The organism is Microbacterium sp. NPDC078814 (genome assembly GCF_040702645.1).
Lineage (GTDB): Bacteria > Actinomycetota > Actinomycetes > Actinomycetales > Microbacteriaceae > Microbacterium.
Map to the genome: position 1 here is coordinate 1 of NZ_JBFBLT010000008.1, position 112,193 is coordinate 112,193.

A 112,193-nucleotide genomic window follows, 5' to 3' on the forward strand; every position below is an offset into this window, starting at 1 on the left:
CCCGCCCCGCGCGCCGCGTCGCCCGCCGCCCCCCGGGTTCCGCGCCGCCCCCCCGCCCTGCACGCATCAGCAGGGCGGGGTCTCGACGATAGTGCGGGGTCTCGGGGCGGGGGTCAGTCGACGCCGAGGCCGACCGCCTCGTGGTCAGGCTCCGGGTCGTCGCGCTTCGGGGCCTTCGGCTCCTCGCCCGGGGCCTTCTCGGTGCTGGGCTCCTCCAGCTCCTCGGTGCTGGGGACCTCGGCCGGGTCCGCGTCCTCGGGGGAGTCCGCCTGCTCCGGCGTCGTCGCCTCGCCCTCCGTGGTGTCGGAGGCCGGGGTCGGGGTGGGGGTCTGCGCCTCAGGCGAGAGGTCGTCGTTCGCGGTCGGTTCGGGAGTGCTGTCGGTCATGATCGTCCCTTTCTGCGATGTCGTGCGCTCAGCCTGCCTCCGATTCTCCGGGAGATGAAGGGCCTTGACGCGGACCCGCCGGCCGCGCGGTTAATCGCGGTGAACCGGAATCCCGAACTCGGCGTAGCCTGGAGGGGTGACTGCGTACGTCTCGGCCTTCGACCTCTTCTCCATCGGCGTCGGCCCGTCCAGCTCGCACACCGTCGGACCCATGCGCGCCGCGCTCGACTTCGCGCGGCAGCTGACCGCATCCGGGGAACTGGACCGTGTCGGCCGCGTCGAGTGCACGCTGTACGGTTCGCTCGGCGCCACCGGGATCGGCCACGGCACCCCGGATGCGGTCGTCGCGGGGCTTCGCGGTCTCGCTCCCGAGACGTGCGATCCGGCGGCCGTCCGTGCGGCGTGGTCCGCGTATCCGGAGGGGGAGCCGCTGCGGATCGACGGCGCCCATGCGGTGCCGTTCCAGAAGGACGACATCGTGTTCGCGCCCCGCACCCGCCTTCCCGGCCACCCGAACGCCATGACGCTCATCGCCCGTGATGCCGACGGGACCACCCTGTTCGAGCAGACGTACTACTCGATCGGCGGCGGGTTCATCCGGCGCGAGGGGGAGGAGGCGCACCTCTCGACCGGTGCCTTCCCGCATCCCTACGTCGATGCCGCCTCGCTGCTCGCCCTCTGCGATGAGCACGGCCTGTCCATCGCGGAGGTCGCCCGCCGCAATGAGACGGCACTGCGCAGCGAGGAGGAGGTCGCCGCCGGCCTCGATGCGATCTGGGACGCGATGGCGGGCTGCGTGGACGCCGGGCTCCACGCCGAGGGCGTCCTTCCGGGCATGCTGCAGGTGAAGCGCCGTGCGGGCACGATCCGCGCGCAGCTCGAGGCGGTCGAAGCCGACGGGCACCGGGAGCTCCCCGGCGAGTGGCTCGGGGCTTTCGCGCTCGCGGTGAACGAGGAGAACGCGGCGGGTGGCCGCGTCGTGACGGCACCCACCAACGGCGCGGCGGGCATCCTCCCGGCGGTGGCGATGTACTGGTGGCGCTTCCTCGCCGACTCGGGTCTCGGCGCCGGGAACGCGGTGACGCCGTACGGGGAGCTCGTCGGCAGCGCGCTGCTCGGGTTCGACGGGGCTCCGCCGTCGCCTCCCGCACTCGACGGCGAGGACGCGGAGATCGCGGAGGCCAACCGCCGCCGGGGTATCCGCAGGTTCCTGCTGACGGCCACCGCGCTCGGTTCGCTGTTCAAGGCCAACGCCTCGATCTCCGGCGCCGAAGGCGGGTGCCAGGCCGAGGTCGGCTCCGCGTGCGCGATGGCCGCGGGCGGGCTCACCGCGGTGATGGGCGGCACGAACCGGCAGATCGAGAACGCCGCGGAGATCGCGATGGAGCACCACCTCGGCCTCACGTGCGACCCGATCGGCGGACTCGTGCAGATCCCGTGCATCGAGCGCAACGCGATCGCCGCCTCCACCGCCGTCACCGCCGCCCGCCTCGCGCTCCGCGGCGACGGGAGCCACTACGTCTCGCTGGATGCCGTCGTCGAGACGATGCGCCAGACGGGCCTCGACATGTCGACGAAGTACAAGGAGACCAGCGAGGGTGGTCTGGCGGTGAACGTCATCGAGTGCTGACCTCGCCGACCCACCCCCTTTCGCGCGCTCCGGCCCGTTGCGTGCGCACGGAGGGGGGTGGCAGGCACACAGAGGGGTGGGTCGACGGAGGAGGGAGAGGCACATGCGGCAGCAGCCGGTCGTCGCGGTGCGGCCGAACGAGGAGGCGCCGATCCCGGACGGGACGTGGCCGACGAACATCCCCGCGGTGGCCCAGGTGCTGCGCGAGGGACTCGATCTCGGGCCGGGAGTGACCTTCCTCGTCGGTGAGAACGGCAGCGGGAAGTCCACCCTCGTCGAGGGCATCGCAATCGCGTACGGTCTCTCCCCGGAAGGCGGGTCCCGCCAGGCGCAGCACCGGACGCGGCCGAGCGAGTCGCCGCTGTCGGACTGGCTGCGCCTCCAGCGCGGCGTCGGGGCGCACCGCTGGGGGTTCTTCCTCCGGGCGGAGACGATGCACTCGTTCTACACGTATCTCGAGGAGAACCCCTCCCTGCGCGGCGATGTGCCCTTCCATGAGATGAGCCACGGGGAGTCGTTCCTCGCCCTGCTCGACAGCCGCTTCGATGATCCGGGCTTCTACTGCCTGGACGAGCCGGAGGCCGCGCTGTCGTTCCACTCGACTCTCACGCTGATCGCCGTGCTGCAGCGCATCGCCGACGAGGGCGGCCAGGTGCTGTGCGCCACGCACTCGCCGGTGCTCGCGGCGCTTCCGGGTGCCGCCATCCTGGAGGTCGGGGAGTGGGGACTCCGCCCGTCCGCCTGGGAGGACCTCGAGATCGTGCACCACTGGCGCTCGTTCCTCGGGCAGCCGCAGCGGTATCTCCGGCACCTGCTCGGTGAGCGAGGATCCGCGGAGCCGTAGGCTGACGGGCATGACCGAGCAGAAGGCGCCGAGACGACGCGGGCGCCCGCGCGGCGGCACCGACTCCCGCGAGCGCATCGTGTCCGCCGCCGTCGACGAGTTCGGCGCGCAGGGGTATGACGGCGCGACGGTGCGGTCGATCGCCGCCCGCGCCGGGGTCGACTCCGCGCTCGTCCACCACTACTTCGGCACCAAGGCCGACCTGTTCGCCGAGGCCGCCGGAATACCGCTGCGCCCCGACCTCGACGTCCCCGAGATCCTCGCGGGGCCGAAGGACGAAGCGGGGGCCCGGCTCGTCCGCTATGTGCTCGACGCGTTCGAGAAGCCCGACGTGCGCCGCCGCGGCGTGCTGCTCCTGCGTACGGCGATCGGGAGCAGACTGACGACGCCCCTGCTCGCTGGCTTCCTCTCCCGCGAACTGCTCTCCCGTGTGGCGCGCCGCCTCGACGTGGAGGACGCCGACTTCCGTGCCGCCCTCGTCGCGTCGCAGATCGCCGGCATGCTCATCGGCCGCTACGTCCTGCAGCTTCCCGCGCTCGCCGGCGCCTCCGTCGACGAGCTCGTCGGCCGCGTCGGCCCCACCGTCCAGCGCTACCTCTTCGACTGACCCGCGCCGCGGCGGGCACAGCTTCGGAGATCTCGCCCGCCGCGCCGGACCGCACGGGCCGGCGGCGGCGTGTCGATCCGGCGCTCCGAAGCTGTGCCCACCCGAGAGGCGTTGACGCCCGACGAGGCGAGGCGCATAATTCATCGCATGATGAATAATGCGGCCGTCGAGATCACGCAGCTTCGCGTGCGGCGTGGGGCCGTGTCCGTGTTCGACGGCATCGATCTCGCCGTGCCCCGCGGCCAGATCACGGGTCTCCTCGGCCCCTCGGGGTGCGGCAAGACCACGCTCATGCGGTCGATCGTCGGTGTGCAGCGGATCGCCTCCGGTGACGTGACCGTTCTCGGCGAGCCGGGCGGGTCCCGCCGGCTCCGGCACCGTGTCGCGTACGGCACGCAGGGCGCCTCGGTCTACGGCGATCTCAGCGTGCGGCAGAATCTCGCCTACTTCGCCGCGCTCCTGAAGGCGCCGAAGGGCGACGTCGACCGGGTCATCCAGGAGGTCGGTCTCGACGCGCAGGCGACACAGCTCGTCGATGCGCTGAGCGGCGGCCAGGCAACGCGGGTGTCGCTCGCGACGGCCCTGATCGGCTCCCCGGAGCTCATCGTGCTGGACGAGCCGACCGTCGGACTCGACCCCGTGCTGCGCGCGGAGCTCTGGACCCTGTTCCGCCGGCTGGCCGACCGGGGCGTCACGCTCATCGTGTCGAGTCACGTGATGGACGAGGCGGTGCGCTGCGACCGGCTGCTGCTGATGCGGGAGGGGAGGATCATCGCCGACACGACGCCGTCCGCACTGCTCGCCGACACCGGAACGACCGACGCCGAGGCCGCGTTCCTGGCGCTGATCGAACGGGACAGGGCCGCCGGCACCGCGACCACCAGGCGCGCACGCCGAGAAGCCCAGGAACGCCAGGAGGAGGACGGGACATGAACGGCCGCCGGCTGTTCGCGACCGCCGGCCGCGTGCTCACGCAGCTCCGACACGACCCGCGGTCCATCGCCCTGATGCTCATCGCCCCGAGCCTGCTCGTCGGTCTCTTCGCCTGGCTGTTCAGCGAGCAGGACGGTGTGTTCGACCAGTTCGGCGGTGCCATCCTGGCGCTGTTCCCGTTCATCGTGATGTTCCTCATCACGTCGATCACCACCCTGCGGGAGCGTCGTTCCGGCACGCTCGAACGGCTGATGACCACGCCGCTCGAGAAGGCCGACTTCATCCTCGGGTACGCGCTCGCGTTCGGGCTGATGGCGGTGCTGCAGGCGGTGATCACGGTCTCGTTCGCGGTCGGGGTGTGCGGGCTCGACGTGGACGGGCCGCTGTGGCAGCTGGGTCTCGTCGCGGTGGTCGATGCCCTGCTCGGCACGGCGCTGGGGCTCTTGGCGAGCGCGTTCGCCCAGACCGAGTTCCAGGCGGTGCAGTTCATGCCGTTGCTGGTGTTCCCGCAGATCATCCTCGGCGGTCTGTTCATGCCGCGGGACCAGATGCCCGACGTGCTGTACGCGATCTCCGACTGGCTGCCGCTGAGCTACGCGATCGACACGATCAACGCGGTCGCGGCGGGGGACGAGGGCGGGGACGTGTTCGGTCCGCTGCTCATCGTCGTGGCCTTCGCCGTCGGCGCTCTGATGCTGGCCGCGCTCACGCTGCGGCGGCGCACACGCTGAGCCGGAGTCCTGGCCTGGGTCAGCGCGCGGCGCGGTTCTTGGTGTGCTTCGTCGGCACGGCGGCCCACGGGTCCTCGGGCCACGGGTGCCGGGGGTAGCGGCCGCGCATCTCGGCGCGTACCTGGGCGTAGGGGCCCGACCAGAACGAGGCGAGGTCGTCGGTGACCGCGAGCGGCCGCCCCGCCGGGGACAGCAGATGGAAGAGCACGGGGACGCGGCCGTCCACGAGCCGGGGAGTCTCCGCCCAGCCGAAGCACTCCTGCAGCTTCACCGCCACGACGGGCCGTGCGGTCGCGTCGCCGTCGGGCTCCGGGTAGGTGATGCGTACACGGGAGCCGCTGGGCACCTCGAGCCGCTCCGGGACGAGCGCATCGAGGTGCACGGCCTCGGGCCAGGGCAGCAGACGGCGAAGGGCGGATGACAGATCCAGCCGACTCGCGGGCGTGCCGGAGGCGAGAGCATCGAGCTCCGGTGCCAGCCACACGTCGAGCGATGCGAGCAGACCCGCGTCCGACACATCGGGCCAGGGGTCTCCGAGCTCACGTCGCAGTAGCGCGAGTCGGCGGCGCAGGGCCTCCGCCCCGTCGGACCACGTGAACATGCCGAGGCCATCGCGTCGGAGTGCTCGGCCCACGGCATCCCGGCCTTCCGAGGCCGACGGGCGCACCGGCACCGATGAGCGCACGATCGCACCGATCCGGCGTTCGCGGCGGGCCTGTACGCGGCCTCCGACGAATTCGGCCTCGACGCGGTCGCTCATCAAGGGGCCTGCCGCGCGCTCCACCTGCTCCTCGGTGAGGGCCGCTGCGGCGCGGATGACCGCACCGGAGCCGGCTGCCGTCCGGGACGAGGCTCGGGCGACGTCGGCCACGGCGAGCCATTCCGACGCGGCCAGGGCGCCGCTGACACCGGCCCGGGTGCCGGACGCCAGCAGGAACGTCGCTCCCGATCCCGAGTGCTCGGCGCGGTGGGCGACGCGCTCGGGGAAGGCCAGCGCAATCACGAGACCGACGCCGTCGAGACCGGCGCGAGTGTCCGGTGCCGGAGCGACCAGGCGTTCCAAACGGCGAGCGTCCTCGCGCCACCGCCGGGCCTCGGCCGTGCTCCCTCCGCGCAACGCGACGAGAGCGCGGGCGACATCGGCGTCCGAGATGCGCTGGTCCCCGCCGAGAAGCGCCACGACCTCGGCGGCGAGCCGGCTCCCCACCGCGGGGCTGCCGTCCCGCAGCGCTCTGGCCAACCGGGGATCGGTGGGGATTCGTGCCAGCGCACGGCCCTCTGCCGTGGCGCGCCCGTCGTCGTCGATCGCTCCGAGACCGCGCAGCACCGTGACGGCATCGGCCAGGCTGTCGGCTCGCAGCGGTTCGATCATGCGCAGGCCGGCGCCGCCCGGGGCGCCCCAGCAGGCGAGCAGGAGGGCGGCGTCGGTGAGGTCTGCCGTGGCGATCTCCGGCGACGGCCGCGCAGGAGCGGCAGCATAGGTGCGCTCGTCCACACACCGGATCACCGTGCCGGAGCCCTGTCGGGTGGCGCGTCCGGCTCGCTGCACGCACGAGGAGCGGGAGGCGGCGGTGGTGACCAGACCGCTCATCCCGCGGGCGGCGTCGCGCTGCGGCTGCCGGGCCAGGCAGCTGTCCACGACCAGCCGCACACCCGGCACCGTGAGAGACGACTCGGCGAGGGAGGTGGCGACGATGATGCGGGGCCGGGCTTCCGACGCACGACCGCGGATCACGGCATCCTGCTCCGCCGGCGGGATCTGGCCGTGCAACTCCCGGACGTCGAAGGCGCTGTTCCGGTCGCGGACTCGTCGCGCGATCTCCGCCACTTCGCGCGCGCCGGGGGCGAACACGAGCACATCCGCTTCGGGGTCATTCCGGACGAGCTCGGCGGCGGCGGTGGCGGTGACACTCGCGACGTGATCGAGGAAGCCCCGGGTGACTCCGCGCTCGTCGAGGCGGGGCGCAGAACTCGGTGCCCAGCGCTCGGTGAGGGGGAAAGCCGGGTCGTCTTGGTCGACGATCGGCGCGGGAGACTCCTCGGTCCCGATGACCGCGGCGATCCGGTCCGCGTCGAGGGTCGCGGACATCGCGATGACGACGAGGTCATCTCGCAGCTCGCGCACCTCGGAGAGCAGGCCGACGAGAAGGTCGGTCTCGAGGGCACGCTCGTGCACCTCGTCGATGATGACCGCACTCACGCCGTCGAGTCCGGGGTCGTCGAGCATCCGTCGCAGGAGCACGCCAGCAGTGACGAACTCGACCCTCGTGTCCGGCCCGACAGTGCGCTCGCCGCGGACGGTGAAGCCCACCCGGGAGCCGAGGGGTGTGCCGTCGAGCTGTGCGAGTCGGCGAGCGGCCGCGCGCGCGGCGATCCGGCGCGGCTGGGTGACGATCACGCGGCCGGTGCGGCGTGAGGCGAGGAGCGGCGGGACGAGCGTGGTCTTGCCCGTACCTGGCGGCGCGGTCACGACCACGGATCCGCTCGTGTCGAGGGCGGTGGAGAGGTCGTCGAGGGCGCCCGCGAAAGACAGACCGGCGCCGATGGCGGTGAGGTCGAAGGCGGCGCGGGTCACGCGTCCAGTCTGCCCGGTCGTGCGAGAGCGGATGCCGCGACCCGATCGGCCGCGGCATCCGCTGTCGTACGCTGCCTACTCCGCGGCGGGAGCGGGCGGCGCGGGCGGCGGTGGAGTGGTCGGTGCGGGCGTACGCGGCGCCGGGGTGGGCGCGGACGCTTCGGCGACTCCCGCCCCGAAGCCGCGACCGACGGCCTGTCCCTGGATGATGCCGGCGAGGTCGAGGCCGGTCGCGGAGTGCACGCTGTCGAAGACCGAACGCAGGGCCTTCGCGCTGTCGGCACCGACGACGTTGGACGCGCCGTCCTCGCCGGATCCGCCGACGATCGAGACGCTGCCGATCGCGGCGTAGCCCTTCGCGAACTCGGACATGATCGAGGGCAGCACCTCCAGAACGCGCTGCGAGAGGAACGCGTCCTGGTTGGAGGCGATGGCTTTGGCCTCAGCCTCGACGGCGGCGGCACGGGCCTCACCCTCGGCGCGGATCGCCTCGGCCTCGGCGTTGGCGCGCAGGCGACGGGCTTCGGCTTCCGCTTCCGCCTGGGCGCGCAGCGCGTCGGCGTCACCGGTGGCCTTCGCGATCGCGGCCGCCGCCTCACCGTCGGCGCGCGCCTTGTCGGCCTGCGCCTGCTGCTCGGCGATGCGGGTGCGCGCCTCGGCCTGCTTGACCTGCTCGATCGCCGCCGCCTCGGCCGCGCGCTCACGCGTGTAGAGCTCGGCCTGCGCGCGGGTCTCCGCCTCGTACCGCTGCGCGTCCGCGACGCGCTTGACGTCGGCGTCGAGCTGCGCCTGCTTGTTCTCGGCCTGCTGCTGGAGCACGGCCTGCTCGGCCTGGGCGCGGGCGAGCTGCTCGGCCTGCTCCGCCTCGGCGCGCGCGCGGCCGATTCCGGCGTTGGCGTTGGCCGTGTTCGTGTCGAGCGCGGTCTGCTCGACGAGGTTCGCCTCCTGGTTCGCGATGTTCTTCTGGTTGATCGCGCGGTCGGCGTTGGTCTGCGAGATCTCCGCGGCCTGGCGCTTCGCCTGGATCTCCGGGGCACCGAGGGACTGGATGTAGCCGACCTTGTCGGTGATGCCCTTGATCTGGAAGGAGTCGAGGATGAGGCCCTGCTCGGCGAGCTCCTGGGAGACGTCGGCGGCGATCTGGTCGGAGAACTTCTTGCGCTCCCGCATGAGCTCCACGACGGAGAGCGTCGCGACGATGCCGCGCAGGGCGCCCTCGAGCTGCTCGGTGGTGAACTGCTCGATGGCCTTGTCCTGGGAGGCGAAGCGCTCGGCGGCCCGGCGCACAAGCAGCGGGTCGGAGCCGATCTTCACGATCGCGACGCCGTCGACGTTGAGCGTCACGTTGTCGAGCGACTGCGCCTCGGCGTTGAGCGACACCTGCCGCGACCGGAGGGAGATGATCTCGTGGCGCTGGGTGATCGGGTTGACGAGCGACTTGCCGTTCACGATGACCGTGACGGGCGACTCCGACATCTCGGAACTGCTGGTGCCGTCGGCGCCGATCACGGCACGCTGCACCTTCTGCTTGCGTCCGGAGATGACGAGCGCTTCGTCGGCGCGAGCCACCTTGATCCAGCTGCGTGCGAACAGCAGCAGGATCAGCAGGACGACGATCGCGGCGACAACCGCGATCCCGATGACGATGAGGATGCCGACGATTCCGGCGATCTCCATGGATGACCTCCCTGGTTCCCCCCGAGGGGGCGGTCCGATATGCCCACGGTCGATGTGGGCGTGCGCAACCCACCCTGCCAGAAAAGCGACGCCCGCCACCGTCGCGGCCGTCATGATGCCGTCGTCGGTGGAGACGCCCCCGACCGCGGCGCCTGTGGAGAAGGGGAGCGGTCAGCGGGTGCGGAGCTTCTCCGCGAGGTCGCGGAGCAGACGCAGCTCCTCGTCGTCGAGGCGTGACATCCGGTCGGCGATCGACCGGCCGTGCACCGTGGCGAGTGCACGGAACGCCCGGGCACCCTCGTCCGTCGCGCGGATCAGGGCGCCGCGGCCGTCGTCCGGGTCGGCGCATTTCGCGACCAGCCCCCGGGTCACCATCCGGTCGACGAGGCGGGAGACGCTCGGCTGGCTGATGAGCATGTTGGCGGTGATGTCGCGCAGCCGCGCTGTCATCTCCGGCGAGCGCGTCACCGTGAGCAGTACGTCGTACTCGGCCTGGGTGATATCGCCGGTGTCGAAGTCCGCCGCCATCTCGGTGAACAGTTCGTGCTGCGCGCGGAAGAGGCTCTCCCAGGCCTCCAGCGCGAGCTTCCGATCGGTCATCCTCACAGAGTACCGGGCGCAGTAAAGGGCCGGTCGGAGAGGCTCCCGACCGGCCCTTGTCCCTTGCACCAAGAGTGTCCTGCAATCACATGCGGTGGATGCCACAGCAAACATTCACCGTGTGATCACTGTATAACGGCGAGGTAACGAATGCAACGGTTTGATCACGATGATTCGGGCGGATACTGGAAGGGACGGTTTCGAGAGCCCCCGCCTCCGCACCGCGCGGCAGACCTCTCGAACGCCAGGAAGAAGATGCTCATGAAAGCTCTCCGCTACGTCGAGATCGGCAAGCCCCCGGTGGTGGTCGACATCCCGATTCCGAAGCCCGGCCCCGGACAGGTCCTGCTCAAGATCACCGCGGGTGGTGTCTGCCACTCCGACGACTACGTCATGGGACTCTCCGAGAAGGACTACCACGAGCAGGGCTACCCGCTGCCGTTGACGCTCGGGCATGAAGGCGCCGGCGTCGTGCACGAGATCGGCGAGGGCGTCGACTCGACGCTCAAGGTCGGAGATGCCGTGGCCGTCTACGGGCCCTGGGGCTGTGGCCGCTGCCACAACTGCTCGATGGGCAAGGAGAACTACTGCACGAACGCCGCCGCCGAGGGCATCCGTCCTCCGGGCCTGGGTAGCCAGGGGTCGATGGCCGAGTACATGATCGTCGACGACGCGCGCCACCTCGTGCCGCTCGGGGACCTCGACCCCGTGCAGAACGTCTCGCTGACCGACGCGGGCCTCACTCCGTACCACGCGATCAAGAACTCGCTTCCGAAGCTCGGCGCCGGCACGGTCGCGGTCGTGATCGGCACCGGAGGGCTCGGCCACGTCGGCATCCAGATCCTCAAGGCCATCTCGGGTGCCACGGTCATCGCGCTGGACGTGAACGACGAGAAGCTGAAGCTCGCCACCGAGGTCGGCGCGGATCACGTGCTGATCAGCGACGCGTCGGCGGCCGAGAAGATCCGCGAGCTCACCGGCGGTCTCGGCGCGAACGCCGTGTTCGACTTCGTCGGCGCGAACCCGACGATCGCCCTGGCGCAGAGCGTGGCCGCGCTCGAGGCCGACATCACGATCGTGGGCATCGGCGGGGGCAGCATGACGCTCGGCTTCGGCTCGATCGCCTACGACGCGGCCGTGCGCATCCCCTACTGGGGTTCGCGCGCCGAGCTGATCGAGGTGCTGGACCTCGCCCGCGCCGGCAAGATCCACGTCCAGACCGAGAGCTACACGCTCGACGACGGCCCGAAGGCGTACGAAGACCTCGCGTCGAACAGCATCCGCGGACGCGCCGTCATCGTCCCCTGACGTCGGCCTCGAACGCCCGGGAGGGATCGCTCTCCCGGGCGTTCGTCGTCTCGGTGCGGCCTCAGCCGCGGCGTCGCCGGTCGGCGAGGAGGGCGAGCGCCGCATCGATCGCACTCGCCGCCGCGTCGGGGGCCACGCGCACGAGGGCGAAGGCGGATACCACGAGCCCCGTACAGGCGTCGGCCAGCGTCTCGATCTCCGTGGGCGCACGGTCGGGGAGGGCGGCCCGGACGCCGCGGGCGAATGCCTCTCGGAGCTCCGCGCGATAGGACGCCACGACCCGGGCGACCGCGTCGTCGGTGCCGATGGGGGCGGCGGCGGTGTTGACCAGCAGGCAGCCGCTCGTCGCCGGGAGGCTGCCCGTCGTCAGCAGGGCCGCGCGTAGTCCGCCGAGATAGGTCTCCAGGGCCTCCGGCGCCACGGTCTCACCCGTCAACGGGGCGAGGCGCGGGCGGATGACCTCGTCCAGGTAGCTCTCGACGGCGGCGTCGAAGAGTCCGCGTTTGGAACCGAAGGCGTGATAGATGCTCGAGCGGCTGAGACCGGTCGCGCGCTCGAGCTCGGGCAGCGGCGCGCTCTCGAAGCCGCGCTCCCAGAACACGCCGCGTGCCGCGCGGACCGCTTCCGCGGTGTCGAAGGTCTGTGTGCGCCCCATCCGCCCTGCTCCTGCCCTTTTGTGAATCGCTCGATCCAGTATATATTGGAACGACCGATACAGAATGCGCGGCCTCGCCGCGTCGAAGGGGGACTGCCATGGTCATCGCCGGACTCGTGCTCGCAGGCATCGCCGCGCTCGTGCACGTCTACATCTTCTGGCTCGAGTCGTTCGCCTGGACCAGCGCGCGCGCTCGCCGCACGTTCGGCACCGGCACGGCGGAGGAGGCCGCGCGACAGAAGGAGCTCGCCTTCAACCAGGGCTTCTACAACCTGTTCCTCGCGATCGCCGTCCTCCTCGGCATCGTCCTCTTCGCCACGGGAGCGACGGCCGTCGGCGCGACCCTGGTCTTCACCGGCGCCGGATCGATGGTCGCCGCGAGCCTCGTGCTGCTGCTGTCGAGCCCTGACAAGGCGTCCGCCGCCCTGAAGCAGGGCGTCATCCCGGCGCTCGGCGTCATCGCGCTGGCCATCGGCCTCCTCGTCTGAGTCCGGCCGCAGCCCCCCCCAGATCCTCACGAAGGAGAGTAATGTCCCACGCCATCAGCACCCAGATCCAGCTCGCCCGCCGCCCCGAGGGGTGGCCGACCCACGACGACTTCCGCACCGTCGAGGTCGAGCTGAGCGATCCGGCGCCGGGGGAGGTGCGCGTGGCGAACGAGTTCGTCTCCGTCGACCCCTATATGCGCGGGCGGATGAACGACGTCCGCAGCTATGTCGCCCCCTACGCCCTCGACGAGGTCATCGCGGGTGGCGCCATCGGCCGGGTCGTCGCCTCTGCGGCGGACGACCTCCCCGTCGGCACCGTCGTGCTGCACCAGCACGGCTGGAGCGATGTCGTGCAGGCGGACGCGTCGACCTTCCGGGCCGTGCCCGAGGTGCCCGGCATGCCGCTGTCGCTGCGCCTGCACATCCTCGGCATGACCGGCCTCACCGCGTACGTCGGCCTCACCGCGATCGCCGGACTCGCCCCGGGCGACACCGTCTTCGTCTCCGGCGCCGCCGGTGCCGTCGGGACGGCTGTCGGTCAGATCGCCAAGCTCCTCGGCGCGGGCCGCGTCATCGGCTCGGCGGGCTCACCCGAGAAGGTCGCCCTGCTGACCGAGAAGTACGGCTACGACGCGGCCTTCAACTACAAGGACGGCCCGGTGCGCGAGCAGCTCGCCGCCCTCGCGCCCGAGGGCGTGGACGTGTTCTTCGACAACGTCGGCGGCGACCACCTCGAAGCCGCGCTCGACGTGATGAACGACGGTGGCCGGATCGCGCTGTGCGGCGCCATCACGAGCTACAACACCACCGAGCGCGTGCCCGGGCCCGACAACATGGCGAACATCATCACGCGCGGGCTCCGTCTCCAGGGCTTCACGCTGGCCGCGTACCTGCACCTGTCGCCGGAGTTCAGCGAGAAGATGACCCGCTGGTTCGCGGAAGGACGGATCGCCTACGACGAGACCATCGTCGACGGCATCGAGAACACGGTCGATGCGTTCCTCGACATGATGCGCGGAGCCAACACGGGGAAGATGCTCGTGCGGGTCACGCCCTCCGCCTGACGTCCGGGGCGGGCCGCCCGCGCATTTGAGATATATTGCTTGAGACGTAGAACTTCACTCTCCATGACCCCCACTGGAGGCAGTGTGACACTCTCTGGCGGCCCCCTCGAACGCCGGTCGATGAGCGACGAGGCTTTCGTGCGCCTGCAGGATGCCATCATCAGCGGCGAGCTCCAGCCCGGCGAGCGCCTGCGCGACTACGAGCTCGCCGAACGCCTCGGCACCTCGAAGACGCCGATCCGTCATGCCCTCGACCGCCTGGCCGACAACGGCCTCGTCGAGATGCAGCGCAATCGCTACACCCGCGTGGCTCCGATCGATCTGGAACGGGTGCGCAACGCCGTCGACCTGTTCGGCGACATCTGGATCGGCTCGGTCCGCCACGTCATGCCGGTGATCCAGGACGACGATGTGGCCTACCTCGTGGAGCTGGCCGACGACATGGCGGCGTCGGTGCAGGAGCGGGACATCATCGCGTTCGGTGCGGCGCTCCGCAGCGCGGCGACGGGTTTCGCCCGGATCGAGGGCAACGCCACGCGCGCCAACTCCATCGAGCGCCTCGGCCCGCAGATCCGCCGGTTCACCCAGCACGCGAAGGACGCCGTGGACTGGTCCGCCGTCGAGGAGTTCGTCGGTGCGATCCGCGAGGCGACGTCGGAGCGCGACGCGGTCAAGACCCGTGCCGTGCTGGTGACCTTCTTCGACGAGACGCTCCCGGCGATCATCGATCGGGCAGAGCAGTCGGGACTGGCCGAGATCTCGGAGTGATCCTGCGCTGACGAACGAGGGCGACCGCACACCGCGGTCGCCCTCGTCGCGTCCCAGGGCTACGGCGTGAGGCGATGGACGTCGCGCGGGAACAGCGTCACCTCGCGGACGTTGGCCGCCTCGACCAGGCGGCCCACCCAGCGCTCCAGTCCGATGGCGAAGCCGCCGTGCGGAGGCATCCCGTGCGCGAACGACTCCAGGTAGCCGGCGTACGCCGAGGGCGATTCTCCACGAGCCTCGATCGCAGCGACGACCTCGCTGTGCCGATGCAGACGCTGTCCACCGGTCACGAGCTCCAGACCGCGGAACAGGAGGTCGAAGCTGTTGCTCCCCTCCGCGTCGTCGGCCTGCGGATGCGTGTAGAACGGGCGCTTGCGCATCGGGTAGCCCTCGACGGCCAGCACGTCGCTGCCGAACGCCTCCTTCGCCCATGCCCCGAGCGCGCGCTCGTGCGCCGGGGAGAGGTCGGGCTCGTCGGCCGGAGCACCGACCCGGCGCAGCGCGTCGCGGAAGTGCACGACGGGGATGTCCTCGGGGATGACGGGGAGCGTCACGTCGAGCAGCGCGAGCTCTTCCGCGGCGTCGGCGCGGATGCCGTCGAGCATGCCGCGCAGCACGTCGCCGAGGAGGCGCAGGACGTCGCGGTGGTCGCGGATGAACCCGAGCTCGACGTCCAGCGACACGTACTCGGACAGATGCCGCACGGTGTCGTGGGGCTCGGCTCGGAACACCGGCCCCACCTCGTAGACGCGTTCGAACACGCCGACGAGCTGCTGCTTGTAGAACTGCGGGCTCTGCGCGAGGTACCCGGTCCTGCCGAAGTAGTCGACGGGGAACACGTTCGCCCCCGACTCGGTCACGGTGTCGACGATCTTCGGGGTCTGCACCTCGGTGAAGTCCGCGGCGTCGAGCACCCGGCGGAACGCGCGCACGCTCGCCGCGGCGATCTGCCAGGTCGCGCGGCGTGCGGGATGACGCCAGGTCACCGCCGCGTGGTCGAGCAGAGTCGGCAGGCTCGTCTCGAGCGTCGGGCGCCACAGCTCCACGACCGGCGGTGCGGCCGGCTCCGACAGGCTCTCGATCTGCGGGTCGACGATCTCGACGCCGCCGGGGGCCTGCGGGTTCGCGGCGACGGTCCCCGTCACGCGGACCACTGTCTCCTCCGGAGGGAGGCCATCCGCTGGATGCTCGGCGGAACGGACCACGACCTGTGCGAGGCCCGAACGGTCGCGGATGATCAGGAAGGCGACGGTGGCGAGTTCCCTCCGGCGATGGACGTGGCCGAGCAGGGTGACACGGCGGCCGGGGACGGCCTCGGCGAGCTCCGCGGCGAGAGTGCGGGCGGGGTCGGGTGTTCTCATTTCTCCTCCAGGTTGTGGGAGCCCTGGAGGTGTGGGCGGGGGCCAGATCGCGGTGCCACCACACCTTCGCCGGTGAGAAGCCGGCCTCTCGTCGGTACGCCGGACGCGCGGGGACCGCCTGCCCGGAGGCCGGGGGTCGTCACGCCCCGGCGGTCGCCGCGTCCAGTCTAGGGGCGTTCTCGGCAGATCCACAGAATCGCTCGGGCACCGTCTCGTACCCTGGATTATCCAAGGGGAGTACTCCGACACGGTCGGGTCGTCATTACGGATGCGTCTGCATCCCGGCCCACCGGTCCCGCTCGGGATGGGGAAGACTTTGGCGCTGTTCCGTCACGCCCGAGTCTGGAGTACCCGTTGGAAATCACCCCTTTGATCTGGGCCATCACGATCGCGGTCACCATCGCGTTCTTCGTGTACGAGTTCTTCGCGCACGTCCGCAAGCCGCACGAGCCGAGCATCGGCGAATCCGCACGCTGGTCGATCTTCTACATCAGCCTCGCGCTGCTCTTCGGCGTGGGCATCGGTCTGGTGTCCGGCTGGACCTACGGCGGCGAGTACTTCGCCGGCTACCTCACCGAGAAGGCGCTGTCGATCGACAACCTCTTCGTGTTCCTCATCGTGATGACGGGCTTCGCGGTGCCGAAGATCTATCAGCAGAAGGTGCTGATGATCGGCATCGTGATCGCGCTGATCCTCCGCGGCATCTTCATCGCCGTCGGTGCGACCCTCATCGAGAACTTCTCCTGGATCTTCTACGTCTTCGGCGCGCTGCTGCTCTTCCTCGCGTACCGCCAGGCCTTCAGCAGCCACGAGAGCAACCCCGCGAACGGCCGCTTCATGACGTTCGTCCGTCGCCACCTCCCCGTCAGCGAGGAGTACAACGGCGACAAGCTCACGGTCGTCCAGAAGGGCAAGCGCTACGTCACGCCGATGCTGCTGACGATCATCGCGATCGGCTTCATCGACCTCGTCTTCGCCGTCGACTCGATCCCCGCCATCTACGGCCTCACCGACCAGGCGTACATCGTCTTCACCGCGAACGCGTTCGCCCTGATGGGTCTTCGGCAGCTGTACTTCCTCATCGGCGGGCTGCTGGAGCGCCTGGTGTACCTGGCTCAGGGCCTCGCCGTCATCCTCGCGTTCATCGGCGTGAAGCTCGTGCTGCATGCCCTGCACGTCAACGAGGTGCCGTTCATCAACGGCGGCGAGCCGATGCTGTGGGCGCCCGAGATCCCGATCTGGTTCTCGCTGCTGTTCATCGCCGCGACCATCGCGGTCGCCACCGTCGCGAGCCTGATGAAGACGCGCCGGCACCGCAACGCCGTCTCTTCCTCGACCGATTCCACCCCCACCATCGACAAGGAGCACTCTTGAGCGCGCAGCGCTGTTCTGACTCTTCGGACTCTGACAGTACGAGCACCCGGTTCATCCCGGGTGCTCACCCCGCCACCGAGGAGGTCGCCCGCTGATGGGCGATCTGCTCTGGAACATCGGCCTCGTCCTGCTCTTCGTGCTGATCGGCGGTGTCTTCGCTGCGACGGAGATGGCCCTGGTCACGCTGCGTGAGAGCCAGCTCAACGCGATCGCCGCTCGCGGCCGTCGCGGAGCGAAGGTCGCCGCCCTGGCCCGCAACCCCAACACCTTCCTCTCGGCGGTGCAGATCGGCGTGACCGTGGCGGGCTTCGCGTCCGCCGCCTACGGCGCGACCTCGATCGCGCCGTCCGTCGCGCCGCTGCTGGAGGGCTGGGGTGTCGCGCCTCCGCTCGCGATGACGCTCGCCACGATCGTGCTGACGCTGATCATCGCGTACCTGTCGCTCGTGCTCGGCGAGCTCGTGCCGAAGCGGCTCGCGATCCAGCGCAACGCGCAGTTCGCGTACGCCGTGGCGCCGGCACTGAACGGCTTCGCGACCGTCATGCGCCCGGTGATCTGGCTGCTGTCGGTCTCGACGAACGCCCTCGTCCGCGTGCTCGGCGGCGACCCGCACAAGACGAGCGACGAGCTCACCGACGAGGAGGTGCGCGACATCGTGGCGACCCACCAGGGCCTGCCCGACGACGAGCGCCGCATCCTCGACGACGTGCTCTCCCTGCGCGGACGTCAGGTGAGCGAGGTCATGCGCCCGCGTCCCGAGGTCGTGGCGCTCGACGAAGCGGCGACCGTGGGGGCGGCGATCGAGCAGGTCCGCGAGCTGCCCTTCTCCCGGTACCCCGTGTCCCAGACGTCGATCGACGACATCACCGGCTTCGTGCACGTGCGCGACCTCTTCGAGGCTGCGGCCGACGATCCGGAGCGTCCGCTGCAGGGGCTCGTCCGCGACATCCCCTACATCCCGTCCACCGCGCGGGTGTTGCCCACCCTCACCCGGATGCGGGCGGAGGGACACCACATCGCGGTCGTCGTGGACGAGTACGGCGGCACCGATGGTCTCGTCACGCTGGAGGACCTCGTGGAGGAGGTCGTCGGCGAGATCTTCGACGAGTACGACGCCGAGGTCTTCATCTCCGCCGACGACGGCTTGGACGGGCGCCTCAACCTGCAGGACTTCGAGGAGGCGACGGGGCTCGCGATGCCCCGGGGGTCTTCCGACACGATCGCCGGATTCGTCACCGAGCAGCTCGGCCGTCTCGCCGTGGTCGGCGACACCGTCGAGGTGCCGGGCGCGACCATCCAGGTGGCCGAGGTCGATCGCCGCCGCATCGCACGCGTGCGCGTCTCGAAGCTCACCGATCCGGGTGCTGAGCGGGGCGTCGAAGACTGACGGACCGCCGGGTGGCGGGGCGCGTCAGTCGCGCGCTCCGCTGCCCAGCTCGCGAAGCCCATCGCTGAGGACCTCGGTCAGGAGCCGGGCGTAGCGGCCGTCCGGATCGAGGTCGGGGTCGAACACGGTGATGCTCGCCCCGATCGCCTGCGGGGCGAGGGCGCGCAGGAGTACGGTGAGCTCCGCGGCACCGAGGCCGCCCGGGTCCGGGCTGTCGACGGCGGGCATCACCGACGGGTCGAGCACGTCGACGTCGAGCTGCAGCCAGTAGCGACCGCCGGCGGACGCGGCGGTCTCAGCGGCGACCGCGTGGGCTCCGCGCGCCAGCACGTCGGCCGCCGGCGTGACGCGCGCGAGGAGGCCGCGGACCTCCGCCTGCTCCTCGTCGTCGTCGCGGTGCCCGATGTGGGCCGTGCGTGCGGGGGAGAAGTACGGCGCGAGTCCGTCGATGTCGGCGATCGCCGGCCAGTGCTCGCCGACGGCGGCCGCCAGCGCTTCGCCGGCCACGCTCGCGCACTCGTCGCTGTTGCCCGGGTGGCGGAAGTCGGTGTGTCCGTCGATGTGCACGAGGCCCGCGCCTCCACGGCGCTTCACGGCGATCCCGGCGCCGACGAGGATGCCGCAGTCGCCCCCGATCACGAGCGGGGCGCGGCCCTCGTCGAGGACCTCGCCGATGCGCGAAGCCAGGCGGAGGGAGTGGTCGACGAAGGCGGCCTCGTTCCGCACCCGGCCGGCGGGCCGCGTGGCGTCGTCGTCCACGTAGCGTCCGGCGAGCACGATGCCGCCGTCGCTCGCGCCCTGATCGGTGAAGCGCCGGAACAGCCCCGCCTCCCGGAACGCCTCCGGCGCCTTCGCGGAGCCGGGCACGCTGCCGGGCTCCGGAGGGCGCAGGCCGAGATTGCTGGGAGCCGACAGCAGTGTGATCATGCGCTCATCCTGCACCGGGCGTCCGACATCTCGACGCTCAGCGGATGGCGTAGACGGCGCTCCCCACGATCACCGCGATGACGGTCGTCCAGCCGATGATCGCGACGGCCTGCCACACGAGGATGCGCCCCTTGCCGATGCCGGACGCGGCGAGCATCGTGGCGGTGAAGTGCGTCGGCAGCAGCAGCGGTCCCAGCAGGCTCACCCCGGGGACGCCGTAGCGCTCGAACGCGCGCTGGAACTTCTCGCGGCGGGCGGACCCGCGTCCGGTCTCCACCGGGACGCCGTCGGCCTCCAGGCTCGTCCCGCCGCCCACCGTCACCGGCTGCTTCGCCCGCGAGCGGTCCACGATGGCTCGGCGGGCGCCCGCGCTGGCGAGCACCAGGATCGCGACGCAGAGGAAGTTGCCGACCATCGCGGCGATGGCCGCGACCACGGGCGGGATGCCGCCGAGGATGCCGATGCTCGCGGCACCCTCGCCTTCGACGAACGGCACCGCTCCGGCGAGGGCGACGATGAGGGGCTGGACGAGGTCGGGGACCTGGGCGACGAGGCTCTGGAAGGTCTCGATGAGGTTCATGGGGGAAGCTCCGGGTGTCGGTGCAGACGGTCTCTCCGTCGCGATGACCCCAGTCCAGTCGATGGCGGCCTGAGGCGGCAGTGCCGCCGCGTCATCGCTCTCCGTGCGGTTCGCACCCCGATCCCGTGACATGTGTCACGCCTCTATCGTGGGGAGCGTGAGCAGTCCTTCCCCCGCTTTCTCCGATTCCGGTCCCGGTGCCCGCCAGCTCGCCCGGGGCATCACCGCCACCTGGTGGTACACGGTCGGCGGGGTGGTCTTCATCGAGCTCATGCTGGTGGCCGCCTGGCTGGGCATCGCCGTGGCACTGGATCGCTCGGGCGTCGCGCTGCTCGTCGTGGGGGTCGGCGGGGTGCTCTGGGCGGCGTCGACCGTCCTGCTGCTGGTCGACTACCGTCATCGCGTCGACGCCGGGCCCGGGGTGGGCTGGGTGCGCTTGGCCGTGCCGACCGTCGTCGCCCTGATCTACGGCGGCGCGGCGGGGGCTCTGGTCGGCAGCTGGCAGCTCGCCGCGATGCCCGTGGTGCAGGTCTTCGTGCTGGTGAGCTGGCCCCGCGGGATCCGGGTGCGCGTGGCCGTGGCCGCGACCGTCGTGCTCGTCGCTCTCGCGCTGCTCGACTCGACTACCCCCCTCGGCTCCGAGGTCCCGGTGTGGGTGCCGGTGCTCTACGGAGTCATGCTGCCCGGGATGACCGTGAGCTCGCTGTGGTGGTGGGACGTGCTCGTGGCCCTCGATCGGGCACGTACCTCGGAGGCGCGACTGGCGGCGACGCAGGAGCGCCTGCGCGTGGCGACCGACGTGCACGACCTCCAGGGGCATCATCTCCAGGTGATCGCCCTGCAGCTCGAACTGGCGGAGCGCCTGCTGCCCACCGATCCGCAGGCGGGGATGGAGCAGCTCCGCGCCGCCAGGGCGAGCGTCGACGACGCGCGGCAGGGCACCAGAGACCTCGCCACGCGGTTCCGATCCGTGCCCCTCGGCGACGAGCTGGCGAACGCCCGAGACCTGCTCGTGGCCGCCGGGCTCACGGTGGAGGCGCGGATCCACCCGGATGCGGACGCGGCACCCGCGGCCGACCTCGGCCCGGTGATCCGGGAGACGACGACGAACGTCCTGCGGCACGGACGCGGCGGTCACGCGCGTCTGATCCTCGACCGGACGGCGGACGCCTGGCGGTACGAGGTCGCCAACGACGCCGACCCCGCGGCCGAGGACGGGGCGGGCGGCTCCGGGCTCGAGGGCGTCCGCCGACGGATCGGCGAGGCGGGCGGCACGTTCGAGCAGCGTCGGGACGCCGACGAGTTCGTCGTGACGGTCACCGTGCCCGCGCGGGCGGAGATCGTCCGATGATCCGGGTGCTGCTCGCCGACGACGAGGGCATGATCCGCTCCGCGCTCGCCGCCCTGCTGCGTCTCGAAGCCGACATCGACGTCGTCGCGGAGTGCGCGGACGGCGAGGAGGCCGTCGCCGCCGCCGTCCGGCTCGAACCCGACGTGTGCCTGCTCGATCTGGAGATGCCGGGACTCGACGGCGTGCAGGTCGCCGAGAGGCTCAACCGCACGATCGCGACCCGCTGCATCGTCGTCACCCGGCACGCCCGCCCCGGGGTGCTCCGGCGGGCGCTCGCCTCCGGCGTGTCCGGGTTCGTGCCCAAGTCGCGAGGTGCGGACGAGCTCGCCGCGATCATCCGCCGCGTCGCGGCCGGCGCCCGGTACGTCGACCCGGAGATCGCCGCGGATGCGCTGAGCGACGAGCGGTCGCCGCTCACCGATCGGGAGCTGGATGTGCTCCGCGCCGGGCGTCGGGGGGAGACCACGGGACAGATCGCGCGGGCGCTCGCGCTGGCGCCGGGGACGGTGCGCAACCACATCTCCGTCATCCTCGGGAAGCTCTCGGTGAGCACGCGTCAGCAGGCCGTGCTCGTCGCCGAGGAGCGCGGCTGGATCTGACCGTCGTCACGCGTCCGTTTCGGTCGTCACGGCCTGCGAGAATGGAGGCGCCGAGTCCCGAGCCGAGGAGCACACGTGCCGTTCATCTCCACCCGCGGCGGCATGCAGCCGCAGTCGTTCAGCGAGACGCTGCTGGAGGGCCTGGCGCCCGACGGCGGCCTGGCCGTCCCCGACGTCATGCCCGAGGTCGACGGCGAGACGCTCGAGCGCTGGCGGGCCCTGACCTATCCTCAGTTGGCGACCGAGGTGCTCGCCCTCTTCGCGACCGACATCCCGCGGGAGGACCTCGCCCGGATGACGGCGGCGGCGTACGCGGACTTCCCGGACGGCGTCGTCCCGCTGCGTCGCGTGGACGACGACCTCACGCTGGTCGGCCTCTCCGAGGGCCCGACGCTGGCGTTCAAGGACATGGCCATGCAGTTCCTCGGGCAGGTGCTGGAGTACACGCTCGAGCGCCAGGGCTCGGTCCTCAATATCCTCGGTGCCACGTCGGGTGACACCGGCTCGGCCGCGGAGCATGCCCTGCGCGGCAAGGAGCGCGTCGCGGTGTTCATGCTGTCGCCGCAGGGCCGGATGAGCGCGTTCCAGCGAGCGCAGATGTTCTCGCTCGACGACGCGAACGTGCACAACATCGCGGTGGAGGGCGTCTTCGACGACTGCCAGAACCTCGTGAAGAAGCTCGCCGGCGACCTCGACTTCAAGCGCGCACAGCACCTGGGCGCCGTGAACTCGATCAACCTCGCCCGCATCACCGCGCAGACGGTCTACTACTTCTGGGCGTGGCTGCGCGCGACCGACGCCGGCGGCTGGGCCGAGGTGTCGTTCACCGTCCCCTCGGGGAACTTCGGCAACATCCTCTCCGGATTCTTCGCGAAGCAGATGGGGCTGCCGATCCGACGCCTCGTCCTGGCCGCGAACGAGAACAACGTGCTCGACGAGTTCTTCCGCACGGGGGTGTACCGCCCCCGCAGCGCCGCCCAGACCCTCGCGACCTCGAGCCCGTCGATGGACATCTCGAAGGCCTCGAACCTCGAGCGCTTCATCTTCGAGCTCGTCGACCGCGATCCGGCGCGAGTGGTCGGCGCGTGGGACGACCTGGAGGCCCAGGGCTTCTTCGACTTCTCGGCCGAGCAGCCGCGCTTCGCGGAGGAGTTCGGCATCGTGAGCGGCACCTCGACGCACGAAGATCGGCTCGCGACCATCCGCGACGTGTACGAGGCCTCCGGCGAGGTGATCGACCCGCACACCGCCGACGGCGTGAAGGTCGCGCGGGAGTACGTCGAGCCCGGAGTGTCGATGCTGGTGCTGGAGACGGCCAAGCCGGAGAAGTTCGCCGAGACCATCCACGAGGCCATCGGGGTCGAGCTGGCGTACGCCCCCGAGCTGCGCGCCATGCTCGACGCCCCCCAGCACGTGACCGAGATGCCCGACGACGAGCACGCTCTCCGCGCCTTCATCGAGGAGAACGCCCTCCACTGACCCGCGAGACCCCGCTTTCGCGCCGAAACCCCCTATCCCGGACGCCGGAGACAGGGGGTTTCGACGTGAACCCGGGGTCTCGGCGACATTGGGGGAGGGGGAGAGGGGAGAGGGGGTGGGCAGTGTGCACAGAGGGAAGGGGGATCGGGGCGGAGTGCACATGTCGGGGAGGGGACGGGGGTGAGTACCGTGGCGGGCAACCCGTATCCTCCTCCCGAAGGACTCCCCATGGCACGCACGGCGCACGCAGACGACTTCGCGCTCTCCCGAGTGACTCCCGAGGCCCGCAAGCCCTGGTTCGGAATCGCCGTCCAGCGATTCGGACAGGTCTCCGCCCTCTCGCAGTTCCTCCTCGGCGCGACCCTCGGTTACAGCATGACCTTCGGCGAGGCCGTCCTCGCCTTCCTGTTCGGCTCGCTCATCCTCGAGGTGATCATGTGCGTGGTCGGCTTCATCGGCCAGCGCGAGGGCCTGAACACCGCGCTCCTCGCCCGCTGGACGGGCTTCGGCGAGATCGGCGCCTCGCTCGTCGGCCTCGCGATCGGCATCAGCCTCATCGGCTGGTTCGGCATCCAGTCCGCCATCTCCGCGCAGTCGCTCGACGCGCTCATGCCCGGGGCCCTGCCGGTCTGGGCGTGGAGCCTCATCTTCGGCCTCGCCGTCACCGCGATCGTCGCCTTCGGCTTCGTCGGGATGCAGTGGCTCGCGAACATCACCGTGCCGCTGTTCCTGATCCTCGTGGGGTGGTCCGTCATCTCCGAGCTCACCCGCCACGACATCGGCGAGCTGCTCACCGGCCCCGCCCCCGGCCCGACCATGAGCGTCTGGGCGGGCACCGGCATCGTCGCCGGCGGTCTCATCGTCGGCGCGATCATCACGGGCGACATGACCCGCTTCAACCGCTCCCGCACCGACGTCGTCAAGCAGACGGTGCTGGGCGTCTCCCTCGGCGAGTTCGTGATCGGCCTCGCCGGCGTGCTTCTCGCCCACGCGGCGGCGACCGGCGACATCGTCGCCATCGTCACCTCGTCCGTCGGGTTCGTCGGCCTGTTCATCGTCCTCACCGGCACGCTGAAGATCAACGACTGGAACCTGTACTCCTCCACGCTCGGCCTGGTGAACTTCATCTCCACCGCCTTCGGGAAGAACCTCCACCGCGTCACCACGACCATCGTCCTCGGCGTGGTGGGATCGGTGCTTGCGGCGGTCGGCATCCTCGGCCAGTTCACCGAGTTCCTCGTCGTGCTCAGCGTCGCGTTCCCGCCGATCGCCGGGATCATGGTCGCCGAGTACTACGTGGTGCGCCGCTGGCGTCCCGAGCTCGACGCGACCCGCGAGGCCGGCACCCTGCCCGGCACCGCGCCCCGGATCGTCCCGGCCACGATCGTCGTCTGGCTGGTGTCCTCGCTGGTCGGCTACTTCGTGACCTGGGGCATCCCCTCGCTGCTCAGCCTCTTCCTGTCGATGGTGCTCTACATCGTCGCCGGCAAGCTCGGCTGGGTGCGCGGCGTCGGCGTCGCGACCACCCGGCAGGCGGACCCCGTCGACAGCGCCCCCGCCGCGGTCTGAGCAGACCCGCCGGACACGAACCACCTCCACGAAAGCGAGCATCATGCACATCGGCATCGACGTCGGCGGCACCAACACCGACGCCGTCCTCATGGACGGCACCCGCACCCTGGCCGGGGTCAAGCACTCCACGACCCCGGACGTGACGAGCGGGATCGTCCAGGCCATCGCAGACCTCCGTGCGAGGCACTCCTTCGAGGGCGGCGACATCGACGCGGTGATGATCGGCACGACGCACTTCATCAATGCGCTCGTGCAGGCGAGCCGGCTCGCTCCGGTCGCGGCCCTTCGACTCGGCCTGCCCGCGACGCGCGCGCTGCCGCCGCTGATCGACTGGCCGGAGGTTCTCGTCGCGGCCACCCAGGCACGCAGCTACCTGGCGCACGGCGGCTACGAGTTCGACGGCCGCCCGATCTCGCCGCTCGACCCCGACGAGATCCGCGCGCACGCCGAGGACATGAAGGCGAACGGCATCCGCTCGGTGGCCATCTCGTCGGTGTTCAGCCCGGTCAACCACGACCTCGAAGTGCAGGCGGCCGAGATCGTCGCCTCGGTGCTCGGAGAGGACGCCGCCATCTCGCTGTCGCATGAGATCGGCCGCATCGGACTGCTGGAGCGCGAGAACGCGACGATCATCAACGCCGCCCTCCGCGAGCTCGCGTCGGAGATCGTCGACGGGCTCACCTCGGCGGTCCGTGCGCAGGGCATCGAAGCGCCGATCTTCCTCAGCCAGAACGACGGCACGCTCATGGACGAGGACTACGTGCGCCGGTACCCGGTCGCGACCTTCGCCTCCGGCCCCACCAACTCGATGCGCGGGGCGGCGGCCACCAGCGGCCTCGTCGACTGCGCCGTCATCGACGTGGGCGGCACCACCGCCGACATCGGCCTGCTCATCAACGGCTTCCCCCGGGAGACGGCGAACGAGGTGAAGGTCGCCGGCATCCGCACGAACTTCCGCATGCCGGATGTGCTCTCCCTCGGCATCGGCGGTGGCAGCATCGTCGACGAGGAGACGGCCGAGGTGGGTCCGGCCTCGGTCGGATACCGGCTGACGACGGAGGCTCTGGTCTTCGGCGGCTCGACCCTCACGGCCACCGACATCGCGGTCGCCGCCGGTCGTGCGCAGGTGGGGGATCCCGCCAAGGTCGCGCACCTCGACCCCGCGTTCGTGGAGCGCGTGCTCGCCCGCATCGCGGAGCGCGTCGCGGAGGCGGTGGACCGCATGCGCACGTCGCCGGAGCCCATCGCGGTCGTGGCCGTCGGCGGCGGGTCCATCCTGCTGCCCGACGAGCTGCCCCTGTTCGGCACCGTCCATCGCCCGGAGAACTATGCGGTCGCGAACGCCATCGGCGCCTCGATCGCCCAGGTCGGCGGCGAGATCGACAAGGTCTACGCGATCGAGCCGGGCCGTCGCGACGAGACGATCGCCGAGGTGCGCGCCGAGGCCGTCGACAAGGCCATCGCGGCCGGCGCCAAGCCCGCGACGGTGTCGATCATCGACTTCGACGAGGTCCCCATCCCGTATCTTCCCGGCAACGCGACGCGCATCCGCGTGAAGGCCGTCGGCGACCTCGACATGGGGGCCTGACATGAGCACGACGATCACCGCCGCCGACATCGACGGTCTCGCCCGCGGCGCGGCCGTGCTCGGCACCGGAGGAGGCGGCGACCCGTACATCGGCGCGCTCCTCGCCCGCCAGGCCCTCGCCTCGGGAGACGTCACGGTCGTGGCGCTCGACGAGGTGCCGGACGACGCCCTCGTGCTGTTCGTCGCCATGATGGGCGCGCCCACCGTCATGGTCGAGAAGCTGCCGAGCCTCGCGGAGGTCATCGAGCCGGTCAAGGCGCTCGGGATCCACCTCGGCCGCCCGGTCACCCACATCGCCTGCGCCGAGGTCGGCGGCGTGAACTCGACGATCCCGATCGCCGCCGCCGCCGCGCTCGGGCTGCCGCTCGTCGACGCGGACGGCATGGGTCGCGCCTTCCCCGAGCTGCAGATGGTGCTCCCGACGCTGTACGGCGTGACGGCCTCGCCGCTCGCCTTCAGCGACGAGAAGGGGAACACGGGCGTGCTGCAGACCGCCGACAACTCCTGGACCGAGCGCATCGCCCGCGTCGCGTGCGTCGAGATGGGCTGCTCCGTCATGATCTCCGGCTTCTCGATGTCGGGTGCCGCCGCACGCCGGTCGCTGGTGGCGGGATCGCTGTCCCGATGCATCGACATCGGTCAGCGGATCGCGGAGGCCCGCGAGGCGAAGACCGACCCGGTCGCCGCCGTCGTGGAGCTCCTCGGCGGTCGCGAGCTGTTCGGTGGCAAGGTCGCCGACGTGAACCGGGCCACGACGACCGGCTTCGCGCGCGGTCGGGCACGGATCGACGGAGAGAGCGGAGCCTCGCTGACGCTGCAGTTCCAGAACGAGCACCTCGTCGCGGAGGCGGACGGGCGGGTGCTGGCGACCACCCCCGACCTCATCATGGTCCTCGACGGCGAGTCGGGGGAGCCCGTCACGACCGAGGGGCTGCGCTACGGCCAGCGCGTCCGCGTGATCGCCGCTCCCGCTGACGAGCGCTGGCACTCGGACGCGGCTCTCGCGATGGTCGGCCCGGGGTACTTCGGCTACGACATCCCGGCGCACCGGTTCGACGGCACGGTCTCCGCCGGAGACGCCGCGGCAGGGGCCGCCGCATGAGCTGGGAGCTGACCGCGGCAGACCTGCCCGACCTCGCCCGCGGCGCCACGCTGCTCGGCACCGGCGGCGGGGGCGACCCCTACATCGGCAAGATGCTGGTGGAGCGGGTGCTCGGCGACGGGGCGATCACGATCCTCGACCCGGACGACCTCGCCGACGACCTCTTCGTCATCCCGACCGCGCAGATGGGGGCGCCGACGGTGATGGTCGAGAAGATCCCCGCCGGCACCGAACCCACCCTCGCCCTGCGCACCCTGGAGGACCACCTGGGACGCCGGGCCGATGCCACCATGCCGATCGAGTGCGGGGGGATCAACTCGATGATCCCGCTCATCGTCGCCGCGGAGACCGGTCTTCCGGTCGTGGACGCGGACGGCATGGGCCGGGCGTTCCCCGAGCTGTCGATGGAGACCTTCGCGGTCTACGGCGTGCACGGCTCGCCGCTCGCGCTCGCCGGAGAGCGCGGGGAGCGCGTCGTCATCGACACGGGAGACGACGATCGTCAGATGGAGTGGCTCGCCCGCGGCATCACGATCCGGCTGGGTGGCGTCGGTCACATCGCCGAGTACGCCATGACCGGGGCCGACGTGAGGCGCACGGCGGTGCCGCGCACCATCTCGATGGCTCTCGCCCTGGGCCGAGCGATCCGGCTCGCCCGGGACGAGCACCGCTCGCCGTTCGAGGCGATCGCCGCGACGCTCGCGACCACGCTCTACCCGCATGTGCGCGAGCTCTGCGTCGGGAAGGTGGTGGATGTCGAACGACGGACCACCGAGGGTTTCGCGAAGGGGCGGGCGGTCATCGCTCCGCTCGGCGCCGCGGAGGACGACACGTTCGAGATCGCCTTCCAGAACGAGAACCTCACCGCGCGGCGGGGTGGACGGCTCGTCGCGATCGTTCCCGATCTCATCTGCGTCGTCGATCACGAGACCGCCGAGCCCATCACCACGGAGGGACTCCGCTACGGTCAGCGCGTCCGGGTGCTCGGCATCTCGACGCCGGCGATGATGCGCACCCCCGAGGCTCTGGCCGCCTTCGGGCCGTCCGCCTTCGGCCTGACCGAGAAGTTCGCTCCCGTCGAGGGGATGGCCGCGTCCTAGGCTGGATCCCATGAGGCTGGAGCGGGACGACCTGGAGGCGCTCGCCCGCGGGTACGCCCTGCTCGGCTCCGGCGGCGGCGGGTCCACGACGATGCTCGAACTCATCCTCGGCACCACCGCGCCCTGGCCCCTCGACGTCGCGCCGGTGGACGCGCTGGACCCCGCCACGCCCTGTCTCGGCGTGGCCTTCGTCGGGTCGACGATGCTGCTCGGCGAGCGGATGCCCGGTGCCGCGCCCTTCGCCCCGCTGCTGCGGGCGGTGGAGAGATGGCTCGGGCATCCCGTCCCGGCGGTGTGCTCGCTCGAGGGTGGGGGGATGAACGGCCTCGCGCCGCTCACTCTGGCCGGATCGCACACCGTGGTGGACGCCGACTGCACGGGGCGTGCGGTGCCGGGACTCGATCAGATGTCGCTGTTCGTCGACCGCGTGCCGGGACTGGTCTTCGCGTGCGAGACCGGGGCCGACGGGGTGGCGCTCGTGGAGGCGACGAGGGCGATCGATGCGGAGCGTGTGGTGCGTTCGGCCATCATCCAGGCCGGAGGCGTCGGCTGCGCCGTTCTCGCCGGCTTCACCGTCGGCGATCTGCGCGAGCACGCCATCGCCGACCACCTCGCCCGCGCGCTCGCCCTCGGCCGCAGCTTCCTGGTGCACCGGGCGGCACCGCTGCCGGTCCTCGCCGAGGTGCTCGGGGGGACGCTGCTCGCCGAGGGCCGCATCGTGACCACCGCGTCCTCCGCAGCCGACCCGCACGTGAACGCGGTCGAGATCGCCGGACTCGGCGGAGCGGTGCACCGCATCGTCACCCGGTCCGAGACCCTCGCGGTGCTCACCGACGGCCTGCTGGTGGCCGCGGCGCCCGAGATCATCGTCCTCCTGGATGCCGTGTCCCGAGACGTCCTCGAAGTCACCGAGCTGGCCCCCGGGCGCACCGTGGCGGCCCTCGCCCTCCCCGCTCCCGCATGGTGGAACGCCCGCCCCGAGCGTCGGGCCCGGGTGGTGCCTTCCGCCTACGGGCTCGTCGATCTGGACGCGGCGTGAGCGGGGCGCTCGCGCTGCCGGCGCTGCTGGCGCAGGAGGAGAACGGCGTCCTCCGCCACGTCGCGGGCCCGCGGGATGTCGCGTGGGACGCGGTGGTGGTGGAAGCCGGCGAGTCCGACCTGCCCGACGAGGGCATCGGCCGGCTCGCGATCCTCACGTCCGGGGCGCCGGTCGCCACCTGGCAGCAGGACGCGATGCTGCGCCGGGTCCGTGACCGCGGGTTCACGGGGCTCGCGCTCCCCGGCGCCGCCGGTGTCGACCCCGGGGCGCTCCGCCTCGCGGACCGGATCGGTCTCGCCCTGCTCGACGTCGAGAGGCCGGTCCAGCTCGCCCGCGCCTGCTGGATGCTCATCGAGGCCCGCGACGCTCTGACGCTCACGCGGGTGCGCAAGGTCGCGCAGTCGTTCGAGTACGCCGCCGACGACCTCGGCGACCTGCTCGGACACCTCGCGGCGAACCTCGGTCTGGGCGTCGCCCTCGTCGACGCCGCGGGAGTGCTCCGTGAAGCCGGCGGACACCTGGACGCCGAACTGCACGCGGCGATCCGCTTCGACGCGTGGAGCGACAGTGCCAGGGCGGGGGAGGGCACGGCCGCCTCGGTGCGGGTGGACAGCCCCGGCCGGTCCGGTCTGCGTCTCGTCCTGTTCGGCCACGGCTTCGGAGAGGCACAGCTGCGGTCGCTCCTGGTGGCCGCGGAGGTCGCCATGCCCGCGGTGGCCGCCCGCATCCTCATCGACGAGATCGCGGCCGTCAACGACGTCGCGGCATCGTCGGGCCTGCTGCGGGACTTCGTCGAGCTCCGCGGAGCCGCCGATGCCGATGTGGAACGGCGCATGGCGGAGCGGGGGTGGCGCACCGGCGGGCATCACCTCGGCTTCCGCATGGTGGCGCGCAGCCGGGTGGAGCCGCTCGCACTTCTCCGTGCGATCAGGCCCGGCCTCAGCGCGATCGACGCCGAGGCGCACGCGACCACGGCGGGTCGAGGCCTCAGCGGCTGGCTCTCGTTCGCTGAGGCCCCGGGGCCCGATCGCATCGAGCGGGCCGTGACGGCACTGCGCGACCTCCACCTCACGGCACTGCGCGACTTCGCCGTGGCGACCGGGGTGGGCTCGGCGCAGACCGGGCCGGAAGGACTGGCGGCGACCCTCGACGAGGCCGGCGACGCCGCACGGATCGCCGCGGCCCGGTCGGCCACCGGATGGTTCGTCCGCGTCGACAGCCTCGGGCTCGAACAGCTCCTGCTCGCCTGGACCGGCAACGACACCTTCGTCCCGGCCGCGCAGTCGCTGCTCGCCCCTCTGGCCGAGGGGAACGGGGAACTGCTCAGGACCCTGTCGGCCTACCTCGACCACGAGTCCGGCATCGCGGCCACCGCGGCCGCTCTCGGGCTGCATCGCAACACGGTGGCCGTACGGATCCGCCGGGTCCAGGAGCTCCTCGGGATCGACATGAACGACCCCGAGGCGCGACTGGCGCTGCATCTCGCGTGCCGGGCGGTGCTGCCGGGCTGAGCCCGGAGCACACCGTCCGGGGTCACTCCGGGTCGCCGTGCAGCATCCAGGCGATCCCGAAGCGATCGACGAGCATCCCGAACGTCCCGCCCCACGGCGGCACATCGAGCGGCATCGTGATCGTGGCGCCTTCGGAGAGGCAGTCCCACACCTGCTGGGTGACCTCCTGGGTGTTGCCGCTCAGGGACACGGAGACGCCCTGCGGCTTCTCGTAGGTCATGCCCTCCGGGGTGTCCGAGGCCATGAGCACGAGGCCGTCGGGGGTCGTGAGCTGCGCATGCATCACGAGGTCCTTCTGGCTCGGATCCTGCACCATGTCGGGGAAGTCGCCGAAGACCGTGATGTCGAGATCTCCGCCGAGGACTCCCCGGTAGAACTCCATGGCCTCGCGGGCCTCGGTGCGGAAGGACAGGTAGGGATTGAGGTTCGCCATGCGTGCTCCTGGTCGCTCGACTGCTGGAAGACCCCCGCCCCTCCTCAGTCTGCGCGCGCCGGCACCGCCTCGGCAAGCCATTCTGTGAACGTCTGCGTCCCGCGCACGGCATCCGGTCCCGGCAGCGCCTTCCCCGCGCGCATCCCCGCCATCTGCGGGCCGGGCACGTTCAGCGCCGGGATCCAGCCTCGGTACCCGATGCGCCGAGCGTACGCCCGCACCATGTCGGCGAGCTGCTCTTCGCGGGGGCCGGCGAAGTCAGGCACTCGACCCTGCGCGTCCCCGATCGCGAGCGTGACGAGCCGCTCCGCGACCTCGCGGGCCGCCACCGGCTGCGTGCGCGCACGCGGGGCGAGATGCAGCGGCCCCGCCTTCGCGCGCGCGAACATCTGCGCGGCGAACTCGTGGAACTGCGTGGCGCGGAGGATCGTGGAGGGGACGGCGGACGCGGAGACCAGCTTCTCCTGGGCCACTTTGCCCGCGTAGTAGTCGTAGGGGATCCGGTCGATGCCGACGATGGAGAGCAGGACGACGTGTCCCACGCCGGTGTCCGCGGCGGCGGCGAGGAGGTTCCCGGTGGCGGCGGTGAAGAACTCGATCGCCGTGCTCGCCTTCAGGGTCTCGACGCTCACGACATCGATCACGGCATCGGCTCCGGTCAGCGCCGCCTCCAGCCCGCGCCCGCTGACCAGATCGACGCCGTGCGAACGACTGAGCACGACGGCCTCATGACCGGCGCTCCGGACGGCCTCCACCGTGGGCGTGCCGACGACGCCGGTCCCTCCTGCGACGACGATCCTCATGCGTCGATCCTCACTCCCGATCCAGCCCGAACGTGCGCTTCACGAGCGCCTGCACATCACGGTCGAGCCCGTCGATGCGGGCGTTGACGCCGTCGATGCGCGTGCCGACCGCGTCGAAGCGGATGTTGACCCCATCGAAGCGCGCGGTCATCTCGTTCCGCAGGCCGCCGATCTCGCTGCGGAGGACGCGGGTGAACAGCGTCGAGACGACCGTGAGCATGCCCATCATCAGCGCCGTGAACGCGCCGATCATGGTCCAGACCTGCGCACCGTCCATGGTTTCCATCCCCTCATCGTGGCACCGGATCCTTCAGCCTGCCAGCATCCTGGCGGACGCCACGCCCGTCCCCTCGCGCTCTGTGGAGACACCGGAGATCGCGGGGATTGGGGAGGAAGGGCCGGGTGAGGATCCCTCCTCACCCGGCCCTCGGTCAGTCGCCCTTCACGTTCACGAGCTGTCGCAGCGTGTGCCGGATCCGCACCAGGCTCGCCGCATCCTCCATCACCCGATCGATGGGCTTGTAGGCCTGGGGGATCTCATCGATGAAGGCGTCGGTGTCCCGGAACTCGATGCCGGCCATCGCCTCCCGCAGCTGCGCGTGGGTGAACGTCTTCCGCGCCGCGGACCGCGAGTACTCCCGCCCGGCACCGTGCGGGGAGGAGTTCAGCGACAGCGGGTCGCCGAGCCCCTCCACCACGTACGATGCCGTGCCCATCGACCCGGGGATGAGTCCGGGCCGACCCGCGTCCGCCTGGATCGCGCCCTTGCGGGACACCCAGACGCGCTTTCCGAAGTGCATCTCCGACTCCGTGAAGTTGTGGTGGCAGTTGATCCGCTCCTCCTCCTCGACCGGAGCGCCGAGGAAGTCGGAGAGCTGCCGGATGACGCGGTCCATCATCTCCTCGCGGTTCAGCAGCGCGAAGTGCTGTGCCCACCGGAGCTCGCGGATGTAGCGCGTGAATTCCGGCGTGCCCTCGACGAGGTAGGCCAGGTCGGGGTCGGGCAGGTCGATCCACCACTGCTTCGCCAGCCGCTGCGCGACCGCGATGTGGTGCCCGGCGATCTTGTTGCCCACGCCACGGGACCCGGAATGCAGGAACAGCCAGACCCGGTCGAGCTCGTCCACCGACACCTCGATGAAGTGGTTCCCCGAGCCGAGCGTGCCGAGCTGGAGCCGCCAGTTCTTCGCGTAGCCCTCGGGGTCGAACTCGGCCGCACGTGCTCGCTCCTCCAGCTCGGCGATGCGCGGTGCGGCCGTCGCCACGACCTTGTTGTTGTAGCGCCCGGCGGACAGCGGGATCGCGCGCTCGATCTGCTCCCGGAGCGCGGCGAGGTCGCGCCCGTCGACGTCGTCCTTCGTGAACGGCGTGCGGACGGCGATCATGCCGCAGCCGATGTCGACGCCGACGGCCGCGGGGATGATCGCGCCGAGCGTCGGGATGACAGACCCGACGGTCGCGCCCTTGCCGAGGTGCGCATCCGGCATCAGCGCCAGGTGCGGGTGGATGAACGGCATGCGTGAGGTGGTGCGGGCCTGATCGAGGGTCTTCTCATCGATCAGGGACGCCCACGACAGCAGCCGCGCGGAGAGCCTCTCCATGATTCCTTTCCTTGTGGTGGTGTCCGGCCACAGGTCAGGGAGTCTTCCGACGGAAAACGCCCCGGACCTGACGGTGCGGGGCGTTGCGAGAGCGGATGCTGTCACACGGCGCGCGCCGGAGGGTACGACTCGTCGCGGTCATTGCGCTTCTGCGGAAGCGGCAATGCCACGTTCTGGGGAAGATTCCGCGGGGCGGTCATCCGTCGTCTCCTCGGCTGGTGTGCGGCGCCGGTCGGCACAGCCTTGCCACCCTAGGCGGCGACACGCCCGGGCGTCAAGCGTCCTTCGGCGGGTTGTACATGAACTCGAGCCGGATGCCGTCGGCGTCCTCGACGAAAGAGGCGTAGTACCGCTCGCTGTACCGCGGATACTCCTTCGGCTCGCGCACCGCGGTCCAGCCGGCGTCGAGAGCGAGGTCGTGGAGTCGGTCGACCTCGGCGCGCGACGGCACCGCGAAGGCCATGTGCTGCCAGCCGACGCGGCCGTGGCGGTGAGGGGTGGAGTCGTCGTCCCACGTGTAGAGGATGATCTCGGTCTCGTCGCCGGTGTGCCAGGAGATCGAGTGATCGTCCTCCCCACCGAGCTCGTAGCCGAGCGCGGTGAGCACGGGATGGAACTGCGCGCGTCCGCGCTCCAGGTCGGCGACGGTGATGCCCAGGTGATCGAGGAGAGCCATGCGCCCAGTCTGTCAGCGCAGCGGTCGCCTGTCAGTGCGGAGCGTGGTATTCGGCTTCGCCGCGCTTCCAGTAGCCCTTCACGACGGCGTTCGCGCTGTCTACGCCCCAGCGTGCGAGCAGGGCCCGGCCGGGCTTCACGATGGACTGCTCGGCGGCGATGAACACGAACGGGTCGTCTCCCACGACGTCGTCCGCGGTCAGCGCGTCGAGGAAGGCGATCAGCGCGGAGCCGGCCGGCGCGTCGCCGCGGTGCAGCCACTCGACAGGCACCGGAGCGTCGATCTCGATCTCGCGGCCGGCCGACACCGTCTCGATGACGATGCGTGCGGGGGTGCCGGCGGGGATGAGGGCGGCGAAGCGACGGATCGCGGGGATGGCGGTCTCGTCGCCGACGAGGAGCCATGATCCCGGCTCTCCGGTGAGGACGGCGGCGCCGCGCGGCCCGCCGACGCCGATGGTCGACCCGAGCGGGGCGTTCGCGGCCCACGGGGCGGCCACGCCCTGATCGCCGTGCACGGCGAACTCCACGTCGAGCCAGTCGTCACCCCAGGCGAGGGGCGTGTACTCGCGGCTCGGGGAGGCCCGCAGCTCCTCCACCGAGTCCACGGGGCCGCTCGGGAAGAAGAGCCGCATGTGGTCGTCGGAACCCGGGGAGTCGAAGCCGGCGAGGTCGGGCCCGGACAGGCGGACGCGCACGAAGTCCGGAGCGAGCCATTCGCGGGCGCTCAGCGTGACGTTGCGGAAGCGCAGCTCGAGGCCGCGACGCTCGATCGAGAAACCGGATTTCGTATCGCTCATAAAGTAAGGCTAACCTAAAAACCGACGCGGTCGGCTCGCCCGCCCGTCGGACCGGCGCCCCACGAGGGCGCACACATCCCCGCAGAACAGGAGTCTCTCCATGTCCGTGCCCAGAACCCTCACCGCCACGAGCGTCGCTCTCGTCGGCCTGCTCGCCCTCTCCGGCTGCGCGTCCGGCGGCGAAGCCGAACCCGAAGAGACGACGGCGGAATCGGGGACCGTGACCATCGAGGACAACACCGGCACGCACGAGATCAGCACGCCGCCGGCCTCGGTCGTCGCTCTGGACAACCGGACCTTCCAGACCCTCTCCGACTGGGGCATCGAGCTCTCCGCCGGCGCGGTCTCCCTCATGCCGGAGACCGTCTCCTACGTGAAGGACGAGGACATCGTCGACATCGGCCTGCACTCCGAGCCCGACCTCGAGGCCATCGTCGCCGCCGACCCCGACCTCATCATCAGCGGCCAGCGGTTCACGCAGCACAACGAGGCCATCGTCGAGCTCGTCCCTGACGCCACGATCATCGACCTGGAGCCGAGGGACGGCGAGCCCTTCGACGAGGAGCTCAAGCGGCAGACCACCGCCCTGGGCGAGATCTTCGGCAAGCAGGACGAGGCCCAGAAGCTCGTCGAGGAGTTCGACGCCGCTGTGGACCGCGCGAAGGCGGCCTACGACGACGCCGACACCGTCATGGCGGTGAACACTTCGGGCGGGCAGATCGGCTACCTCGCTCCGACCGTCGGCCGCTCGCTGGGACCGATCTACGACATGCTCGGCCTCACGCCGGCACTGCAGGTCGACGACGCGACCGACGACCACCAGGGCGACGAGATCTCGGTCGAGGCGATCGCCGCCTCGAACCCCGACTGGATCCTGGTGCTCGACCGGGATGCCGTGTTCGCGGCGGAGACGCCGGACTACGTGCAGGCGGCGGAGATCATCGAGAGCTCCGAGGCGCTCGCCGGCGTGACCGCCGTGAAGGACGACCAGATCGTCTACATGCCCACGGACACCTACCTGAACGAGAGCATCCAGACGTACACGACGTTCCTCAACGACCTCGCCGACGCGCTCGAGAAGAGCGCCGACAAGTAAGGGCTGTGCGGCGGCGTCCCGACCGGGGCGCCGCCGCCGGCATCCCCCATGACCTCTCCTCTCCTCACATCGACATCGCGATCGTCCGCACGGCTGTTCGATCCGAAGCTGCTCATCGGCGTCCTCGTCGTGGCGGCGCTCCTGGTGATCTCGCTCTTCACCGGCGTGTACGACATCGCCGGCGCGGACGACGGCGCGCAGATGTTCCAGATCACCCGCGTTCCCCGCACGATCGCGCTGGTGCTCGCCGGCGCGGCGATGGCGATGGCCGGCCTCGTCATGCAGCTGCTCACGCAGAACCGCTTCGTCGAGCCGACCACCACCGGGACCACGGAGTGGGCGGGACTCGGGCTCCTCGCCGTGATGGTGCTCGTGCCGCAGCCCTCGCTTCCGCTGCGCATGGCCGGAGCCGTGCTCGCCGCGTTCGTCGGCACGATGGTGTTCTTCGCGTTCCTCCGCCGCGTCGCGTTGAAGTCGTCGCTCATCGTGCCCATCGTCGGCATCATGCTGGGCGCGGTGGTCGGCGCCATCACGACCTACTTCGCCCTCGCCACGAACTCGCTGCAGATCATCGGCGTCTGGTTCGCGGGCAGCTTCACGTCGGTCATGCGCGGCCAGTACGAGATGCTGTGGATCGTCGCCATCATCGGCGTCATCGTCTTCCTCGTGGCCGACCGGCTGACCATCGCCGGGCTGGGGGAGGAGATCGCCACCAACGTCGGGGTGAACTACAACCGGATGATCCTGCTCGGCACCGCGCTGATCGCGGTGACGACCGGCGTGGTGACCGTCGTCGTCGGCAACCTCCCCTTCCTGGGGCTCATCGTCCCGAACATCGTCTCGATGGTCCGTGGTGACGACCTGCGCAGCAATCTGCCGTGGGTGTGTCTTCTCGGCATCGCGATCGTCACCGTCTGCGACATCATCGGGCGGACGATCATCATGCCGTTCGAGGTGCCGGTGTCGCTGATCCTCGGTGTCGTCGGCGCGGTCGTGTTCGTGCTCCTCCTCCTTCGGCAGCGTCGTCGTGGCTGAGGCGACGATGACGGCGACCACGGCCCCGCGGACGACGCGGTCGGCCGGGGCGTTCACGACCGCACGGGCGCGCCGCCGCTACATCGTCGTGCTGGTGGTGCTCGGCGTGATCGCCCTCGGTTCCGCCTTCGGTCTCCTCGCCTGGGACAACCCGCTCCCCGTCGGCACCCCCGGCTTCTGGCGCATCGCGCAGCACCGCGCGACCGCCGTGGTCGTGATGGCGCTCGTCGCGGTCGCCCAGGCCGTCGCCACGGTGAGCTTCCAGACGGTCACGAACAACCGGATCATCACTCCCTCGATCATGGGCTTCGAGTCGTTGTACCGCGTCGTGCAGACCACGACCGTGTACCTCTTCGGGGTGGCGGGCCTGGTGGCGATCCAGGGCGTCGGCCAGTTCGCCCTCCAGGTGCTCGTCATGGTCGGGCTCGCCGTCGTGCTCTACGGGTGGCTGCTGTCGGGCCGATACGGCAACCTCCAGATCATGCTGCTCGTGGGCATCGTGATCGGGGGAGGCCTCGGGGCGATCGCCACCTTCATGCAGCGGCTGCTCACCCCCAGCGAGTTCGATGTGCTCGCCGCCCGGCTGTTCGGCAACGTCTCCAACGCCGACCCTTCGTACCTCCCGCTCGCGGTCCCGCTCGTGATCGCGGCGTCCGCCCTGCTGTGGCTGCGGTCCCGGCGGTTGAACGTGCTCGCGCTCGGTCCCGATGCCGCGCGATCGCTGGGGCTCGACCACCGCAGGGAGCAGTTCCTCGTCCTGACGCTCGTCGCCGTGCTGATGGCCACCTCCACCGCCCTGGTCGGACCGATGACCTTCCTGGGCTTCCTCGTGGCGACGCTCGCCTACCAGTTCGCCGACACGCACGACCATCGGCTGATCTTCCCGGTCGCCGTCCTCACCGCGTTCTCGATCCTGGCGGGGGCGTACTTCGTCATGAAGAACGTCTTCTACGCGCAGGGCATGGTGTCGATCCTCATCGAGATCGTGGGCGGCACCGTCTTCCTCATCGTCATCCTCCGAAAGGGCAGACTGTGATCGCACTCGACGGCGTCCGCCGTGACTACAGCAGCGAGGTGGCGATCGGCCCCGTCGACCTCCGTATCCCGACCGGCGGCATCACCGCCCTCATCGGGCCGAACGGTGCGGGCAAGTCGACGCTCCTGACCATGATCGGCCGGCTGAACGGGATGGACGCCGGAGCCATCGAGATCGCCGGGCTCGACGTCGCCTCCACGAAGTCGAAGGATCTGGCCAAGGTGGTCTCGATCCTCCGCCAGGAGAACCACTTCGTGACCAGGCTCACCGTGCGCCAGCTCGTGGGCTTCGGCCGCTTCCCGCACTCCCAGGGGCGGTTGACGAGGGCCGACGAGGGGGTCATCAGCCAGGCCATCGACTTCCTCGATCTGGGGACGCTCGAGGGGCGCTACCTCGACGAGCTCTCCGGAGGACAGCGGCAGCGGGCCTACGTGGCCATGGTCCTCGCGCAGGACACGGAGTTCGTGCTGCTGGACGAGCCCCTCAACAACCTCGACATGCGGCACGCCGTGCAGATGATGAAGCACCTGCGGCGGGCGGCGGAGGAGCTCGGGCGCACGATCGTCATCGTGCTGCACGACATCAACTTCGCCGGGCACTACGCCGACCACATCTGCGCCATGAAGGACGGCCGGGTGGTGGAGTTCGGCCCGCCGGCGGAGATCATGACGGACGACGTGCTGAGCCGGGTGTTCGACACCCCGGTACAGGTCGTGGAGGGCCCGTCCGGCCCCCTCGCCGTCTACTACTGACGGGCGTCAGAGCTCGACGCCGTGGTCCTCGTCGTTCACGCCCGCGTTGTGGCCGCGGCGGGACTCGTAGCCGAGGAACCAGCCGAACCACACGATCGCGGCGAGCAGCACGCCCAGCCAGACGTTCTGGAAGATGAGGCCGAGGACGACACCGGCGATCAGCAGGCCGACCGTGACGAAGATGCGCAGGGCGGTACGGGACATGCGCTCAGCATACGTCGGTCGCTGCGATCACAGACCGATCAGCGTCGGCGGTGGTCCTCTGGGGCGAGCCGGGGCCCGCGCCGTGCCTCGGCGACGCCGCTCGCGAAGATGAGCCGGATGACGCGCTGCCGGTGGCCGGCCCAGGGAGCGAGCAGTTCGATCATGCCGTCATCGTCCGTGCGGTGCCCGGTCAGGGCATGCCCGACCTCGTGCGCCAGATGGTAGTCGCCGACACTGACGGCATCGGGGTCGCCCAGCGCGCGGATCCGGGTCTCCGCAGCGGTCCAGACGCCGACTCCGGGCAGGCTCGTGAGCACGCGGTCACGGTCAGCGCCGGTCGTGGCTGCTCGGACGGCAGCGGCGATGCGGTCGCCGCGCTCCGCCGCCCGCACGATGGTCTTCGACTGGGGCGGCTCCACTCCGGCGCGATGCCACGCCCAGGACGGGATGCGTCGCCACTGCGCCGCCGTGGGAGCGACGGCCATCGGTCGCGGCGTCGGCCCCGGTGCCGGGTCGCCGTAGCGCGACACGAGGTACCTCCAGGCGCCGAAGGCCTGCATGGAGGTGACCTTCTGCTCGAGGATGCCGCAGGCGAGGGCATCGAAGACCTCATCCGTCCGCGCGAGCCGGATGCCGGGGTGCCGCCGGGCCGCCTCGGCGATGAGGGGGTGCAGGGAGGGATCGAAGCCGGTCGGGTCGTCGCCGGCACCGCACAGCGCCGGCACGAGGGCGAGGGCGTGCTCGGCACCCGGGCCCCAGGCGGTCGCCTTGACCTCGTTCCCCGACATCCGCAGGGCGAGCGTCGAGGGGCCCTGCGGCGTGCGGACCGCGCGCCAGATGACCGGGCCGTCGAAGACCATCGTCGGATCGGTGCCGCCGCGGCGCAGCATGCCGACGGTGCGCCGGAGATCGAGCGGCTGCGGCGGGCGGTACGTCGTCTCCCGCGGAGAGTCCGCGCGGACGGCGCCCGCCGTCGCGGGGGCGGCGGCGAGGGTCATGCGCCCACCCTACGCGCGGCTCCTGACACCGGCCTCCCGGCGAGGGGAGCGCGTCAGAAGCGGTCGGGCGACGGGGTTCCGTGGCCGTAGCGGATGACGACGTCGGCGTGACGGTCGAACCGGTAGCCGATGCCGCGCACGGTCCGGACGATGTCCTCGTAGCGGCCGAGCTTCGCCCGCAGCCGGCGCACGTGCACGTCGATCGTGCGCTCGCCCGGCGTCTCGTCGTCCTGGGCCTGCCAGAGGGCGGCGACGAGCTCGCTGCGCTCGATCGTGCGGCCCTCGCGGAGGACGAGGTACTGCAGCAGCTCGAACTCCTTGTAGGTGAAGGCGGCGGACTCGCCGTCGATGAGCACGCGCTTGCGGGAGATGTCGACGGTGACGCCGGACTCCTCGGGCGTGGTCTCCTCCTCGGCGGCGGCCTTGGTGCGGGCGATCGCGCCGGGCTCCTGCAGGGCGAGACGCACGACGTCGAGGTCTCGGCCGCCGGAGCCGTGCGGGGCGAGGGCGACGGTGGCGTGGGTCTCGGCGCCGGGCGCGAGCTCGGCCAGCGTGCGGCGGAGGGCGTCGACGAGCAGCGGAAGGCTCACACCGGCTTCGGCGGCCTTGATCTCGTCCAGGCCGACGTAGAGGGCGAAGCCGCGGGGCGAGCGGACGGCGGGGAGGTCGGCGCCGGCCGGGGCCAACGGGGCCGACGGCTCGGCGGGTCGGACGGTGCGGTTCGGGGCGGTGACGGCGGGACGCTCGAGAAGGGCGGAGTTCGACATGATGATGGGTCCTCAGGACGTGAGCCCGACGGGAGGGGGCTCGGATGCGTTGCACGAATGACCGGCGGAGCCGGGGAAGCGAGCACGGGTGTGTGCTCGGGACGCTGCTCTCGCAGATGGCGAGGAGTCAGGTCAGGCGAGGTGGCTGTTCGTTCAGCGACACATTCGGCAACACATGTCAACGCGACCGGGCATCATCATCCCGGCAGTCCCGTTCGCCTCCTGGGCGGACAAAGGGCGTGCGTTGATGGTCATGGGGGGATTATGTCCGATCGTGACGGGACATGTCAAAACGCCCGGGCGCGTCGCAAGAGGCGTAACGTGACACGGATGACGATCTCGCACACCGTCGGCGGCTTCATCCTGACCGACGAGAAGGACGCATCGCGGTACACCCTCACGCGCGACGGGAAGCTCGTCAGCGTGCTCGACTACCGGGACGACGGCCACACGGTCGCGCTCACCCGGGCCTACACGGTTCCGGCATTCCGCGGGAACGGGTACGCCGGGAAGGTGGTCGAGGGGGCCGTGGCCGACATCGCGGAGCGCGGCGACCGCAAGGTGGACGCCGTCTGCTGGTACGTGGCGGAGTGGTTCGCCGCGCACCCCGAGCAGTCGGGTCTTCTCCGCACGCGCTGACCTTCCGGCTGTATGACGGACTGTTACGGCCGCCGCCTGCGAGGATGAGGGCATGAGACTCGCCGAAGCCCTCGCCGCCCGCGCCGACCTGCAGCGCCGCATCGAGCAGCTGCGGGCGCGCATCGTCGCGAACGCCCGGTACCAGGAGGGCGAGGAGCCCGCCGAGGACGCGACGGCGTTGATCGAGGAGGCGGAGGCCGCGTTGACCCGGCTGCAGAGCCTCATCCGCCGCATCAACGTCACGAACGCCCGGCTCGACCTCGGCCCGGACGGGACGATGACCGATGCGCTGGCCGCGCGGGACGTGCTGCGTCTGCGTCACGCCGTGCTCACGGACGCGGCGGGCGCGGCCTCGGGGGCGAATGAGCAGTACCTGCGGCAGATGCGCTCGGAGCTGCGGCAGGTGTCGGCGCTGCCCGTCGCCGCGCTGCGTGCGCGGGCGGATGCGGTCGCCCAGGAGCTCCGAGAGCTCGACAACCGGATCCAGCAGGCGAACTGGTCGCATGACCTCGAGGAGGAGAGCGGAAGTCGGTAGTCGCGACGGAGCGGGCACAACCCTCAGCCGGCGGGGCAAGCCCGGCTCCTGTGGGCGGAGGGCAGCCCTGATCTCGCATCGCGCAGCCCCGCACGCCGCACAGGTGAAGGTGCACAGCGCATCTCGCATCACCGCGTGCCGGCCGCCGCGACGAGGGTGGGTCAGGGGACCTTCCGCTTCCTCCTCGTGACTCGGGAGACGGCGCTCCCGGCACGCCTCGGAGGGAATGTCCGAGGGTCTTCGTACCGTGGGGGTATGCGGATCCTGCACACCTCGGACTGGCACATCGGCCGGACGTTCCATGGCAACTCCACCATGGATGCGCTCGCCGAGGTGCTCGCCGCCCTGACCACGCAGGTCAGGGAGCACGAGGTGGACGTCGTCATCGTCGCGGGCGACGTGTTCGACTCCGCCACGCCCTCGGCCGCCGCCTACACCCTGCTCGGAGACGCTCTCGTCGGTCTGCACGAGACGGGAGCGCGGGTGGTCGTCACCAGTGGCAACCACGACTCCGCCGCGCGGTTGGGATTCCAGGCCCGGCTGCTGCGCGACGGCATCCACGTGCTCACCGATCCCCTCGCGGTCGGCACGCCCGTCACGATCGACGATGCCCACGGTCCCGTGCACTTCTTCGGTATCCCGTACCTGGAGCCCGCGATCGTCCGCCAGCACTGGCCGGAGGGCGACGCCGAGGGGCGGCAGCTGCGCACGCAGGCCCAGACCATGACGCACGCGATGACGCTCGTCCGCGCGGGCATGCAGGAGCACGAGGGCCGGTCGGTCGCCATCGCCCACTGCTTCGCCGCGGGCGTGGAGCCGACGGAGGGTCTCGAGCGCGAGGTGCGGCAGGGCGGCCTCGACGTCGTCCCCCTCCGCGCGTTCGACGGCCCCGACTACGTCGCACTGGGCCACATCCACGGTCGCCAGCAGGTGAGCGAGCGGGTGCGGTACGCCGGCGCTCCGCTGCACTACAGCTTCGGCGAACAGCACAAGCCGCGCGGCTCCTGGCTGGTCGACCTGGATGCCGACGGCCTTGCGGGCGTCGAGTGGCTGGAGCTTCCGGTTCCGCGGCGACTGGTCACGCTGACCGGCACCTTCGAGGAGATCCTCTCCGCAGAGAGCGTGGCCGCGCACGCCGACGCCTGGGTGTGCGCCGTCTACACCGACGCCGTGCCGCAGACCGAGCCCATGCGACGGCTCCGCGAGGCGTACCCGCACTGTGCCATGGTGCAGCATCAGCCCGCTGCGACCGGAGAGGAGCGCGAGCGGTCGTACGGTGAGCGGCTGCGGTCCGCGGTGACCGATGCCGACCGGATCGAGGCGTTCCTCGAGCACGTGCGCGCCGGCCAGGGAGCCACCGAGGTCGAACGCGAGCTGATCCGCGAGGTGCTCGACGACCGGGTCCGCGCGGAAGCCCTCGTCTAATGCGGCTGCATCGTCTGGAGGTCGAGGGATTCGGGCCCTTCCGTGCGCGGCAGACCGTGGACTTCGACGCCTTCGCCGACGACGGGATCTTCCTCATCGCCGGCCGCACCGGAGCGGGGAAGTCGAGCATCCTGGATGCGGTCTGCTTCGGGCTGTACGGCGGGGTGCCGCGGTACGACGGCGGGGAGAAGAGGCTCCGCAGCGACCACAGCGAACCGGACGACCCCTCCGAGGTCGTCGTCGAGTTCAGCACGCCGTCCGGCCGCTACCGGGTCACGCGTTCCCCCGAGTACCTCCGGCCGGCCCGGCGGGGAGGAGGCCTGACGAAGCAGGCGGCGGCGGTCTCCCTGGAGGAGCTCACGGACGACGGCTGGGTCGGTCGCGCGGCGCGGGCCGTCGACGTGGCGCACGAACTCGACGACATCCTTCAGCTCAGCCGCGAGCAGTTCCTGCAGGTGATCCTGCTGGCCCAGAACCGGTTCTCGGAGTTCCTGCTCGCAGGCAGCAGGGACCGGCAGGCGCTGCTGCGCCGGCTCTTCGGCACCGAGCGTTTCGAAGACGTACAGGCGCGGTTCGACGAGCGGCGGCGCCACGCCGAGCAGAGCCTCGGGGCGCGTCTCGCCACGGTGTCCGCCCGGCTGGACGAGGCCGAGCGCCTCGTGGCGGATGCCGACCTCGGGCGCGACGCCGGCGACGCCGACGGCGAGGTCGGACCGGAGGCGCAGGGGGAGGGCCTCACGACGGCCGATCGCCTGGCGGAGCTGGAACGGGCGCAGGCTCGCGCTGCGTACCGGGCGGAACGGCGCGCTGCCGAGCGTCAGGAGGCGGAGAGGCGGTTCGAGGCCGCCGATGCTGTTCTGGCCGCCGCACGGGAGGATCAACGCGCCCAGAGCGAGCGCGACCGTGCCCGTGCGGCGATGGCGCGTCTGGACGCCGAGGAGGAAGCCATCGCCGAGGCGAAGGCGGAGCTCGCCAGGGCGCGGGCGGCCGAGGTGCTGCGGTCCTCGATCACCGCGGCCGACCGTGCCGTGACGGCGGCTGATGACGCGGTGGCTGCGGAGAAGCGCGCACGCGCGGACTGGGATCAGCTCGGTGTCGAGACCGACGACCTCGATGCGTGGATCGCCGACCGGACACGGGCCTCCGGGGTCTGGGAGCGCGCCGTCGTGCTGGAGGCCGAGGCGCCGCGCCGCGCCGCCGAGCGCGTCACTGCAGAGGAGGCCGTCGCCACCGCCGAGCGCCGGTGCGCCGACGGCGAGGCGGAGCGCGCGGCGCTGCCCGAACGGATCGCCGCCGTCACCGCGGAGCGGGATGACGCCCGTCGGCTCGGCGACCGGCTCCCCGCCATGGAGAGCGCGCGCGTCGATGCCGAGCTCCGCCGGGAGGCGGCGGAAGAGGCGGCACGTCTGCAGCAGGAGTGCGCCGCGGCCGACCGGGTCCTCGCCGAGGCGACGTCCGCGCAGGCCGCCGCGCAGTCGGCTCTGGCCGAGCTGCGCCACCGCCGGATCGACGGCATGGCCGGGGAGCTGGCGTCCGCTCTGATCGAGGGTCACCCCTGCCCGGTGTGCGGGGCGCGGGAGCACCCGGCCCCGGCAGACCACAGCGCCGCGGTCTCCGTGGAGGACATCGCGGCTGCGGAGACCCGGAGGGACGAGGCGGCGCGCCGCGAGCAGCAGGCGAGCTCGACCTGCACGTCGCTGCAGGTCGAGCTCGCTGCGGCTCTGGCGCGCGCGGACGGGCGAGACGTCGAGACGGCGAAGGCCGAGCTCGATGCCGCCGTGGCCGCCGAGAAGGAGGCCCTCGCCGCGGCCGAGGCCGCGCGGCTGCGCGACGGCGAGCTCGTCGAACTCGGCGCCCAGCAGAGCGCGCTCGAGGAGCGGCGCGTCCAGGACGAGGCGGCCCTCGCCGAAGCCCGCGAGCAGCTCGCCCTGGTCGTCCAGCGCGACGAGGCCGCCCGTACGGCGATCGACGAGGCGCGAGGGAGCTACGCGTCGGTGGCTGAGCGCATGACGGAGGCCACCACCCACCTCGCCGTCGCACGCCGCCTCCTCGACGCCGAAGCCGAACGGGCGCGGAGGCAGCAGGCGGCCGCGGAGGCGGCTGCCGAGAGGGATGCCGCCCTCGACGCCTCCGAGTTCTCCGACGTCGAGGCCGCCACCGCGGCGCTGCGTCCGCCGGCGGTGCAGACGGAGCTGGACGAGCGGGTGACGACGCACGCCGTGCAACGGGAGAAGGAGCGCGCCCTGCTCTTCGACCTCGAGCTGCGCACGCTGCCGGATGAGCCGATCGACCTCGCGCCCCATGAGCAGGCGGCGCTCGACGCCAGAGCGGCATGGTCCGCCGCCGTCGACGAGGCCACCAGGGCGGCAGGCGACGCGGTGCGGCTGGCCGGCCTCATCGACGCTGCGAAGGACGAACATGCCCGCACGGCGGAGGATGCCGCGGCGTTCGAGGTGCTCCAGGCCCTCGCCGACACAATCGCCGGACGAGGGGCGAACACCCGCAAGATGACGCTGGAGACCTTCGTGCTGGCGGCGGAGCTCGAGGAGATCGTCGACGCCGCGAACCGCCGGCTCCACGACATGTCCGAAGGACGCTACCGCCTGCAGCACTCCGACGCCCTGGCTGCGCGCGGTGCGGCGTCCGGGCTGGGCATCGTGGTCGCCGACGCCTTCACCGGGCAGACCCGTCCGCCGCAGTCGCTCTCGGGCGGCGAGACCTTCCTCACCTCCCTCGCGCTCGCCCTCGGACTGGCCGAGGTCGTGACGGCCCGCGCCGGAGGCATCCGCCTGGACACGCTGTTCATCGACGAGGGATTCGGGTCGCTCGACGGCGACACGCTCGACGTCGCGATGCGCACGCTCGACGAGCTGCGGCAGGGCGGTCGCACGGTCGGCGTCATCAGCCACGTCGAGGCGATGCAGGAGCAGATCCCCGCGCAGCTCACGGTCCGTGCGCTGCCGAACGGACCGAGCGTCATCGAGACGCGCTGAGGTCAGACCCCGTATTCGGCGCGGATCACCTCGCGCAGCTCGATGCTGCACCGGGCGATGGCCTCGCGGAAGTCGGCCAGGGCGCCGTCCTCCGCCTGGTCGGAAACGGCGCGGAAGGCGCGGATCGGCACGCCGAACTGCCCCGCCACCCAGATGTAGGCGTAGGTCTCCATGTCCACCAGGGCGGCACCCATCGGCCGGATCACGGCGGTGACCTCGGCGTCGTTCACGAAGTGATCACCCGTGGCGATCACGACGCCCTCGCGGCCTGTGGTCACCTGCGGCGGAAGCGAGACGTGCCGTCCGACGACGCCGTCCAGGTCGATCACGTCGTGCTGAACCGCGGTCGCGATCTCGTGCACCGCGTACGCACGCCCCTTCTCGATGGAGCCCGCGGTGCCGACGACGACGACCTCGTCGTAGCTCTTCGCGTCGAGGGCGCGGGTCAGGGCGTACGTCGCCGGCAGCTTTCCGGGGCCGGTGACCAGGCGGTCGAAGCCGTCGAGCTCCTCGGGGAAGGCGGACAGTTCGGACTCGAGGGCGGCGACGAGGAGCTTCACCGCTTCAGTCTCTCAGGTCGCGGCCGGATACCGCGTCCCGGCGCAGTGGCGTGACCCGCACGAAACACGGAAGGGGGATACTGGAGCCGAACCGATGAGCGGAGGACAACGTGTCGTTGCAGAAGCAGATCGCGGAAGACCTGGGCGCCCGGCCCGACATCGATCCCGAAGCGGAGGTGGAGCGTCGCGTCGGCTTCCTCGCGGACTACCTGCGCACGACCGGCGCGAAGGGCTTCGTCCTCGGCATCTCCGGCGGACAGGACTCGACGCTCGCGGGGCGCCTCGCCCAGCTCGCGGTGGAGCGGGTGCGTGCGGAGGGCGGGGAGGCGACCTTCCTCGCGGTGCGCCTGCCCTATCGCGTCCAGCACGACGCCGACGACGCGCAGGCGGCCCTGGACTTCATCGCGCCGGACTCGTCGATCGAGGTCAACATCCAGAACGGCGTCGAAGGCGTCGAGAAGGACATCGAGTCCGCCGTCTCCAGCGACATCTCCGACTTCAACCGCGGCAACATCAAGGCCCGCCTGCGCATGGTCACCCAGTATGCGCTCGCCGGTCACGAGGGTCTGATCGTCATCGGCACCGACCACGCCGCCGAGGCCGTCACGGGGTTCTACACGAAGTTCGGCGACGGGGCCGCTGACGTGCTCCCGCTGGCCGGTCTCACGAAGCGACAGGGGCGGGCCCTGCTCCAGTTCCTGGACGCTCCGGAGCGCCTGGCCTTCAAGGTCCCCACCGCCGACCTCCTCGACGACCAGCCGGGGCGCACGGACGAGGACGAGCTGGGGCTGACGTACGAGCAGATCGACGACTTCCTCGAAGGGCGGGAGGTCGACCCCGAGGTCGCCGGCCGCATCGAGGCGCGGTACCTCGCGACCCAGCACAAGCGTCATCTCCCGGTGACCCCCGACGACACCTGGTGGCGCTGACCGCGACCCGTCGTGCGGGACCGCCCGCTTTTCGCCGTGTCGGATGCCGCGGATAGTGTCGAAGCAGCCGACAGAACGGGAGAATCGTGCGGATCGACACAGGGGCGCAGCGGGTCATCTGGAGCGCGAGCGACCTCAAGGCGGCCGCCGAGTGCGAGTTCGCATGGTCGCGGGCGATCGACGCGAAACTGGGTCGGGTCCCCGCCGTCGAGGAGCCGGAGGACGCGACGCTCCTCCGCGCCGCCCAGCTGGGAGACGTGCACGAGCAGAACGTGCTCGACCGCTACATCCGGGAGCTCGGCGACGAACGGGTGCACCGGATCGCCAAGGTCTCCTCGAGCGATCCTGAGGCGCTCGCGGCCGCCGTCGACGAGACGCTGAGCGCTCTGCGGTCCGACGCGCTGGTCGTCTTCCAGGCGGCCTTCGCCACCGACGAGTTCGTCGGGTTCGCCGACTTCCTCCGCCGCGATGCGGACGGACGCTGGCGGGTGCAGGACTCGAAGCTCGCCCGAAAGGCCCGCGTGACCGCCCTCATGCAGCTCGCGGCATATGTCGATCAGCTCGACCGGCTCGGCATCCCTCGAGCCGACGAGGTCGACCTCATCCACGGGGACAACAGCGTCAGCACGCACGCCGTCGACGACCTCCTTCCGCTGTTCCGTGTGCGTCGGTCGCGGCTGCGCGCTCTCATCGCGGACCGCGCCGTGGCCGATGGCGCCGCCGGGGCGCCCCTCGCGTGGGGTGACGACCGCGGCGACCTGCGCGTGGTCGCCTGCGGGCGCTGCGCCACCTGCGAGGAGCAGGTGCTGGCCCACCGGGACCTCCTTATGGTCGCCCGCATGCGTCCGGTGCAGCGGGCCCGTCTCCGCGCCGCCGGGATCCTCACGATCGACGACCTGGCTGCGGCGACGCAGGCCCCCGAGGGCATGAACGTCGACACCTTCGAGAACCTCCGCGCCCAGGCCCGGGTGCAGCTGCGGGCGGATGCCGAGGGCGCGGCGACGTACGACGTGCACTACGCCGCGGCGATCCACACCCTCCCGGTGCCCAGCCACGGCGACATCTTCTTCGACTTCGAGGGCGATCCGCTGTACACCGAGCCCGCCCCCGACGGCGAGGCGGAGTGGGGCATCGACTACCTGTTCGGCTGGGTCGACAACGCCGACCAGTACACCGCTCTCTGGGCGCACTCGTTCGCGGAGGAACGCCGGGCGCTGGAGACCTTCCTCGACTTCGTGAAGGTGCGCCGCGCCGCGCACCCCGGCATGCACATCTACCACTACGCCCCCTACGAGACCTCGCATCTGGTCGCGATGGCCGCCCGCCACGGCGTGCGCGAGGGCGAGGTGGACCGCCTCCTCCGCGAAGGCGTGTTCGTCGACCTGTACCCGCTGGTGCTGCGCACCGTGCGGGTCGGGTCGCGGTCCTACTCCATCAAGAAGCTCGAGCCGCTCTACATGGGGGAGGACGTGCGCACGAGCGACGTCCAGAAGGGCGACGACTCCATCGTGCAGTATGTCGCGGCGCGGGAACTCGCGGCAGCGGGCGCGCAGGCCGAGGCCGACGCCGTGCTCGCCGACCTCGCCGACTACAACCGCTACGACTGCGTCTCGACCCGCCGGCTGCGCAACTGGCTCATCGAGATCGCCCGCGCGGAGGGCGTGACGCCGGCCCCGCCGGACGATGCGGACGAGGTCATCTACGAGCCGTCGCCGCGTTCGCTCGCTCTGCTCGGCGACGCGGAGCGTGCGGTGGAGGTCGGTGACGACGGGCTCGTGCACCGGATCGCGGCGGCCGCCATCGACTACTTCCCGCGCGAGGCGAAGAGCTTCTGGGTCGCGCACTTCCAGCGGCTTCGGGAGCCGGTCACCATGTGGGACGGCACGCGCGACGTGGTGAAGGTCGATGCGACCCGCTCGCGGGTGCGCCGCGACTGGAGCATCGGCGAAGGCCGCCGAGTGCTGTCGCGGGAGCTCGAGATCCGCGGCGAGGTGTCCCCGGGCACGACGCTCGGCCCCGGCGCGCAGCCGTTCGCGCTCTACGACGTCCCGGCCCCGTTCGACACCGACGTCCCGTCGCGGGCCGTGCACGTGCCGCACGGGGTCACAGTCGTCGAGGTGCTGGACGACGGGTACCTCGTGGTCGAGTCCGCCGTGCAGGGACAGACCTGGGACGACCTCCCCGTCGCGTTGACCCCTGCCGCGCCGCCTCGCGTGGTGTCGCTGCAGCAGGCGATCGACGAGTGGGCGGACGCGGTGCACGCGGCCGCCCCCGACTTCCCGGAGGACGCGGCCACCGACATCCTGCGCCGCCTGCCTCCGCGCACGGTGTCGGGGAACGCGCTTCCGGCCGCCGGCGACGATCCGATCGACGCGATCGTCCGCGGAGTCCTCGACCTCGACCGCAGCTACCTCGCGGTGCAGGGGCCTCCGGGCACAGGGAAGACCTACACCGGCTCGCAGGTGATCGCCCGGCTCGTCAACGAGCACGGCTTCCGCATCGGCGTCGTCGCGCAGTCCCACGCGATCATCGAGACGCTCCTGGAGCGCGTCGTCGCCGACGGTGTCGCCCCGGGTCAGGTGGCGAAGTGCCCCAAGGATGCCGACGCCGATCCCGGCTACACGGTGATCCCGAAGACCGGGATGGCCGCCTTCCTCGCCGAGCATGAGAACGAGGGTGCCGTCGTGGGCGGCACCGCGTGGGACTTCAGCAACACGCAGCGGGTCGCCAGGGGAGAGCTCGACCTGCTCGTGATCGACGAGGCCGGACAGTTCTCGCTCGCCTCCACCATCGCGGTGGCCGCCGGTGCGCAGCGGCTCCTGCTCCTCGGCGACCCTCAGCAGCTGCCCCAGGTCAGCCAGGGCGCCCACCCGGAGCCGGTGGACACCTCTGCGCTCGGCTGGGTGATGGACGGCGATCCCGTCGTGCGTCCGGAGTACGGCTACTTCCTCGCCCGCTCCTGGCGCATGCACCCGTATGTCGCGGCTCCGGTGTCGAAGCTCGCCTACGCCGGGAAGCTCGCGTCCGCTCCCGGTACCGAGCGGCGCGCGGTCGAGGGCATCGACCCGGGCCTCCACGTGGTGCCGCTGCGGCACCGCGGCAACGCGACCCAGTCCCCGGAGGAAGCCGCCGAGGTGGTGCGTATCGTCCGCGACCTCGTCGGCCGCACCTTCCACGACAACGACGCGGAGGGCAGCGTCCGCCCGCTGAAGCCGGAGGACATCATCGTGGTGGCGCCGTACAACGCGCAGCGGCAGCTCGTGCACGATGCGCTCGCGGCGGCCGGTTTCGGCGGGGTCCCGGTGGGGACCGTCGACAACTTCCAGGGCAAGGAGGCGGTCGTCTCTATCACGACGCTCGCCGCGTCGAGCGGTCGGGATGCCCCGCGGGGCCCGGAGTTCCTGCTGCTGCAGAACCGGCTCAACGTGGCGATCTCCCGCGCGCAGGTCGTGGCCTACCTCATCCACTCGCCGGCGCTGCTCGACGATCTGCCGTACACGCCCGAGGGCGTCGCGAGGCTCAGCGCCTTCGCCCGCCTGGTGGGCGCGGCTGAAGAGGAGGGATCATGATGTCGTCCGTCCCCGGGTCTGCTTCCGTCGAGACGCCGACGGCCGATGAGATCCTGCGCGCCGCCGCCGCAGGGGCGTGGTTTCCTCGCGGCAGCGAGGACGCCCGCGACGATCTGCTGCTCGTGCGCTACCCGGAGCGGTTCGGAGGCGGCGTCCGCGGCTCCCAGGTGACGTCGACGCGGCCCGCCGCCGAGGTGCTGGACGGAGCGCTGGAACGCACCAGAGCCTGGGGTGAGGACGTCTTCACGTTCTGGACCAACCCCGCGGACGACCCGGACCTCGAGGACGAGCTCCAGCGCCGCGGTGCGGTGCACTTCGACACCGTCACGGTGTTCGCGCGTCCGACCATCGGAGCCGCGGTCGACGTGCCGCCCGGGGTCACCGCCGAGGTCGTGCGCACGAGGGACCAGCTCCGCGAGGTCGACGCGATCGACGTCCCCGTCTGGGAGCAGCAGCCGCTGGACGAGGACGGTCTGGACGCCGAGTTCGCTGAACTCACCGCAGCCCTGTCCACGGGGGAGGGTTTCCGGGTGCTCGGCCGCATCGACGGTCGCGCGGTGAGCACCGGCGGCTGCACGATCGTCGACGGGTTCACTCGCCTGTGGGGAGCGGCGACACTCGACGCCCACCGCGGGCGCGGTGTCTATCGGGCGGTCCTCGCGGAGCGCCTGCGACAGAGCGCCGCGCGCGGGGCCGCAACGGCGCTCGTCAAGGGCCGCGTCTCGACCTCGGCACCGATCCTCGCGAGGGCCGGCTTCACGCGTTACGGCGAGGAGCGTGGCTACCGCCTGACCCTCTGACGCGAGTCGAGAGCGCGAGCGAGGTCAGACGGTGCCGTAGAGGCGGTCGCCTGCATCGCCGAGGCCGGGCACGATGTAGCCCTTCTCGTCGAGGCGCTCGTCGAGCGCTCCGAGGACGAGGGTCACATCACGGTCGCCCGCCATCGCCTCGATCGCGGCCACGCCCTCCGGGGTGCCCAGCAGGCAGATCGCGGTGACGTCCTTCGCGCCGCGGTCGAACAGGAACTGGATGGCCGCGGCCAGCGAGCCGCCGGTCGCCAGCATCGGGTCGATCGCGAAGCACTGACGGTCGGAGAGGTCGTCCGGAAGCCGCTCGGCGTAGGTGGTGGGCTCGAAGGTCTCCTCGTCGCGGACCATGCCGAGGAAACCGACCTCCGCGGTGGGGAGGAGCTTGACGAGGCCTTCGAGCATGCCGAGACCGGCGCGCAGGATCGGCACGACGATGGGCCGCGGCTCGGAGATCTTCACGCCCGTGGTCGTGGTGACCGGCGTCGTGATCTCGATCGGCGTGACCTTCACATTCCGCGTCGCCTCGTACGCGAGGAGCGTCACGAGCTCCTCGGTCAGCTGGCGGAAGACCGGCGACGGGGTGCGCGCGTCGCGCAGCACCGAGAGCTTGTGGGTGATGAGAGGGTGGTCGGCGACGTGAACACGCATGGATACAGGCTAATGCGCGCCGCGTCCGCGCACGACATCGGGTGCCGTGGCGGCCACCCCGCCTCGTGCTGCCGTAGGCTCGGGGCATGACCGCCGCCGACCGCCTCGCGATGCAGCGGGCGCTCGAGCTCGCCGCCGAGGCCGCCACCGCCGCGGAGATCCCCGTCGGCGCCGTCGTGCTCGACGCGGACGGCCGTGTCGTGGCCGAAGGGCGGAACACCCGGGAGGCTACGCACGACCCGACCGGGCACGCCGAGATCGAGGCGATCCGCGCCGCGGCGTCGGCCCGCGGGTCGTGGAACCTCGACGGCTGCACACTCGTCGTCACCCTCGAGCCCTGCGTGATGTGCGCCGGCGCGATCCTCCAGGCACGCATCGGCCGCGTGGTCTTCGGCGCGTGGGACGACAAGGCGGGAGCGGCCGGCTCGATGTACGACGTGCTGCGCGACCGCCGCCTGCCCTATCGCGCGGAGGTGATCGGCGGCGTGGACGAGCACGCGTCCATCGCTCTGCTCCGCGCCTTCTTCGAGGACCGTCGCTGAACGCTCAGTCCGAGGACTTGAGGACGAAGACGTCCGTCGAGGGCTCCGGATCGATCGCGGGACGGTAGACGTCCGGTTCGATGTAGACGACCCGGGCGACCGGCACGGCGGCGCGGATGCGGGCCTCGATCTCGTCGATGTCGTCCGCGACCTCGCGCAGCGGCTTGTCGGCGTTGAGGGCGATCTTCGCGGCGACCATCAGCTCGTCCGGCCCGAGGTAGAGGGTCTTCATGTGGATGATCTTCTCGATCTCCGGACCGTCGTTGATCGCGTCCACGATGCGGTCGTAATCGGCGGGGGTCGCGCCCTCGCCGACGAGCAGGCTCTTGGTCTCCACACCCAGCACGATCGCGATGAGCACGAGCAGAACGCCGATCATCACCGTGCCCAGGGCGTCGAAGACGGGGTTGCCGGTGAGGAGCGTGAGGCCGACGCCGAGCAGGGCGAAGGTGAGGCCGGTGAGGGCCCCGACATCTTCCAGGAGGACCACGGGGAGCTCCGGCGCCTTGGACCGCCGGACGAAGGAGAACCAGGACTGGCCCTTCTCGCGGACGACGTTGCTCTCGCGCACGGCGGTGCGCAGGGAGAACGACTCCAGGCCGATCGCGATGAACAGCACGACGAGCGGGAGCCACCACCAGGTCTGGTCGATCTCATGCGGGTGGGTGAGCTTCTCCACGCCCTCGTAGATCGCGAAGAGCCCGCCGACGGAGAAGAGGATGATCGACACGACGAACGCGTAGACGTAGCGCTCGCGGCCGTAGCCGAACGGGTGCGCGCGGTCCGCGTGACGCTTCGCCTTGCGGCCGCCGAGCATCAGCAGGAGCTGGTTCCCCGAGTCGGCGACGGAGTGGATCGCCTCGGCGAGCATCGAGGCCGAGCCGGAGAGGGCCCACGCGAGGAACTTCGCGAGAGCGATGCCCAGGTTCGCCAGGAACGCCGCGACGATGGCCTTGCTGCCTCCGGATGCACTCATGCGACGAGTCTAGGACGGGAGTCCGAGCGGCACAGGAGCGCCCGCCGTAGGATGACGACATGGCTGATACGCTCCCGTCCCTCGCGTTCCTCGGTGCCGGATCCATGGGGGGAGCGATCCTCCGCGGCGTGCTCGCGTCTGGCGTCCCGGTGGACGGAGGGATCACCGCGACGAACCGCACGCCGGAGAAGGCGGAGGCGTTCGCGGGCCTCGACGGCGTCACCAGCATCGCGCTGTCCGAGCGGCCGGAGGGCAATGCCGACGCCGTGGCCGGCGCACGGGTGGTCCTGGTCGGGGTGAAGCCGGCGATGGTCCCCGACCTGCTCCGCGAGATCGCGCCGCACCTCAGCCCGGAGACCGTCGTGGTGAGCCTCGCCGCGGGGGTCACGCTGCAGACCTTCGCGGATGTCCTCGGCCCGGAGGCCCGCGTCATCCGCTCGATGCCGAACACCCCGTCGACGATCCGCAAGGGGGTCACCGGGCTCGCGGCCGGCGCCGCGGCGACTCCCGAAGACCTCGCGCTCGTGCGCCGTCTGTTCGAGACGGTGGGGGCGGTGGTGGAGGTCCCCGAGTCGCAGATCGATGCGCTCTCGACGATCTCGGGCTCCGGTCCCGCCTACGTGTTCCTCCTCATCGAGGAGTTCACCGCGGCCGCGCGGGAGATGGGCTTCGCCGACGCGGACGCCCGGCTGCTGGCCGAGCAGACCTTCATCGGTGCAACCGCGCTGCTGGATTCGACGGGGGAGGATCCCGCCGAGCTGCGCCGCCGGGTGACGAGCCCGAAGGGGACGACGGAGCGCGCCGTCGCCGTGCTCCAGGACGCGCATCTGTCCGACACCTTCGCCGCCGCTGCCGCCGCCGCCCTCGCTCGCGCAAAGGAGCTCGCCGCCGGCGCCTGATCCCACCCTCGCGGGAACAGGCGATCACGCGAGTTCAGGCAGCCAGCACCCCTGGAGCCTGAACTCCCGCGAGTGCCTGTTGCGGCGAGGTGTCGCGAGAGCAGGCGATCACGCGAGTTCAGGCAGCCAGTGTTCCTGGAGCCTGAACGCGCGCGAGTGCCTGTTGCGGCGAGGTGCGGCTAGGCCTCGCTGGCGACCTCGGCGAGCACCTCGGGCCAGCGCCGCTGCAGGGTGCGACCGCCGAGGACCGTGCCGCCCCACAGCGCGGCACCACCGAGCACGACGGCGGCTGCGAGGCTCGCCCAGCCCAGGGGCGGGATCCAGATCGACGCGATCGCGAAGCCGAGGGCGGGGCCGCCGAGCAGCAGAGTTATTGGCGACATGATGAGCATCGCGAGGAAGGACTGCGCGCCGCCGGAGGAGCCGCGTCCGAACGGGTTGGCCTCGGGAGCCGGAGCTCGCCCGGGCAGGAACGCGCCCACCCAGGAGCCCGCGCCCGCCGACACCGCCATGAGTCCGAGAGCAGCGCCCAGGCTGCCCGGAAGCAGATCCGGACGCCCGGCCAGCAGACAGGTCACGACGCACAGGAGGATCGTGATCGGCACTGCCACCAGCGCGAACCCGAGCAGGCGTCCGACGCGGTCGGCCGTCCCGCTCACCCCGGTGAGGATGTGCAGCGCGACGGCGTCGTTGTCGTAGGCGATCGCCATCTGCACGATGCTCCCGGCGAGGAGGGCGTTGATCGCGGGGATGAGGGTGATCGCGGGCGCGAAGCCGGTACTGTCCTGCTGCAGCCCGTTCATGAGCGCGAGCCCGAGGAAGATCGCGGGGAGCAGCAGGAGCATCACGATGTTGACGACCTGACGCGGGTCGCGGCGGAAGTAGCGGAGCGTCCGTCCCGCGATGGCGCCGACGGGTCCCGCGGGCAGCAGGCGGTCGAGCACGCCTCCCGAGCGCACGCGTCCGCCCCCGCTCGACTGCAGGGGAGCGACGAGGCGCGCAGCGAGCATCCGGTGCGCGGCAACCCAGAAGACGACGAGGGTGCCGGCGGCGACGAGCAGTCGCAGGAGGGCGGTGACGACGTCGCCCTGTGCCACCGCGGCGGGGACTCCGAACACAGCGGCGACCGGCGTCCATGCGGCGATCTCGGCGACCGCGGTGAAGGCGCCGCCGACGTCGCGCACGGTCGACAGCGCCTGCAGCCCGATGTTGAGGAGGAGGCCGGAGGACGCCAGCAGCACCACGCCGAGGGTGAGGACGAGGTCGCGCGTCCGCCGACGGGCGAGCCACCCCGCGAGCAGACCGCTGACGACGCGGGCGCCGAGGACGCAGGTCGCGAGGGCCACGGGGACCATGAGCACCGCGACGAGGAGGGCCGGCACGCTGACCGACCATCCCACGAGCATCAGCAGCAGGGCCAGGGCGGTGCCGATGCCGCCGATCGTCGTCATCCCCGCCACGACCAGTCCAGGGAGGAGAGCGCGGGCGGTCACCGGGAGCAGGGCGAAGCGCTCGGGGGCCAGCGAGTCGTCCGCACTGACGAGGATCGACCCGATCCACCACCCGAGCACGATGATGGCGCCGGTGAGCACCATCGCGGTCACGGCGGCGTCCGGGGCGCCCACCCGCAGCGCGATCAGACCCACGGTCAGCAGGCCCAGCATGCTCAGCGCGATGAGACCCACGATCACGAGGGTCACGATCATCCAGGGGTTGCGCCTGAGCTGATGTCCGAGCTGTCGCAGCCGCAGGCCTACGAGGAGCGCAACCACGCGAGCGTCTCCGTTCCGAGGTCGTGCGCGCCCACGAGGGTGAGGAAGCGCTCCTGCAGTGTGAGCCCGGCCCGCACCTCGTCGAGGGCGCCGAGGGCGAGCAGACGCCCCTCGGCGACGATGGCGACGCGGTCGCACAGCGACTCGACGAGCTCCATGACGTGGCTGGAGAGGACGACCGTGCCGCCGCCGTCCACGAAGGAGCGCAGGATCTGCCGGATCGTCTGTCCGGAGACCGGGTCGACGGCTTCGAGGGGTTCGTCGAGGATCAGCAGCCGGGGCGCGTGGATGAGCGCGCAGGCCAGGCCGATCTTCTTCTTCATGCCGGCCGAGTAGTCGACGACGAGCGTGTCGCCCGCCTCCGTCAGGCCGAGCGCGTCGAGGAGCTCACCGGAGCGGGAGACGACCTCGGCCTCCGGCATCCCGCGCAGCAGGCCGGTGTACCGCAGCAGCTCGGCGCCGCTGAGCCGGTCGAGCATCCGGATGCCGTCGGGGAGCACGCCCATCCGCGCCTTCGCGGCGGCAGGGTCCTGCCAGACGTCGGCGCCGAGCACCCAGGCCGTCCCGGCGTCCGGGCGCAGGAGCCCGGTGGTCATCGCGAGCGTCGTCGTCTTGCCGGCACCGTTCGGGCCGAGCAGCCCCAGCATCGAGCCCGCGGGGACGTCCAGCGACAGCGCGTCGACGGCGACCTTCTGGCCGAACTGCTTGCGGAGCCCGCGGAGGGCGAGGACGGGCGGTGCGGGGGCGTGATCGCTCATGCCCCCATCCCACCACGCCTGCCGCGACCGGCGCATCCGCCGCGGGGAGGACTCGGTTCAGCGGTCGAGGGCGGCGAAGCGCTCGATGTCGCTGTTCGTCCCGGAGACGATGATGAGGTCGTGGTTGGTCACGATCGTGTTGGCCTCCGCGTAGCGGAACGGCTTGCCCGGGCTCTTCACGCCGACGACGGTGACCTTGTACTTCGAGCGCACACCGGACTCGTTCAGACCGACGCCGCGGATGAACTTCGGCGGGTACATCTTGGCCAGGACGAAGTCGTCGTCGAAGCGGATGAAGTCGAGCATGCGCCCGCTCACGAGGTGGGCCACGCGCTCGCCGGCCTCGCGCTCGGGGTAGATGACGTGGTTGGCGCCCACGCGGGCCAGGATCTTGCCGTGCGACTGGGAGACCGCCTTCGCCCAGATCTGCGGCACCTTGAGGTCGACGAGGTTCGCGGTGATGAGAACGGACGCCTCGATCGAGGAGCCGACGGCGACGACCGCGACCTGGAAGTCCTGGGCGCCGATCTGGCGGAGGGCGTCGATGTTGCGGGCGTCGGCCTGCACGGTGTGCGTGACGCGGTCCGACCACTTCTGCACGAGCTCGAGGTTGTCGTCGATCGCGAGCACCTCGCGGTCGAGGCGGTCGAGCTCACCGGCGCACGCGGCACCGAAGCGGCCGAGACCGATGACGAGGACGGGAGCGTCCCCCCGAAGGACTTCAACCAACGATCGGCCTTTCCACGGGCAGTGAGTAGTACTGCGTGCGCGATGTCGCGGCGACTGCCGCAGCGAGAGTCACTGTACCAACGCGGCCCATGAAGATCGTCGCGGCCATGACGTACGAGGCGGAATCCGGAAGCTCCCCGGTGAGGCCCGTCGAGAGCCCGACCGTGCCGAACGCGGAGATGACGTCGAAGAGCACATGGCTGATGTCGGCCTTGGTGATCTGCGCGATCACGATGGTCGACAGCGCGACGATGGTGGCGCCCCAGGCGACGACGCTGAGGGCGACCCGCTGCACGTCGCTGGGGATGCGGCGGCCGAACGCCTCGACGGACTGGCGGCCCTTCGCCTCGGACCAGACGGCGATCGCGAGGACCGCGAGGGTCGTCACCTTGATGCCGCCCGCCGTCGACGCCGACCCGCCGCCGACGAACATGAGCATGCTGGCGGCGAGCAGCGACGAGCCGTTGAGGTCGTCCATCTCGATGACGTTGAAGCCGCCGGAGCGGGTCATCGCGGAGAGGAAGAACGCCTGGAAGGTCGTGTCCGCGGCGTCCATCGACCCGAAGGTCTTGGGGTTGTCGTACTCGAGGATGAGGAAGGCGGCCGCGCCGAGGATGAAGAGCAGCACCGTGGTGACGATGGTCAGCTTCGAGTGCAGCGACCACCGCTTGACGTGCCAGACGTGCTTCGCGAGCGTGTAGATCACCGGGAAGCCGATGCTCCCGAGGAACACGCCGACCATGAGCAGCGACAGCACGAGGTAGTCGTCGGCGAAGACGGCCACTCCGCCGTCGTTCGGGGCGAAGCCGGTGTTGGTGAACGCCATCGCCGAGAAGTACGGGGCCTCCCAGAGCGCGGCGATCGGGTCGACCCCCGCCATCACCAGCGCCGGATACAGGAGGGCCGCGAGGGCCGCTTCGATGAAGAGGGCGGAGAGGGCGACTGTGGTGAGCAGCTGGCCCACCTCGCCGAGGCGCACGGTCTGGCTCTCGTTGACCACGCCGCCGTGCGCGCGGAGCGGGTTCGTGTCGCCGGCCGCCATGAGCTTGGCCCGCAGCCCGAGGCGCTTCGAGATGAGCATCCCCATGAGGGAGGCGAGGGTCAGCACGCCGAGGGCGCCGATGTTGACGCCGATGAACACGACGACGTGCCCGAACGGCGACCAGTGGTTGGCCATGTCGACGGTCGCGAGGCCCGTCACGCAGATCGTGGAGACGGCGGTGAAGAGCGCGTCGCTGAGCGGTGTCACCGTGCCGGTGGCGGACGCGATCGGCAGCGAGAACAGCACCGTGAACACGAGGATCAGCAGCGCGAAGACGGCGATGGCGAACCGGGACGGCGACGAGGTGATGAGGTGCTTCACCCGGCCGGCGGCTCCGGGAAGACCGGTGCGAGGAGACGACGCCGAAACGATGCCCGACATCGCTGCCCCCTTCTTCCGCGCCGTCCGTTCCACGGCCGCAGCACGGCGCCTCTCGCCGAGCCTTCGTCATGGTACTCCGTGCCGGGGCGCACTACCCTGATCACATGACGGACATCTTCGACGTGATCGCAGACGGTACGAGGCGCGACATCCTCCAGCTCCTGCTCCGACGCACGTCCGAAGGCGAGTCCGGCACGAGCGTGAGCCAGATCGTGGCCGACCTCGGCATCAGTCAGCCCACCGTCTCGAAGCACCTCAAGGTGCTCCGCGACGCCGAGCTCGTCACCGTCCGCGAAGACGGGCAGCGCCGCTTCTACAGCCTGTCCGTCGCGCCGCTGGAGGCCGTCGACGACTGGCTGGTCCCGTTCCTCGTCGATGCGTTCGGCGATGCGGCACCGGACATCGCCTATCCGGGCGCCCCGATCCCCGACGGTGCCGCGCACGCGGCCGAGGTCGTCGGGCGTGCGGCCGCCTCCGCCAAGCACGTGGTCACGAACGCGCTGAAGCGCCTCGGCGCCTGATCCCGCGCCCCGCCCGGACGGGGAACCGCCCCCGAAGGCAGGGGGGATGCCGTCGGGGGCGGTGTGCGGACCCCAGATCCGCGCGGACTCGGCAGGTGCCGGCACGGGTCCCGCACCGACACTGGCAGGGCTGTCTGAGCGATCGGGCAATGCGGGCTATGCGCGGGCTGGACGTCGGTGTGCCGGTTCGAGCAGGGCGGGCGCGCACATCACGGTGTCGGCTGTCTCCGGCAGGATGGGCCCATGACGGACGAGTACCGCGCGCATTTCGACTTCGCGATCACCTTCGCCAACGGCGGCGGGCTGCAGGGGCAGGGGTTCCGACTCGATCTGCCACGGGAGGACGTGACCGCGGACGAGGTCGCAGCCCTGCTCGTCGCCCATCTCGGCCTGGCGCTCGTGGGCGAGGTCGAGCTCCGCGACCTGCGGATCGTCGCCGAGCCGCACCGGGGCAGCCGTGGCGTCGCGGCTCCGGCTCGTGGAGACCGCACCGAACGGGTCGTGGACCTGAGCCACCCGATCGCGGAAGGCATGGTCACCTATCCCGGGCTGCCGGCGCCGACCATCACCCCGCACCTCACCCGCGCGGCGTCGCGCGAGCGCTATGCGCCGGGGACGGAGTTCGCGATGGACGTGATTACGATGATCGGCAACACGGGTACTTACGTCGACGCGCCGTTCCACCGCTATGCGGACGGGGCCGACCTGGCGTCGCTCGACCTCGACACCCTCGTGGACCTGCCCGCCGAGGTCTTCCATCTCCGCGACGCGTGGACGCCCGAACGGCGGGGTATCAGGGCGGCGACGATCGCGGATCGTGAGCTCCGCGACACCGCGGTGCTCCTGGACACCGGCTGGAGCCGGTTGTTCGGCACGCCCGCCTACGGCACCGGCTCGCCCTTCCTCACCGAGGACGCGGCGCGCTTCCTCGTGGACGCCGGGGTGCGCCTCGTCGGCATCGACGCGCTCAACATCGACGACACGGAGAGCGGCGGGGAGCGACCCGCGCACAGCATCCTCCTCGCGGCGGGCGTGCACGTCGTCGAGCACCTCACCGCTCTGGATCGCCTCCCCGCGCGCGGGGCGCGGTTCACCGCGGCCCCTCCCGCGATCCGCGGGTTCGGGACGTTCCCGGTCCGGGCGTTCGCGACCGTGCCGACATCCCACTGATCACAACAGCCACGCGGGTTTACACGCGTCCCAGCGACCCCATAGAGTGTGCTCATCGAGAAAGGGGTACGTGGGATGCCCGAGGTTCCAGACGTCCGATTCCTGACGGTGGCCGAAGTCGCCGAGCTCATGCGCGTGTCCAAGATGACCGTGTACCGGCTCGTGCACGCCGGTGACCTCCCCGCCATCCGATTCGGACGGAGCTACCGCGTGCCGGAGTCCGCCGTCGCGGAGGCTCTGCAGCGGCCCATCGCCGACGCCGGCTGACGAAGGGGCGCGGGGCACCCTCCTGAGTTTGCTAGGATGATCCGAGGCATTTTTCGTGCTCGTACCCGGGTGTCCGATTCCGGCGACACCCAGCCCCTGACTTAGTGAGGTTTCCGTGGGTTCTGTCATCAAGAAGCGCCGCAAGCGCATGGCGAAGAAGAAGCACCGCAAGCTGCTTCGCAAGACTCGCCACCAGCGCCGCAACAAGAAGTAAGCGGCCAGACACCGAGCGCCTGTCTTCGGACGGGCGCTTTGTGTCTCTGCGCGCCGTTCCGCACCGCCGAGAGGATGTCATGAAGTCGATCACCGTCGCCGAACTCGCCGAGCGCTCCGGCACGCCCCTCATCGATGTCCGGGAGGTGCACGAGTTCCAGGCCGGCCACGTCCCCGGCGCCGTGAACATCCCGATGTCCGAGATCGGCAACCGCCTGGACGAGCTCCCGGCCGAGTCGTTCGACGTGATCTGCCAGGCCGGCGGCCGCTCGGCTCGCGTGGTCGAGGCGCTCGAGGCCCGCGGCTACGACGCGACCAACGTCGAGGGCGGCACCGGCGAGTGGATCGCCCAGGGACGCGAGGTGGAGGTCCCGTCGTCGTGACGACGCTGACCCTCATCGGCAAGCCCGACTGCCATCTGTGCGCCGTGGCCTCCGAGGTCGTCGACGCGGTCGTCGCCGAACTGCCGGACGCCGCCGCGGAGCGCATCCAGATCGTCGAGGCGTCGATCCAGGACGACCCCGCCCTGTACGAGCAGTGGTGGGAGAAGATCCCCGTCGTCCTCATCGACGGACGACTGCATGCGCACTGGCGCGTGTCCCCCGACCGTCTGCGCGAGGCGCTGGAGGAAGCCGTCGACGCGGAGGCCCGTGCCGACCAGAAGGAGCTGCGATGACCATCCGCCATGTCGTGACCTGGAAGCTCGCCGCGGAGGACGCGGGGGAGCGGCAGGCCCAGGCGGCCGAGGTCGCCCGTCGGCTCAACGCCCTCGACGGCGTCGTGCCGCAGCTGCGCAGCATCTGGGCCGGTGCGAACGACGTGTACCCGGACGCGAACTGGGACGTGACCCTGGTCGCGGACTTCGACTCCGTCGCCGACCTCGAGCAGTACCAGGTGCACCCTGCGCACGAGGAGGTCGCCGGGTACATCCGCTCGGTCGTCTCCGGCCGTGTGGCGGTCGACGCCGAGCTCTGAGCGTCGAGCGTCGTCCTCGCGGCACCGAAACACAAACGTAATGCGGCGCGAGGGGATGTCATTGGTCACGCGACGAGCCGCATGTTTAGATGAACTCCTACCCGTCCGTGGGCTCACCCGCCCCCCGACTCCCAGGAGCCGACATGTCCCGTCGTAACCTCTTCGCCGGCCTCGCGATCGCGGCCACCGCCACCCTCGCGCTCGCCGGATGCGCCACCGGCTCCTCCGATGCGGGCAGCGGCGGCGAGCCCGCCGCCGGCGACGAGTACGGCCTCGTCGAGGCGGGCACGCTCACCGTCTGCTCCGACATCCCCTACCCGCCGTTCGAGTTCGAGGGCGACGACGGCGAGTACACGGGCTTCGACATCGACCTCCTCGGCGCGATCGCCGAGCAGCTCGACCTCAAGCTCTCCGTGCAGGATGTGGGCTTCGATGCGCTGCAGTCGGGGACGACCCTCGCCGCCGGCACCTGCGACGTCGGCGCCTCGGCCATGACGATCACCGACGAGCGCAAGGCCAACATCGACTTCTCCGACCCGTACTACGACTCGCTGCAGTCGCTGCTCGTGCGCACCGACTCGGGCATCGAGTCCATCGACGACCTCGACGGCAAGAACGTCGGCGTGCAGCAGGGCACCACGGGCGAGGCGTACGCGACCGAGAACGCGAAGGGCGCGCAGCTCGTGCAGTACCCCTCCGACGGCGAGCTGTGGCCGGCCATCCAGGCGGGGCAGATCGACGCGATCCTGCAGGACCAGCCCGTCAACCTCGAGCACGAGAAGGCCGACTCCTCCTACGAGATCGTCGAGACCTACGAGACCGACGAGTCCTACGGCTTCGCCTTCGCGAAGGGCGAGAAGGACGAGCTCCTGGACGCCGTGAACGGTGCGCTCGCGGAGCTGAGGGACAACGGCGAGTACCAGAAGATCTACGACCAGTACTTCACGGCGAACTGAGCCGGGGAACACGGAGGTCGGGAGGACCTTGACAATGGCGTTGAGGCGCACCACCAAGCAGAAGCTCTACCGGTACACCGTCTATGCGGTGCTGATCGCGATCGCCGTCTGGATCGCGTTCAGCACCGACTGGGCCCGGCTCGGGCAGCTCTTCTTCAACCCCGAGGTCGCAGCCAAGATGCTGCCGGGGATCATCACGACCGCGCTCGTCAACACGCTGTGGTTCACGGCGGTGGCGTTCACGGGCGGCCTGCTCCTCGGCGTGATCCTCGCGCTGATGAAGCTGTCCGAGATCGGTCCGTTCCGGTGGATCGCGACCGTCTGGATCGAGCTGTTCCGCGGACTCCCCGCCCTGCTCACGATCTTCGCCATCGGGTTCATCGTGCCGATCGCGCTCGGTGTGCGGGCGCAGGAGCTCGGCGGTCCCGTGGTGCTCGGCCTGATCGGGCTCGTGCTCGTGGCATCGGCCTACATGGCCGAGACCATCCGCGCGGGACTCCAGGCCGTGCCGAAGGGACAGACCGAGGCGGCGCGTTCGCTCGGCATGTCGCCCATGAAGACGACCTTCTGGATCGTGGTCCCGCAGGGCTTCCGGATCATCATCCCGCCGCTGACGAACGAGTTCGTGCTGCTGCTGAAGGACACGTCGCTGCTGTTCGTCGTCGGCACGTTCGTCTGGTCGAAGGAGCTCACCACCTTCGCCCGTGACGCCAGTACGCAGAACGCCAACGGAACGCCGCTCATCATGGCGGCGATCCTCTACCTGATCGTGACGATCCCGCTCACGCGTTTCAGCGCGTGGCTGGAGCGTCGGATGGCGAGGACACGATGAGCACCGACCTGATCGACGTCCAGGCCCCGGCGATCGCGATCCAGGACCTGCACAAGAGCTTCGGCGACAACGAGGTGCTCAAGGGCATCGATCTGACGGTTCTGGCCGGCGAGGTCGTCTGTGTGATCGGCCCGTCCGGTTCCGGGAAGTCGACGCTGCTCCGCTCGGTGAACCTCCTGGAGGAGCCCACGGGCGGCAAGGTGCTCATCGAGGGCATCGACATCACCGATCCCGACATCGACATCGACCGCGTGCGCACCCGTATCGGGATGGTGTTCCAGAGCTTCAACCTCTTCCCGCACCTCAGCGTGCTCGGCAACCTCACGATCGCGCAGCAGCGGGTGAAGAAGCGCTCGAAGGCCGAGGCCGACAAGGTCGCCCGCGCCATGCTCGAGCGCGTCGGTCTCGCGGAGAAGGCCGACGCGTACCCCGGGCACCTCTCGGGTGGGCAGCAGCAGCGCGTGGCCATCGCCCGGGCGCTGTGCATGAACCCCGACATGATGCTGTTCGACGAGCCGACGTCGGCCCTCGACCCGGAGCTCGTCGGCGAGGTGCTGCAGGTCATGCGGTCGCTGGCCGACGAGGGCATGACGATGCTCGTCGTTACGCATGAGATGGGCTTCGCGCGCGAGGTCGGTTCGCGGCTGATCTTCATGGACGGCGGACACATCGTCGAGGAGGGCGACCCCCGCGAGGTGCTCGCCAATCCGCAGCATCAGCGCACGAAGGACTTCCTCTCCCGCGTCCTCTAGTTCTCGCCCCGGTGTCACCGAGACCCCGGGCATTCGCCGAGACCCCCGGCTGCAGACGTCTGCAGCCGGGGGTCTCGACGTGAACCCGGGGTTTCGGTCAGCCGCGGGGACGCGCGACCACCGGGGCGGGGGTCACCGCGATGCGGACGCGGTCGCCGAACGACGGGTGCACGGCGGGATCGTGCTGCACGCGGACGAGCTCGCCCGACTCCGTGCGCACGAGGGTCCGCCGCATGCTGCCGAGGAACGTGCTCTCCTCCACGAGGGCATCGGTGGCGGCATCCTCCGCGGAGGTGAAGCGGACGTTCTCCGGACGGAGGTACACGTCGACGGGGCCGTCGGCGGGGGCCTGCAAGGGGAGACGCTGCCCCCACACGACGACGTGCTCGCCGTCCGCGACGCCGGATACGACGCTGGAGAGGCCGACGAACGCGGCGACCTCGGCGGTCGCGGGAGTCGTGTACAGCTCTTCCGGGGAGCCGATCTGCTCGATGCGACCGGCGTTCATGACCGCGATCCGGTCCGACACCGCGAGGGCCTCCTCCTGGTCGTGCGTGACGAAGACGGTCGTGATGCCCAGCCGCAGCTGAATGCGCCGGATCTCGTCGCGGAGCTGCACGCGCACCTTGGCGTCGAGCGCCGACAGGGGCTCGTCGAGCAGCAGCACCCGGGGTTCCGTGACGAGGGCGCGAGCCAGGGCGACCCGCTGCTGCTGTCCGCCGGAGAGCTGATGCGGGAACCGGTCGGCGAGGTCGGCGAGGCCCACGAGGGCGAGCGCATCGAGGGCACGCCGCGCCGCCTCGGTCGTGCCGACACCCCGACGACGGAGCCCGAAGGCCGTGTTGTCGAGGACGCGGAGGTGCGGGAAGAGCGAGTACGACTGGAACACCATCCCGATGTCGCGCCGGTTCGTCGGCACCCGCGAGACGTCTCCGCCGCCGAGGAGCACCGTCCCCTCCTCGGCGCTCTCGAGTCCCGCGAGCACGCGGAGCAGCGTCGTCTTGCCGCAGCCGGAGGGGCCGAGCAGCGAGACGAACTCCCCGGGGGCGATGTCGAGGTCCACGCCGTGCAGCACCCTCGTGCCGCCGTAGCTCTTGACGATGCCGTGGAGCTCGACCCGCGTGCCGTCGCCGGCCTGGGCGAGCAGCAGGTTGTCCTTGGTGCGCGGGAGCGCGTGATCGAGGGTCATGAGCGGGCCTTTCGCGGACCGCGGGCGACGCGGCCGATGAGCAGGAGCAGGAGGAAGACGAACGACAGGGCGAGCAGCGTGAAGATCGCGGGGGCATACGGGTCCTGCTTCTGCACCACGACCATCGCCGTCTGGAAGACCTGCCGGTTGAGGAGGGACGCGATCGTGAACTCCCCGAGCACCACCGCGATGGAGATCAGCGAGGCGGCGAGCAGGCCCTGGCGGAGGTTCGGCGCGAGCACGCGGAGCACGACCGTCGGCCAGCCCGCCCCGAGCGAGCGCGCGGCCTCGGACAGCGTGCGCAGGTCCGCGGCATCGATCGACGCCTGGATCGAGCGGAAGGCGAAGGGGAGGACGGTGACGCCGTAGGCGAAAGCAAGGGTCCAGGTGCCGGTGCCCACGGTCCGACCGATCTGCAGGTAGATCGGCGCGAGCCCCACGACGAGGACGATCGCGGGGATCGAGATCGGCAGGAGCGCGACGAACTCGAAGGCGGCCTTGAGCCGCGGGAAGCGGAGGTTCACGAGGATCATCGTGGGGGCCAGGAGGAACAGCACGATCGCCACGGTCACCACCGCGAGGATCAGCGAGTTCCCGAGCCCCGTCCAGAGGGGCTTCAGGGCCGCCGACGCCGCGGGGTCGAAGAGGGCGGCCCAGTGCGCGAAGGAGAGCCCGTCCGTGTCGCGCAGCGTGAAGAGGAACGTCGACACGAGGGGCACCGCGAAGAATGCCCCGACGACGATGCCGATCACCGCACGGGTCGCGCGGGACGGGGCGAGGCCGTTCATGCCTGCCACCGCGAAGCCCGTCGCTGGATGAGGGAGTACAGCGCCATCACGACCCCGACCACGATGATCATGCCGAGGGCGAGAGCGCCGGCGAGGTTCTCCCGACCGAGCAGGGTCTCGCTCGTGAGCGCCGTGCGGATCTGCAGCGGGACGATCTGCGAGCCCTGACTCGCGAGCGCCGCGGCCGTGGCGTACGAGGAGAACGCGTTCGCGAAGAGCAGCAGCAGGCTGGCGAGGAACGACGGCGCCAGCACCGGGAGGCCGATCCGCAGCCAGAAGCTCGCCCTGCTGCCCCCGAGGGTGAGGTTCGCCTCGACCCACTGCGGCTTCAGGGCGGCGAGGGCGGGCAGGAAGGTGATGACCATGAGCGGCACCTGGAAGTAGATGTACGGGAGGATGAGGCCGGGAAGCTCGTACAGCCACGTGCCCTCGGCGAAGATGTCGATGCCGAACGTGTCGCGGAGGAAGACCGTGACCACGCCCTGGATGCCGATCGTGGCGATGAAGGCGAAGGCGAGCATGACGCCGCCGAACTGCGCGAGGACCCCGGCGGCCGCGTCCACGGATCGGCGCACGACGCCGTCCGGGTTCATGCCGAGCAGAGCGTAGGAGACGAGGGCGCCCACGACCGCACCGACCGCCGCGGTGAGCAGCGACAGCCCCGCCGAGTTCGCGAAGGTCGTCAGCACCACCGGGTCGCCGAGGGCGGCGACGTTCGTCCAGGTGAAAGCACCGTCGCCGTCGAAGAACCCGGAGCCGATCGCGAGCACGGTCGGCACGGCGAGGAAGAGCAGCACGTAGGCGGCGAACGGTACGAGCCCCAGCCACGCCACGGACGGCGCCGACCGCCGGGCCCGCGTGTGCGACGCGGGTCCGGCGGCGGTGGCGGGGGCGGACGCCGCGGCATCCACCCCCGGTGCGACGATGGTGGTCACTGGACCGCCGCTGCCCACTTCTCGCCGAGCAGCGTGCCGGCGTTCTCGGACTGCTCCTCGGTCGGCACGACCGTCTCCTCCGGGGCCTCGGGGAGAGCGGCCGCGAGCTTCTCGTCGATCGTGCCGGCCTCGGTCATCGCCTCCATGCGCACCGGACGGGCGCCGCCCTTCAGCCACAGGTTCTGCACCTCGTCGCTGTAGAGGAACTCCTGCCACAGACGCGCGGCGGCCGGGTTCGGAGCGTCGACGTTGATGGCCTGGTTGTAGTAGCCCGCGTAGCCGGTGCCGTCGAAGACCACGACCTTCCAGTCCGGGTTGTCGGCCGTGTGCGCCGCGTTCAGGTAGTCCCAGTCGAAGACCACGGGGGTCTCGCCGCTGGCGACGGTCGCGGTCGTGACGTCGACCTTGAGGAGGTTCCCGGCCTTCTGCAGCTCGGAGAAGAAGTCGATGCCCGGCTGGAAGTCGTCGAGCGTGCCGTCCGACTGCACGGTCGCCAGGCCCACGGCGGCGAAGGCCGCGCCGGCCTGCGTCGGGTCGCCGTTGATGGCCACGGCGCCCTTGTAGTCGGCGGAGAGGAGATCGGACAGCTCGGCCGGCGCCTCGAAGGCCGAGGAGTCGTAGCCGATCGACATGTAGCCGCCGTAGTCGCCGACGAAGAGGCCGGTGGGCTCCTTCAGCTCGTCGGGGATGTCGTCCCAGGTCTGGACCTTGTACGGGGCGAAGGCGTCGGTGTTCTGCAGGGCGACGGTCAGGCCGAGGTCGAAGACGTCGGGAGCGGTGTCGAGGCCCTTGTTCGTCTCGGCCGCCTGGATCTCCTCGGCGCTGGAGACGTCGGGCGAGGCCTCGTTGATGGTGATCTCGGGGTACTTCTCCGCGAACAGGTCGAGGATCTCGCCGTAGTTCGCCCAGTCGCGGGGGAGGGCGATGACATTGAGCTGACCCTCCTCCTTCGCGGCCGCCTCCAGGTCGGCGAACGAGCCGAAGTCCTCGACGGAGGTCGCGCTCGCCGCGTCCACGGCGTCGTCACCGGCGGCCGGGGTGTCGGTCGCGGAGGCGCAGGAGGTCAGAGCGATGACGGCCGTGGTGGCCAGGGCGATGCCGGCGCCGATGCGTGCGCGGCGGATGGAGCGTGCCATGAGTGTCCTCTCGGTGTCCGGCGCTGTGAGCCGGTGTCGGGTTGCGAGAGGACACTACGAGTCCGAGGTAGCCACGCGGAGCGGTGCGGGTGAACGGTCGGTGTCGGGCGGGTGGCGCGGGGATGCGCTCCGGATTCAGCGCTGCGGGACGGTGTACTTGAAGCCGCGGTGCGAGCCCACGTAGCCGAGGCGCTCGTAGAACCGGTGCGCGTCGGTGCGGGCGGCGTCGGAGGTGAGCTGCACCATGGCCGCACCGAGGGCGGGCGCCGCGGCGTCGCCGACCCACTGCATGACCGCGGAGCCGATGCCCGAGGAACGGAGGTCGCTGCGCACCCGGACCGCCTCGACGAGCAGCCGCCGGGCGCCGCGGCGCGCCATGCCGGGGATCGAGGTCAGTTGGAGAGTGCCGACCACGGCCCCGTCGAGCTCGATCACGAGGAGGTCGTTGGAAGGGTCGGCCAGGATCTCGCGGAGGCCGCGTTCATACGCCGGCCGGTCCTCGTCGGACGCCACATCTCCGCGGGCGGCGCTGATCGGGTCGTCGGCGAGCAGCGCGATGACGGCGTCGGCGTCGGCCTCGGTCGCCCGCCGGAGCACGGCGTCCCCGCTCCTCGACGCGAACGGATGCGGAAGCGGGAGAGCGGCGAGCATGAGCCCAGTCTGCCAGCGGTGAATGCGGGACGGCGCCCGCGGGTCTGGAATCATGGCGGAGTGGATATCGGCAGCCTCCTCGGACTCGAGCAGCTCACCTGGGGGATGCTGATCCTCATCATCGTGGCGGCGTTCAGCGCCGGGTGGATCGACGCGGTCGTCGGCGGCGGAGGGCTGCTGCAGCTCCCGGCGCTCCTCCTCATCCCCGGCATCGCCCCGGTCCAGGCGCTTGCGACGAACAAGCTCGCCTCCGTGTTCGGGACCGCGACCAGCAGCATCACCTACTACCGCCGGGCCAAGCCCGACCTCCGCACAGCTCTGCCGATGGCGGTGATCGCGTTGATCGGCTCGTTCGGGGGCGCGGCGGTCGCCACGGTGCTGCCCCCGGCCGCCTTCAAGCCCATCATCGTGATCGCCCTGCTGGCGGTGGCCCTGTTCACGGCGCTCCGGCCGCAGCTCGGGGCGGCGACGCAGCTGCGCTTCCACGGGCACAAGCACCACATCATGGCCGGGCTCGCCGGGCTCGGCATCGGGTTCTACGACGGGATGATCGGTCCGGGGACGGGCACCTTCCTCGTGATCACCCTCGTCGCGCTGCTGGGCTACGACTTCCTGCAGGCGAGCGCGAAGGCCAAGATCGTCAACCTCGCGACGAACGCGGGGGCGCTGCTCCTCTTCATTCCGCACGGCTCGGTGCTGTGGCTGCTCGGGGGCATCCTCGCGGTCGCGAACGTCGGCGGCAGCTACCTGGGCTCGCGGATGGCCATCTCCCGCGGCACGACGTTCATCCGCGTGGTGTTCCTCGTGGTCGTGGTGGCTCTCATCGCGAAGCTCGGCGTCGACGTGTGGAACGAGAACCTCGCCCCCCTCTTCGCCTGATTCCCCCTTCTTTCTTCGCCGAGACCCCGGGTACGCGACGAGACCCCGGGCTGCCGGCGGCAGCGACCCGGGGTCTCGGCGGTAAGTCGAGGTCTCGGCGGGTCAGGCCTCGTCCTCGGGAGTGAAGTCCACACCGGCCTCGGCGCGCTGCTCGGGGGTGATCGGCGCGGGAGCGGAGGTGAGGGGATCGAAGCCGTTCCCGGACTTCGGGAAGGCGATGACGTCGCGGATCGACTCGGTCTTCGTCAGGTGCTGGAGCACGCGGTCCATGCCGAGTGCGATGCCGCCGTGCGGGGGAGCGCCGAACTTGAACGCGTCGAGGAGGAAGCCGAACTGCTCCTGCGCCACCTCGTCGCTGATGCCCATGACCTCGAAGACCCGCTTCTGGATGTCCTCGCGGTGGATGCGGATGGACCCGCCGCCGAGCTCCGAGCCGTTGCACACGATGTCGTACGCGTAGGCGAGGGCCGAACCGGGGTCGGTGTCGAACGTGTCCTCGAACTCGGGCTTCGGACCCGTGAACGCGTGGTGCACGGCCGTCCAGGCACCCGCGCCGACCGCGACGTCACCGGAGGCGACCGCGTCGGCGGCCGGCTCGAACATGGGGGCGTCGACGACCCAGGTGAAGGCGAACTCGTCCGGGTTCAGGTAGCCGAGGCGACGGCCGATCTCGACCCGCGCGGCGCCGAGCAGCGCCCGGCTCTCCTTGGTGGCACCGGCGGCGAAGAACACGCAGTCGCCCGGCTCGGCGCCGACGAACTCCGCCAGGCCCGCCTGCTCGGCTTCGGACAGGTTCTTCGCGGCGGGGCCGCCCAGGGTGCCGTCCTCGTTGAACAGCACGTAGGCGAGACCGCGCGCGCCGCGCTGCTTGGCCCAGTCCTGCCACGCGTCGAGCTGCTTGCGCGGCTGGCTCGCGCCGCCGGGCATGCGCACCGCGCCGACGTACTCGGCCTGGAACACGCGGAACGGGGTGTCCTTGAAGTACTCCGTCGCCTCGACGAGCTCGAGTCCGAAGCGGAGGTCGGGCTTGTCGGAGCCGTACTTCGCCATGGCGTCGGCGTACGTCATCCGCGGCAGCGGGATCTGCACCTCGACGCCGATCGTCTTCCACATCGCCACGATGAGCGACTCCATGAGGGCGATCACGTCCTCCTGGTCGACGAAGCTCATCTCGATGTCGAGCTGCGTGAACTCGGGCTGACGGTCGGCGCGGAAGTCCTCGTCGCGGTAGCAGCGGGCGATCTGGAAGTACTTCTCCACACCGCCGACCATGAGCAGCTGCTTGAAGAGCTGCGGCGACTGGGGCAGGGCGTACCAGCTGCCCGGGTGCAGACGGGCCGGGACGACGAAGTCGCGGGCGCCCTCCGGCGTGGAACGGGTGAGGGTCGGGGTCTCGACCTCGGTGAAGTCCTCGGCGTGCAGCACGTCGCGGATCGCCTTGTAGACGTCGGACCGCAGGCGCAGCGCGGAGGCGGCGGCCGGGCGGCGGAGGTCGAGGTAACGATACTTCAGGCGCGCCTCCTCGCCGACGGTCTCGGTGTCGGCCAGAGCGGTCGAGACCTGGAACGGCAGCGGGGCCGACTCGTTCAGCACCTCGACGTCGGCTGCGATGACCTCGATCTCGCCGGAGGGGAGGTTCGGGTTCGCGTTGCCCTCGGGGCGTCGCGACACCTCGCCGGTGACCTTGAGGACGAACTCGTTGCGCAGCGGGTGGGCGATCTCCTCGTCGCGGATGACGACCTGGGCGATGCCCGACGCGTCCCGCAGATCGATGAAAGCGACGCCTCCGTGGTCACGACGACGATCGACCCACCCGGTGAGGGTGACGGTCTGACCGATGTTCTCGGCGCGCAGGGAGCCTGCGGAGTGGGTGCGCAGCACGGAGGATTCCTCCTGATCCGGGGAAAGATGAACCCGCCCAGTCTACGCGGGCGTCCCGGCCCTTCCCGGCCGGGTCGCCAGCGCGGAGCAGCGGCACCTCAGTAGGATCGCCACGACGAAAGGCGGACCCCCATGAACCTCTCCATCTCGGACGGCAACGGCCTTCCCGACCTGTTCGGCGCGATCTTCTCCGGCACGACCGGACTCATCGCCCTCATCTTCTACATCCTCGTCGTGGTCGGACTGTGGAAGGTCTTCACGAAGGCGGGGTACCCCGGGATCCTCGCGATCATCCCGATCGTGAACGTCGTGTTCCTTGTGAAGATCGCCGGGATGTCGGGCTGGTTCGCCCTGCTCTACCTCGTGCCGATCGCGAACTTCATCCTCGGGGTCATCGTCGCGTTCAAGCTCGGCGCGCGCTTCGGCAAGGGCGGGGTGTTCTCCTTCTTCCTGCTGTTCCTGTTCCCCTACATCGGCTATCTGATCCTCGGGTTCGGCGACTCCCGCTACCGCGAGGTCTGACGTGGCGGCATCGCTTCTGCACCTCGTTCGCCACGGTGAGGTGCACAACCCGTCCCGCGTGCTCTACGGACGGCTGCCCGACTATCACCTCAGCACCGCGGGGGAGGAGATGGCGCAGGCGGCGGCGGAGCACGTGGCGGGGCTCGGCGATCCGGTGACCGCCCTGTTCGCGTCACCGCTGGAGCGTGCGCAGGAGTCGGCGGCCCCGTTCGCGGAGGTGTTCGACCTCGAACCCGAGACGGACATCCGTCTGATCGAGCCGACGAACGTGTTCGAGGGCACCCGGATGCGGCGGTCGCTCATGAACCCGATGAACTGGTGGCACCTGCGTCAGCCGTCGCTGCCGAGCTGGGGGGAGCCGTACGCCTCGATCGCGGAGCGCATGCTCGGGGTGATGGACGAGGCGTGGACGGCCGCGGCCGAGATCCCGACCGCGGGGGACATCGTGATGGTGTCGCATCAGGCGCCGATCTGGATCACGCACCTCCGCGTCGCCGGCCTCCCGCTGCAGCACGACCCGCGGACCCGCCGCTGCGCCCTGTCGAGTGTGACCTCGTTCGCGCGCGTCGGCGACGTCTGGCGCGAGGTCTCGTACGCCGAGCCCGCCGCGACCGGCGGTGCTGTCGACGTCGGGGCCGTCTGACCCCCGTTCGAATCGCCTGAATGGCCCCATCCGGCCCGGAAATGGGACCAATCGGGCGATTCGAAGTCAGAGGGACTGGAGCACCCCCACCGCGGCGAGCTGTCCCGCGGCGGCGGCGAGGAGGACCGAGGCCATCGGGCCGGGGAGGGTCGCACGATGGGCGAGGTCGCCCGCCGCGAAGACCCCCGGAAGCGACGTCCTCCCGAACTCGTCGATCTCGATGGACCCCGACTCCAGGAGCCGCAGCCCGAGCTCCGCGGCGAAGGGCGCCCGGTGCCGCATCGTGCCGGAGGCCACGAACACCCCCGCGACGTCGAGGTCGCCCTCGGCGCTGCGCACCCGCACTCCGTCTCCGTGCGCGGCGACAGCCTCGACCGGAGCGGAGGCCACCCGCACCCCGAACTCCTCCAGCGCGACACGGTCCTCCGCGGCGAACAGCTCGCCCACCGGGACCACCGTGATCTCGCCGACGAGACGGCCGAGCAACCCGATCAGATGGGCCGCTCGGGGAGCCGCCCCGAGGATCGCGATCGGCTTCCCGGCGTGCTCGTGTCCGTCGCAGAACGGGCAGCTGAAGCCCCGGATGCCCCAGAGCTCGGCGAGACCCGGCACCGGCGGGAGGTCGTCCGCGACGCCGGTCGCCAGGATCACCCGTCGGGCGTCGGCCACCGACCCGTCGGCGAGGCTCACCGAGAAGCCCGTCTCCGCGTCGCCCGAGATCCGCTGCGCCGCGACGTCCCGCGTCTCGACGTCCGCATAGGCCGCGAGCTCCGTGCGGGCCTGGGCGCGGAGGTCCGCCGGGGCCTTCCCGTCGGCGCCGATCATGTTGTGCATGTGCTGCACGGTGCCGTTGCGGTACTCGCCCGAGTCCAGCAGGAGCACGGGCCGGTGCATCCGTCCGAGGGTCAGCGCCGCCTGGAGTCCGGCCGGACCGGCACCGATCACGATCGCGTCGTACATGGGGGTTCCCTTCTCGCGTCTTGCGTTCGGCACCAGTCTGTGACTTCATGTCAACATGAAGTCAAGTGACGCGCACCCGTGGTCCGTCGGCGAGGTCGCCGCGCGGTTCGAGATGCCGACGAACGTGCTGCGGCACTGGGAGACCGTTGGACTGCTCCGGCCGCCCCGCGACCCGGCGGGCCGGCGTCGGTACGGCGAGGACGAGGTCGTGCGCATCGCCGTCATCCAGCGCAGCAAGGCTGCCGGGATGAGCCTCGACCAGATCGCCGTGCTCCTCGACGACGGCAGCGCCGGGCGGCATCAGGTGCTGCAGCAGCATCTCGACGACCTCGACCGGCGGATGGAGGAGATGCGGCGATCGCGGGAGATGACAGAGCACGCCATGGGGTGCCGGGCGCACGACATCGCGACCTGTCCGCGGTTCCGCGCCGGGGTGGACGACGTGCTCGCGCGCTTCTGACTCCCCCGGGGGTACCCGGCCGATGCATAGGAAGCTCTGCGTAAACTCGGAGACGTGTCCCGCGCTTCCAGGATTCACCCGATCCGCAACGGCCGCCCCTCCCGTCTTCGGCCCCTCGGCCGCCTGGGCGGAGCCGCGCTCGCTGCGGTGCTCGCCGTCGGTCTGAGTGCCTGCGCTCCCGACGCCGTGAGCGAATCGTTCCTGAACGGCGAGAACACCGGCTACGTCGCCGCCGACGGCGCGATCGTCGAGATCCCCGTCGCCGAGCGCGGGGAGCCGGTCGAGTTCGCCGGGGTCACGGAGCATGGCGAGGACTTCGACAGCGCTGACATCGCCGGGAAGGTCGCGGTCGTCAACTTCTGGTACGCCGGCTGCGCCCCGTGCCGCGTCGAGGCGTCCGACCTGGAGGCGGTCTGGCAGGAACACAGCGACGCGGACGTGCAGTTCATCGGCATCAACACGCGGGACCAGGCCGACACGGCGGTCGCGTTCGCCGATGAGTTCGGGATCACGTACCCGAGCCTCATCGACGTGGACACCGCCCAGGCCAAGCTCGCCTTCGCCAAGGTCGTGCCGATCTCGGCCACCCCCACCACGCTCGTGCTCGACAAGCAGGGCCGCGTCGCCGCGAAGATCATCGGTCCGATCGACGGCACCTCCGTGCTCTCCACGCTCGTCAAGGACGCGCTGGCGGAGGACTCCTGATGTCCGCGAGGTCGTCGTGAACCCCGACGCGATCATCGGATCCGGAGCCCTCTGGATCGCGGTCCCGGTGGCGATGCTCGCCGGACTCGTCTCGTTCCTCTCGCCGTGCGTGCTCCCACTCGTTCCGGGTTACCTCGGCTTCCTCGGGGGAGCCGTCACGCCGCGGAACACCTCGACGACCGGCGACGGCGCCACCCAGACGGCGACGCGCAGCCGCCTGGTCCTCGGCGTGCTGCTGTTCATCCTCGGCTTCACCGTGGTCTTCATCCTCTACACGGTGCTCGGCGGCACCGCCGGCGTGTTCCTGCTCCAGTGGGGCGACCTCATCACCCGCATCCTCGGCGTCGTCATCATCGCGATGGGCCTGGTCTTCCTCGGGCTCTTCGGGTTCGCGCAGAAGGAGCTCCGCTTCCACGTCGACTCGAAGGCCGGGATGGTCGGGGCCCCGCTCCTCGGCGTCGCGCTCGGCATCGGCTGGGCGCCCTGCATGGGCCCCACGCTGGCCGCCATCCTCGCGCTCTCCTTCAACGCGGGCGACCCCGTGCGCGCGGGCCTCCTCGGCCTCGCGTACTCCCTGGGCCTCGGCATCCCGTTCCTGCTCGTCGCCCTCGGCTTCGGCTGGGCGACCAAGGCCATCGGGTTCCTGCGCCGCCACATCCGGGTCGTGAACATCCTCGGCGGCGTGCTGCTGATCCTCCTCGGTGTCCTGATGGTCACCGGCCTGTGGACCGACATCATGTCCCGATTGACGGCGGTGATCGGCAGTGTCATCCTCCCGCTCTGACCGCTCCGAGACGACCATGACGAAGAACAAGGGTGCCGTGACCACCGACTCCAGCGATCCGCTCCGCCCGTCCGACCACGTCGACGGCGACGACACGATCACCCAGCCGCGGCTCGGGTTCGTCGGCTGGCTCCGATGGGGGTGGCGTCAGCTCACCTCGATGCGCACGGCGCTCGTCCTGCTGCTCGTGCTGGCGATCGCGGCCATCCCCGGATCGATCTTCCCGCAGCGGATGGCCGACCCGAACGGCGTGACGCAGTGGGAGCGCGACAACCCCGACCTGTTCCCGGTGCTCGACGCGCTCAAGCTCTTCGACGTGTACCTGTCGCCCTGGTTCTCGGCGATCTACCTGCTGCTGTTCACCTCGCTCGTCGGCTGCGTCATCCCGCGCATCAAGCACCACGCCAAGGCGCTGCAGGCCCGCCCGCCGCGCACGCCGGCCCGGCTCCGCCGCCTGGAGGACTACCGCGCCGTCACCCGCGACACCGTCGCCGACTCCGGCGCGCGCACGGGCGACGCCGCCGCGGAGGCCGCCGCCTCGATCGACGTCGCCACGAAGCAGCTCAAGGCGCTCGGCTACCGCGTGGAGCGCTACGACCGCGGCCGCACGTACTCGGTGTCGGCCGAGCGCGGCTACTGGCGGGAGACGGGCAACCTGCTCTTCCACCTCGCCCTCGTCGGCGTGCTCGTGACGATCGGCGTCGGCGGCGGCTTCGCGTACACGGGCCAGCGCGTGCTCGTCGAGGGGGAGACCTTCGCCAACACGCTGCTCGACTACGACTCCATGAACCGCGGGCGCTTCGTGGCCGACGACTCCTTCGCGCCGTACTCGATGCGGCTGGACTCCTTCGACGTCACGTATCAGCCGTTCGGCGAGCCCGGCTCCGGCCAGGCCGGGAACTTCTCCGCGAACATGACCATCCAGGAGAACGGCGAGGAGCGCGAGGGCGCCGTCAAGGTCAACGAGCCGCTGGGCGTGGCCGACGACGACGTGTTCCTGCTCGGCAACGGGTACGCCCCGACGGTCACCGTGCGCGACCCCGAGGGCAACGTGGTGTTCCACAACAGCACGCCGTTCCTCCCGCAGGACAACAACATGACCTCGCTCGGCGTGCTCAAGGTGCCGGACGGCCTGGCCGAGCAGGTGGGCCTCGTCGGCTTCTTCTACCCGACCACCGGCGTGCTCGACACGGGCGCCTTCTTCTCCGCCTACCCCGACCTCACCAACCCGACGCTCACGCTCGACGTGTACACGGGCGACCTCGGGATCAACGACGGCGTGCCGCGCTCGGTCTACGTGCTCGACACCTCCGACATGACCAAGCTCACCGGACGCAGCACCGACGTGGAGTCGATCGAGCTGTCACCGGGTGAGACCGCGCAGCTGCCGAACGGCCTGGGGTCGGTCACCTTCGACGACGAGTCGCCGGAGGGCGCCACCGACGCCTCGGAGTCCGTCAAGCGCTTCGCCTCCCTGCAGATCCACCGCGACGAGTCCGGGGTGTTCGTGCTCGGGTTCGCACTGCTGGCGCTCGGTGGCCTCATGCTCGCCCTGTTCGTGCCGCGTCGGCGCGTGTGGGTGAAGGCCACCGCGGCGGACGGCGCGGTCGACCTCGAGTACGCGGCGCTGGCCCGAGGGGAAGACCCCACGCTCGCCCGCGCCGTGGACGACCTCCGTGCCGGCCACGCCCGGCTGCTCGACGCCGCGGGCGGCACGATCGCCCGTACCCCTGAAGACGCCGACGAGGATGCCGCGGACGCCGTCGCGGACCCTGCGGCCCCGGCACCCGGAAAGTAGACTGACACCATGCTCGAGCTCACCGTGATCTCGCCCGTCCTGCTGTGGACGGCGATCGCGATCTACGCGGCGGCCTTCGTGGCCTACGCCTTCGATCTCGCGCGCCGCTCGCAGGCGACGGCCGACGCCCACACCGTCCGCGAGGGCGAGCTCGTGGCCGCCGGTCGTTCCGGTGGCGTCTCGGCTTCCGCGCCCGTCGATGCGCCCGGAGCTCCGAAGCCGCAGCGCTTCGTCATGGCGCGAATCGGCACCTCGCTCACGGTGCTGGGCTTCGTGTTCCACCTCGCCGCCGCTGTGACGCGCGGCATCGCGGCCGGTCGGGTGCCGTGGGCGAACCTGTACGAGTTCGGCATGGTCGGAACGCTGCTCATCATCGCGGTCTATCTGGCGGTGCTCACCCGCCTCGACCTGCGCTTCCTCGGCACCTTCATCACGGGCCTCGTGGTGGTCCTCCTGGGCCTCGGCGCGACGAACTTCTACGTCGAGGTCTCCCCGCTGATGGACCCGCTGAAGAGCGTCTGGCTCATCATCCACGTGTTCGTCGCCTCGCTCGCGACCGCGTTCTTCGCCCTCGCCTTCGCGCTCTCGGTGATCCAGCTCATGCAGGCGCGACGCGAGCGGCTGCTCGGCGAGGGCGCGGCGAAGACCGGCCCCGGCTTCCTGCGCACCTTCCCGCCGGCGGAGCGCCTGGAAAGCCTGGCGTACCTGTTCACGATCATCGGCTTCATCCTCTGGACCTTCACGCTCATCGCCGGGTCCATCTGGGCGTACTACGCCTGGAGCCGCTTCTGGGGCTTCGACGTGAAGGAGACCTGGACATTCGTGATCTGGGTGCTCTACGCCGGGTACATCCACGCCAGGGCGACGCGTGGCTGGCGCGGCAACCCCTCGGCCTGGCTCTCGATCGTCGGCTTCACCGCCGTGATCTTCAACTTCACCATCGTCAACGTCTTCTTCAAGGGCCTGCACGCCTACTCCGGCCTGAGCTGAGCCCACCGAGCACAGCTTCGGAGATCGCGAGGGACACGCCGACGGGCGCGGCTCGGTCACGGCGTGTCGTCCGCAAATCTCCGAAGTCGTGCCCGCCGGAGCAGGGCTCAGCCGCCGAGGGGGATGACCTCGGCGTGCTCGACGCCGCCCTCGTACCAGACGAACTCGACCTCGGTGACGACCTCCGTCGGCGCAGGGAGGAGCGGACGGACCTCGGTGGCGGCGAGCTGCTGCCACGTCTCGGCATCCAGCGTCTTGCCGTAGAGCACCGAGAGGTGGAAGGTCCAGTCCTCGACGGAGAGCTCGTCGAGGCGGCGGAGATCCGTCCGCCGGAGCAGCTCCGTCAGCGAGGCGTACGCGTGCACGAGCGCGGGCGTGCGGGCGAGGCGCAGGATCACGATCTGCCACGGCGCGGGGAAGACGTCCACGGCGTCGGCGGTGAGCTCGAGAGGACCCTGTTCCCCGGCCCAGGCCCGGATCACGGCCCGCAGCTCCTCCCGACGCTCCGGCTCGAAAAAGCCGCGAAGGGTCACGTGCTCCGTGTGCGGATGCCGGAGCGGCGTGTCCAGACGACCGAGCGCGGCCTCCTGGATGGCCCGGTATTCCGCGGCGACGGCCCCGGTCGGCCGGAGCACGAGATACTGCTGTCCTTCGAGAGTCGCGAGCTGGTCCGGAGTGTCCATGAACGGTCGGCGCATGGCACGAGGGTACGGGGTACCGTCGTCGCGTCCGTGCACTGTTTCGGAGATCGCCACACGACACGCCGCTGGAGCGGGGTGCCCGGCGGCGTGTCGTGCGTGATCTCCGCAGCTGTGCCCGGGGTCAGGCGGTGACGACGGCTCGCGCCGTGGTCGTGCGGCGGACCGCGACGACCACCGTCGTGGCGACGAGCGAGAGCACGCCCCAGACGACGAGGGCGGCGACGGCGGCCCCGCTCGCCTCCACGAGACCCGCGAAGGCCGGTGCGGTCGGGAGGGCGGCCCCGATGCTCGCGAGCCAGTCGGGCACGGTCGAGATGAGTCCCGTCGCCACGGCGATGACACCGATCAGTGCGGCGATCCAGCGTCCGATGCCGCCGAACACCGCCACGAGGGCCTGGTTCACCGCGGCGAACACCACCCCGGCGAGGACGGCGGTTCCCGCGAAGGCCCACCACTCCGCGACGTCGTAGTCGGCCACGATCTGCACGATGAGCGAGACGAGCAGACCCTGGGCCGCGCCGATCGCCGCGGCCGGCCAGAACGCGCGGAGGGTGAGGGAGGCGGAGGAGCGTCGTGAGGTGAGCGTGCGCGCCGTGTGCGCGCGGAGGACGAGGAACGACGCGAGACCGCCGAACCACAGCACCACCGCGGTGAGCAGCGGGATCGCGGTGGGGCCGAAGAGCGAGCCCATCGAGGAGTCGGTCGCCACCGGATCAGCGATCACCGACGCCAGCGACGTCGACTCCTCGTCGCTGAAGGACGGGAGGGAGTCGGCCGCGGTGCGCAGTCCGCCCGCGAGGTCGCCGGTGCCGGTCGCGAGGGTGTCGAGGCCGGTGGCGAGCTCCGTGCTGCCGTCGGCGAGCTGGGTCGCACCGTCGGCGAGCTGCGTCGCGCCGGACGACAGTGCCCGCGCTCCTGCGGCCGACTGGTCCACGCCCTCGGTCGCGAGGCGGTTGAGCCCGCCGGCGAGCTCGGTCGCCCCGGCACCCGCCTGGCCGAGCTGGGTGGCCAGCGTGGAGAAGGACCCGGGAAGCGCGGCCACGCCCTCGGCCACCTGCTTGTCGTTGAGGATGCCGGCGGCGGTCCCGGCCGAGGTCGCTGCTGCCACCGCCTGCTTTGCGAGGGCGGAGAGCTGCTCGCACTCCGCCGAGCTCGGATCGGCGGCGCACGCCGTGGCCGCCATCGTCCCGAGACCCTGCGCCACCGCGGCGGACTCGCCCGCGGCGGATCCTGCGGCCGCGGCCGCCGACTGGATCCCGCCCGTGAGCTGCTGCACGTCGGCGACCCGGCCCTGGAGCTCGGTCGCCCCGGAGCTGAGTCCCGCCCCGATGGTGCCGGCGCCGGTCGCCGCCTGCCGCGTCTGCCCCGCGATCGTGTCGAGGCCGGACGCGAGGGTCGAGGCCCCGGTACCCAGCTCCCCGGCACCCGCGGCGAGCTGCGTCGCACCCTCCGGGAGAGCCGCGGCACCGGTCGCCGCGTCACGCGCCCCCTTCGCCAGCTCCAGGGCCCCGTCCGCCGCGTCGCCGATCTGGTCCCCGATGGTGGTGAAGCCGACGAGGATGTTCTCCGTCGTGGCCTCGGACAGCGTGGTGCCGAGCGTCGAGGCCGCCACGTCGGCGATCTGCCCGGTGATGAGGTCGTCCGCCACGAGGCCGTCGTCGGGCGTCGTCACCTGGATCGTCGCCTGCTCCGGGTCCCCGCCGCCGTCCGCGACCGCCTGACCAGCGGACGTCGCCGCGGCCGAGAAGTCCTCGGGGATCGTGATGACGGCCTGGTAGGTGCCGTCGGCGAGCCCGTCGGCGGCGTCCTCCTCGTTGGAGATGACCCAGGTGAGGTTCGAGTCGAGATCGTCCGAGCCCTCGACGAGCCCGGACGCGAGCTGCCGCCCGAGAGGCGCGGTCTGGCCGTCGATCTCGACGGGTTCGTCGAGGTTCACGATCGCCGCGGTCATGGAGTCGAGGCGCTCGGTCGGGTTGTAGAGCGCCGCCATGAGGATGCCGCCGATCGCGGCGGGCAGCAACAGGACGCCGAGGATCGTGAGCCAGGTGATGGGCTTACGTGAGCGGGCGCGCTCGAGGGGGAGGGTCATGCGGGCACCTCGGTCGTTTCTGCGGCGCTCGGGCGGGGCGCGCGCGTGTCGAGTACGTCGGCGGACGGCCATCCGGCGTCCGCGAGGAGGGAACGGGCCGCGTCGGGATCGACGGCGGTGGCGAAGACGGCGAGCTCTCGGCGCGACCTCGCGTCGCGCAGCATCGCGGCGACCTGGTCGCGCTCGCCGCCGCGGAGCCGGTCCGCGCCGTCGATCACCACGAGCTCGGAACGACCGCGGAGGGCTTCGCGGAGGTCGGCGAGCACCGGGGCGTCGTCTCCCGCGAGCACGCAGCCCACGTGGGAACGGACCCAGGCCGCACGACCGGGGAGCAGGTGTCCGGCGACACGGAGGCGTCCGTCGGCCGGGGCGATGCGGGCGCCGACGGTGAGAGCGAGGGCCCGCAGCGTCCCGGCGTCCGCGCCGCTCGCGACCAGGGCCGCGCCGGGTGCGAGCCGCAGCGACAGTCCCTCCGTCGTCGAGGGGCCGGCGCCGAACTCCAGGTCGTCGGCCGCGACGAGCGACCCGTCGCCCGGCCACGCCTCGAGGTGCCGTTCGCGTTCCACCGCCTCGCCCTCGATGTCCACGCGGGGGAGGATCCGCTCCAGCCAGGACGGGATCTCCCAGGCGCGCTCGCCGAGGATCGCCATGAGCGCCGGGATCAGCGTCATACGCACGAGGAAGGCGTCGAAGGCGATGCCGGCGGCGAGTCCGAGGGCGATGGGCTTGAGGGAGGAGTCGCCCTCCGGCACGAAGGCGACGAACACCGCGAACATGATGAGGCCGGCCGCCGTGACGACCTTCGCCGAACCGGTGAACCCGCTCCGTACGGCGCGCAGAGCTGCGGCCCGTCGGGTGGCGCGGTTCACCGATCCCGCACCCGGCCGGAGGTCAGGATCGTGCACGAAGTCCTCGCGCATCCGCGACACGAGGAACACCTGGTAGTCCATCGCCAGGCCGAAGAGCACGCCCATGAGGATGATCGGCATGAAGCTGATGATCGGGCCGACCTTCGCGACGTGCAGGAGGTCGGCGAACCAGCCCCACTCGAAGACCGCCCCGACGACGCCGAAGGCGGCGACGATCGACAGCAGGTAACCAGCTGCGGCGGTGATCGGCACCCAGAGGGAGCGGAACACGATGGTGAGGAGGATCAGCGAGAGACCGATCACGAAGATCCCGAAGGGCAGCAGAGCCGCCCCGAGCTGATCCGAGATGTCGATGCCGACGGCGGTGAAACCGGTGACCTTGAGGTCGATGCCGAACTCGTCCAGCCACTCGTCGTGGTGGCTGCGGAGCTCGCGTACGAGGTCGGCCGTCGCGGGGTCGTCGGGAGCCGTCTCCGGGATGATCTGGACGATGCCGGTGTCGGCGGTCTCGTTCGGCGTCGCCAGGGCGACCTCCTTCACGCCGGGAACCTCGGCCACCGCGTCTCCGAGGTCTTCCATGAGACCGAGGGGGTCGGTGGAGGTGACGATGGTGCCGGTGAGGATGAGGGGGCCGTTGAAGCCGGGGCCGAACTGCTCGCCGACGAGGTCGTAGTTCTGTCGCGCCTCGGAGTCCTTCGGCAGGACGCCGGCGTTCGGCAGGGCGAGGTCGAGGCTGAGGGCGGGGACGGCGACGATGCCGAGTCCGAGGACGACCGCGAGGGAGACGAGGACGGGGTGCTTCGTCACGCCCTCCACCCACCGACGGCTGCCGCGGGGCTTCGTGACGGCGTCCTTCGCGGCCGCCTTCTTCGGGGCCTTCGCGCGCTTCGGCCGTCCGGCCACGCGGCCCTTGAGGAATCCGAGCAGGGCGGGGGTCAGGGTCACCGCGATCGCCACGGCGACCGCGACGGCCACGGACGCCGCGACGCCCATGGTGGTGAGGAACGGGATGCCCGCGAAGCCCAGGCCGATCAGCGCGATGAGCACGGTGACGCCGGCGAAGACGACCGCCGATCCGGCCGTGCCGACCGCGCGGGCGGCCGACTCCTCAGGTTCAACGCCGTCCCGGACCTGGTCCTGGTGGCGCGCGACGATGAAGAGCGCATAGTCGATCCCGACCGCGAGCCCGAGCATCAGGGCGAGCAGCGGCGTGGTGGAGGAGACGGTCGCGAAGGCGGTCGCCGTGAAGATCCCGGCCATGGAGATGCCGACGCCGAGGATGGCGGTGAGCAGGGGGAGTCCGGCGACGACGAACGAGCGGAACGTGACGATGAGCACGAGGAGCGCGATGAGCAGGCCCACGGCCTCGGTGAGCGTGACGCCGGGGATCGAGATCGCGAAGAGGTCGCCGCCGAGAGAGGCCTGCGCACCGTCGGGGAGCTCTGCCGCGAGCTCGTCGACGGTGGAGCGCAGGGCGTCCTTCGTCTCCTCGGAGACGTCGGTGGACTCGCCGTCGAATTGCAGGCGCACGATTGCCGCCGTGTCGTCGTCGTTGATCATGCCGTTGACCATCTCGTCGTACGGCGAGGTGGCGGCGAGGACCTCGTCGAGGTCGCCGAGCTCCGACACGGCGTCCTCGATCGGCTCGCGGTACGCGTCATCGGTGATCTCGTCGCCGTCCGCGGCCACGACGATGAACTGGGCGTTCGTGCCGCTCACCTGGGGGAAGGAGCGGGAGAGCTGCTCGAGGCCGGCCTGGGACTCGGTCCCGGGGATGGAGAACGTGTTGTCGGTGCCGGCACCGAGGACCACGGCTCCAGCTCCGGCGATGCCGAGGGCGAGGAGCCAGGAGACGAGGACGCGCCATGGGTGGCGGAAGGACCAGCGTCCGAGGGACGAGAGGAGTGTGGACACGCGAATCTCCGTGGGGTGCCGGGTGGATACACAGGTGTATCCGATACATAGATGTATCGTAAGGTCATCCGCCATCCGGAGTCTGTGCACCGGGTGTGAATCGTCGAGAGGGAAGGCCAGGAGGTTCCGATGTCGTCACCCGCCACCCGCAGCCGGGAGAACACGAAGGCGCGTCTGCTGGAGGCCGCCGCGCAGGTGTTCGCCGAGGTCGGCCTGGACGGTGCCTCGGTCGAGGCGGTCTGCGAGCGCGCCGGCTTCACGCGCGGGGCGTTCTACTCGAACTTCGACTCGAAGGACGAGCTGTTCCTGACCCTCGCGGCCGGGGTCGCCGACGCGAGGGTGGCAGCCGTGCGGACTCGCGTGGAGCAGATGCGGGCGGACGGTGAGCTCGCCGACGACTGCGACCCGAAGGATCTCGTCCAGCAGATCATGGAGCTCGGCAGCGACGACCGCCTGGGTGTGATGCTGATGAGCGAGATCCGCATCCGCGCCCTGCGCGATCCGCAGTTCGGCGAGGCGTACCTCGCCCAGGAGCGCGAGATGGTGGCGAGCATCGCGCGCATCGTGGAGGACATCGTGGAGGCGGCGGGCACGCTGCGTCTCCGGCTGCCCGCGACCGATGCGGCGCGCATGCTCATGATCCTCTGGGAGGGCATGACGGTCCGCGGTGCCATGGCCGGTCGTGACGACGCGGCCCTGCGGCACTCCGGCGGCGAGGAGCTCGGGCGGCTCGTGGAGCTCCTCGTCGAGTCCTAGGCGCTGCGGGCTGCGAGCAGCTCGTGGTGGCAGCGGGCCAGTCGGGCCAGCCACCACTCCCGACGCTCGTCCGCGGCGGCGAGCCGGGTGAGCGCTGCCGGGTCGGGGGACAGGCGCCCCACCGGGATCGCGCCGTCCACGGGGCGGAGGTCGGCGACGTCGTCCTGGAACAGGGAGGCCGTGCCCAGACCGCAGTCGTAGTCGAGGGTGGGGAGCGCGGCGGCCAGCGCGGCCCCCTGCGACAGGCCGATCGCGGTGTCCAGGGCGCTGGAGACGACCGCGGGGAGGCCGGCCGCGGTGACGATCTGCAGGGCATGGGTCAGGCCGCCCAGCGGCTGGGCCTTGATGACGACGATGTCCGCCGCGCCCGCGCGTGCGACGGCGAGGGGGTCGCCGGACTTCCGGATGCTCTCGTCCGCGGCGACCGGGATCCCCATGTAAGCGATGCGCCGGCGCAGCTCGACGAGCTCGGGCACCGACGCGCACGGCTGCTCGACGTACTCCAGGTCGAAGGCGCCGAGGGCGTGCACGGCGTGCTCGGCCTCGTCGACGTTCCAGAGGCCGTTCGCGTCGATCCGGATGCGACCCTCCGGCCCGAGCGCCTCGCGGACCGCCTGGACCCGGGCGACGTCGTCCGCCAGCACCTGTCCCGGCTCGGCGACCTTGACCTTCGCGGTCCGGCACCCGGAGAACCGCGCGAGGACCTCGGGCACGCGGGCGGCGTCGACGGCGGGCACGGTGGCGTTGACGCCGACCCGTTCCCGCAGCGGCGCGGGCTGCGGCGCGTAGGCGTAGTCGATCGCGGCGGCGAGCCAGGTCGCGGCCTCGGCATCGTCGTACTCGACGAACGGGGAGAACTCCGCCCAGCCCTCCGGCCCCTCGAACAGCAGGGCCTCCCGGGTGTCGACGCCGCGGAAGCGGGTCTGCATCGGCAGGGCGACGACGCGGGCGGAATCGAGGAGCTCCGTGACGGCGGGGATCATGACCCCATTGTGCGCCACGCCCCCTCGACAGGATGTCGCGCGTATATGTGCCGTTGACAATGGTGTGTGACGCACACTACTGTGATCGACATGAACGAGACACTCGACACGCATCTGCAGGAACTGCGCCGCGGCACCGTGGTGCTCGCCTGCCTGCAGCTGCTGCGCACGCCGGAGTACGGGTATGCGCTGCTCGAGCAACTCGAGAGCCGCGGGTTCGCCACCGACGCGAACACGCTCTATCCGCTGCTCCGCCGTCTGGAGAAGCAGGAGTACCTGACGAGCGAGTGGAACACCGACGAGGCCCGGCCCCGCAAGTTCTACCGCACCTCGGAGGCCGGGACACGGCTGGCCGACACCCTCACCGACGAATGGCGCGCGCTCACCACCGCGATCGCCTCCCTCACCCCCGAGGAGAACTGACATGACCGCGAGCACCCTCACCGAGCGCTACATCAGCGCCACGATCCGCAGCCTCGCGCCGGATACGCAGGACGAGGTCCGCGCCGAACTCGAAGCCGCCATCGCCGATGCCGTCGACGCGCGGCGGGAACAGGGCGAGAGCCCGGAGGAGGCGGAGCGCGCCGTCCTCACCGACCTCGGCGACCCGGGCATCCTCGCCGCCGGATACGCCGACCGCCCGCTGCACCTCATCGGCCCTCGGTACTACCTCACCTGGTGGCGGCTGCTGAAGCTGCTCCTGTTCATCGTGCCGCCGTTCGCCGCGGTGGGCGTCGCGATCGGGCAGCTGATCACCGGCGGCGGCCCCGGGGAGGTCATCGGCGCGGTCGTCTCGGTCACGCTGTCGGTGATCGTGCACCTGTGCTTCTGGGTCACGCTCGTCTTCGTCGTGCTGGAGCGCACCGGCGCCGACACCGGCGTGCGATGGAACGTGGACCAGCTTCCGGAGCCGACGGAGCACGGGGCCGCCCGCGCCGACGTGATCGCCTCGCTCGTGTTCCTCCTCGTCGGCATCGGCGCGATCGTGTGGGACGCGACGCTCGGATTCTTCCCGACCGGCGGCGACCCCATCCCGATCCTGGCGCCCGCGCTCTGGCCGGTGGGCATCGGCATCCTCCTCGCGCTCATGATCGCGGAGGCCGTCCTGGCCGTCGCCGTGTACGCGCGTCGGCGGTGGACCGTCGCCGCGGCCGTCGTGAACACCGTCCTCGCCGTCGCCTTCGCCGTGTGGGCCCTCACCCTGCTCATGCAGGGCGAGCTCCTCAACCCGGCCTTCCTGGAGTTCGTGTTCACGGACAACGGGGTGGATGCCGACACGATGCGCGTGCTCACGGTGATCACCGGCGTCGGCCTCGTGGCCTTCCCGGCCTGGGACATCGTCGACGGGTGGATGAAGACGGCGCGTGCCCGGGGAATAGGCTGAAGACCGTGACCGATGCCTTCGTCTCCGACCTGTTCGATCCCGCCGAGTGGGAGCTGGCGCCCGGCGCCGAGCACTACACCGACATCACGGCGCACGTGAGCCGCGACGGCGGGGTCGCCCGCATCGCCTTCCACCGACCCGAGGTGCGCAACGCCTTCCGCCCGCACACGGTGGACGAGCTCTACCGGGCGCTCGACATCGCGCGACAGGACGCGCGGATCGGGGCGGTGCTGCTGACCGGAAACGGACCGAGCGCGAAGGACGGCGGCTGGGCGTTCTGCTCCGGCGGTGATCAGCGCATCCGCGGCCGCGACGGGTACAAATACTCGGACGCCGAGACCGCCGTCGTCAGCGGAGCGTCCGCGGCGGCTGTCGGGCGTCTGCACATCCTCGAGGTGCAGCGGCTCATCCGGTTCATGCCGAAGGTCGTCATCGCCGTGGTCCCCGGGTGGGCGGCGGGTGGCGGGCACTCGCTGCACGTGGTGTGCGACCTGACAATCGCGTCGGCCGAGCACGCGCGCTTCAAGCAGACGGATGCCGACGTCGGCAGCTTCGACGCGGGATACGGCTCCGCCTACATGGCCCGGCAGACGGGACAGAAGTTCGCGCGGGAGGTGTTCTTCCTCGCCGAGGAGTACTCGGCGCAGCGGGCCTACGAGGCGGGGGCCGTGAACCGCGTGGTGCCGCACGCCGAACTCGAGCGCGAGGCGCTGAAGATGGCGCGCACCGTGCTGACGAAGTCGCCGACGGCGATCCGGATGCTCAAGTTCGCCTTCAACGCCGTCGACGACGGGCTCGTCGGGCAGCAGGTGTTCGCGGGCGAGGCCACCCGCCTCGCGTACGGCACGGACGAGGCCGTGGAGGGGCGGGATTCGTTCCTCGAGAAGCGCGCCCCCGATTGGTCGTCCTTCCCCTGGCACTACTGAGCCGGAGAGACGATCGTGAACGCCCTCATCCCGACCGACGCGGAAGACACCGTGCTCCTGCGGGAGGCGCTGCTCCGAGCTCTCGACGAGGGACCGGCTCTCGGCTTCGGCATGCTCGCCGACGCTCCGGCGGAGGTGGACGACGGCATCGCCGCAGTGATCGCGACCTCCGGATCCAGCGGCGTCCCGAAGCGGGTGGCGCTGAGCGGCGAGGCCCTGCGGGCGAGTGCGGAGGCCACCGCCGCCCGGATCGGCAGCGGTCGCTGGCTGCTCGCCCTGCCGGCCGGCTACGTCGCGGGGCTGCAGGTGATGGTGCGCTCGATCCTCGCGGGCACGGAGCCGACCCGGATCGAGGGACGGTTCACACCGCGGGCGTTCGCCGAGGCCACGCGGAGCATGCGCCACGCCACGACCGCGGGCGTCCTCCCGGCCCTGTACACCTCCCTCGTCCCGGCGCAGATCGCGACGCTGCTCGACGCGAGTGCCGAGCCGGGGGTGCTCGCGGCGCTGCAGGCGTATGAGGCCATCCTCGTCGGGGGCCAGGCGCTCCCGGAGCCGCTGCGGGAGCGGGCGGCTGACCTCGGGGTGCGTCTCGTCCGAACCTACGGCTCGACGGAGACCAGCGGCGGCTGCGTGTACGACGGCGTCCCGCTCGACACCGTGAACGTCCGGGCGGTCGACGGCGAGCTGCGGATCGCCGGCCCCATGCTCGCGGAGGGCTATCTGGGCGACCCGGCGCTGACTGCGCGCACCTTCGCGCGGGACGAGCACGGAATCCGCTGGTACCGGACGGGCGACCTCGGGCTCATCGAGGACGGCGTGGTGCGCGTGCACGGTCGCGCGGACAACGTGATCGTGTCGGGCGGCATCAACATCTCGCTCGACCGGGTGGAGCGCATCGTCCGCGCGGTGCCCGGGCTGCATCAGGCCGTGGTCGTGGCGGTCAACGACGAGCGCTGGGGGGAGGCCTCGGTCATCGTCGCGGCGCGCGGCGAGGCCCTGCGGCGCAGCGAGTCCGAGCAGCTCGCCCAGGCCAGGGAGGCGGTGGCCGGCGAGATCGGCGTCCACGCGCGTCCGTCCCGCCTGATCCTCGTGGACGAGCTCGACGTCCTCTCCTCCGGCAAGCCCGACCGCGAAGCGATCCGCCGGATGGTCTCCGCGCTCTAGCGCGTCGACCCACCCCTTTCGCGCCGACCCGGCCCTTTGCGGGCGTCCGGAAGGGGCCGGGACACACGGAAAGGGGTGGGTCGGCGGGAGTGCCAGACTGAGGGCATGGCCTCGTACACGCATGGACACCACGAATCCGTCCTCCGCTCGCACAGTGTGCGTGACATCGCGAACTCGGCGGCCTACCTTCGACCGCACCTCACGGCAGAGACCCGGCTCCTCGACGTGGGAGCGGGACCCGGATCGATCACGGTGGACTTCGCGGGGGTGGTCGCGCACGTCACGGCGACCGAGATCGACGACGCCGCGCTGTCCCTCTCCCGCGACCTCGCCGCCGCGCGAGACGTAGGGAACATCGCCTTCTCCGTCGAGGACGTGCACGCGCTGAGCTTCGCCGACGACTCCTTCGACGTCGTGCACGCGCACCAGGTGCTGCAGCACGTCGCCGATCCGGTGCAGGCGTTGCGCGAGATGCGCCGCGTCGCGAAGCCCGGGGGACTCATCGCCGCCCGCGACGCCGACTACGCGGGCTTCCTGTGGTTCCCGGTGCTCCCAGAGCTCGACCGGTGGCTCACGCTGTACCGCGCCGCCGCCCGGGCGAACGGCGGAGAACCGGATGCCGGCCGCCGCCTCCTGGCCTGGGCACGCGCCGCGGGCTTCGAAGACGTCACGGCGACCGCGTCGACCTGGTGCTATGCGACGCCGTCCGAGCGCGCCTGGTGGGGCGGGATGTGGGCCGACCGCATCCTGGAGTCGGCGCTCGCCCGGCAGCTCGTGGACGAGGAGATGGCCTCCGCGGCCGACCTGCAGGAGATCAGCGACGCCTGGAAGCGCTGGGCCGACGACGGCGACGGCTGGTTCCTCGTGCCGCACGGGGAGATCCTCGCCCGCGCCTGACGGATACATCCCGCGACGGATGCCGCGCCCGAGCCGCTCGCGTAGCGTGGGGGAGTGATCCGTCCGCTGTCTCGCACCGGCCTCGTCCTCGACATCGTCGGGGCGGTGCTGCTGTTCGCGCTTCTGACGCCGCTCGGGGTCGTGTTCTATGCGCCCCAGCCGGACGTGGCCGGGTCCTCCGCGGTCAACGTCATCGGTCTGATCTCGTCGTCGGTGTTCCTGTTCGGCGGTGTCGCGATCGGTCGTCTGGCCCCCGGTCTCGCGCTGGCCGCGGCCTGGGCCGGAGCCGTCGTGCAGATGCTCGCCGGGTTCGGGCCGCTGCCGACCGACTTCGCGATCCTCCTCGTGCTGTACGCGACCTCCGCGTGGGGCACCCGCCGCGTGCTCTGGTGGGGGTTCGGGTCGGTGATCGTGGGCGGCATCGTCGCTGCGCTGTACATGGTCGTCGTCGGGGGCGTCATGTTCGGCTCCGGCAGCGGGTGGGAGCTCGTGACCGGCGGCACCCTGCTCGTCGCGGCCTCCATCATGGCGCTGGGGTTCGCGTGGGTGTGCGGCCTCCTCTGGCGGGTCGTGCTGCGCAACCGGCGCACGCGTTCGGCGCAGCTGCAGGCCGAGGCCCTGGCCGCCGAGGAGCAGGAACGGGTGCGCATCGCGCGGGACATGCATGACGTCGTGGCCCACTCGCTCGCGGTCGTCATCGCCCAGGCCGACGGCGCGCGCTATGCCGCGGCCGTGAAGCCGGAGATCGCGACGGAGGCCCTCGGCACGATCGCGCAGACCGCCCGCGGAGCACTGAGCGACGTGCGGATGCTCCTCACCCAGCTCCGTCATCGGCAGGGCGACGGTCCGCAGCCGACCCTCGCCGATCTCGAGACGCTGTTCGCCCAGGTGCGCCAGGCCGGCATCGAGCCGCGGGTCACGGTCGACCCCATGCCTCCGGGGGAGCCGCCGGGGGCCATCCAGCTCGCGGTCTACCGGATCCTCCAGGAGGCGCTGACGAACGCGATCCGCCACGGCGACGGCGCGGTGGACGTGCATCTCGCGTGGCTCCCGGATCGCGTCGACATCGAGGTCCGCAACACCGTCTCGCCCGAGTCGACGCCGGGGACCCCCGGGGGACACGGGCTCATCGGCATGCGCGAGCGCGCCCAGCTCGTGGGCGGTAGTCTGCAAGCCGAGCGCCGTGGTGCGCAGTTCGTCGTCCAGAGCAGCCTTCCGATCGGAGCCCCGCAGTGATCAGAGTCGTGCTGGTGGACGACCAGGCGCTGTTCCGGGCCGGTATCCGCATGCTCGTGGCCTCCCAGCCGGACCTCGAGGTCGTGGGGGAGGCGGGCAACGGGCGCGAGGCTCTCGACGTGGTCGCCGCGACCCGGCCGGACGTGGTGCTCATGGACATCCGGATGCCGGTCATGGACGGGCTGACCGCGACCGCGGAGATCCTGTCCCGCCCGGAACCCCCGCGCATCGTGATGCTGACCACGTTCGACCTCGACGAGGCGGCGGCGCGGGCGATCCGGCAGGGGGCGAGCGGCTTCCTCCTCAAGGACGCCGATCCGGAGTTCCTGCTCGCCGCGATCCGGACCGTGCACGCGGGGTCCAGCGTGATCGCGGCCTCGGCGACCCGGGAGCTGTTCGAGCACTTCGCGGAGGCTCCGAAGCCCGTGCCGCCGCAGTACGCCGAGCTGACGGAGCGGGAGCGGGAGATCTTCGCGCTCGCCGCCCGGGGTCTGTCGAACGCCGAGATCGCCGCGCGGGAGTTCCTCAGCGAGGCCACGGTGAAGACTCACATCAGCCGCATCCTCACGAAGCTCGCGCTCCGCGACCGCGTGCAGCTCGTCGTGTTCGCTTTCGAGCACGGCCTCGCCTGACGCCGACCCACCCCCTTCCGTTCGACCCGGCCCCTTGCGGCGGTCCGTAGAAGGGTGGGAGGAACGCAAGGGGGTGGGTCGGGAGGACGCGGGATCATCCTCGCGATGTAGCGGGATGCTCCCGGGGGGCGACGCGACGAGCGGGAGTGCGGAAATAGCGTCGTGGACATGGAGATCACGACCACCGACCTCGGGCTCGCCGCCCGCGTCCAGCACCTGAAGAAGACCTACGGCTCGGGCGAGGGCACCGTCCGCGCGCTCGACGACGTGAGCGTCGGCATCCGCCGCGGACAGTTCACCGCCATCATGGGTCCGTCCGGCTCGGGCAAGTCCACCCTCATGCACATCATGGCCGGCCTCGACAGCCCGACGGAGGGGCGGGCGTGGATCGGCGACACCGAGATCACGGGTCTCGGCGACCTCGACCTGACCATCCTGCGCCGCCGCCGCGTCGGGTTCATCTTCCAGGCGTTCAACCTCGTCCCCACGCTCGACGCCCTCGGCAACATCCTGCTGCCGTTCGAGCTCGACGGCCGCCGCCCCAGCGCCATCGAGCGGGCACGGATCGACGGGCTCATCGAGACGCTCGGCCTCGGCAAGCGCCTCGGGCACCGGCCGCACCAGCTCTCGGGAGGGCAGCAGCAGCGCGTCGCCATCGCCAGGGCCCTCGCCACCGCCCCCGACCTCGTGTTCGCGGACGAGCCCACGGGCAACCTCGACTCCCAGACCGGACGGGAGGTGCTGCGCCTGCTCGCGGCCGCCAGTCGGGAGCACGGCCAGTCCATCGCGATGGTCACGCATGACGCGATCGCGGCGAGCCACGCCGACCGGGTGCTCTACCTCGGCGACGGCCGGATCGTGGCGGATCACCCGCGGCAGACCGCGGAGCAGATCTCGGCCTACATGCTCGCCGCGGAGGTGTCGGCATGACCGCGCTCGCCACGGTCGTCCCGGAGACGCGGACGACCGGACCCCGGCTGGCCTGGCTCCGCGACCGCGGCATGGGCGCGAGCGTCCTCGTCGCCGCGCTCTCGTCCGCGTTCGGCGTCTTCCTCGTCGAGATCACGGCCTACATCGGCGCCGTGCTCCAGGCCGATCCGTTCATCGGCGACAGCGGCACGCTCGCGGTCGTCGTCGCGATCCTGTCGGTGCTGCTCACCGCCGTCGCGATGTACGTGGCCGCGATCGTCACGGCGAACACGTTCTCGACGATCATCGCGGGCCGCACCCGGCAGATCGCGCTGATGCGTCTCATCGGGGCGACCGCGCGCTCGCAGCGGGCGCAGGTCGGCCGGCAGGGGCTCGTCGTCGGGCTCCTCGGCGCGGGCCTCGGCCTTCTCGCCGGATTGCTCCTCTCCGCGGCGGCCGTCCAGCTCGGCGGGCAGCTCGTCGCCACCTCGCCGTCGTCCTTCTCGCTCGCCCAGCCCGCTCTCGCCCTTCCGGCGGTCGGTGTCGCGCTCACCACCTGGGCGGCCGCCTGGGTGGGGTCGCGGCGCGTGCTCGCGGTGACGCCGCTGCAGGCTCTGGGCGGTGCCGTCGAGCGCACCCGTGACGAGGTCTCCGGGCGCAAGGGTCGCCATGTCGGGGCCTGGGTGCTGCTGATCTCCGGCGCGGCTCTGCTCGCGGGCGGCGTCGTCCTCGGACTCGTCACACCGCTCGGTGTCGTGGTCGCGTTCTTCGGCGGCATCCTCTCCTTCACCGGGCTCGCCCTGGGATCCGTGCTGTTCATGCCGCCGGTGCTCCGCCTCGTGGGGCGCCTGTTCGGCTCGAGCGCGACCGCCCGACTCGCGGCCGAGAACGCCCTGCGGTACCCGGAGCGGTCGTCGCGGATGGCCATCGGCGTCGTCATGGGCGTGACCCTGGTGACGATGTTCGCGGTGGCGCTGGAGTCGTCGAAGCGCCTGATGACCAGCCAGACCACGGAGGAGATCCCGGCGGAGTTCTTCGCGCCGTACGACGCCTTCGCGGCCATCATGATGGTGCTCGTCGCCGTCTCGGCCGTGATCGCAGCCGTCGGCCTCGTCAACCTCCTCACCATCGGCGTCGTGCAGCGGCGCCGCGAGCTCGGACTGCTGCGCTCGATCGGTCTGTCCAACCGCCAGGTGCGCCGCATGGTGCTGCTGGAGGCGACGCACATCACGGTGGCGGCGACCCTCACCGGTCTCCTGCTCGGGGTGCTCTACGGGTGGATCGCGGCCCAGTCGCTGCTCGGCTCCGTTCCGGTCCTGCCGGAGTTCACGCCCGCCGGGCTGATCGCCCCGCAGGTGCCGTGGCTTCCCGTGGTGATCATCATCGCCGCGACCGCGCTGCTCACGCTCGTGGCCGCCGCGACGCCGACCCGGCTGGCGACCAGGGTGGCTCCGGTCGAGGCACTCGCGGCGGACTGACGGCTCTAGGCTGGACGAATGCCGTCGCCGTTCGATCAGTCCCCGTACCAGGTCCGACTCGACTGGGGGGTGTCCGGGCTCGCCCGTCTCGCCCCGGCCGACGTCGTCGTGGTGATCGACGTCCTCCGGTTCTCCTCGACGGTCGCCGATGCGGTGGCCGCGGGAGCGGAGATCGAGCTGGCCGGAGCGCTCGACTGGTCGCGGAACGGGGCGGCGGTGGCAGCCGCCGCCCCGGCCGGGGCCACGGTCCTGCTGGGCTCGATCCGCAACGCCGGTGCCGTGGCCAGGGCCGTGCAGGTGGAGCAGGAACGCCGCCAGGGCCGCACCTCGGTCGCGCTCGTCCCGGCCGGCGAGCTCGATGCCGCGGGGGAGCTGCGCGTCGCCGTGGAGGACCAGCTCGGGGCCGGAGCGATCGCGGCGGCGCTCACCGATCTCGGCATCGACCACACGGCACCGGACGCCGCCGTGGCCGCAGAGGGCTTCCGCGCGTTGCGGCGTGCGCTGAAGCACCTGATCGGGGCGACGGGCTCCGGACGCGAGCTGCAGGCCGGGGTCTCCGCGACCGATCGCATCCGGGCCGCCGGACTGGTGCCGACCAGCACCGCGGACGCCGCCGTCCTGGACGCGGTGGACGCCGTCCCCGTTCTGCGCGGCGGGCGGTTCACGCGCTTCGAGTGAGCACGCGATCCGCGTAGGGTCGAGGAATGAGGTTCCTCCCCGCTCTCCTCGTCGACGCCGTCCTCGTCCTCGTCTTCGCCGCCATCGGTCGCGCCTCCCACCAGGAGGACCCGGCAGGGTTCCTCCTCACGGCGTGGCCGTTCCTCGTGGCCCTGCTGGTGGGGCACGCCGCTGCGCTGCTGCTCCCCGCACGGCCGCGGCGGCCGTGGTCGCTGCCGTGGGGCGCGGTGGTGTGGGTGGTGACGGTCGTCGTCGGCATGCTGCTGCGTCTGCTCAGCGGAGACACCGCGGAGGTGCCCTTCGTCATCGTGGCGACGCTCGTGCTCGGCGTGTTCCTGCTCGGCTGGCGGGGTCTCACCGCGCTCGTTCGTCGACGCCGCCGTCACCGCGAGACCGCAGCCGAGACCGAGTCCGGGCTGACCCCGTCGACCGAACCCGCGGCACATCGAGACGCGGCCGCGGGTCAGGCACCCTCGGACGCGGAGGAGGACGCCGCGCCTGCTGCGGAAGACGCCGCGCCTGCTGAGGAGGACGCCGCGCCGGCCGAGGAGGACGCCTCCGCGTCCGAAGAGCAGCCGCGCTCCGGCGGTTCAGCCGTCTGAGCAGGCGACCCCGCTCCCTCGGCCCTCAGCGCGGGGCCTGCGCGGCGAGGCGGGCGTCGGTCGTGATCTCGCGACGCGTCCAGGCGAAGAGGTGCTGGGCATCGAACGTGCGGGAGCAGCGGGCGCAGGACGTGGCCCGGCTCGGGCGGCGGTGTCGATACGTGACGTGACCGGCCGGGCAGCGGCCGACCCACGGAGCGAGCTCGACGGCGGTCTCCCCGCGGTGCGTCGTGCCGCCGACATAGCCCAGGTCGCGCGCCACGCGCTTCCAGGCGGGGCCATGGGCGGCCTGGTGTCCGGCGAGGGCGTGGGCCACCTCGTGCAGGAGCACCTGGTGGATCTCGTCGTCCTCGAAGCGGGCGGCGAGATACCGCGACACGGTGATGCGCTTGCGCGTGTAGTCGCATTGGCCGGCGCGACGCTTGGCATGGTCGAAGTCGAACGACCAGCTGTCGTCGAGATGCAACCGGATCAGTGCCTCGCCCCAGACGCGCACGCGGTCAAGTTCCGCCATGCGCTCAGGCTAAGGCATGCCGCGGACACTCGGGCGCAACGACGTCAGCCGGCGACGAGCTGCGCCGGACGACGGCGCTCCACGGCCTCGATGGCGAGGAGCACGGTCTCCAGCTCCCGGTCCTCCGCGCCGGACTCGCGCCGCAGGAACAGCGACTGCTTGAAGCTCTCCCGCGCGGTCTCGTAGTCCTCGGCGTCGTAGGCGTTCTTGCCGTGGTGCTGATAGGCGAAAGCGGCGATCGACAGCCAGCGCTGCCCCTCCGCCTCCGCGGCGCACGTGGCCAGCTCCTGCTCGGCGGCGGCGTATGCGCCCCGGTACTGCAGGATCGTCGCGTGCAGCACCCGGGCGCGGAGCACGTCCTTGCGGGTGCCGGCCATCCGGGCCTGCCGCACGGCTTCGTCGGCGAGCGCGAGGGCGTCGTCGAGGCGTCCCAGCACCTTCAGCAGCCAGACCCGCTCCAGCAGGGCGGGAAGGCTGCGCTGCTCCTCGATCTCGGCCAGGCGTGCCGCGCACTCGTCGAGATCGACCTGTTCGCGGAGGCTCTCCCGGTCGTATCCCCGGATCAAACTCATTGCTCTCCTTCCGCGCGTCCCCGCACCTGTCCCCGTCCAGTCTGCCTGCCGCTTCCGCGCTCCTCGGGGCGGCGCGCCCGATCAGCGCAGGAACAGCGAGGCATCGGGTCGCGGGGACGCGACGGCGTCGGCGTCCGTGACGATCCGGGCGCCCTGGAGGAAGGCGCGGGCCTCGTCCCCCTGGGCGATCTTCGCGGGATGCGGACCCGCGGCGAGCATCCGGGGCAGCCACTCCGTCGGGAGAGGGGCGGCGGATGCCGCGACCACGAGGTTGCCGAAGCGGCGGCCCTTGAGCACCTGGGTGTCGGCGAGGATCCCGATCTCCGGGAGCACCTCGGCGATGGTCGCGGCCTGTCGACGGGCGAACGCGAGACCGGGACCGTCGGCGACGTTGACGAGCAGGACGCCGCCGGGGGCGAGCAGCGCGGCGAGCTCCCGGTAGAACTCGACGCTCGTGAGGTGGGCGGGTGTCTGCGCGCCCGAGTACACATCCGAGACGACGAGGTCGCACGCGCCGTGCAGGGCCGCCGGAAGCTTCCGGACCCCCTCCCTCGCATCGCCGATGCGCAACCGGATGGCCGCCCCCTTCGGCAGGGGGAGGTGCTCGCGGACGAGCTGCACCAGCGGGGCCTCCAGTTCGATGACCTGCTGGCGCGACCCGGGGCGGGTCGCGTCGATGTAGCGGGGGATGGTGAGGGCCCCGGCGCCGAGGTGCACCGCGGTGAGCGACCCGGGGCGGAGCTGGTCGATCACCGCGCCCATCCGCACGATGTACTCGAAGTGCAGGTGCGTGGGGTCGTCGAGGTCGACGTGCGACTGCGGGGTGTCGTCCACGACGAGCTCGAAGCCGCTCGTGAACTCCGACGGGACGATCCGGGCGAGGCCGCCATGGTCGAGGCGGGTCTGCGGGTGCTCGGCGTCCCGTGATCGCGTCCGTCCCATGCCGTCGAGCCTACGCCGCGGCCGCGGTGGTCAGCGCTGGTTGCCCACCGCGCAGGTCTCCTGCTCGAGGGTCTGCCCCGACACCTCCGGCGGGAGCGTCGCGCGCGCGTCCGGCGTGGCGCTCGCCTCGGGAGTGGATTCCGACTCCGGCGTCTCGGGCGCCGTGGGCGCGGGGGTGACCAGCTCCACGCCGCGGTGCGTCGTCACGTCGCCGGTGAGCTGGAGCGGCTGTCCGGCCCGCACCGCGTCCCACAGCGCGGCCGCAGCCTCCTCGTCCGGCACGACCTTGTCGTCGTCGAACGGATCGGCGATGTTCGGGTACTGCACGAACACGAAGTCGCTGAAGTTCACATCCTTGAGGGCGAGTGCGAGCTGGGCCAGGCGCAGCGGGTCGGCGAGCTCGTCGCTGGGATCGATGCTGTCGGCGATGGCGTTCGTCAGTCGCAGCACCTTGGGGATGTCGGTCAGAGTGTCCTCGCTGAGCACCTTCTTGGCCAGCCGCGACATGTACTGCTGCTGGTTGGAGATGCGCGCGAGGTCGCTCTCGTCCCCCACGCCGTGCCGGGTGCGGATGAACTGGAGGGCCTCCACGCCCGAGACCGTCCGCAGGCCCGCCGGCCAATCGATGCCGGTGTGGCGATCGCGGATGCCGTCGCCGGCGATGCAGACCTCGACGCCGCCGATCGCGTCGGTGACGGCCATGACGCCGTCGAAGCTGATCTTGGCGGCGAACTCGATGGGGATATCGCCCAGTTCGCTCACGGTCTTCGCGATGCAGGAGAGGCCGGCGTGCTCGAACAGCGCATTCATCGACGCCTTCTCCATCGCGGACGCGACGGAGCCGTCCTCGCGGGTGCACTCGGGTACGGGGACGCCGAGGTCGCGGGGGAGGGAGACGACGGTCACGTTCCGGGGTGCGGCGGAGACGTGCACGAGGAGGTTGACGTCGTTGCGGCTCCGGCCGTCGGCTTCGGCGCAGCGTTCGTCGAAGAGCGCGGTCGCCTTCGGGCCGCACTCGTCCGTCCCCACGATGAGGATGCTGAACGCCTTGTCGTCCGGGTAGGCGCCGACCGTGGGCGGGTCGACCTGCGGGGCGCCCTCCAGGGTGACGGCGCCGTCGCCCACCCGGTTGAACACGTCCCACACGAGGAATCCCGCGACCGCCGCGGTGGAGACGAGGACGACGGCGAGCCCGATCCCGAGGCCCCGCAGGACCCGGGAGGTCCGGCCGCGCGTCGACGGCGGTGCGTGCCGGGGGAGCGGAGAGCGGTCGGCGTCTGATCCACGGCGGGGCATGCGGGGAGCCTACCCCGGAGGCCTGATGTTACGGGGGCATGACGATTCTGGGAGGAACTTGCAGGGAATTAGTTAGTCGTGAATACTTTTTCCTATCCCCGGTACGCACCCGATGCACACCTGGACTTTCAAAGAGGAGATCCCCCCATGCACAAGCGCATTCTTCCGGCGGTGGCGCTCGGCGCCGCTGCCACGATCGCTCTGGCCGGCTGCGCCGGCGGCAGCGGCGACAACGGCTCGACCAATGGCGAGGGCCAGGAGCTGACGGTCTGGATCATGAAGGGGACCAACCCCGACGCGACCGCCTTCTACGACAAGGTGTCGGACGCCTTCGAGGAGGAGACCGGCGCGAAGGTCACCATCGAGGAGATCCAGTGGGCCGACGCCCACGACCGCTTCGTCACCTCGATCGCCGGCGGCACCACCCCGGACATCGCCGAGACCGGCACCACCTGGACCGCGGAGTTCGCCGACGCCGGCGCGCTCCTCCCGCTCGACGAGTACGTCGACGCCGAGGACGGCCTGCGTGACGACCTCGTCGAGGGCCTCGCGGTCGCGGGCACCTACGAGGACGAGCTCTACGGCATGCCGTGGTACGCCGGTGTCCGCTCCATCGTCTACCGCACCGACGTCTTCGAGGAGCTCGGTCTCGAGGCTCCGAAGACCTGGGACGACATCGTCGCCGCCGGTGAGGCCATCAAGGCCGCCAAGCCCGACATGCTGCCCTTCCCCGTCGCGGGTGACGCCGAGTTCCAGGTCTACCCCTGGGTCTGGGGCGCCGGCGGCGAGATCGCCACGAAGGACGGCGACACCTGGACCAGCGAGCTCGACAGCGCCGAGTCGCAGGCCGGCATCGAGTTCTACACGGGCCTGGCCACCGAGCACGGCTTCTCGTCGGCCGGTGCGACCACGTGGAAGGAGACCGACCTCCGGGACGCCTTCACGCAGGGCAACGTCGCGATGATGCTCTCCGGCTCGTGGACGCCGAACGCGCTCATCGAGGCCAACCCCGAGCTCGAGGGCAAGATCGGCGCGGCCGTGATCCCCGGCCAGGACGGCGGCATCGCTCCGTCCGTGCTCGGCGGCTCGCACCTGTCGGTGTTCAACACCACGAAGAACGCCGACCTCGCGTGGGAGTTCGTCAAGCTCATGACCACCGGTGAGTTCGCCGAGCAGTGGTCCGACGAGACCGGCTACTTCCCGGGCGTCCAGTCCGCGATGGAGGAGGCCCTCGCCTCGACCGACCCGCTCGTCGCTCCGTTCGCCGAGCAGATGGTCGACGGCGGCGCGTCCGTCCCGGTCACGCCGAACTTCGGCGCCGTGCAGGCGAAGAAGACCACCAACGCCATGATCCAGGCCATCCTCAGCGGGCAGAAGGACGTCGCGACCGCGACGAAGGACGCCGCCGCCGAGATGACCGAACTGCTCAACCAGTAAGGAACCATTCCTTCCATGTCGATGGTGCAAGCGCCACTGCCGGCCACGAAGGCGGAGCCCTCCTCCGCCTCCGTGGCCGGCGGCCGGAAGCGTCGCGGTCTCTCGATTGTCACGGCCCGCCCCTGGCTCCTCCTCGCCCCCGGGCTGATCATCCTCGCGGGGCTCATGCTCTGGCCGCTCGTGCAGGTGTTCCTCTACTCGCTGCAGGACTACGGTCTGCGCGAGATCAACACCGGTGAGAGCAACTGGATCGGGCTGGCCAACTACGCCGAGGCGCTCACCAATCCGACCCTGTGGACGGTGGTGCTCCCCAACACGGTCGGCTTCGCCGCCGTCGCGGTGTTCACCACCGTCGCACTCGGAACCCTCGTGGCGCTGCTGCTGGCGCGCCTGGGTACCGTGTGGCGCACCATCGTCTCCAGCTGCATCATGGTCGCGTGGGCGATGCCCGCCGTGACCGGCACGTACGTCTGGACCTTCATCTTCGATGCCGACCGCGGCATCTTCAACAGCGTCCTGCAGGACCTCGGCCTCATCAACGGCCAGGTCAACTGGTTCACCAACCAGTGGTCGTTCTACGCGATCGTGCTGCTGAACGTCGTCCACCACGGCTTCCCGTTCGTGGCCATCACCGTGCTCGCCGGGCTCCTGGGCGTCTCGAAGGAGATGCTCGAGGCGGCGGCGCTCGACGGGGCCGGCGCGTGGCGCCGCTTCTGGAAGATCATCTTCCCGACGCTCAAGCCCGTCTTCTCCGTCGTCATCATCCTGTCGACGATCTGGGACTTCAAGGTCTTCGCGCAGGTGTACCTCATGCCCGGCGGCAGCGGCGGCAACCGTCAGGTGCTCAACCTCGGCGTGTGGTCGTACGTGGAGTCGTTCGGTCAGAACCGCTACGGATTCGGTGCCGCGCTCGCGGTGCTGTTGACCCTCGTCCTGATCGGCATCACGATCGTCTACATCCGCTCCCTCATGAAGGAGGACGAGCTGTGAACCCCCGCCCCAGGCTCCGGTCGCGGATCGGACTCGGCATCGGCGTCGCCGCCGTCCTCGTCTTCACGCTGTTCCCCGTCTACTGGATGGTCTCCAGCGCCTTCGACGCCAAGGCGTCCAGCGGCGGGCAGTCGCTCCTCCCGCAGGAGTTCACGTGGGACAACTTCGCCTTCGTGCTCACGGAGGGCGGCTTCGGCACGTACCTGCGCAACTCGGCGATCGTGGCCCTCGTCACGGTGCTCGTCAGCGCCATCGTCTGCCTGCTCGCGGCGGTCGCCGTCGCGCGCTTCCGCTTCAAGTTCCGCACCACGGTGCTGATGATGATCCTCGTGGTGCAGATGGTGCCGCTCGAGGCACTCGTCATCCCGCTGTTCCTCCAGGTGAAGAGCCTCGGTCTGCTCAACAGCATCATCGGCCTGATGGTCGTCTACGTGGCGCTGTCGCTCGCGTTCGGCATCTGGATGCTGCGCGGCTTCGTCGCGGCCGTCCCGGTCGAGCTCGAAGAGGCCGCCTACATCGACGGCGCGAGCTGGTGGCGGATGTTCCGCTCGATCCTCCTGCCGCTCGTGATGCCCGGTCTCGTCGCGACGAGCATCTTCAGCTTCATCACGGCGTGGAACGAGTTCATCTTCGCCATGACGATCCTCGGCGCGCAGACCGACCAGTACACGGTCTCGATCGGCCTCAAGTCGTTCTTCGGCCTGTACTCCAACGACTGGGGCAGCATCATGGCCGCCTCGACGATCATCACCGTGCCCGTCATGATCTTCTTCGTCATCGTGCAGCGCCGGCTCTCCGCCGGCATGGTCGCGGGGGCGGTGAAGGGATGACCGACGAGCTCGAGCGCCTCGCGAACGGCGTGCTCTGGCCCGGATTCCTCGGCACCACGGCCCCCGCCTGGCTCGTGGAGGAGCTGCGCGACGGCCTGGCCGGTGTCGTGTACTTCGGCCAGAACGTCGGCGAGGGACTGCCCGCGCTGAGCGCGCAGATCCTGAACGCGAACCCGGACGCCCTGATCGGCGTCGACGAGGAGGGCGGCAGCGTCACGCGCCTGGAGTCCGGGAGCGGCTCCACCCTCCCCGGGGCCGCGCAGCTCGGCGCCCTCGACGACGTCGTCGCATCGGAGCGGACCGGGGCGGAACTCGCCCGCCGCGTGCGCGCCGTCGGGGCGAACGTCGTGCTCGGTCCGGTCGCCGACGTCAACACCGACCCGCGCAACCCCGTCATCGGCGTGCGCTCGTTCGGGTCCGAGGAGGCGCTGGTGACGCGTCACGTCGTCGCCACGGTCGACGGCATCCAGGACGGCGGGGCGGCCGCGTGCGTCAAGCACTTCCCCGGTCACGGCGACACCCACCTCGACTCCCACCACGCACTGCCCGAGATCGCGCTCGACGTGGCCGAGTACGAGCGCGTACACCTCGAGCCGTTCCGCGCCGCCGTGGAGGCGGGGGTGGACGCGATCATGACCGCGCACATCGTCGTCCCCGCGTGGGGCGCGCAGCCGTCCACCCTCAACCCGCGCGTGCTCGGCATGCTGCGGGAGTGGGGCTTCCAGGGCGTCATCATCACCGACGCGCTGGACATGGCCGCGATCCGCGAGACCGTCGGACTCGGCGGGGGCGCCGCCCTCGCTCTGGCCGCCGGCGCCGACCTGCTGTGCATCGGCAACCCGACCAACCCCGGCGAGGCCGCTCTTCCCGACCAGGACCGGCGCGACTTCCTCGCCGCCCGCGACGGGATCGTCGCCGCGCTGCGGGACGGCTCGCTCTCCCGGGAGCGCGTCGAGGAGGCCGCCGCGCGGGTGTCGGCTCTCGCGACCCGGCTGCGCACGAGCGCGACCTCGGACGAGGAAGCTGCCGCGTTCGACGCCGCCGAGATCGTCCGCCGGTCCGTGTCGCTCGCCGGCGATGCCCCCGAGGCCGCGGAGGCCCTGGCGGTGATCGATGCCCGCCGTCGCTCGACGCTCGCGGTCGACAGCGCCGCCTCGTACGTCGCGGAGGCGCTCGCGGGAGACGGCATCCGCGTGCGGCTCGACGTGGCCGCACGGCCCGTGGTCGAGCAGGACGCCGTGATCGACGAGGTCGCCGCGGCGACCGGCACGACGGTCGTCCTCGTGGATCGACCGGATGCGGAGCCGGCGCAGCGGGCGCTGATCGAGCGGACCGCGCTCCGGGACCCGGATGCGGTCGTGGTGAACGTCGGCCTGCCCGTGCAGGAGCCGCTGCCGCTGCCCACCGTCGAGGTCGGCGCGGCCAGCCGGCTCGGCGCCCAGACCGCGCGGGACGCGCTGCTCGGCCGCTTCCGGCCGCGACAGAGGACGACCGCCGCCGGTTGAGACGGGATCAGCGCATGGACGACGACGTTCTGGCCGTGGTGCGGCGCTCCCTCCCCAAGCTCAGCGCGGCGGAGGGACGCGTCGCCGAGAGGATCCTCGGCGACCCCACCCTCGTGGTGGACCTCGCGATCAACGATCTCGCGCAGCTCTGCCAGACCTCGCTGTCGACCGTCGCCCGCTTCGCGCAGTCGCTCGGCTACAGCGGCTACCGGGAGCTGAGGGTCGCCGTCGCGCGGGCGGTCACCCTGGCCCAGGCGCAGCAGGCCCGGTTCGGACTCGACTCCACGGCGATCGACCGCGACGACGGCCCGGCCGCGATCGCCGCGAAGCTCGCGGCCCAGGAGATCGACGCGATCGAGAAGACCGCCCGGGCTCTCGATGCGGACGCCCTCGACCGGGTCGCGCGGGCGGTGGTCGTGGCGCGGCACATCGACCTGTTCGGGCAGGCGGCGTCATCGCTGACGGCCCAGGACCTGCAGCTCAAGCTCTCCCGGATCGGCTGCTCCGTGACCCACTCGGCCGATCCGCATCTCGCGGTCACCGCGGCCGCGCTGCGGTCCTCCGCCGATGTGGCGATCGCCTTCTCGCACGGCGGCGAGACGGCCGAGACGGTCCGTGCCCTGGAGGTCGCCCGGGCTGCGGGCGCCCTTGCGGTGGCCGTGACGGGCGCGGCCGACTCCCCGCTCGCGGCCCTCGCCGACGTCGTGCTCCTCAGCCAGGCCCAGGAGTCGCCGTTCCGGATGGCCGCCATGTCGAGCCGGATCGCGCAGCTCGCGCTCATCGACGTGCTGTTCGTGCGCATCGTGCAGCACCGGGGCGAGCACGTCGCGGTGTCCCTGCAGCGCACGCACGACGCGGTCCCGCCACGGCGCTGGCACCCCGCGGACTGAGCCGCCGCCTGCTCAGTCGACGTGGTCGCGTGTGCTGGCGATCGCGCGCGTCGCGATGCGGTGGGCGCGGGCCAGGCTCCCGTGCAGCGTCAGGCCGGTGAGGACGCCGGCGAGGAAGCCGGCGGCGAACGCGTCGCCCGCGCCGATCGTCTCCACGACCGGTGCATCGAGAGCCTCGCTGCCCACCCGGTCCGCGCCGTCGAACGCCACGGCGCCGGCGGGGTCGGTCACGACCAGGTAGCGCGGCTCGGGGAACAGCGCCCGCAGCTCGTCCGGTGCGCTCGTGCCGAACACGGCCTCGGCGTCGGGGCGGGTGCAGAACAGGACGTCGGCGCGGTGGGCGAGATCGGTGAGGACGGCGCGTCCCTCGTCCTCGCGGCCCCGCCACAGCGCGGGGCGCCAGTTCAGATCGAAGCTGACGAGACGGCCCGGTCCCGGCGCCGCGACCAGGGCCTCCTGGGCGGCGCGTGCGGAGGGCGAGAGCGCGGGCGTGATGCCGGAGGTGTGCACGAGGGCCGCTGCGGCGAGCAGGTCCACCGCCACGGGCGACTCCAGCGAGGCCGGCGACAGCGCCGCCGCGGCCGACCCGGCGCGGTAGTAGTGCATCGTCCCCTCCACGGCGCCGTCCGCCCGCGGGGAGAGCTCCTTGACGTAGAGGCCCGTCGGTGCGATCGGGTCGATCTCCACAGCCTGATCGTCGACGCCGTGCGCGCGGAGCTCGGCGGTGAGGAAGCGTCCGAAGCCGTCGTCACCGACGCGGGACACGACCGCGGTGCGGATGCCGGCGGAGGACAGCGCGATCGCGGTGTTCCATTCGGCCCCGGCGAGGGAGCGGTGGAACGTGCGGCAGGTCTCGAGCGGTCCGGCGGTGGCGGCGACGAGGGCGACCAGGCCCTCGCCCAGGCACACGACGCGGGGAGTGGTGTCCGGCACGTTCTGGACATTACCGGATCGACGGCGGTGCCGCGTCGATACCGGATCGCAACCTCGGACTCTTGGCATCGGCCGGACCGCTGGGTACCTTCGAGGAATCACCGTCTCCGCGGCGACGATGCCCGGAGACGCGCAAGGAAGCGCCCGACAGGGAAGGTCATACACACATGCACCAGTCAGCCATGCCTCGGCGAGGACTCGCCGCCGTCACCGGAGCGACCATCACCGCTCTCGCACTCGCCGGATGCGTCGCCAGCGAGCGCGGGGACAACGGGTCGGAAGGATCGGGTGACGTCGACGGCACCTTCGTCTTCGCCGCCTCGTCGGATCCCGCGAGCCTCGACCCGGCGTTCGCGCAGGACGGCGAGACCTTCCGCGTCTCCCGCCAGATCTTCGAGGGTCTGGTGGGCACGGAGCCCGGCACGGCCGACCCGGCGCCGCTGCTGGCGGAGTCGTGGGAGTCGTCCGAGGACGGCATGTCCCACACGTTCGCGCTGAAGGAGGGCGTGACCTTCCAGGACGGCACGCCGTTCAACGCCGAGGCCGTCTGCGCCAACTTCGACCGCTGGTACAACTGGACCGGTCTCGCCGCCTCCGAGGCCTTCGGGTACTACTACAACAAGCTCTTCAAGGGCTACGCCTCCAACCCGGAGGACGCGGTCTACAAGTCCTGCACGCCCGACGGCGAGAACTCCGTCACGATCGAGCTGAACAAGCCGTTCGCCGGCTTCATCGCCTCGCTGTCGCTCCCGGCCTTCGGCATGCAGAGCCCCTCGGCGATGCAGGAGTTCGGCGCGGACGAGGTCGGCGGCACCGCCGAGGCCCCGCAGCTGTCCGAGTACGCCATGGGCCACCCGGTCGGCACGGGCCCCTACCAGTTCGAGGAGTGGGCGCCGGGCGAGCAGGTCACGCTCAAGGCCTACGACGACTACTGGGGCGAGGCCGGACAGATCGACGAGATCATCTTCCGCACCATCGACGACCCGACGGCGCGTCGCCAGGCGCTCGAGTCGGGCTCCATCGACGGCTACGACCTCGTGGGCCCCGCCGACACGAAGGCGCTGGAGGAGGACGACTTCACCATGGTGTCGCGTCCCCCGTTCACGATCCTCTACCTCGCCTTCAACCAGGCGATCCCGGAGCTGCAGGACCCGAAGGTGCGCGAGGCGCTGTCCTACGCGATCGACAAGGACGCCCTGATCAGCCAGGTCCTCCCGGAGGGCACCGAGAAGGCGACGCAGTTCGTCCCGCCGGTGGTCAACGGCTACAACGACGAGGTCACGACCTACGACTACGACCCGGAGAAGGCCAAGGAGCTGCTCGCGGAGGCCGGCTACGACGAGGCGAACCCGCTGTCGCTGGACTTCAACTACCCGGTCAACGTCTCGCGTCCGTACATGCCGGACCCCGAGCAGATCTACACCGTCCTGTCCTCGCAGCTCTCGGAGGTCGGCGTGGAGACCACTCCGGTCTCCGAGGAGTGGGTCGAGTACCTCGACCGCACCACCGGCACTTCCGACCACGGCATCCACCTGCTGGGCTGGACCGGCGACTACAACGACACGGACAACTTCGTCGGTGTGTTCTTCGGCCAGCAGAGCTCGGAGTGGGGCTTCGACAACCCGGAGCTCTTCCAGGCGCTGACCGAGGCGCGCGGGGTCTCCAACCTCGACGACCAGACGGCGCTCTACGAGGACATCAACGAGATGGTCGCGGAGTTCATCCCGGGCGTCCCGCTCGCCCACCCGGCGCCGACGCTCGCCTTCGACCCGCGCGTCGAGAGCTACCCCGCCAGCCCGGTGAACGACGAGGTCTTCACGGACATCGTCCTCACGAAGTAGGCCTGACCATTTGATATGCCGAGCCCCGGTTCCGCCTCGCGGGACCGGGGCACGGCGTACCTTCTGATCGACGGAGAACTCTGTGCTGCGCACCATCGGCAGGCGACTGCTGTTCCTCATCCCCACCCTGTTCGGGCTCAGCATCCTGCTGTTCGCCTGGGTCAGGGCCCTCCCCGGCGGCCCCGCGGTCGCCCTCCTCGGCGAGAAGGCCACCCCCGAGGCCATCGCCAGGGTCAACGAGCTCTACGGCTTCAACAAGCCCCTCATCGAGCAGTACTTCATCTGGGTCACGCGCCTGCTGCAGGGCGACTTCGGCACGTCCATCCAGACCAACCGGGCGGTCACGGAGGAGTTCCTCCGCCGCTTCCCCGCGACGATCGAGCTGAGCGTCGCGGCGCTCATCTTCGCGGTGGGCGTCGGCATCCCGCTCGGGTACTGGGCGGCCCGCCGCCACGGCAAGTTCACCGACCACGCGTCGGTCGTGCTGAGCCTCATCGGGATCACGATCCCGGTCTTCTTCCTGGCCTTCATCCTCAAGTACGTCTTCGCCGTGCAGCTGGGGTGGCTCCCCTCGGACGGCCGGCAGGACCCCCGGATCGATGCCACCCATCCCACCGGCTTCTACGTCTGGGACGGCATCATCACGGGGGAGTTCGACGCCGCGTGGGATGCGATCCTCCATCTGATCCTCCCGGCGCTCGCGCTCGGCACCATCCCGCTCGCGATCATCGTCCGCATCACCAGGGCGAGCGTGCTGGAGGTGCAGAACGCCGACTACGTGCGGACGGGGCGGGCGAAGGGCGTGGGCTCCGGCACGCTGCGCAGCCGGTTCATCCTCCGCAACGCCATGCTCCCCGTCATCACGACGATCGGCCTGCAGACCGGACTCCTCATCTCGGGGGCGGTGCTCACCGAGACCGTGTTCGCCTTCCCCGGCATCGGATCGTTCCTCGCGCGCGCCATCTTCACGCGCGACTTCCCGGTGCTGCAGGGGTTCATCATCTTCATCGCGATCGCCTACGCCCTCATCAACCTGGCCGTGGACGTGTCGTACAGCCTCATCGATCCGAGAGTGAGGGTGCAGTGATGTCCTCCTCCCTCATCCGAAAGGAGGCGCTCGCATGAGCATCGCCCTCCCACCCGCACAGGGGCCGTCCGCCGAGAGCGGCGGCAGCATCGACACCGTCGCCATCGCCCAGGCCGACCTCAAGGAGAGCGGCGGCGGGTTCTGGCGCGACGTGTTCCGCCGGCTCCGCCGCAATCCGACGGCGTGGATCGGCGCCGTCATCGTGCTCCTCTTCCTCCTCGTCGCGGTGCTCGCGCCGGTCCTCGCTCCGTACCCCGAGACCGCGCTCCCCGGGGCGAAGGAGATCACGCCGACGCACATCCCCGGCCCGGGGGAGCTGCCGCAGTTCCCCCTCGGTCTGGACCGGTTCGGCGGCGACGTGCTGTCCAAGCTCATCTGGGGCGCTCAGGCGTCGCTGCTGATCGGCGTCGTCTCCACTGCGATGGGTCTCGTCGGCGGCATGATCCTCGGACTCCTCGCCGGCACGTTCGGAGGCTGGGTCGACACCGTCATCATGCGCGTCGTCGACATCATCCTCTCGGTGCCGAACCTCCTGCTGGCGGTGTCGATCGCCGCGATCCTCGGACAGACGCCGTACGCCGTGATGATCGCCATCGGGGCCTCCCAGGTGCCGATCTTCGCGCGCCTGCTGCGGGCGTCCATGCTCCAGCAGCGCTCCAGCGACTACGTGCTCTCGGCGCAGACGCTCGGCCTCGGCCGCGGCCGGATCACGATGTCGCACGTCCTCCCGAACGCGATCGGGCCTGTGATCGTGCAGGGCACCCTGACCCTCGCGACCGCCGTGATCGATGCGGCGGCGCTGTCGTTCCTCGGTCTCGGCGGCGGCGGCCCCGCGACGGCCGAGTGGGGTCGCATGCTCACGTACGCGCAGGCGGAGCTGGCGATCGCCCCGTGGCTGGCGTTCCTCCCCGGCATCTGCATCGCCGTCACCGCACTCGGCTTCACCCTGCTCGGTGAGGCCCTGCGCGAGGCCATGGACCCGAGGACGAGGGCACGATGAACATCCGCGACGAGGGCGCCGTGCGCGCCGCGAAGGAGAACGGCATGGCGGACCAGCCCCTGCTGTCGGTCGAGGGCCTGGCGGTGGACTTCGCCACCATGGACGGCGTCGTGCACGCCGTCGAGGGCGTCGACCTCGAGATCCGCCCCGGGGAGACCGTGGCGATCGTCGGCGAGTCCGGTTCCGGCAAGTCGACCACCGCGATGGCGATCATCGGGCTGCTCGCAGGCGGAGGGAAGGTGGCCGCCGGCAGCATCAAGCTCGACGGACGCGACATCTCCCGTGCCTCCGAGAACGAGCTGCGATCGATCCGCGGACGGGACATCGGGCTCGTGCCGCAGGACCCCATGTCGAACCTCAATCCGGTTGCGAAGATCGGCACCCAGGTCGCCGAGACGCTGCTCGCCCACGGCCTCGCCACCCGGCAGAACGTGCAGTCCAAGGTCGTCGAGGCGCTGACCGCGGCCGGTCTTCCCGATCCGGAGC

Annotated in this window: 112 protein-coding genes (1 of these 112 running past the window's edge); 72 read left to right on the forward strand and 40 right to left on the reverse strand. The window is 71.1% G+C overall.

Features of this window, described 5'->3' with window-relative positions; all coding sequences use genetic code 11:
- Positions 1-113: 113 nt before the first annotated feature.
- Positions 114-386, reverse strand: a complete 273-nt coding sequence (locus AB0300_RS14945) for a hypothetical protein (protein ID WP_062635578.1) — start codon at positions 384-386, stop codon at positions 114-116.
- A gap of 136 nt (positions 387-522) precedes the next feature.
- On the opposite strand from AB0300_RS14945, the gene AB0300_RS14950 reads away from it, so the two are divergent.
- The 5 genes from AB0300_RS14950 (at position 523) to AB0300_RS14970 (ending at position 5,131) form a co-directional block, all read left to right on the forward strand.
- A complete protein-coding gene (locus tag AB0300_RS14950; protein ID WP_126893475.1) occupies positions 523-2,016 on the forward strand; it encodes an L-serine ammonia-lyase, iron-sulfur-dependent, subunit alpha in 1,494 nt (497 codons plus the stop codon).
- A gap of 103 nt (positions 2,017-2,119) precedes the next feature.
- Entirely contained in the window at positions 2,120-2,860 is a 741-nt protein-coding gene (locus tag AB0300_RS14955) for an AAA family ATPase (protein ID WP_126893474.1), read from the forward strand.
- Between the two features lie 10 nt (positions 2,861-2,870).
- On the forward strand, positions 2,871-3,467 hold the full coding sequence (locus tag AB0300_RS14960; protein WP_249521746.1) for a TetR family transcriptional regulator: 597 nt from the start codon (positions 2,871-2,873) through the stop codon (positions 3,465-3,467).
- 147 nt (positions 3,468-3,614) lie between these two features.
- Positions 3,615-4,400 (forward strand): ABC transporter ATP-binding protein, encoded by a 786-nt coding sequence (locus AB0300_RS14965; protein ID WP_202976252.1) that lies wholly within the window; start codon positions 3,615-3,617, stop codon positions 4,398-4,400.
- Complete coding sequence (locus AB0300_RS14970) at positions 4,397-5,131, forward strand: ABC transporter permease (protein WP_249521744.1); 735 nt, start codon at positions 4,397-4,399, stop codon at positions 5,129-5,131. The genes AB0300_RS14965 and AB0300_RS14970 overlap by 4 nt, the downstream gene beginning before the upstream one ends.
- Positions 5,132-5,150: 19 nt before the next feature.
- On the opposite strand, the gene hrpB is transcribed toward AB0300_RS14970, so the two are convergent.
- The 3 genes from hrpB to AB0300_RS14985 form a co-directional block, all read right to left on the reverse strand.
- Positions 5,151-7,706, reverse strand: coding sequence for an ATP-dependent helicase HrpB (gene hrpB, locus AB0300_RS14975; RefSeq protein WP_366216311.1), 2,556 nt, complete (start codon positions 7,704-7,706; stop codon positions 5,151-5,153).
- A 75-nt stretch (positions 7,707-7,781) separates the two neighbouring features.
- Positions 7,782-9,383, reverse strand: coding sequence for an SPFH domain-containing protein (locus tag AB0300_RS14980; protein ID WP_249521742.1), 1,602 nt, complete (start codon positions 9,381-9,383; stop codon positions 7,782-7,784).
- A 171-nt stretch (positions 9,384-9,554) separates the two neighbouring features.
- Positions 9,555-9,983 (reverse strand): MarR family transcriptional regulator, encoded by a 429-nt coding sequence (locus tag AB0300_RS14985; protein ID WP_025104537.1) that lies wholly within the window; start codon positions 9,981-9,983, stop codon positions 9,555-9,557.
- A gap of 261 nt (positions 9,984-10,244) precedes the next feature.
- Between AB0300_RS14985 and AB0300_RS14990 the strand changes: the two genes are divergently transcribed.
- Positions 10,245-11,291, forward strand: coding sequence for an NAD(P)-dependent alcohol dehydrogenase (locus AB0300_RS14990; protein ID WP_025104516.1), 1,047 nt, complete (start codon positions 10,245-10,247; stop codon positions 11,289-11,291).
- Positions 11,292-11,352: 61 nt separating this feature from the next.
- Here the strand turns inward: AB0300_RS14990 and AB0300_RS14995 are convergent, their stop codons facing one another.
- Complete coding sequence (locus AB0300_RS14995; protein ID WP_366216312.1) at positions 11,353-11,946, reverse strand: TetR/AcrR family transcriptional regulator; 594 nt, start codon at positions 11,944-11,946, stop codon at positions 11,353-11,355.
- Between the two features lie 98 nt (positions 11,947-12,044).
- Here AB0300_RS14995 and AB0300_RS15000 point away from each other — a divergent pair, with 98 nt between their 5' ends.
- The 3 genes from AB0300_RS15000 (at position 12,045) to AB0300_RS15010 (ending at position 14,266) form a co-directional block, all read left to right on the forward strand.
- Positions 12,045-12,434, forward strand: coding sequence for a DUF1304 domain-containing protein (locus AB0300_RS15000; protein WP_025104514.1), 390 nt, complete (start codon positions 12,045-12,047; stop codon positions 12,432-12,434).
- Between the two features lie 41 nt (positions 12,435-12,475).
- Positions 12,476-13,498, forward strand: a complete 1,023-nt coding sequence (locus AB0300_RS15005) for an NADP-dependent oxidoreductase (RefSeq protein WP_126894366.1) — start codon at positions 12,476-12,478, stop codon at positions 13,496-13,498.
- Between the two features lie 120 nt (positions 13,499-13,618).
- Entirely contained in the window at positions 13,619-14,266 is a 648-nt protein-coding gene (locus AB0300_RS15010; protein WP_062635627.1) for a GntR family transcriptional regulator, read from the forward strand.
- A gap of 59 nt (positions 14,267-14,325) precedes the next feature.
- Here the strand turns inward: AB0300_RS15010 and aspS (AB0300_RS15015) are convergent, their stop codons facing one another.
- Positions 14,326-15,627 (reverse strand): aspartate--tRNA(Asn) ligase, encoded by a 1,302-nt coding sequence (gene aspS / locus AB0300_RS15015; protein WP_366216313.1) that lies wholly within the window; start codon positions 15,625-15,627, stop codon positions 14,326-14,328.
- Between the two features lie 354 nt (positions 15,628-15,981).
- On the opposite strand from aspS (AB0300_RS15015), the gene AB0300_RS15020 reads away from it, so the two are divergent.
- Together AB0300_RS15020 and AB0300_RS15025 are read left to right on the forward strand one after the other, a co-directional pair.
- Positions 15,982-17,001, forward strand: coding sequence for a TerC family protein (locus AB0300_RS15020; RefSeq protein ID WP_126894364.1), 1,020 nt, complete (start codon positions 15,982-15,984; stop codon positions 16,999-17,001).
- Positions 17,002-17,095: 94 nt separating this feature from the next.
- Positions 17,096-18,388 (forward strand): hemolysin family protein, encoded by a 1,293-nt coding sequence (locus AB0300_RS15025; protein WP_366216314.1) that lies wholly within the window; start codon positions 17,096-17,098, stop codon positions 18,386-18,388.
- A 24-nt stretch (positions 18,389-18,412) separates the two neighbouring features.
- Here AB0300_RS15025 and AB0300_RS15030 read toward each other — a convergent pair whose 3' ends face one another.
- Together AB0300_RS15030 and AB0300_RS15035 are read right to left on the reverse strand one after the other, a co-directional pair.
- Entirely contained in the window at positions 18,413-19,315 is a 903-nt protein-coding gene (locus AB0300_RS15030) for an arginase family protein (RefSeq protein ID WP_366216315.1), read from the reverse strand.
- Between the two features lie 37 nt (positions 19,316-19,352).
- Positions 19,353-19,895, reverse strand: coding sequence for a small multidrug efflux protein (locus AB0300_RS15035; RefSeq protein ID WP_136051293.1), 543 nt, complete (start codon positions 19,893-19,895; stop codon positions 19,353-19,355).
- Between the two features lie 157 nt (positions 19,896-20,052).
- On the opposite strand from AB0300_RS15035, the gene AB0300_RS15040 reads away from it, so the two are divergent.
- The 9 genes from AB0300_RS15040 to AB0300_RS15080 all read left to right on the forward strand — a co-directional run bounded on the left by AB0300_RS15040 (position 20,053) and on the right by AB0300_RS15080 (position 31,236).
- Positions 20,053-21,246: a histidine kinase gene (locus tag AB0300_RS15040; RefSeq protein WP_366216316.1), complete on the forward strand. Its 1,194-nt coding sequence runs from the start codon at positions 20,053-20,055 to the stop codon at positions 21,244-21,246.
- Positions 21,243-21,845 carry a response regulator transcription factor gene (locus tag AB0300_RS15045; RefSeq protein WP_025104505.1) on the forward strand — a complete coding sequence of 201 codons (603 nt, stop codon included), beginning with the start codon at positions 21,243-21,245 and terminating at the stop codon, positions 21,843-21,845. Before AB0300_RS15040 ends, AB0300_RS15045 begins: the two co-directional genes overlap by 4 nt.
- 75 nt (positions 21,846-21,920) lie before the next feature.
- Positions 21,921-23,324: a threonine synthase gene (gene thrC, locus AB0300_RS15050; protein ID WP_366216317.1), complete on the forward strand. Its 1,404-nt coding sequence runs from the start codon at positions 21,921-21,923 to the stop codon at positions 23,322-23,324.
- Between the two features lie 228 nt (positions 23,325-23,552).
- Entirely contained in the window at positions 23,553-24,893 is a 1,341-nt protein-coding gene (locus tag AB0300_RS15055) for a cytosine permease (RefSeq protein ID WP_366216318.1), read from the forward strand.
- 43 nt (positions 24,894-24,936) lie between these two features.
- Positions 24,937-26,484, forward strand: coding sequence for a hydantoinase/oxoprolinase family protein (locus AB0300_RS15060; RefSeq protein ID WP_366216319.1), 1,548 nt, complete (start codon positions 24,937-24,939; stop codon positions 26,482-26,484).
- A 1-nt stretch (position 26,485) separates the two neighbouring features.
- On the forward strand, positions 26,486-27,586 hold the full coding sequence (locus AB0300_RS15065; RefSeq protein WP_366216320.1) for a DUF917 domain-containing protein: 1,101 nt from the start codon (positions 26,486-26,488) through the stop codon (positions 27,584-27,586).
- Positions 27,583-28,686: a DUF917 domain-containing protein gene (locus AB0300_RS15070; RefSeq protein WP_366216321.1), complete on the forward strand. Its 1,104-nt coding sequence runs from the start codon at positions 27,583-27,585 to the stop codon at positions 28,684-28,686. Before AB0300_RS15065 ends, AB0300_RS15070 begins: the two co-directional genes overlap by 4 nt.
- 10 nt (positions 28,687-28,696) lie before the next feature.
- A complete protein-coding gene (locus AB0300_RS15075) occupies positions 28,697-29,725 on the forward strand; it encodes a DUF917 family protein (protein WP_025104499.1) in 1,029 nt (342 codons plus the stop codon).
- The gene (locus tag AB0300_RS15080; protein ID WP_174235394.1) at positions 29,722-31,236 is read left to right on the forward strand and encodes a helix-turn-helix domain-containing protein; all 1,515 of its coding nucleotides are present in this window, start codon (positions 29,722-29,724) and stop codon (positions 31,234-31,236) included. The genes AB0300_RS15075 and AB0300_RS15080 overlap by 4 nt, the downstream gene beginning before the upstream one ends.
- Positions 31,237-31,258: 22 nt before the next feature.
- On the opposite strand, the gene AB0300_RS15085 is transcribed toward AB0300_RS15080, so the two are convergent.
- The 6 genes from AB0300_RS15085 to AB0300_RS15110 form a co-directional block, all read right to left on the reverse strand.
- Entirely contained in the window at positions 31,259-31,669 is a 411-nt protein-coding gene (locus AB0300_RS15085; RefSeq protein WP_366216322.1) for a VOC family protein, read from the reverse strand.
- A gap of 44 nt (positions 31,670-31,713) precedes the next feature.
- Entirely contained in the window at positions 31,714-32,472 is a 759-nt protein-coding gene (locus tag AB0300_RS15090) for an NAD(P)H-binding protein (protein ID WP_366216323.1), read from the reverse strand.
- A 10-nt stretch (positions 32,473-32,482) separates the two neighbouring features.
- Complete coding sequence (locus tag AB0300_RS15095) at positions 32,483-32,758, reverse strand: hypothetical protein (protein ID WP_366216324.1); 276 nt, start codon at positions 32,756-32,758, stop codon at positions 32,483-32,485.
- Between the two features lie 145 nt (positions 32,759-32,903).
- Positions 32,904-34,073: an RtcB family protein gene (locus AB0300_RS15100; protein ID WP_366216325.1), complete on the reverse strand. Its 1,170-nt coding sequence runs from the start codon at positions 34,071-34,073 to the stop codon at positions 32,904-32,906.
- Between the two features lie 274 nt (positions 34,074-34,347).
- A complete protein-coding gene (locus AB0300_RS15105; protein WP_025104493.1) occupies positions 34,348-34,749 on the reverse strand; it encodes a VOC family protein in 402 nt (133 codons plus the stop codon).
- A gap of 31 nt (positions 34,750-34,780) precedes the next feature.
- The gene (locus tag AB0300_RS15110; RefSeq protein ID WP_025104492.1) at positions 34,781-35,548 is read right to left on the reverse strand and encodes a siderophore-interacting protein; all 768 of its coding nucleotides are present in this window, start codon (positions 35,546-35,548) and stop codon (positions 34,781-34,783) included.
- A gap of 100 nt (positions 35,549-35,648) precedes the next feature.
- Between AB0300_RS15110 and AB0300_RS15115 the strand changes: the two genes are divergently transcribed.
- Genes AB0300_RS15115 through AB0300_RS15130 form a run of 4 tightly spaced genes read left to right on the forward strand, consistent with a single transcriptional unit; the run spans position 35,649 to position 39,467 of the window.
- Positions 35,649-36,644 carry an ABC transporter substrate-binding protein gene (locus AB0300_RS15115; protein WP_366216326.1) on the forward strand — a complete coding sequence of 332 codons (996 nt, stop codon included), beginning with the start codon at positions 35,649-35,651 and terminating at the stop codon, positions 36,642-36,644.
- A gap of 48 nt (positions 36,645-36,692) precedes the next feature.
- Positions 36,693-37,679 (forward strand): iron chelate uptake ABC transporter family permease subunit, encoded by a 987-nt coding sequence (locus AB0300_RS15120; RefSeq protein ID WP_025104490.1) that lies wholly within the window; start codon positions 36,693-36,695, stop codon positions 37,677-37,679.
- Between the two features lie 7 nt (positions 37,680-37,686).
- The gene (locus tag AB0300_RS15125) at positions 37,687-38,715 is read left to right on the forward strand and encodes an iron chelate uptake ABC transporter family permease subunit (protein WP_025104489.1); all 1,029 of its coding nucleotides are present in this window, start codon (positions 37,687-37,689) and stop codon (positions 38,713-38,715) included.
- The gene (locus AB0300_RS15130) at positions 38,712-39,467 is read left to right on the forward strand and encodes an ATP-binding cassette domain-containing protein (protein ID WP_366216327.1); all 756 of its coding nucleotides are present in this window, start codon (positions 38,712-38,714) and stop codon (positions 39,465-39,467) included. The genes AB0300_RS15125 and AB0300_RS15130 overlap by 4 nt, the downstream gene beginning before the upstream one ends.
- A 6-nt stretch (positions 39,468-39,473) precedes the next feature.
- Here the strand turns inward: AB0300_RS15130 and AB0300_RS15135 are convergent, their stop codons facing one another.
- The 3 genes from AB0300_RS15135 to AB0300_RS15145 are packed head-to-tail and all read right to left on the reverse strand — an operon-like array spanning position 39,474 to position 41,436.
- Positions 39,474-39,671 (reverse strand): hypothetical protein, encoded by a 198-nt coding sequence (locus tag AB0300_RS15135; protein WP_025104487.1) that lies wholly within the window; start codon positions 39,669-39,671, stop codon positions 39,474-39,476.
- A 38-nt stretch (positions 39,672-39,709) separates the two neighbouring features.
- Entirely contained in the window at positions 39,710-40,669 is a 960-nt protein-coding gene (locus AB0300_RS15140; protein WP_366216328.1) for a DNA-3-methyladenine glycosylase 2 family protein, read from the reverse strand.
- A 53-nt stretch (positions 40,670-40,722) separates the two neighbouring features.
- The gene (locus AB0300_RS15145; protein ID WP_085603874.1) at positions 40,723-41,436 is read right to left on the reverse strand and encodes a winged helix-turn-helix domain-containing protein; all 714 of its coding nucleotides are present in this window, start codon (positions 41,434-41,436) and stop codon (positions 40,723-40,725) included.
- Between the two features lie 330 nt (positions 41,437-41,766).
- Here AB0300_RS15145 and AB0300_RS15150 point away from each other — a divergent pair, with 330 nt between their 5' ends.
- The 4 genes from AB0300_RS15150 to AB0300_RS15165 all read left to right on the forward strand — a co-directional run bounded on the left by AB0300_RS15150 (position 41,767) and on the right by AB0300_RS15165 (position 47,028).
- Positions 41,767-42,075 carry a GNAT family N-acetyltransferase gene (locus AB0300_RS15150; protein WP_025104484.1) on the forward strand — a complete coding sequence of 103 codons (309 nt, stop codon included), beginning with the start codon at positions 41,767-41,769 and terminating at the stop codon, positions 42,073-42,075.
- A gap of 52 nt (positions 42,076-42,127) precedes the next feature.
- Positions 42,128-42,610: a DIP1984 family protein gene (locus tag AB0300_RS15155; RefSeq protein ID WP_366216329.1), complete on the forward strand. Its 483-nt coding sequence runs from the start codon at positions 42,128-42,130 to the stop codon at positions 42,608-42,610.
- A 255-nt stretch (positions 42,611-42,865) separates the two neighbouring features.
- Positions 42,866-44,035 (forward strand): exonuclease SbcCD subunit D, encoded by a 1,170-nt coding sequence (locus AB0300_RS15160; protein ID WP_025104482.1) that lies wholly within the window; start codon positions 42,866-42,868, stop codon positions 44,033-44,035.
- Positions 44,035-47,028, forward strand: coding sequence for an SMC family ATPase (locus AB0300_RS15165; RefSeq protein ID WP_366216330.1), 2,994 nt, complete (start codon positions 44,035-44,037; stop codon positions 47,026-47,028). The genes AB0300_RS15160 and AB0300_RS15165 overlap by 1 nt, the downstream gene beginning before the upstream one ends.
- Before the next feature lie 2 nt (positions 47,029-47,030).
- Here AB0300_RS15165 and AB0300_RS15170 read toward each other — a convergent pair whose 3' ends face one another.
- The gene (locus AB0300_RS15170; RefSeq protein ID WP_025104480.1) at positions 47,031-47,588 is read right to left on the reverse strand and encodes a nucleoside phosphorylase; all 558 of its coding nucleotides are present in this window, start codon (positions 47,586-47,588) and stop codon (positions 47,031-47,033) included.
- Between the two features lie 110 nt (positions 47,589-47,698).
- Between AB0300_RS15170 and nadE the strand changes: the two genes are divergently transcribed.
- From nadE to AB0300_RS15185, 3 genes are all read left to right on the forward strand, one after another.
- Positions 47,699-48,517 (forward strand): ammonia-dependent NAD(+) synthetase, encoded by an 819-nt coding sequence (gene nadE, locus AB0300_RS15175; RefSeq protein ID WP_025104479.1) that lies wholly within the window; start codon positions 47,699-47,701, stop codon positions 48,515-48,517.
- An 86-nt stretch (positions 48,518-48,603) separates the two neighbouring features.
- Positions 48,604-52,086 carry a TM0106 family RecB-like putative nuclease gene (locus AB0300_RS15180; protein WP_366216331.1) on the forward strand — a complete coding sequence of 1,161 codons (3,483 nt, stop codon included), beginning with the start codon at positions 48,604-48,606 and terminating at the stop codon, positions 52,084-52,086.
- Positions 52,083-52,886, forward strand: a complete 804-nt coding sequence (locus tag AB0300_RS15185; RefSeq protein ID WP_366216332.1) for a hypothetical protein — start codon at positions 52,083-52,085, stop codon at positions 52,884-52,886. Before AB0300_RS15180 ends, AB0300_RS15185 begins: the two co-directional genes overlap by 4 nt.
- Before the next feature lie 24 nt (positions 52,887-52,910).
- Here the strand turns inward: AB0300_RS15185 and upp are convergent, their stop codons facing one another.
- A complete protein-coding gene (upp, locus tag AB0300_RS15190) occupies positions 52,911-53,543 on the reverse strand; it encodes a uracil phosphoribosyltransferase (protein ID WP_025104476.1) in 633 nt (210 codons plus the stop codon).
- Between the two features lie 86 nt (positions 53,544-53,629).
- Here upp and AB0300_RS15195 point away from each other — a divergent pair, with 86 nt between their 5' ends.
- Entirely contained in the window at positions 53,630-54,085 is a 456-nt protein-coding gene (locus AB0300_RS15195) for a nucleoside deaminase (RefSeq protein WP_036292935.1), read from the forward strand.
- Positions 54,086-54,089: 4 nt separating this feature from the next.
- Here the strand turns inward: AB0300_RS15195 and AB0300_RS15200 are convergent, their stop codons facing one another.
- The gene (locus AB0300_RS15200; RefSeq protein ID WP_062635673.1) at positions 54,090-55,061 is read right to left on the reverse strand and encodes a cation diffusion facilitator family transporter; all 972 of its coding nucleotides are present in this window, start codon (positions 55,059-55,061) and stop codon (positions 54,090-54,092) included.
- A gap of 59 nt (positions 55,062-55,120) precedes the next feature.
- On the opposite strand from AB0300_RS15200, the gene proC reads away from it, so the two are divergent.
- A complete protein-coding gene (proC, locus tag AB0300_RS15205; protein WP_366216333.1) occupies positions 55,121-55,960 on the forward strand; it encodes a pyrroline-5-carboxylate reductase in 840 nt (279 codons plus the stop codon).
- Between the two features lie 179 nt (positions 55,961-56,139).
- On the opposite strand, the gene AB0300_RS15210 is transcribed toward proC, so the two are convergent.
- From AB0300_RS15210 to AB0300_RS15225, 4 genes are read right to left on the reverse strand one after another with little or no spacing between them, the layout of a single operon-like run.
- Positions 56,140-57,732 (reverse strand): hypothetical protein, encoded by a 1,593-nt coding sequence (locus tag AB0300_RS15210; protein ID WP_366216334.1) that lies wholly within the window; start codon positions 57,730-57,732, stop codon positions 56,140-56,142.
- The gene (locus tag AB0300_RS15215; protein ID WP_303708492.1) at positions 57,714-58,490 is read right to left on the reverse strand and encodes an ABC transporter ATP-binding protein; all 777 of its coding nucleotides are present in this window, start codon (positions 58,488-58,490) and stop codon (positions 57,714-57,716) included. The genes AB0300_RS15210 and AB0300_RS15215 overlap by 19 nt, the downstream gene beginning before the upstream one ends.
- Before the next feature lie 57 nt (positions 58,491-58,547).
- Positions 58,548-59,219: a TrkA family potassium uptake protein gene (locus AB0300_RS15220; protein WP_025104470.1), complete on the reverse strand. Its 672-nt coding sequence runs from the start codon at positions 59,217-59,219 to the stop codon at positions 58,548-58,550.
- Positions 59,212-60,642 carry a potassium transporter TrkG gene (locus AB0300_RS15225; RefSeq protein WP_366216335.1) on the reverse strand — a complete coding sequence of 477 codons (1,431 nt, stop codon included), beginning with the start codon at positions 60,640-60,642 and terminating at the stop codon, positions 59,212-59,214. The genes AB0300_RS15220 and AB0300_RS15225 overlap by 8 nt, the downstream gene beginning before the upstream one ends.
- 104 nt (positions 60,643-60,746) lie before the next feature.
- On the opposite strand from AB0300_RS15225, the gene AB0300_RS15230 reads away from it, so the two are divergent.
- The 10 genes from AB0300_RS15230 to AB0300_RS15275 all read left to right on the forward strand — a co-directional run bounded on the left by AB0300_RS15230 (position 60,747) and on the right by AB0300_RS15275 (position 66,328).
- Positions 60,747-61,163 (forward strand): metalloregulator ArsR/SmtB family transcription factor, encoded by a 417-nt coding sequence (locus AB0300_RS15230; protein ID WP_025104468.1) that lies wholly within the window; start codon positions 60,747-60,749, stop codon positions 61,161-61,163.
- Between the two features lie 243 nt (positions 61,164-61,406).
- Positions 61,407-62,333, forward strand: coding sequence for a cyclase family protein (locus tag AB0300_RS15235; protein WP_025104464.1), 927 nt, complete (start codon positions 61,407-61,409; stop codon positions 62,331-62,333).
- Positions 62,334-62,408: 75 nt separating this feature from the next.
- Positions 62,409-62,600 (forward strand): helix-turn-helix domain-containing protein, encoded by a 192-nt coding sequence (locus tag AB0300_RS15240; protein ID WP_025104463.1) that lies wholly within the window; start codon positions 62,409-62,411, stop codon positions 62,598-62,600.
- Between the two features lie 115 nt (positions 62,601-62,715).
- On the forward strand, positions 62,716-62,814 hold the full coding sequence (locus AB0300_RS15245; RefSeq protein WP_003792170.1) for an AURKAIP1/COX24 domain-containing protein: 99 nt from the start codon (positions 62,716-62,718) through the stop codon (positions 62,812-62,814).
- A 79-nt stretch (positions 62,815-62,893) separates the two neighbouring features.
- The gene (locus AB0300_RS15250; RefSeq protein ID WP_025104462.1) at positions 62,894-63,196 is read left to right on the forward strand and encodes a rhodanese-like domain-containing protein; all 303 of its coding nucleotides are present in this window, start codon (positions 62,894-62,896) and stop codon (positions 63,194-63,196) included.
- Positions 63,193-63,489, forward strand: a complete 297-nt coding sequence (locus tag AB0300_RS15255; protein ID WP_025104461.1) for a glutaredoxin family protein — start codon at positions 63,193-63,195, stop codon at positions 63,487-63,489. Before AB0300_RS15250 ends, AB0300_RS15255 begins: the two co-directional genes overlap by 4 nt.
- Positions 63,486-63,788: a Dabb family protein gene (locus tag AB0300_RS15260; protein ID WP_025104460.1), complete on the forward strand. Its 303-nt coding sequence runs from the start codon at positions 63,486-63,488 to the stop codon at positions 63,786-63,788. Before AB0300_RS15255 ends, AB0300_RS15260 begins: the two co-directional genes overlap by 4 nt.
- A 143-nt stretch (positions 63,789-63,931) precedes the next feature.
- Positions 63,932-64,744, forward strand: coding sequence for a basic amino acid ABC transporter substrate-binding protein (locus AB0300_RS15265; protein WP_025104459.1), 813 nt, complete (start codon positions 63,932-63,934; stop codon positions 64,742-64,744).
- Positions 64,745-64,778: 34 nt separating this feature from the next.
- Positions 64,779-65,576 (forward strand): amino acid ABC transporter permease, encoded by a 798-nt coding sequence (locus tag AB0300_RS15270; protein WP_025104458.1) that lies wholly within the window; start codon positions 64,779-64,781, stop codon positions 65,574-65,576.
- The gene (locus AB0300_RS15275) at positions 65,573-66,328 is read left to right on the forward strand and encodes an amino acid ABC transporter ATP-binding protein (protein WP_025104457.1); all 756 of its coding nucleotides are present in this window, start codon (positions 65,573-65,575) and stop codon (positions 66,326-66,328) included. Before AB0300_RS15270 ends, AB0300_RS15275 begins: the two co-directional genes overlap by 4 nt.
- 97 nt (positions 66,329-66,425) lie before the next feature.
- Here the strand turns inward: AB0300_RS15275 and AB0300_RS15280 are convergent, their stop codons facing one another.
- From AB0300_RS15280 to AB0300_RS15300, 5 genes are all read right to left on the reverse strand, one after another.
- Complete coding sequence (locus AB0300_RS15280) at positions 66,426-67,517, reverse strand: ABC transporter ATP-binding protein (protein ID WP_366216336.1); 1,092 nt, start codon at positions 67,515-67,517, stop codon at positions 66,426-66,428.
- Positions 67,514-68,305, reverse strand: a complete 792-nt coding sequence (locus AB0300_RS15285) for an ABC transporter permease subunit (protein WP_025104455.1) — start codon at positions 68,303-68,305, stop codon at positions 67,514-67,516. The genes AB0300_RS15280 and AB0300_RS15285 overlap by 4 nt, the downstream gene beginning before the upstream one ends.
- Positions 68,302-69,138: an ABC transporter permease subunit gene (locus AB0300_RS15290; protein WP_238695646.1), complete on the reverse strand. Its 837-nt coding sequence runs from the start codon at positions 69,136-69,138 to the stop codon at positions 68,302-68,304. The genes AB0300_RS15285 and AB0300_RS15290 overlap by 4 nt, the downstream gene beginning before the upstream one ends.
- Positions 69,139-69,236: 98 nt before the next feature.
- Positions 69,237-70,376: an ABC transporter substrate-binding protein gene (locus tag AB0300_RS15295; protein WP_366216337.1), complete on the reverse strand. Its 1,140-nt coding sequence runs from the start codon at positions 70,374-70,376 to the stop codon at positions 69,237-69,239.
- Positions 70,377-70,511: 135 nt separating this feature from the next.
- Positions 70,512-71,027: a GNAT family N-acetyltransferase gene (locus AB0300_RS15300; RefSeq protein WP_366216338.1), complete on the reverse strand. Its 516-nt coding sequence runs from the start codon at positions 71,025-71,027 to the stop codon at positions 70,512-70,514.
- 105 nt (positions 71,028-71,132) lie between these two features.
- On the opposite strand from AB0300_RS15300, the gene AB0300_RS15305 reads away from it, so the two are divergent.
- Positions 71,133-71,906, forward strand: coding sequence for a TSUP family transporter (locus tag AB0300_RS15305; RefSeq protein ID WP_060921721.1), 774 nt, complete (start codon positions 71,133-71,135; stop codon positions 71,904-71,906).
- A 102-nt stretch (positions 71,907-72,008) separates the two neighbouring features.
- Here the strand turns inward: AB0300_RS15305 and aspS (AB0300_RS15310) are convergent, their stop codons facing one another.
- Positions 72,009-73,787: an aspartate--tRNA ligase gene (aspS, locus tag AB0300_RS15310; protein ID WP_366216339.1), complete on the reverse strand. Its 1,779-nt coding sequence runs from the start codon at positions 73,785-73,787 to the stop codon at positions 72,009-72,011.
- A gap of 132 nt (positions 73,788-73,919) precedes the next feature.
- On the opposite strand from aspS (AB0300_RS15310), the gene AB0300_RS15315 reads away from it, so the two are divergent.
- The gene (locus AB0300_RS15315) at positions 73,920-74,309 is read left to right on the forward strand and encodes a DUF5684 domain-containing protein (protein WP_126894018.1); all 390 of its coding nucleotides are present in this window, start codon (positions 73,920-73,922) and stop codon (positions 74,307-74,309) included.
- A gap of 1 nt (position 74,310) precedes the next feature.
- Entirely contained in the window at positions 74,311-74,952 is a 642-nt protein-coding gene (locus tag AB0300_RS15320) for a histidine phosphatase family protein (protein ID WP_025104448.1), read from the forward strand.
- A gap of 66 nt (positions 74,953-75,018) precedes the next feature.
- On the opposite strand, the gene AB0300_RS15325 is transcribed toward AB0300_RS15320, so the two are convergent.
- Positions 75,019-75,912 carry an NAD(P)/FAD-dependent oxidoreductase gene (locus AB0300_RS15325; RefSeq protein WP_126894020.1) on the reverse strand — a complete coding sequence of 298 codons (894 nt, stop codon included), beginning with the start codon at positions 75,910-75,912 and terminating at the stop codon, positions 75,019-75,021.
- 55 nt (positions 75,913-75,967) lie between these two features.
- Between AB0300_RS15325 and AB0300_RS15330 the strand changes: the two genes are divergently transcribed.
- Genes AB0300_RS15330 through ccsB form a run of 5 tightly spaced genes read left to right on the forward strand, consistent with a single transcriptional unit; the run spans position 75,968 to position 80,649 of the window.
- On the forward strand, positions 75,968-76,372 hold the full coding sequence (locus tag AB0300_RS15330; protein WP_025104446.1) for a MerR family transcriptional regulator: 405 nt from the start codon (positions 75,968-75,970) through the stop codon (positions 76,370-76,372).
- 54 nt (positions 76,373-76,426) lie between these two features.
- Positions 76,427-77,077, forward strand: a complete 651-nt coding sequence (locus AB0300_RS15335; RefSeq protein WP_126894021.1) for a TlpA disulfide reductase family protein — start codon at positions 76,427-76,429, stop codon at positions 77,075-77,077.
- A 16-nt stretch (positions 77,078-77,093) separates the two neighbouring features.
- Positions 77,094-77,861, forward strand: a complete 768-nt coding sequence (locus tag AB0300_RS15340) for a cytochrome c biogenesis protein CcdA (RefSeq protein ID WP_126894022.1) — start codon at positions 77,094-77,096, stop codon at positions 77,859-77,861.
- A 16-nt stretch (positions 77,862-77,877) separates the two neighbouring features.
- Positions 77,878-79,659 (forward strand): cytochrome c biogenesis protein ResB, encoded by a 1,782-nt coding sequence (locus tag AB0300_RS15345; RefSeq protein ID WP_126894023.1) that lies wholly within the window; start codon positions 77,878-77,880, stop codon positions 79,657-79,659.
- A gap of 9 nt (positions 79,660-79,668) precedes the next feature.
- Positions 79,669-80,649, forward strand: a complete 981-nt coding sequence (gene ccsB, locus AB0300_RS15350; RefSeq protein ID WP_025104442.1) for a c-type cytochrome biogenesis protein CcsB — start codon at positions 79,669-79,671, stop codon at positions 80,647-80,649.
- A gap of 107 nt (positions 80,650-80,756) precedes the next feature.
- Here the strand turns inward: ccsB and AB0300_RS15355 are convergent, their stop codons facing one another.
- The 3 genes from AB0300_RS15355 to AB0300_RS15365 all read right to left on the reverse strand — a co-directional run bounded on the left by AB0300_RS15355 (position 80,757) and on the right by AB0300_RS15365 (position 86,222).
- Positions 80,757-81,347, reverse strand: coding sequence for a 2'-5' RNA ligase family protein (locus AB0300_RS15355; RefSeq protein WP_238695645.1), 591 nt, complete (start codon positions 81,345-81,347; stop codon positions 80,757-80,759).
- Between the two features lie 124 nt (positions 81,348-81,471).
- Entirely contained in the window at positions 81,472-83,439 is a 1,968-nt protein-coding gene (locus AB0300_RS15360) for a YhgE/Pip domain-containing protein (RefSeq protein WP_366216340.1), read from the reverse strand.
- Positions 83,436-86,222, reverse strand: coding sequence for an MMPL family transporter (locus AB0300_RS15365; RefSeq protein ID WP_126894025.1), 2,787 nt, complete (start codon positions 86,220-86,222; stop codon positions 83,436-83,438). Before AB0300_RS15365 ends, AB0300_RS15360 begins: the two co-directional genes overlap by 4 nt.
- A gap of 129 nt (positions 86,223-86,351) precedes the next feature.
- Between AB0300_RS15365 and AB0300_RS15370 the strand changes: the two genes are divergently transcribed.
- On the forward strand, positions 86,352-86,978 hold the full coding sequence (locus AB0300_RS15370; RefSeq protein WP_025104438.1) for a TetR/AcrR family transcriptional regulator: 627 nt from the start codon (positions 86,352-86,354) through the stop codon (positions 86,976-86,978).
- On the opposite strand, the gene AB0300_RS15375 is transcribed toward AB0300_RS15370, so the two are convergent.
- A complete protein-coding gene (locus AB0300_RS15375) occupies positions 86,975-87,961 on the reverse strand; it encodes an o-succinylbenzoate synthase (protein WP_085603795.1) in 987 nt (328 codons plus the stop codon). The two genes, AB0300_RS15370 and AB0300_RS15375, sit on opposite strands and share 4 nt — an antisense overlap.
- A 90-nt stretch (positions 87,962-88,051) precedes the next feature.
- Between AB0300_RS15375 and AB0300_RS15380 the strand changes: the two genes are divergently transcribed.
- The 11 genes from AB0300_RS15380 (at position 88,052) to AB0300_RS15430 (ending at position 97,870) form a co-directional block, all read left to right on the forward strand.
- A complete protein-coding gene (locus AB0300_RS15380; protein ID WP_029989612.1) occupies positions 88,052-88,384 on the forward strand; it encodes a PadR family transcriptional regulator in 333 nt (110 codons plus the stop codon).
- Between the two features lies 1 nt (position 88,385).
- A complete protein-coding gene (locus AB0300_RS15385; protein ID WP_366216341.1) occupies positions 88,386-89,345 on the forward strand; it encodes a permease prefix domain 1-containing protein in 960 nt (319 codons plus the stop codon).
- 5 nt (positions 89,346-89,350) lie between these two features.
- A complete protein-coding gene (locus tag AB0300_RS15390) occupies positions 89,351-90,271 on the forward strand; it encodes a 1,4-dihydroxy-2-naphthoyl-CoA synthase (protein WP_085603789.1) in 921 nt (306 codons plus the stop codon).
- A 15-nt stretch (positions 90,272-90,286) separates the two neighbouring features.
- On the forward strand, positions 90,287-91,438 hold the full coding sequence (locus tag AB0300_RS15395) for an AMP-binding protein (RefSeq protein ID WP_366216342.1): 1,152 nt from the start codon (positions 90,287-90,289) through the stop codon (positions 91,436-91,438).
- 105 nt (positions 91,439-91,543) lie between these two features.
- The gene (locus tag AB0300_RS15400; RefSeq protein ID WP_025104432.1) at positions 91,544-92,335 is read left to right on the forward strand and encodes a class I SAM-dependent methyltransferase; all 792 of its coding nucleotides are present in this window, start codon (positions 91,544-91,546) and stop codon (positions 92,333-92,335) included.
- Between the two features lie 54 nt (positions 92,336-92,389).
- Positions 92,390-93,571 (forward strand): histidine kinase, encoded by a 1,182-nt coding sequence (locus AB0300_RS15405; protein WP_085603783.1) that lies wholly within the window; start codon positions 92,390-92,392, stop codon positions 93,569-93,571.
- On the forward strand, positions 93,568-94,203 hold the full coding sequence (locus tag AB0300_RS15410; protein WP_025104430.1) for a response regulator transcription factor: 636 nt from the start codon (positions 93,568-93,570) through the stop codon (positions 94,201-94,203). Before AB0300_RS15405 ends, AB0300_RS15410 begins: the two co-directional genes overlap by 4 nt.
- A 168-nt stretch (positions 94,204-94,371) precedes the next feature.
- Positions 94,372-95,133, forward strand: coding sequence for an ABC transporter ATP-binding protein (locus tag AB0300_RS15415; RefSeq protein WP_025104429.1), 762 nt, complete (start codon positions 94,372-94,374; stop codon positions 95,131-95,133).
- A complete protein-coding gene (locus tag AB0300_RS15420) occupies positions 95,130-96,590 on the forward strand; it encodes an ABC transporter permease (protein WP_338565468.1) in 1,461 nt (486 codons plus the stop codon). Before AB0300_RS15415 ends, AB0300_RS15420 begins: the two co-directional genes overlap by 4 nt.
- 18 nt (positions 96,591-96,608) lie before the next feature.
- Positions 96,609-97,268 carry a 2-phosphosulfolactate phosphatase gene (locus tag AB0300_RS15425; RefSeq protein ID WP_366216343.1) on the forward strand — a complete coding sequence of 220 codons (660 nt, stop codon included), beginning with the start codon at positions 96,609-96,611 and terminating at the stop codon, positions 97,266-97,268.
- Between the two features lie 26 nt (positions 97,269-97,294).
- A complete protein-coding gene (locus tag AB0300_RS15430; protein WP_366216344.1) occupies positions 97,295-97,870 on the forward strand; it encodes a DUF3054 domain-containing protein in 576 nt (191 codons plus the stop codon).
- Positions 97,871-97,895: 25 nt separating this feature from the next.
- Here the strand turns inward: AB0300_RS15430 and AB0300_RS15435 are convergent, their stop codons facing one another.
- The 4 genes from AB0300_RS15435 to AB0300_RS15450 all read right to left on the reverse strand — a co-directional run bounded on the left by AB0300_RS15435 (position 97,896) and on the right by AB0300_RS15450 (position 101,194).
- A complete protein-coding gene (locus AB0300_RS15435) occupies positions 97,896-98,384 on the reverse strand; it encodes a SprT-like domain-containing protein (RefSeq protein WP_025104425.1) in 489 nt (162 codons plus the stop codon).
- Between the two features lie 44 nt (positions 98,385-98,428).
- On the reverse strand, positions 98,429-98,956 hold the full coding sequence (locus tag AB0300_RS15440) for a hypothetical protein (RefSeq protein ID WP_025104424.1): 528 nt from the start codon (positions 98,954-98,956) through the stop codon (positions 98,429-98,431).
- Positions 98,957-99,037: 81 nt separating this feature from the next.
- Complete coding sequence (locus AB0300_RS15445; protein ID WP_366216345.1) at positions 99,038-99,898, reverse strand: fused MFS/spermidine synthase; 861 nt, start codon at positions 99,896-99,898, stop codon at positions 99,038-99,040.
- Between the two features lie 30 nt (positions 99,899-99,928).
- On the reverse strand, positions 99,929-101,194 hold the full coding sequence (locus tag AB0300_RS15450) for an LCP family protein (protein ID WP_366216346.1): 1,266 nt from the start codon (positions 101,192-101,194) through the stop codon (positions 99,929-99,931).
- Between the two features lie 147 nt (positions 101,195-101,341).
- On the opposite strand from AB0300_RS15450, the gene AB0300_RS15455 reads away from it, so the two are divergent.
- The 5 genes from AB0300_RS15455 to AB0300_RS15475 are packed head-to-tail and all read left to right on the forward strand — an operon-like array spanning position 101,342 to position 106,846.
- Positions 101,342-102,631 (forward strand): sugar ABC transporter substrate-binding protein, encoded by a 1,290-nt coding sequence (locus tag AB0300_RS15455; protein WP_025104421.1) that lies wholly within the window; start codon positions 101,342-101,344, stop codon positions 102,629-102,631.
- Positions 102,632-102,646: 15 nt separating this feature from the next.
- Entirely contained in the window at positions 102,647-103,621 is a 975-nt protein-coding gene (locus tag AB0300_RS15460; protein ID WP_366216347.1) for a sugar ABC transporter permease, read from the forward strand.
- The gene (locus tag AB0300_RS15465) at positions 103,618-104,451 is read left to right on the forward strand and encodes a carbohydrate ABC transporter permease (protein WP_025104419.1); all 834 of its coding nucleotides are present in this window, start codon (positions 103,618-103,620) and stop codon (positions 104,449-104,451) included. The genes AB0300_RS15460 and AB0300_RS15465 overlap by 4 nt, the downstream gene beginning before the upstream one ends.
- Complete coding sequence (locus tag AB0300_RS15470; protein WP_366216348.1) at positions 104,448-105,956, forward strand: glycoside hydrolase family 3 N-terminal domain-containing protein; 1,509 nt, start codon at positions 104,448-104,450, stop codon at positions 105,954-105,956. Before AB0300_RS15465 ends, AB0300_RS15470 begins: the two co-directional genes overlap by 4 nt.
- A 14-nt stretch (positions 105,957-105,970) precedes the next feature.
- A complete protein-coding gene (locus tag AB0300_RS15475; protein ID WP_366216349.1) occupies positions 105,971-106,846 on the forward strand; it encodes a MurR/RpiR family transcriptional regulator in 876 nt (291 codons plus the stop codon).
- A 12-nt stretch (positions 106,847-106,858) separates the two neighbouring features.
- On the opposite strand, the gene AB0300_RS15480 is transcribed toward AB0300_RS15475, so the two are convergent.
- Positions 106,859-107,779, reverse strand: a complete 921-nt coding sequence (locus AB0300_RS15480) for a sugar kinase (protein ID WP_366216350.1) — start codon at positions 107,777-107,779, stop codon at positions 106,859-106,861.
- Positions 107,780-107,946: 167 nt separating this feature from the next.
- Between AB0300_RS15480 and AB0300_RS15485 the strand changes: the two genes are divergently transcribed.
- The 4 genes from AB0300_RS15485 to AB0300_RS15500 all read left to right on the forward strand — a co-directional run.
- Positions 107,947-109,620: an ABC transporter substrate-binding protein gene (locus AB0300_RS15485; RefSeq protein WP_366216351.1), complete on the forward strand. Its 1,674-nt coding sequence runs from the start codon at positions 107,947-107,949 to the stop codon at positions 109,618-109,620.
- Positions 109,621-109,702: 82 nt separating this feature from the next.
- Positions 109,703-110,707, forward strand: a complete 1,005-nt coding sequence (locus AB0300_RS15490) for an ABC transporter permease (protein WP_366216352.1) — start codon at positions 109,703-109,705, stop codon at positions 110,705-110,707.
- A 34-nt stretch (positions 110,708-110,741) separates the two neighbouring features.
- Entirely contained in the window at positions 110,742-111,707 is a 966-nt protein-coding gene (locus AB0300_RS15495) for an ABC transporter permease (protein ID WP_025104413.1), read from the forward strand.
- Positions 111,704-112,193, forward strand: partial view of an ABC transporter ATP-binding protein gene (locus AB0300_RS15500; protein WP_366216353.1) — the 5' end (the start) only. The gene runs 1,226 nt beyond the window's last position; only the first 490 of its 1,716 coding nucleotides appear in the window; it begins with the start codon at positions 111,704-111,706; its stop codon lies off the right edge, out of view. The genes AB0300_RS15495 and AB0300_RS15500 overlap by 4 nt, the downstream gene beginning before the upstream one ends.

Bases quoted from the DNA above. Each gene is read 5' to 3' on its own strand.
- AB0300_RS15065 (WP_366216320.1), top strand. From the start codon at position 26,486: ATGAGCACGACGATCACCGCCGCCGACATCGACGGTCTCGCCCGCGGC.
- AB0300_RS15035 (WP_136051293.1), bottom strand. From the start codon at position 19,895: ATGAACCTCATCGAGACCTTCCAGAGCCTCGTCGCCCAGGTCCCCGAC.
- AB0300_RS15165 (WP_366216330.1), top strand. From the start codon at position 44,035: ATGCGGCTGCATCGTCTGGAGGTCGAGGGATTCGGGCCCTTCCGTGCG.
- AB0300_RS14955 (WP_126893474.1), top strand. From the start codon at position 2,120: ATGCGGCAGCAGCCGGTCGTCGCGGTGCGGCCGAACGAGGAGGCGCCG.
- AB0300_RS15295 (WP_366216337.1), bottom strand. From the start codon at position 70,376: ATGGCACGCTCCATCCGCCGCGCACGCATCGGCGCCGGCATCGCCCTG.
- AB0300_RS14980 (WP_249521742.1), bottom strand. From the start codon at position 9,383: ATGGAGATCGCCGGAATCGTCGGCATCCTCATCGTCATCGGGATCGCG.
- AB0300_RS15145 (WP_085603874.1), bottom strand. From the start codon at position 41,436: ATGTCGAACTCCGCCCTTCTCGAGCGTCCCGCCGTCACCGCCCCGAAC.
- upp (WP_025104476.1), bottom strand. From the start codon at position 53,543: ATGCGTGTTCACGTCGCCGACCACCCTCTCATCACCCACAAGCTCTCG.
- AB0300_RS15325 (WP_126894020.1), bottom strand. From the start codon at position 75,912: ATGTACGACGCGATCGTGATCGGTGCCGGTCCGGCCGGACTCCAGGCG.
- AB0300_RS15235 (WP_025104464.1), top strand. From the start codon at position 61,407: ATGACGGACGAGTACCGCGCGCATTTCGACTTCGCGATCACCTTCGCC.
- AB0300_RS15330 (WP_025104446.1), top strand. From the start codon at position 75,968: ATGAAGTCAAGTGACGCGCACCCGTGGTCCGTCGGCGAGGTCGCCGCG.
- AB0300_RS15445 (WP_366216345.1), bottom strand. From the start codon at position 99,898: ATGGGACGGACGCGATCACGGGACGCCGAGCACCCGCAGACCCGCCTC.
- AB0300_RS15430 (WP_366216344.1), top strand. From the start codon at position 97,295: ATGAGGTTCCTCCCCGCTCTCCTCGTCGACGCCGTCCTCGTCCTCGTC.
- AB0300_RS15005 (WP_126894366.1), top strand. From the start codon at position 12,476: ATGTCCCACGCCATCAGCACCCAGATCCAGCTCGCCCGCCGCCCCGAG.
- AB0300_RS14965 (WP_202976252.1), top strand. From the start codon at position 3,615: ATGATGAATAATGCGGCCGTCGAGATCACGCAGCTTCGCGTGCGGCGT.
- AB0300_RS15160 (WP_025104482.1), top strand. From the start codon at position 42,866: ATGCGGATCCTGCACACCTCGGACTGGCACATCGGCCGGACGTTCCAT.
- AB0300_RS14945 (WP_062635578.1), bottom strand. From the start codon at position 386: ATGACCGACAGCACTCCCGAACCGACCGCGAACGACGACCTCTCGCCT.
- AB0300_RS15070 (WP_366216321.1), top strand. From the start codon at position 27,583: ATGAGCTGGGAGCTGACCGCGGCAGACCTGCCCGACCTCGCCCGCGGC.
- AB0300_RS14960 (WP_249521746.1), top strand. From the start codon at position 2,871: ATGACCGAGCAGAAGGCGCCGAGACGACGCGGGCGCCCGCGCGGCGGC.
- AB0300_RS15105 (WP_025104493.1), bottom strand. From the start codon at position 34,749: ATGGCTCTCCTCGATCACCTGGGCATCACCGTCGCCGACCTGGAGCGC.
- AB0300_RS15385 (WP_366216341.1), top strand. From the start codon at position 88,386: ATGACCGCGAGCACCCTCACCGAGCGCTACATCAGCGCCACGATCCGC.
- AB0300_RS15095 (WP_366216324.1), bottom strand. From the start codon at position 32,758: ATGGAAACCATGGACGGTGCGCAGGTCTGGACCATGATCGGCGCGTTC.
- AB0300_RS15300 (WP_366216338.1), bottom strand. From the start codon at position 71,027: ATGCTCGCCGCTCTCCCGCTTCCGCATCCGTTCGCGTCGAGGAGCGGG.
- AB0300_RS15455 (WP_025104421.1), top strand. From the start codon at position 101,342: ATGCACAAGCGCATTCTTCCGGCGGTGGCGCTCGGCGCCGCTGCCACG.
- AB0300_RS15475 (WP_366216349.1), top strand. From the start codon at position 105,971: ATGGACGACGACGTTCTGGCCGTGGTGCGGCGCTCCCTCCCCAAGCTC.
- AB0300_RS15460 (WP_366216347.1), top strand. From the start codon at position 102,647: ATGTCGATGGTGCAAGCGCCACTGCCGGCCACGAAGGCGGAGCCCTCC.
- AB0300_RS15305 (WP_060921721.1), top strand. From the start codon at position 71,133: ATGCTGATCCTCATCATCGTGGCGGCGTTCAGCGCCGGGTGGATCGAC.
- ccsB (WP_025104442.1), top strand. From the start codon at position 79,669: ATGCTCGAGCTCACCGTGATCTCGCCCGTCCTGCTGTGGACGGCGATC.
- AB0300_RS15045 (WP_025104505.1), top strand. From the start codon at position 21,243: ATGATCCGGGTGCTGCTCGCCGACGACGAGGGCATGATCCGCTCCGCG.
- AB0300_RS15075 (WP_025104499.1), top strand. From the start codon at position 28,697: ATGAGGCTGGAGCGGGACGACCTGGAGGCGCTCGCCCGCGGGTACGCC.
- AB0300_RS15285 (WP_025104455.1), bottom strand. From the start codon at position 68,305: ATGAACGGCCTCGCCCCGTCCCGCGCGACCCGTGCGGTGATCGGCATC.
- AB0300_RS15240 (WP_025104463.1), top strand. From the start codon at position 62,409: ATGCCCGAGGTTCCAGACGTCCGATTCCTGACGGTGGCCGAAGTCGCC.
- AB0300_RS15470 (WP_366216348.1), top strand. From the start codon at position 104,448: ATGACCGACGAGCTCGAGCGCCTCGCGAACGGCGTGCTCTGGCCCGGA.
- AB0300_RS15415 (WP_025104429.1), top strand. From the start codon at position 94,372: ATGGAGATCACGACCACCGACCTCGGGCTCGCCGCCCGCGTCCAGCAC.
- AB0300_RS15155 (WP_366216329.1), top strand. From the start codon at position 42,128: ATGAGACTCGCCGAAGCCCTCGCCGCCCGCGCCGACCTGCAGCGCCGC.
- proC (WP_366216333.1), top strand. From the start codon at position 55,121: ATGGCTGATACGCTCCCGTCCCTCGCGTTCCTCGGTGCCGGATCCATG.
- aspS (WP_366216313.1), bottom strand. From the start codon at position 15,627: ATGAGAACACCCGACCCCGCCCGCACTCTCGCCGCGGAGCTCGCCGAG.
- AB0300_RS15085 (WP_366216322.1), bottom strand. From the start codon at position 31,669: ATGGCGAACCTCAATCCCTACCTGTCCTTCCGCACCGAGGCCCGCGAG.
- AB0300_RS15270 (WP_025104458.1), top strand. From the start codon at position 64,779: ATGGCGTTGAGGCGCACCACCAAGCAGAAGCTCTACCGGTACACCGTC.
- AB0300_RS15055 (WP_366216318.1), top strand. From the start codon at position 23,553: ATGGCACGCACGGCGCACGCAGACGACTTCGCGCTCTCCCGAGTGACT.
- AB0300_RS15440 (WP_025104424.1), bottom strand. From the start codon at position 98,956: ATGAGTTTGATCCGGGGATACGACCGGGAGAGCCTCCGCGAACAGGTC.
- AB0300_RS15120 (WP_025104490.1), top strand. From the start codon at position 36,693: ATGACCTCTCCTCTCCTCACATCGACATCGCGATCGTCCGCACGGCTG.
- AB0300_RS15280 (WP_366216336.1), bottom strand. From the start codon at position 67,517: ATGACCCTCGATCACGCGCTCCCGCGCACCAAGGACAACCTGCTGCTC.
- AB0300_RS15260 (WP_025104460.1), top strand. From the start codon at position 63,486: ATGACCATCCGCCATGTCGTGACCTGGAAGCTCGCCGCGGAGGACGCG.
- AB0300_RS15495 (WP_025104413.1), top strand. From the start codon at position 110,742: ATGAGCATCGCCCTCCCACCCGCACAGGGGCCGTCCGCCGAGAGCGGC.
- AB0300_RS15355 (WP_238695645.1), bottom strand. From the start codon at position 81,347: ATGCGCCGACCGTTCATGGACACTCCGGACCAGCTCGCGACTCTCGAA.
- AB0300_RS15115 (WP_366216326.1), top strand. From the start codon at position 35,649: ATGTCCGTGCCCAGAACCCTCACCGCCACGAGCGTCGCTCTCGTCGGC.
- AB0300_RS15345 (WP_126894023.1), top strand. From the start codon at position 77,878: ATGACGAAGAACAAGGGTGCCGTGACCACCGACTCCAGCGATCCGCTC.
- AB0300_RS14970 (WP_249521744.1), top strand. From the start codon at position 4,397: ATGAACGGCCGCCGGCTGTTCGCGACCGCCGGCCGCGTGCTCACGCAG.
- AB0300_RS15135 (WP_025104487.1), bottom strand. From the start codon at position 39,671: ATGTCCCGTACCGCCCTGCGCATCTTCGTCACGGTCGGCCTGCTGATC.
- AB0300_RS14990 (WP_025104516.1), top strand. From the start codon at position 10,245: ATGAAAGCTCTCCGCTACGTCGAGATCGGCAAGCCCCCGGTGGTGGTC.
- AB0300_RS15380 (WP_029989612.1), top strand. From the start codon at position 88,052: ATGAACGAGACACTCGACACGCATCTGCAGGAACTGCGCCGCGGCACC.
- AB0300_RS15200 (WP_062635673.1), bottom strand. From the start codon at position 55,061: ATGAGTGCATCCGGAGGCAGCAAGGCCATCGTCGCGGCGTTCCTGGCG.
- AB0300_RS15110 (WP_025104492.1), bottom strand. From the start codon at position 35,548: ATGAGCGATACGAAATCCGGTTTCTCGATCGAGCGTCGCGGCCTCGAG.
- AB0300_RS15140 (WP_366216328.1), bottom strand. From the start codon at position 40,669: ATGACCCTCGCCGCCGCCCCCGCGACGGCGGGCGCCGTCCGCGCGGAC.
- AB0300_RS15360 (WP_366216340.1), bottom strand. From the start codon at position 83,439: ATGACCCTCCCCCTCGAGCGCGCCCGCTCACGTAAGCCCATCACCTGG.
- AB0300_RS15150 (WP_025104484.1), top strand. From the start codon at position 41,767: ATGACGATCTCGCACACCGTCGGCGGCTTCATCCTGACCGACGAGAAG.
- AB0300_RS15425 (WP_366216343.1), top strand. From the start codon at position 96,609: ATGCCGTCGCCGTTCGATCAGTCCCCGTACCAGGTCCGACTCGACTGG.
- AB0300_RS15275 (WP_025104457.1), top strand. From the start codon at position 65,573: ATGAGCACCGACCTGATCGACGTCCAGGCCCCGGCGATCGCGATCCAG.
- AB0300_RS15000 (WP_025104514.1), top strand. From the start codon at position 12,045: ATGGTCATCGCCGGACTCGTGCTCGCAGGCATCGCCGCGCTCGTGCAC.
- AB0300_RS15420 (WP_338565468.1), top strand. From the start codon at position 95,130: ATGACCGCGCTCGCCACGGTCGTCCCGGAGACGCGGACGACCGGACCC.
- AB0300_RS15230 (WP_025104468.1), top strand. From the start codon at position 60,747: ATGACGGACATCTTCGACGTGATCGCAGACGGTACGAGGCGCGACATC.
- AB0300_RS15450 (WP_366216346.1), bottom strand. From the start codon at position 101,194: ATGCCCCGCCGTGGATCAGACGCCGACCGCTCTCCGCTCCCCCGGCAC.
- AB0300_RS15060 (WP_366216319.1), top strand. From the start codon at position 24,937: ATGCACATCGGCATCGACGTCGGCGGCACCAACACCGACGCCGTCCTC.
- AB0300_RS15400 (WP_025104432.1), top strand. From the start codon at position 91,544: ATGGCCTCGTACACGCATGGACACCACGAATCCGTCCTCCGCTCGCAC.
- AB0300_RS15100 (WP_366216325.1), bottom strand. From the start codon at position 34,073: ATGGAGAGGCTCTCCGCGCGGCTGCTGTCGTGGGCGTCCCTGATCGAT.
- AB0300_RS15265 (WP_025104459.1), top strand. From the start codon at position 63,932: ATGTCCCGTCGTAACCTCTTCGCCGGCCTCGCGATCGCGGCCACCGCC.
- AB0300_RS15125 (WP_025104489.1), top strand. From the start codon at position 37,687: ATGACGGCGACCACGGCCCCGCGGACGACGCGGTCGGCCGGGGCGTTC.
- AB0300_RS15250 (WP_025104462.1), top strand. From the start codon at position 62,894: ATGAAGTCGATCACCGTCGCCGAACTCGCCGAGCGCTCCGGCACGCCC.
- AB0300_RS15435 (WP_025104425.1), bottom strand. From the start codon at position 98,384: ATGGCGGAACTTGACCGCGTGCGCGTCTGGGGCGAGGCACTGATCCGG.
- AB0300_RS15215 (WP_303708492.1), bottom strand. From the start codon at position 58,490: ATGAGCGATCACGCCCCCGCACCGCCCGTCCTCGCCCTCCGCGGGCTC.
- AB0300_RS14985 (WP_025104537.1), bottom strand. From the start codon at position 9,983: ATGACCGATCGGAAGCTCGCGCTGGAGGCCTGGGAGAGCCTCTTCCGC.
- AB0300_RS15010 (WP_062635627.1), top strand. From the start codon at position 13,619: ATGAGCGACGAGGCTTTCGTGCGCCTGCAGGATGCCATCATCAGCGGC.
- AB0300_RS15025 (WP_366216314.1), top strand. From the start codon at position 17,096: ATGGGCGATCTGCTCTGGAACATCGGCCTCGTCCTGCTCTTCGTGCTG.
- AB0300_RS15185 (WP_366216332.1), top strand. From the start codon at position 52,083: ATGATGTCGTCCGTCCCCGGGTCTGCTTCCGTCGAGACGCCGACGGCC.
- AB0300_RS15370 (WP_025104438.1), top strand. From the start codon at position 86,352: ATGTCGTCACCCGCCACCCGCAGCCGGGAGAACACGAAGGCGCGTCTG.
- AB0300_RS15225 (WP_366216335.1), bottom strand. From the start codon at position 60,642: ATGTCGGGCATCGTTTCGGCGTCGTCTCCTCGCACCGGTCTTCCCGGA.
- AB0300_RS15195 (WP_036292935.1), top strand. From the start codon at position 53,630: ATGACCGCCGCCGACCGCCTCGCGATGCAGCGGGCGCTCGAGCTCGCC.
- AB0300_RS15030 (WP_366216315.1), bottom strand. From the start codon at position 19,315: ATGATCACACTGCTGTCGGCTCCCAGCAATCTCGGCCTGCGCCCTCCG.
- AB0300_RS15375 (WP_085603795.1), bottom strand. From the start codon at position 87,961: ATGATCCCCGCCGTCACGGAGCTCCTCGATTCCGCCCGCGTCGTCGCC.
- AB0300_RS15485 (WP_366216351.1), top strand. From the start codon at position 107,947: ATGCACCAGTCAGCCATGCCTCGGCGAGGACTCGCCGCCGTCACCGGA.
- AB0300_RS15315 (WP_126894018.1), top strand. From the start codon at position 73,920: ATGAACCTCTCCATCTCGGACGGCAACGGCCTTCCCGACCTGTTCGGC.
- AB0300_RS14995 (WP_366216312.1), bottom strand. From the start codon at position 11,946: ATGGGGCGCACACAGACCTTCGACACCGCGGAAGCGGTCCGCGCGGCA.
- AB0300_RS15090 (WP_366216323.1), bottom strand. From the start codon at position 32,472: ATGAGGATCGTCGTCGCAGGAGGGACCGGCGTCGTCGGCACGCCCACG.